General features: G+C 43.5%; 89 protein-coding genes, 1 other RNA gene and 1 pseudogene (1 of these 91 running past the window's edge). 47 read left to right on the forward strand and 44 right to left on the reverse strand.

Annotation, left to right across the window (positions count from 1 at the left end; genetic code table 11):
• The 3 genes and pseudogenes from A7325_RS13950 to A7325_RS05035 form a co-directional block, all read left to right on the forward strand.
• On the forward strand, positions 1-165 hold a 165-nt coding region (locus tag A7325_RS13950; RefSeq protein ID WP_413771789.1), incomplete at its 5' end, for a transposase.
• 605 nt (positions 166-770) lie between these two features.
• Positions 771-1,739, forward strand: a pseudogene (ftsY, locus tag A7325_RS05030) (signal recognition particle-docking protein FtsY); the annotation flags it as partial.
• A 62-nt stretch (positions 1,740-1,801) separates the two neighbouring features.
• Positions 1,802-2,374 carry a methylated-DNA--[protein]-cysteine S-methyltransferase gene (locus A7325_RS05035; RefSeq protein WP_068405174.1) on the forward strand — a complete coding sequence of 191 codons (573 nt, stop codon included), beginning with the start codon at positions 1,802-1,804 and terminating at the stop codon, positions 2,372-2,374.
• Positions 2,375-2,555: 181 nt separating this feature from the next.
• Here the strand turns inward: A7325_RS05035 and A7325_RS05040 are convergent, their stop codons facing one another.
• Positions 2,556-3,566 carry a ferrous iron transporter B gene (locus tag A7325_RS05040; RefSeq protein ID WP_264753695.1) on the reverse strand — a complete coding sequence of 337 codons (1,011 nt, stop codon included), beginning with the start codon at positions 3,564-3,566 and terminating at the stop codon, positions 2,556-2,558.
• A gap of 637 nt (positions 3,567-4,203) precedes the next feature.
• Positions 4,204-4,953, reverse strand: a complete 750-nt coding sequence (locus tag A7325_RS05045; RefSeq protein WP_068405176.1) for a YebC/PmpR family DNA-binding transcriptional regulator — start codon at positions 4,951-4,953, stop codon at positions 4,204-4,206.
• Positions 4,954-5,309: 356 nt separating this feature from the next.
• Here A7325_RS05045 and A7325_RS05050 point away from each other — a divergent pair, with 356 nt between their 5' ends.
• Positions 5,310-6,140 (forward strand): ion transporter, encoded by an 831-nt coding sequence (locus tag A7325_RS05050; protein ID WP_068405178.1) that lies wholly within the window; start codon positions 5,310-5,312, stop codon positions 6,138-6,140.
• On the opposite strand, the gene A7325_RS05055 is transcribed toward A7325_RS05050, so the two are convergent.
• Both A7325_RS05055 and aroQ read right to left on the reverse strand, forming a co-directional pair.
• Positions 6,137-7,438 carry an ABC1 kinase family protein gene (locus tag A7325_RS05055; protein WP_068405180.1) on the reverse strand — a complete coding sequence of 434 codons (1,302 nt, stop codon included), beginning with the start codon at positions 7,436-7,438 and terminating at the stop codon, positions 6,137-6,139. The genes A7325_RS05050 and A7325_RS05055 overlap by 4 nt on opposite strands.
• Before the next feature lie 167 nt (positions 7,439-7,605).
• On the reverse strand, positions 7,606-8,139 hold the full coding sequence (aroQ, locus tag A7325_RS05060) for a type II 3-dehydroquinate dehydratase (RefSeq protein WP_068405182.1): 534 nt from the start codon (positions 8,137-8,139) through the stop codon (positions 7,606-7,608).
• Between the two features lie 510 nt (positions 8,140-8,649).
• On the opposite strand from aroQ, the gene A7325_RS05065 reads away from it, so the two are divergent.
• Together A7325_RS05065 and A7325_RS05070 are read left to right on the forward strand one after the other, a co-directional pair.
• Complete coding sequence (locus tag A7325_RS05065; protein ID WP_068405185.1) at positions 8,650-8,865, forward strand: cold-shock protein; 216 nt, start codon at positions 8,650-8,652, stop codon at positions 8,863-8,865.
• Between the two features lie 188 nt (positions 8,866-9,053).
• Positions 9,054-10,241, forward strand: coding sequence for a DEAD/DEAH box helicase (locus tag A7325_RS05070; protein WP_197488872.1), 1,188 nt, complete (start codon positions 9,054-9,056; stop codon positions 10,239-10,241).
• A gap of 108 nt (positions 10,242-10,349) precedes the next feature.
• On the opposite strand, the gene A7325_RS05075 is transcribed toward A7325_RS05070, so the two are convergent.
• The 8 genes from A7325_RS05075 to ilvA form a co-directional block, all read right to left on the reverse strand.
• A complete protein-coding gene (locus tag A7325_RS05075; protein WP_068405190.1) occupies positions 10,350-11,312 on the reverse strand; it encodes a sulfite exporter TauE/SafE family protein in 963 nt (320 codons plus the stop codon).
• Between the two features lie 169 nt (positions 11,313-11,481).
• Complete coding sequence (gene ccoS / locus A7325_RS05080; protein WP_068405191.1) at positions 11,482-11,721, reverse strand: cbb3-type cytochrome oxidase assembly protein CcoS; 240 nt, start codon at positions 11,719-11,721, stop codon at positions 11,482-11,484.
• Between the two features lie 148 nt (positions 11,722-11,869).
• A complete protein-coding gene (locus tag A7325_RS05085; RefSeq protein WP_068405193.1) occupies positions 11,870-12,646 on the reverse strand; it encodes a YdcF family protein in 777 nt (258 codons plus the stop codon).
• A complete protein-coding gene (murB, locus tag A7325_RS05090; protein ID WP_068405196.1) occupies positions 12,636-13,784 on the reverse strand; it encodes a UDP-N-acetylmuramate dehydrogenase in 1,149 nt (382 codons plus the stop codon). Before murB ends, A7325_RS05085 begins: the two co-directional genes overlap by 11 nt.
• Before the next feature lie 143 nt (positions 13,785-13,927).
• Entirely contained in the window at positions 13,928-14,425 is a 498-nt protein-coding gene (locus A7325_RS05095) for a low molecular weight protein-tyrosine-phosphatase (RefSeq protein WP_068405378.1), read from the reverse strand.
• A gap of 191 nt (positions 14,426-14,616) precedes the next feature.
• A complete protein-coding gene (locus tag A7325_RS05100) occupies positions 14,617-15,057 on the reverse strand; it encodes an RNA-binding S4 domain-containing protein (protein ID WP_068405197.1) in 441 nt (146 codons plus the stop codon).
• Between the two features lie 176 nt (positions 15,058-15,233).
• Positions 15,234-15,566: an excalibur calcium-binding domain-containing protein gene (locus A7325_RS14165; RefSeq protein ID WP_144296250.1), complete on the reverse strand. Its 333-nt coding sequence runs from the start codon at positions 15,564-15,566 to the stop codon at positions 15,234-15,236.
• A 202-nt stretch (positions 15,567-15,768) separates the two neighbouring features.
• Complete coding sequence (gene ilvA / locus A7325_RS05110) at positions 15,769-17,322, reverse strand: threonine ammonia-lyase, biosynthetic (protein WP_068405198.1); 1,554 nt, start codon at positions 17,320-17,322, stop codon at positions 15,769-15,771.
• A gap of 361 nt (positions 17,323-17,683) precedes the next feature.
• Here ilvA and rpiA point away from each other — a divergent pair, with 361 nt between their 5' ends.
• On the forward strand, positions 17,684-18,343 hold the full coding sequence (gene rpiA / locus A7325_RS05115) for a ribose-5-phosphate isomerase RpiA (protein WP_068405199.1): 660 nt from the start codon (positions 17,684-17,686) through the stop codon (positions 18,341-18,343).
• A gap of 159 nt (positions 18,344-18,502) precedes the next feature.
• On the opposite strand, the gene argF is transcribed toward rpiA, so the two are convergent.
• The 3 genes from argF to dnaB form a co-directional block, all read right to left on the reverse strand.
• Entirely contained in the window at positions 18,503-19,426 is a 924-nt protein-coding gene (argF, locus tag A7325_RS05120) for an ornithine carbamoyltransferase (RefSeq protein ID WP_068405201.1), read from the reverse strand.
• A gap of 207 nt (positions 19,427-19,633) precedes the next feature.
• Complete coding sequence (gene alr / locus A7325_RS05125; RefSeq protein ID WP_068405203.1) at positions 19,634-20,758, reverse strand: alanine racemase; 1,125 nt, start codon at positions 20,756-20,758, stop codon at positions 19,634-19,636.
• A 188-nt stretch (positions 20,759-20,946) separates the two neighbouring features.
• A complete protein-coding gene (gene dnaB, locus A7325_RS05130) occupies positions 20,947-22,350 on the reverse strand; it encodes a replicative DNA helicase (protein WP_068405205.1) in 1,404 nt (467 codons plus the stop codon).
• Between the two features lie 359 nt (positions 22,351-22,709).
• On the opposite strand from dnaB, the gene pdxA reads away from it, so the two are divergent.
• From pdxA to A7325_RS05155, 5 genes are all read left to right on the forward strand, one after another.
• The gene (pdxA, locus tag A7325_RS05135) at positions 22,710-23,801 is read left to right on the forward strand and encodes a 4-hydroxythreonine-4-phosphate dehydrogenase PdxA (RefSeq protein WP_068405207.1); all 1,092 of its coding nucleotides are present in this window, start codon (positions 22,710-22,712) and stop codon (positions 23,799-23,801) included.
• A 358-nt stretch (positions 23,802-24,159) separates the two neighbouring features.
• A complete protein-coding gene (locus A7325_RS05140; protein WP_068405208.1) occupies positions 24,160-24,801 on the forward strand; it encodes a hypothetical protein in 642 nt (213 codons plus the stop codon).
• Positions 24,802-24,944: 143 nt separating this feature from the next.
• On the forward strand, positions 24,945-25,439 hold the full coding sequence (locus A7325_RS05145) for a hypothetical protein (RefSeq protein ID WP_068405210.1): 495 nt from the start codon (positions 24,945-24,947) through the stop codon (positions 25,437-25,439).
• Between the two features lie 404 nt (positions 25,440-25,843).
• Positions 25,844-26,707: a 16S rRNA (adenine(1518)-N(6)/adenine(1519)-N(6))-dimethyltransferase RsmA gene (gene rsmA, locus A7325_RS05150; protein WP_068405212.1), complete on the forward strand. Its 864-nt coding sequence runs from the start codon at positions 25,844-25,846 to the stop codon at positions 26,705-26,707.
• A 44-nt stretch (positions 26,708-26,751) separates the two neighbouring features.
• Positions 26,752-27,597, forward strand: coding sequence for a symmetrical bis(5'-nucleosyl)-tetraphosphatase (locus A7325_RS05155; protein ID WP_068405213.1), 846 nt, complete (start codon positions 26,752-26,754; stop codon positions 27,595-27,597).
• Between the two features lie 185 nt (positions 27,598-27,782).
• Here A7325_RS05155 and A7325_RS05160 read toward each other — a convergent pair whose 3' ends face one another.
• From A7325_RS05160 to A7325_RS05195, 8 genes are all read right to left on the reverse strand, one after another.
• Positions 27,783-30,224, reverse strand: a complete 2,442-nt coding sequence (locus A7325_RS05160; protein ID WP_068405215.1) for a site-specific recombinase — start codon at positions 30,222-30,224, stop codon at positions 27,783-27,785.
• 577 nt (positions 30,225-30,801) lie between these two features.
• Positions 30,802-32,586 (reverse strand): acyl-CoA dehydrogenase C-terminal domain-containing protein, encoded by a 1,785-nt coding sequence (locus A7325_RS05165; RefSeq protein WP_068405217.1) that lies wholly within the window; start codon positions 32,584-32,586, stop codon positions 30,802-30,804.
• Between the two features lie 251 nt (positions 32,587-32,837).
• Positions 32,838-34,631, reverse strand: coding sequence for an acyl-CoA dehydrogenase C-terminal domain-containing protein (locus A7325_RS05170; protein ID WP_068405218.1), 1,794 nt, complete (start codon positions 34,629-34,631; stop codon positions 32,838-32,840).
• A 358-nt stretch (positions 34,632-34,989) separates the two neighbouring features.
• Entirely contained in the window at positions 34,990-36,714 is a 1,725-nt protein-coding gene (locus tag A7325_RS05175) for a putative bifunctional diguanylate cyclase/phosphodiesterase (RefSeq protein WP_082894295.1), read from the reverse strand.
• Between the two features lie 69 nt (positions 36,715-36,783).
• The gene (locus tag A7325_RS05180) at positions 36,784-37,674 is read right to left on the reverse strand and encodes a 16S rRNA (uracil(1498)-N(3))-methyltransferase (protein WP_068405221.1); all 891 of its coding nucleotides are present in this window, start codon (positions 37,672-37,674) and stop codon (positions 36,784-36,786) included.
• A 279-nt stretch (positions 37,675-37,953) separates the two neighbouring features.
• A complete protein-coding gene (locus A7325_RS05185; protein ID WP_068405223.1) occupies positions 37,954-38,802 on the reverse strand; it encodes a methylenetetrahydrofolate reductase in 849 nt (282 codons plus the stop codon).
• A 13-nt stretch (positions 38,803-38,815) separates the two neighbouring features.
• Positions 38,816-40,240, reverse strand: coding sequence for an adenosylhomocysteinase (gene ahcY, locus A7325_RS05190; protein ID WP_068405225.1), 1,425 nt, complete (start codon positions 40,238-40,240; stop codon positions 38,816-38,818).
• Between the two features lie 314 nt (positions 40,241-40,554).
• Positions 40,555-42,492, reverse strand: coding sequence for a TonB-dependent receptor domain-containing protein (locus A7325_RS05195; RefSeq protein ID WP_068405227.1), 1,938 nt, complete (start codon positions 42,490-42,492; stop codon positions 40,555-40,557).
• Positions 42,493-42,951: 459 nt separating this feature from the next.
• Here A7325_RS05195 and A7325_RS05200 point away from each other — a divergent pair, with 459 nt between their 5' ends.
• The gene (locus tag A7325_RS05200; RefSeq protein ID WP_082894300.1) at positions 42,952-44,841 is read left to right on the forward strand and encodes a mechanosensitive ion channel family protein; all 1,890 of its coding nucleotides are present in this window, start codon (positions 42,952-42,954) and stop codon (positions 44,839-44,841) included.
• 59 nt (positions 44,842-44,900) lie between these two features.
• Here A7325_RS05200 and A7325_RS05205 read toward each other — a convergent pair whose 3' ends face one another.
• The 5 genes from A7325_RS05205 to A7325_RS05225 form a co-directional block, all read right to left on the reverse strand.
• A complete protein-coding gene (locus tag A7325_RS05205; RefSeq protein WP_068405231.1) occupies positions 44,901-45,533 on the reverse strand; it encodes a DNA-3-methyladenine glycosylase family protein in 633 nt (210 codons plus the stop codon).
• Between the two features lie 135 nt (positions 45,534-45,668).
• Positions 45,669-46,400 carry a Smr/MutS family protein gene (locus A7325_RS05210; protein WP_068405233.1) on the reverse strand — a complete coding sequence of 244 codons (732 nt, stop codon included), beginning with the start codon at positions 46,398-46,400 and terminating at the stop codon, positions 45,669-45,671.
• A gap of 216 nt (positions 46,401-46,616) precedes the next feature.
• Positions 46,617-47,504: an indole-3-glycerol phosphate synthase TrpC gene (gene trpC / locus A7325_RS05215; RefSeq protein ID WP_068405235.1), complete on the reverse strand. Its 888-nt coding sequence runs from the start codon at positions 47,502-47,504 to the stop codon at positions 46,617-46,619.
• Between the two features lie 129 nt (positions 47,505-47,633).
• Positions 47,634-48,752 carry an anthranilate phosphoribosyltransferase gene (gene trpD / locus A7325_RS05220; RefSeq protein ID WP_068405381.1) on the reverse strand — a complete coding sequence of 373 codons (1,119 nt, stop codon included), beginning with the start codon at positions 48,750-48,752 and terminating at the stop codon, positions 47,634-47,636.
• Positions 48,753-48,873: 121 nt separating this feature from the next.
• Positions 48,874-49,497, reverse strand: a complete 624-nt coding sequence (locus tag A7325_RS05225) for an anthranilate synthase component II (protein WP_068405384.1) — start codon at positions 49,495-49,497, stop codon at positions 48,874-48,876.
• 680 nt (positions 49,498-50,177) lie between these two features.
• On the opposite strand from A7325_RS05225, the gene glnA reads away from it, so the two are divergent.
• A complete protein-coding gene (gene glnA, locus A7325_RS05230) occupies positions 50,178-51,587 on the forward strand; it encodes a type I glutamate--ammonia ligase (protein ID WP_068405236.1) in 1,410 nt (469 codons plus the stop codon).
• Between the two features lie 335 nt (positions 51,588-51,922).
• Positions 51,923-52,741 (forward strand): DUF4124 domain-containing protein, encoded by an 819-nt coding sequence (locus A7325_RS05235; protein WP_068405238.1) that lies wholly within the window; start codon positions 51,923-51,925, stop codon positions 52,739-52,741.
• Positions 52,742-52,856: 115 nt separating this feature from the next.
• Here A7325_RS05235 and A7325_RS05240 read toward each other — a convergent pair whose 3' ends face one another.
• A complete protein-coding gene (locus A7325_RS05240; RefSeq protein ID WP_068405241.1) occupies positions 52,857-53,573 on the reverse strand; it encodes an SIMPL domain-containing protein in 717 nt (238 codons plus the stop codon).
• Positions 53,574-53,870: 297 nt separating this feature from the next.
• On the opposite strand from A7325_RS05240, the gene ffs reads away from it, so the two are divergent.
• The 11 genes from ffs to A7325_RS05295 all read left to right on the forward strand — a co-directional run bounded on the left by ffs (position 53,871) and on the right by A7325_RS05295 (position 69,019).
• Positions 53,871-53,967: signal recognition particle sRNA small type (gene ffs / locus A7325_RS05245), an RNA gene on the forward strand.
• A gap of 208 nt (positions 53,968-54,175) precedes the next feature.
• Entirely contained in the window at positions 54,176-54,772 is a 597-nt protein-coding gene (locus A7325_RS05250) for a LemA family protein (protein ID WP_068405244.1), read from the forward strand.
• Between the two features lie 92 nt (positions 54,773-54,864).
• Complete coding sequence (locus tag A7325_RS05255) at positions 54,865-57,849, forward strand: M48 family metalloprotease (RefSeq protein ID WP_376784472.1); 2,985 nt, start codon at positions 54,865-54,867, stop codon at positions 57,847-57,849.
• A gap of 61 nt (positions 57,850-57,910) precedes the next feature.
• The gene (locus tag A7325_RS05260; RefSeq protein WP_068405247.1) at positions 57,911-58,819 is read left to right on the forward strand and encodes a hypothetical protein; all 909 of its coding nucleotides are present in this window, start codon (positions 57,911-57,913) and stop codon (positions 58,817-58,819) included.
• Positions 58,820-58,966: 147 nt separating this feature from the next.
• Positions 58,967-60,076, forward strand: coding sequence for a 3-phosphoserine/phosphohydroxythreonine transaminase (gene serC, locus A7325_RS05265; protein ID WP_068405250.1), 1,110 nt, complete (start codon positions 58,967-58,969; stop codon positions 60,074-60,076).
• A gap of 246 nt (positions 60,077-60,322) precedes the next feature.
• A complete protein-coding gene (locus A7325_RS05270) occupies positions 60,323-62,155 on the forward strand; it encodes an extracellular solute-binding protein (protein WP_068405387.1) in 1,833 nt (610 codons plus the stop codon).
• Positions 62,156-62,287: 132 nt separating this feature from the next.
• Entirely contained in the window at positions 62,288-63,067 is a 780-nt protein-coding gene (gene gloB, locus A7325_RS05275; RefSeq protein ID WP_068405252.1) for a hydroxyacylglutathione hydrolase, read from the forward strand.
• 213 nt (positions 63,068-63,280) lie between these two features.
• Positions 63,281-64,351 (forward strand): microcin C ABC transporter permease YejB, encoded by a 1,071-nt coding sequence (yejB, locus tag A7325_RS05280; protein WP_068405254.1) that lies wholly within the window; start codon positions 63,281-63,283, stop codon positions 64,349-64,351.
• Positions 64,351-65,433, forward strand: coding sequence for an ABC transporter permease (locus A7325_RS05285; RefSeq protein WP_068405256.1), 1,083 nt, complete (start codon positions 64,351-64,353; stop codon positions 65,431-65,433). The genes yejB and A7325_RS05285 overlap by 1 nt, the downstream gene beginning before the upstream one ends.
• Before the next feature lie 31 nt (positions 65,434-65,464).
• Entirely contained in the window at positions 65,465-67,147 is a 1,683-nt protein-coding gene (locus tag A7325_RS05290; protein ID WP_082894301.1) for an ABC transporter ATP-binding protein, read from the forward strand.
• Positions 67,148-67,708: 561 nt separating this feature from the next.
• Positions 67,709-69,019, forward strand: coding sequence for an iron-containing alcohol dehydrogenase (locus tag A7325_RS05295; RefSeq protein WP_068405258.1), 1,311 nt, complete (start codon positions 67,709-67,711; stop codon positions 69,017-69,019).
• Positions 69,020-69,154: 135 nt separating this feature from the next.
• Here the strand turns inward: A7325_RS05295 and folE are convergent, their stop codons facing one another.
• Positions 69,155-69,751: a GTP cyclohydrolase I FolE gene (gene folE / locus A7325_RS05300; protein WP_226928923.1), complete on the reverse strand. Its 597-nt coding sequence runs from the start codon at positions 69,749-69,751 to the stop codon at positions 69,155-69,157.
• 352 nt (positions 69,752-70,103) lie between these two features.
• Between folE and A7325_RS05305 the strand changes: the two genes are divergently transcribed.
• A complete protein-coding gene (locus A7325_RS05305) occupies positions 70,104-70,910 on the forward strand; it encodes an enoyl-ACP reductase (RefSeq protein ID WP_068405263.1) in 807 nt (268 codons plus the stop codon).
• A 109-nt stretch (positions 70,911-71,019) separates the two neighbouring features.
• The gene (locus A7325_RS05310) at positions 71,020-71,718 is read left to right on the forward strand and encodes a YoaK family protein (RefSeq protein ID WP_068405265.1); all 699 of its coding nucleotides are present in this window, start codon (positions 71,020-71,022) and stop codon (positions 71,716-71,718) included.
• A 51-nt stretch (positions 71,719-71,769) separates the two neighbouring features.
• Here the strand turns inward: A7325_RS05310 and A7325_RS13825 are convergent, their stop codons facing one another.
• Positions 71,770-71,931, reverse strand: a complete 162-nt coding sequence (locus A7325_RS13825; protein WP_180952548.1) for a hypothetical protein — start codon at positions 71,929-71,931, stop codon at positions 71,770-71,772.
• Between the two features lie 366 nt (positions 71,932-72,297).
• Here A7325_RS13825 and A7325_RS05315 point away from each other — a divergent pair, with 366 nt between their 5' ends.
• The 6 genes from A7325_RS05315 (at position 72,298) to A7325_RS05340 (ending at position 80,529) form a co-directional block, all read left to right on the forward strand.
• On the forward strand, positions 72,298-73,719 hold the full coding sequence (locus A7325_RS05315) for an SLC13 family permease (protein ID WP_068405268.1): 1,422 nt from the start codon (positions 72,298-72,300) through the stop codon (positions 73,717-73,719).
• A gap of 120 nt (positions 73,720-73,839) precedes the next feature.
• A complete protein-coding gene (locus A7325_RS05320) occupies positions 73,840-74,628 on the forward strand; it encodes a metallophosphoesterase family protein (RefSeq protein WP_068405271.1) in 789 nt (262 codons plus the stop codon).
• Positions 74,629-74,718: 90 nt separating this feature from the next.
• Positions 74,719-75,327 carry a DUF1543 domain-containing protein gene (locus A7325_RS05325; RefSeq protein ID WP_068405273.1) on the forward strand — a complete coding sequence of 203 codons (609 nt, stop codon included), beginning with the start codon at positions 74,719-74,721 and terminating at the stop codon, positions 75,325-75,327.
• 1 nt (position 75,328) lies between these two features.
• Complete coding sequence (locus A7325_RS05330) at positions 75,329-75,643, forward strand: hypothetical protein (RefSeq protein ID WP_068405276.1); 315 nt, start codon at positions 75,329-75,331, stop codon at positions 75,641-75,643.
• 100 nt (positions 75,644-75,743) lie between these two features.
• Positions 75,744-80,066, forward strand: a complete 4,323-nt coding sequence (gene hrpA / locus A7325_RS05335; protein ID WP_227514944.1) for an ATP-dependent RNA helicase HrpA — start codon at positions 75,744-75,746, stop codon at positions 80,064-80,066.
• 94 nt (positions 80,067-80,160) lie between these two features.
• On the forward strand, positions 80,161-80,529 hold the full coding sequence (locus tag A7325_RS05340) for a hypothetical protein (RefSeq protein ID WP_156508500.1): 369 nt from the start codon (positions 80,161-80,163) through the stop codon (positions 80,527-80,529).
• A gap of 116 nt (positions 80,530-80,645) precedes the next feature.
• Here the strand turns inward: A7325_RS05340 and A7325_RS05345 are convergent, their stop codons facing one another.
• Complete coding sequence (locus tag A7325_RS05345; RefSeq protein ID WP_068405282.1) at positions 80,646-82,058, reverse strand: aspartate ammonia-lyase; 1,413 nt, start codon at positions 82,056-82,058, stop codon at positions 80,646-80,648.
• A 457-nt stretch (positions 82,059-82,515) separates the two neighbouring features.
• Positions 82,516-82,851 (reverse strand): hypothetical protein, encoded by a 336-nt coding sequence (locus tag A7325_RS05350; protein WP_068405285.1) that lies wholly within the window; start codon positions 82,849-82,851, stop codon positions 82,516-82,518.
• Between the two features lie 248 nt (positions 82,852-83,099).
• Here A7325_RS05350 and A7325_RS05355 point away from each other — a divergent pair, with 248 nt between their 5' ends.
• Positions 83,100-83,720, forward strand: a complete 621-nt coding sequence (locus tag A7325_RS05355; protein WP_068405289.1) for a class I SAM-dependent methyltransferase — start codon at positions 83,100-83,102, stop codon at positions 83,718-83,720.
• A 61-nt stretch (positions 83,721-83,781) separates the two neighbouring features.
• Here the strand turns inward: A7325_RS05355 and A7325_RS05360 are convergent, their stop codons facing one another.
• A complete protein-coding gene (locus A7325_RS05360; protein WP_068405293.1) occupies positions 83,782-84,639 on the reverse strand; it encodes an AraC family transcriptional regulator in 858 nt (285 codons plus the stop codon).
• Between the two features lie 181 nt (positions 84,640-84,820).
• Between A7325_RS05360 and A7325_RS05365 the strand changes: the two genes are divergently transcribed.
• From A7325_RS05365 to A7325_RS05380, 4 genes are all read left to right on the forward strand, one after another.
• Positions 84,821-85,234, forward strand: a complete 414-nt coding sequence (locus A7325_RS05365; protein WP_068405296.1) for an organic hydroperoxide resistance protein — start codon at positions 84,821-84,823, stop codon at positions 85,232-85,234.
• 413 nt (positions 85,235-85,647) lie between these two features.
• A complete protein-coding gene (locus tag A7325_RS05370) occupies positions 85,648-86,295 on the forward strand; it encodes a hypothetical protein (RefSeq protein ID WP_226928921.1) in 648 nt (215 codons plus the stop codon).
• 129 nt (positions 86,296-86,424) lie between these two features.
• Entirely contained in the window at positions 86,425-87,999 is a 1,575-nt protein-coding gene (locus tag A7325_RS05375; RefSeq protein ID WP_082894296.1) for a Dyp-type peroxidase, read from the forward strand.
• Between the two features lie 59 nt (positions 88,000-88,058).
• Positions 88,059-89,207: a catalase family protein gene (locus A7325_RS05380; protein ID WP_068405300.1), complete on the forward strand. Its 1,149-nt coding sequence runs from the start codon at positions 88,059-88,061 to the stop codon at positions 89,205-89,207.
• Positions 89,208-89,379: 172 nt separating this feature from the next.
• Here the strand turns inward: A7325_RS05380 and A7325_RS05385 are convergent, their stop codons facing one another.
• The 4 genes from A7325_RS05385 to pnuC all read right to left on the reverse strand — a co-directional run bounded on the left by A7325_RS05385 (position 89,380) and on the right by pnuC (position 92,174).
• Positions 89,380-89,751 (reverse strand): MliC family protein, encoded by a 372-nt coding sequence (locus A7325_RS05385; RefSeq protein WP_068405303.1) that lies wholly within the window; start codon positions 89,749-89,751, stop codon positions 89,380-89,382.
• A 136-nt stretch (positions 89,752-89,887) separates the two neighbouring features.
• Positions 89,888-90,796, reverse strand: a complete 909-nt coding sequence (locus tag A7325_RS05390) for a DMT family transporter (RefSeq protein ID WP_068405306.1) — start codon at positions 90,794-90,796, stop codon at positions 89,888-89,890.
• Positions 90,797-90,874: 78 nt separating this feature from the next.
• A complete protein-coding gene (locus A7325_RS05395) occupies positions 90,875-91,462 on the reverse strand; it encodes an AAA family ATPase (protein WP_068405309.1) in 588 nt (195 codons plus the stop codon).
• Positions 91,413-92,174 (reverse strand): nicotinamide riboside transporter PnuC, encoded by a 762-nt coding sequence (gene pnuC, locus A7325_RS05400; RefSeq protein WP_068405312.1) that lies wholly within the window; start codon positions 92,172-92,174, stop codon positions 91,413-91,415. The genes A7325_RS05395 and pnuC overlap by 50 nt, the downstream gene beginning before the upstream one ends.
• A 290-nt stretch (positions 92,175-92,464) precedes the next feature.
• On the opposite strand from pnuC, the gene A7325_RS05405 reads away from it, so the two are divergent.
• The 6 genes from A7325_RS05405 to A7325_RS05430 all read left to right on the forward strand — a co-directional run bounded on the left by A7325_RS05405 (position 92,465) and on the right by A7325_RS05430 (position 101,730).
• The gene (locus tag A7325_RS05405) at positions 92,465-93,610 is read left to right on the forward strand and encodes a beta-ketoacyl-ACP synthase III (protein WP_068405315.1); all 1,146 of its coding nucleotides are present in this window, start codon (positions 92,465-92,467) and stop codon (positions 93,608-93,610) included.
• A 242-nt stretch (positions 93,611-93,852) separates the two neighbouring features.
• Positions 93,853-94,944, forward strand: a complete 1,092-nt coding sequence (gene prfA / locus A7325_RS05410) for a peptide chain release factor 1 (RefSeq protein WP_068405319.1) — start codon at positions 93,853-93,855, stop codon at positions 94,942-94,944.
• A gap of 320 nt (positions 94,945-95,264) precedes the next feature.
• On the forward strand, positions 95,265-96,803 hold the full coding sequence (gene lysS, locus A7325_RS05415; RefSeq protein WP_068405322.1) for a lysine--tRNA ligase: 1,539 nt from the start codon (positions 95,265-95,267) through the stop codon (positions 96,801-96,803).
• A 143-nt stretch (positions 96,804-96,946) separates the two neighbouring features.
• Positions 96,947-98,302: a hypothetical protein gene (locus tag A7325_RS05420; protein ID WP_227514945.1), complete on the forward strand. Its 1,356-nt coding sequence runs from the start codon at positions 96,947-96,949 to the stop codon at positions 98,300-98,302.
• A 116-nt stretch (positions 98,303-98,418) separates the two neighbouring features.
• Positions 98,419-100,578 carry a DNA polymerase III subunit gamma/tau gene (gene dnaX / locus A7325_RS05425; protein ID WP_068405324.1) on the forward strand — a complete coding sequence of 720 codons (2,160 nt, stop codon included), beginning with the start codon at positions 98,419-98,421 and terminating at the stop codon, positions 100,576-100,578.
• 252 nt (positions 100,579-100,830) lie between these two features.
• Positions 100,831-101,730: a LysR family transcriptional regulator gene (locus A7325_RS05430; protein WP_068405327.1), complete on the forward strand. Its 900-nt coding sequence runs from the start codon at positions 100,831-100,833 to the stop codon at positions 101,728-101,730.
• Between the two features lie 117 nt (positions 101,731-101,847).
• Here the strand turns inward: A7325_RS05430 and A7325_RS05435 are convergent, their stop codons facing one another.
• Positions 101,848-103,029, reverse strand: coding sequence for an aspartate aminotransferase family protein (locus A7325_RS05435; RefSeq protein ID WP_068405329.1), 1,182 nt, complete (start codon positions 103,027-103,029; stop codon positions 101,848-101,850).
• A 64-nt stretch (positions 103,030-103,093) separates the two neighbouring features.
• Complete coding sequence (locus tag A7325_RS05440; RefSeq protein WP_068405332.1) at positions 103,094-103,306, reverse strand: DNA gyrase inhibitor YacG; 213 nt, start codon at positions 103,304-103,306, stop codon at positions 103,094-103,096.
• A gap of 234 nt (positions 103,307-103,540) precedes the next feature.
• Here A7325_RS05440 and trmB point away from each other — a divergent pair, with 234 nt between their 5' ends.
• The gene (gene trmB, locus A7325_RS05445) at positions 103,541-104,203 is read left to right on the forward strand and encodes a tRNA (guanine(46)-N(7))-methyltransferase TrmB (RefSeq protein WP_068405335.1); all 663 of its coding nucleotides are present in this window, start codon (positions 103,541-103,543) and stop codon (positions 104,201-104,203) included.
• Between the two features lie 182 nt (positions 104,204-104,385).
• Here trmB and A7325_RS05450 read toward each other — a convergent pair whose 3' ends face one another.
• The gene (locus A7325_RS05450; protein ID WP_068405401.1) at positions 104,386-105,795 is read right to left on the reverse strand and encodes an ABC1 kinase family protein; all 1,410 of its coding nucleotides are present in this window, start codon (positions 105,793-105,795) and stop codon (positions 104,386-104,388) included.
• A gap of 394 nt (positions 105,796-106,189) precedes the next feature.
• Positions 106,190-107,524 carry a phosphoribosylamine--glycine ligase gene (purD, locus tag A7325_RS05455; protein ID WP_068405404.1) on the reverse strand — a complete coding sequence of 445 codons (1,335 nt, stop codon included), beginning with the start codon at positions 107,522-107,524 and terminating at the stop codon, positions 106,190-106,192.
• A gap of 377 nt (positions 107,525-107,901) precedes the next feature.
• Between purD and A7325_RS05460 the strand changes: the two genes are divergently transcribed.
• On the forward strand, positions 107,902-112,710 hold the full coding sequence (locus A7325_RS05460) for an NAD-glutamate dehydrogenase (RefSeq protein WP_068405339.1): 4,809 nt from the start codon (positions 107,902-107,904) through the stop codon (positions 112,708-112,710).
• A gap of 126 nt (positions 112,711-112,836) precedes the next feature.
• Here A7325_RS05460 and A7325_RS05465 read toward each other — a convergent pair whose 3' ends face one another.
• A complete protein-coding gene (locus A7325_RS05465) occupies positions 112,837-113,904 on the reverse strand; it encodes a WG repeat-containing protein (protein WP_068405342.1) in 1,068 nt (355 codons plus the stop codon).
• A gap of 30 nt (positions 113,905-113,934) precedes the next feature.
• Positions 113,935-115,343 carry the end of an AAA family ATPase gene (locus A7325_RS05470; protein WP_068405345.1) on the reverse strand. Its footprint extends 2,599 nt past the window's final position, so 1,409 of the gene's 4,008 nt are visible here — the last part of the coding sequence; the start codon falls outside the window, past its right edge; it ends in the stop codon at positions 113,935-113,937.

A 115,343-nucleotide genomic window follows, 5' to 3' on the forward strand; every position in this document is an offset into this window, starting at 1 on the left:
AACGAGAATACCAATGGCCTTATCAGAGAGTACTTGCCTAAGGGTTGTGACTTTAGACAAGTCTCTGATAATGAAATACAGGACATTGAGAACAAACTAAACAACAGACCAAGAAAACGATTAGGGTTTAAGACGCCTATGCAGGCGTTCTATAATATTAATTAGCGTTGCACTTGGTGTGTTAATCTAAGTTATAAATTTATGGGTTTTTATAATTTAATCATGCTCTGCGATGCTAAAGGCTAAGCGCCGCTTGAATTATGCTAAACTAGGCTAAAAATAATCGTCCGTTAAACACCAAAGGCGGGCGGCACATCATTTTAAAAACTACTGATAATGATAACTTTTAGGGCAAGCTTATGAATAATCCCAATAATAGCAATCGTGTGGTCATCAACCTCGACGGCGGTCTTGATGATTTGGATGACGATGATATTACCTTACCCAGTCTGCCAGCGCACTCGGTGCCTATCATCGAGGAGTCTGAAGATACTTCACTTACCGATACAGCGGCAGACCTACCACTAGCGACGCTGATTATTGAGACAGAAAAACAAAGCCCTGCTGCAAATACTATAGAGGGTACTGTAGAAACAACGGCAAAAAGTGCTACAAATACTGCTGCGTCGCAGTCTACAACTTCAATTCCTACGATGCCTTTGCAAGATCATCTGGGCGATAGTGCGAGCGTCACCTCTAAAAATAATAATAGCAGCGCTATTGATAAAGCAAAAACTGAGTTACAGCAGCCGACAACAGCGCCAGAAGAGTCGCAACAGTCAGAACAGACTGAGGAAAATAAGAAAAAAGGCAGCTGGTTTAATCGCATGAAGACGGGGCTGAGTAAGTCACGTAAAAATCTTGCCGAAGGGATGGTTAGTATCCTTATCGGTGGTAAAGAGATTGACGATGAGCTCTTAGAAGAAGTGGAAGACCAGCTGTTGGTGGCTGATATCGGTGTCAATGCAACCAATCGTATTATTAAGAGCCTGACTGAACAAACCGCCCGTGGCGATTTGATTTATGCCCATTCATTATATAAAGCACTGCAAACTGAGCTGGTCGATATCTTAACGCCAAAAGTTGCGCCATTAGTCATCGATACCAGTAAAAAGCCCTTTGTTATCTTGGTAGTGGGCGTCAATGGTGTTGGTAAAACGACGACTATTGGTAAACTTGCTAAGCGCCTGCAAGGTGAAGGAAAATCCGTCATGTTAGCGGCTGGTGATACGTTCCGTGCCGCGGCGACTGAACAGCTACAAATTTGGGGTGAGCGCAATCACATTCCTGTCGTTGCTCAAGGTCATGGTTCTGATAGCGCCTCTGTTATCTTTGATGCGATGCAATCTGCCAAAGCAAAAAATATCGACGTGTTAATCGCTGATACGGCAGGGCGCTTGCAAAATAAAACCCACTTGATGGCCGAGCTTGAAAAAGTCGTGCGCGTGATGCGTAAAGCTGATCCAAGCGCGCCGCATGAAGGCATGATTGTCCTCGACGCTGGCACGGGTCAAAACGCCATCAATCAGGTCGAGTTATTTAATGAAGTCGTGCCATTAACCGGTATTACCATTACCAAACTAGACGGTACGGCGAAAGGTGGTGTGGTGTTCAATATCGCTGAAACCACGGATGTGCCGATTCGTTATATTGGGGTCGGTGAGTCGATTGATGATTTGCGCGCCTTTAGTCCAAAACAGTTTGTCGCCGCTTTATTTGAGACTGACGATAAAGAGTAGCGCTCTATAGGTTTTTTACAATAAGTAAGTGTCAAAATTATGAGTGTTTAGAGGAAGGAATAATGATAGTCACCATCGCAGCGGTTGAGTCGCACCAGTTGGCGTTGATTGCCAGTACTCATGAGCATAGCAGCCCTAAGCTGGTCGAAGTCAATTGGCTGCAGGTGGGTGATTCTTGGCACAGCTCAAAATCTATTCCCAAGCTTAAAAAGCATTATGGGCTTGTCGATGAGGATTTCACCTTTATCGCTCAAAATAACCTGAGCAAAAGCGAGCCTGCTGAGGCGTTACTTCTAGAAGCGCTTGAGCAATTAGCAGCGTATTTTAAAGGTAAGCGTCAAGCATTCGACTTGCCATTAGACATAAGCTTAGGCACTGATTTTCAGCAATGCGTCTGGCAACAGCTGCAACAGATACCGCATGGTGAAACGATTAGTTATGCCACACTGGCGCAGCGAGTCGGTAATCCTAAAGGCTTTCGCGCCGTCGCCAATGCCAATGGCAAAAACCCCTTTAGCATCATCATTCCTTGTCACCGCGTTATTGCGAGCGATGGTAAATTGGGCGGTTATACCGGCGGCTTAGATAAAAAAACATACTTGCTGACGCTCGAAGGGGCTGAGGTTAAACGCTAAGGTTTTTCTTTACTAAGCCAAAAATTCTGACTATAAGTTTTTTGGCTATTTAAAACATTTGCCGCAGCCATTGCAATCCTTCGACTTTTTAAATATCACCTTGGTCCATACGTAATAAATAGATAAAACCACCATCATAAACACCAATAAATACTCGACCCATGTACTCATCATTACCTCTCTAAAATCCGAAAATTTGTCCTGTCACCCGATAGGTTAGCCACGCCATTAAACAAGCCAATACGAATAAATAGCTGGCGATGGCGATGGTTTGTTTCAAAGAATTGGTTTCGCGGCGAATAACGGCTAGCGTGGCCAAGCACATCGGCGCGTAAACATAAAATGCCAAAAATGAAAACGCAGTAGCCAATCCCCACTGCGTATGAATAATAGGAATAAGCGTCTGATTGACCGCTTCATCGCCGATGCTACCGACCGCATATACCGTGCCAAGCGCGGCAATGACGACCTTGCGCGCGGCAAGCCCTGGGATTAAAGCAATACACATCTGCCAAGTAAAACCAATGGGCGCAAAAATTGGCTCAATCATATGCCCAAGCATGCCCGCAAAACTATAATCAATCGCTGGGTTTGTCGCGCCAATCGGGGCTACGGGAAAAGTCACCAATACCCACAATATTACCGTCAGCGCAAAAATGACTGTACCGGCTCGCATTAAAAAAGCGCTTACCTTGTCCCAAAGCTCACTGGCAATATGTTTGATATTTGGCAGACGATAAGTAGGGAGCTCCATCAATAAGGGAAATGCTGCCGCTTTTGCCGTCGTGCTATGAAAGCGTTTGAATAGCCACGATACAAACGCCGCTGAAAAAATACCGGCGATATACAATACAAATAAGGTCATACCTTGTAAGTTGAAAACACCTAGGACGGTTTGATTGGAAATCACCGCTGCAATAATCAGCGCATAAATCGGCAAACGCGCCGAACACGTCAGCATGGGCAATACCGCAATCGCCACAAAACGTTCCTTATGATCGGGAATAGTACGGGTCGACATAACCGCTGGCACCGTACAAGCGAAACCTGACAACAAAGGGATAAATGAGCGTCCAGATAAGCCTACTTTAGACAATAAATTGTCCAGTAAAAAAGCGGCGCGCGGTAAATAACCTGAGTCCTCTAGTATTAATAAGAATAAAAATAGCAGGGTGATTTGTGGTACGAACACCACGACGTAATACAGTAAGTCAGGAGCAAGTCAGTAAATTAGACTGAACACTTACCTTGAATCTATAGCGATACAGCTGATTTTAATGAGCTCATCGGCGTGTAAGCTAAACTGCGCACCGGTACTCAGTTGCACCGCATAAGGCGGCTTGCCAAACAGACCTTTGGCAACGATTTAAATAGTGGTATTGGGCAGAAAGCCTAAATCTTTGAGTCGTTGACTGATAACGCCGCCGATATCACCAAAGTGCTCATTAGCGACGATGTCATTAATAATGGCAGGCTAATGCTTAGCCAAATCGAGTAACGAGCACAGATGAGTCGCTTTAGGGTTAAGCGTATGAATATTGACGACAGTGGCGGTTGGATAAGAGGGCAGAAGGGACGTACGCATAAAGAATCCTTATCCATTCTTATATGTTAATGATAATTGTTACTGTTAAAATCGAATTATATGCCTCGCTTATTGACGATACAATACCCATAAAGGATGATACAAATAACGAAAAAAAACCAGAGAGTATGATACTGTCTGGTTTTTATTTTCTGCTACGAATAATATGGTTTTTGAAGTAAGCTAATTAAATTTGCCAAGGTTTTTTGCTGGTAAATCTTAGACTAAGCTCAGACATATTAGGCTACTGTTCAAGCTGCGCCATGACTGCATCGGTAAAGCTCACATTACTATAGACTTCTTGCACATCGTCAATATCTTCTAACATATCGATCATTTTCATCACTTTTAGCGCGTCGTCGATATTATCAATCTCAGCGCTGGTGGCAGGTGCCATAGTGACTTCGGCATTATCAGAGACAAGCCCTGCGGCATTGAGCGCATCTTTTACTTGACCGAAATTTTCCCATTCGGTGATGACCAATAAGCTTTCACCATCGTTTTCGATATCTAGCGCGCCAGCTTCCAAAGCCGCGAGCATGACTTCTTCTTCTAAGCTGACATCGTTAAAAACGATTTCACCGCGTTTGGTAAACAGATAAGCGACCGAGCCTGAGGTACCAAGATTACCTTCATTTTTGGTAAAGGCATGGCGCACTTCACTGACCGTACGGTTCAGATTATCAGTCATGGTTTCTACCAGGACCGCGACGCCGCCGACACCATAGCCTTCGTAGCTGACTTCATCCATATTGTCATTATCATCGCCGCCTGTGCCACGAGCAACCGCGCGGTTGATGGTATCTCGAGTCATATTAACTGATAAAGCCTTTTCGATGACCGCCCGCAAGCGTGGGTTTTTATCAGGGTCGGGGTCACCTTGCTTGGCAGCAGAAACAATTTCACGAATAATCTTGGTAAATATTTTACCTTTCACCGCATCCTGACGGGCTTTACGGTGTTTGATATTTGCCCATTTTGAATGGCCTGCCATATGACGTCCTTACGTTTTACGGGTTGTTTATAGTGCGTCTAAAAAGTTAGTAGGCTATGCCTTGTTAACAACTTTTCATACTTGATAATGTATTGTTATTATATGATTGTGCGGTTAATACAGTGTAATAGACCTATCGGCAAGTTAACGATATGTATGTCGTTTGGCGCGCTTTTTTGCTACACTGCTATCTTCATTGTCTTGAGCGACTACTACTTAAGACGATGAAAACCGCTAGTAAAATATTGGCAGTATTATAAACCACTTTAGCGCATTTTGACCAACCTTAGCTTGCCCATATCAGCTTAAAGCGTTCGGTTTTTTATAACCATTGATTTTGTGACTATACCGACTTTATGAAACAACCAACCGCCGAAGCCATTACCCATTTGCGTAACCGCATTCATATCATTATCGAAGGCACGGATACTCGTTTGGGTAAGCTGTTTGATATTGTATTGTTGATTGCGATTTTGGCCAGTGTTGCCGTGGTAATGCTCGATAGTGTGCTATATATGCGTTTGCAATATGGTACGCTATTTCGTTATGCAGAATGGTTTTTTACTATTTTATTTACCATTGAGTATATTTTAAGGTGGTTTTCGGCGCCCAATCGCTTTCGTTATGCGTTTAGTTTCTTTGGCATCGTAGATTTATTGTCAGTATTACCCAGCTATTTAAGCCTTGTATTTGGCGGTGTGCAGTATCTGCTCGTCATTCGCATCCTACGTATCTTACGAGTATTTCGGGTACTCAAGCTCAATACCTACATGCAGCAAGCGGGCTTTCTTGCCTCAGCACTTAAAACCAGCCAACAGAAAATCACGGTATTTTTCTTATCACTCGTTTTGCTCGTCACCATTTTTGGTTCGGTTGTCTATGTGGTAGAAGGGCCGGAAAATGGTTTTACCAGTATTCCTATCTCTATTTATTGGGCAGTGGTGACGGTTACGACCACGGGCTATGGTGATATGTCACCAAAAACGCCAATCGGCCAAGCAATTGCATCGATGGTGATGATCACCGGTTATGCGATTATTGCCGTGCCGACAGGTATTTTTACCGCCGAGCTGGCACGTAACATGCGCCCACAGCTAAACCCGATTGCCTGTCCAAACTGTGGCAAATTCGGTCACGCCGTAGGAGCGGATTTCTGCGATCGCTGCGGTCATGCATTGCACGTTTAGTATTCTATGTATTCTGCCACCAGTGGCGATAAGTCGATAATCACGCCTAGATTGACCAAATTCCAATATTGACCTGAAATGGTACGGTCAAGCATCATCGTCGTTGCTGATGGCTGAAACTGACCAAAATACTTTAACGACGTGCGCATTTGGGCAATGGCTTCATGATGGGTTTGGCTGCTGCCAAAATCAAAAGGACCTTGCTGATAAGGTTCTATGGATAAGGGTTTAAGTCCAATCTCTAACCACTCTTTATAAAATTCACCCGGCACGACTTTATCATCATCGCGGCGGATATCAAGGGCAATCAAGTCTTGCTCAAGCGCGGTCACATCGCCTTTTAAGGCATGCTTAGCAAAGCGGCGAAATAATTGTACTTCGCTGTCACTATAACTGCGGATACCACCAAAATCATAAGCGACAACGCTACCATCGGTGCGAAAGGCAAAGTTGCCAGGGTGGGGGTCGCAGTGCATACGATATAAACCAAATAGCTGTCCGGCGCTAAAATGAAACAGGCGCTTAGCGATTTTTTGCTTAACGTCGTTATCCCAAGTTGCAGCAACAGCAAGCGGATCACCCATCTCTTCGGTCAAGGTCAAAATGCGCTTGGATGAATGGCTACTGATCACTTTAGGGATAATTAGCCCTTCATCATCGGCATGAAAGGCGCCAAATACCTGTAGATTGTGCGCCTCTTTAACGTAGTCGAGCTCGTCATGCAAACTTTGGCGAATCTCATTAAACAGCTGCTCTTGTAACTGCTTACTCATATTGAGGACGCCAGCTATTTTTAGCGCCATGCGTACTTGTTTTAGATCGCTATCGCAGTTTTCATCGACATCAGGATACTGCACCTTTACCACCACCCTTTGTCCAGAGGGCAAAATCGCTCTGTGCACTTGGCCGATTGATGCCGCGGCAAATGGCGCTTCTTCAAATTGGGTAAATAACTCAGCAATAGGCGCTTTTAATTCACGCTCAACTTGCGCGCGTATTTGTCCATAAGGCATCGGCGGCGCGTCTTTTTGGAGTTTCTCTAAAGCGGTCGCGACTTCAGGTGGAAACACGTCTTTATATTGGGAGGCGATTTGTCCCACTTTCATCACCGCGCCTTTCATTTCACCAAGCGTTTCAGCGATTTGCACACCGACGTCTTGCATCAGCGCTGAGCGCGCTTCTAGACGTTTTTCTTCGTCACTTGAGAGGTGCTTTAATGAGTTTTTAGCAGCTTTACCGGCAATACTTGCGGTCATGCCAGCGAGTTTCATAAAGCGTTTTCCGGACGATTTTGCCATTCATATCACCATATCGTGGGTTGTTTTTCATGCGCTCATATTATTACTTTCATCATATCATTGCTGTTTGACTAATGTGCCAAAAGCAACTTGATCGCAACTTCAATGCTAATAGTCTTGTGCTTATTTGACGTTTTCTTTATATAGATAAAGTCATAATCTCTACGTTAACCGTCTAATTTTAAAGCATAAGTATGGGTTAGCCAATAATCCAATGCCATCTGATAACCCAAATGCCCGAGACCGCAAATCACGCCGACGGCTATATCGCTTAAATACGAATGCTGCCGAAACGGCTCACGAGCATGAACATTGGATAAATGCACCTCTATAAAGGGTTTTTGTGTTGCCAATAGCGCGTCGCGTATCGCCACTGAGGTATGGGTAAAAGCAGCAGGATTGATAATAATTGCATCTACTTGTACAGCGGTTTCTGCTAAAAGACCATAATATTGAATCTCATCGACCAGTTTGCCCTCATGGTTTGATTGGATACAAATCAGCTCGATACCGTATTTGGCGGCACGCTCGATCAAGTTTTTCTCAATATCAGCAAGGGTCGTATGGCCATAGATTTCTGGCTCACGTTTACCAAGTAGGTTAAGATTAACGCCATTGATCAGCAATAATTTGTGCGTCAACGTCTTATCATTTTGTTGTAGATTGCTATTTGCTTTTATTGGCTGAGAAGTGGTTGTCATAGTTATAGTTGGCTCTACAATTATTAAGGTAAGTGGGTTGCTATTATTAAAAATAAGCGGCGCCGTACTTTTATGACGGTGCTTTTTTGAAATTTTAAGAAAGAAAATACATCAAATATACGATGTTTTAGACCTTTATCATAACAGTTTGTCAGCATGGTTATAAAAATAACCGCAAAAACTGCCATAAGGGCTAAAAATCATATGAAAAGTCTTTATGTTGCCAAAAACCCATGCTATGATATTTTTTACGCAACAAATATTACTTGTTTGTTGCTAGCGCTGATATAAGCAAATAATATAATGCTTAGAGTATTTTGATAGTTGCTTATGTTGGTGAGGATGAATTTACTATACGCTGATTCATAAAGAGAGTAATAACAGGCTTTATGAGGCGATGATGGTATGTAAAGTAGTACTCTTACATTTTGATTTCATAATCTTCAACCCCGTTTATATGCAATGTCGCAAAGGAATTTGGGGTTAAGTGACTTTTTAGGAAGTAATATTATGTCAGCTCGTGAGCAAGGTATCGTTAAGTGGTTTAATGACTCAAAAGGCTTTGGTTTCATTCAACGTGATAGCGGCGAAGATATTTTTGTCCATTTCCGCGCGATCCAAGGTGATGGTTATCGCTCTTTAAAAGATGGCGAAAAAGTCGAGTTCAGTGTGGTTGAAGGCGAAAAAGGCCTGCAAGCTGAAGAAGTCAGAAAAGTAGAAGAGTAATCGCTACCGACATTAATGCCGTTTGGCTATAATGTCGTTACAAACTACTGATATACTACTAAGTCAAGCCCGTCTGTCTTGCCTATGTTGAATAGAACGCAGCATATTTGGTAAGTTTAGATGTTAGGCTTGGCTTTTTTATGCATGCTTGTTTTATTGTTTGTCTGCTTAGCGCAGATATGCTATTAATGGCAGGCAAATTATACAAAAGGATATTTTTTTTGAGTACTTTTAAGACGTTTACCGATTTGCCGTTATCAAGTGCCACTTTGCGAGCTGTAAATGATTTAGGCTTTACTGAATTGACACCCATTCAAGCACAGATATTACCGCATACATTGGCAAATCAAGACGCTATCGGACAGGCGCAAACCGGTACTGGCAAGACGGCAACGTTTTTATTGACTATTATGGAAGCACTGCTTAAGCGCCCCTTTGCTGCCGATGAAAAACGCTATTTGGGCGAGCCAAGAGCCGTTGTTATGGCGCCAACGCGTGAGCTTGCCCAGCAGATATTTGATGACTGTATTGCTCTGACCAAATATACTTCGCTTCACAGCGTTTGTATCATGGGTGGTACCAATTATGAAACTCAGCAGCATGAGCTTGAGCGCCAATATGTCGATATCTTAATTGCGACTCCAGGGCGTTTGATTGACTTAATGCATAAAGGCATGGTTTATCTCGATCGCGTGGAAGTGTTGGTGTTAGATGAAGCGGATCGTATGCTCGATATGGGTTTTATCCCAGATATCAAACGCTTGGTTGGTCGTATGCCGCCGAATACTGATCGTCAAAGCTTGCTGTTTTCTGCCACCTTTAACCAAGATGTGATGAATCTTGCCTATCGCTGGTTACATGAGCCAGAATTTGTAGAAATTGAGCCTGAGCATAAAACCAGTGAATTGGTCGATCAGCATTTTTACTTATTAACCGAAGATCAAAAGCTCGCCGCGGTCGAGCGTTTCATCACTGATGAGACAGTAGAGAAGGTGATAATTTTTGCCAACCGTAAAGACCAAGTGAAGCGTTTGTATCATAAGCTGCGTCAAGCGCATAAAATCGTCATGTTATCAGGAGATGTGATTCAGCAAAAGCGTGAAAAATATCTGCAACGCTTTAAAGATGGTCATGCTTCTGTGTTGGTGGCAACCGATGTGGCGGGGCGCGGCATTCATGTGGATGATGTCAGCCATGTGATTAATTATACCTTGCCAGATCAGCCAGATGATTACGTACACCGTATTGGGCGTACGGGACGCGCTGGACAAACCGGTATCAGTATCAGCTTTGTCAGCGAAGACGATGCTTTTAATATCCCAGCGCTAGAGAAGCATTTGGATACCAAGTTTCGTCTTCAGCAGTGGCAGGAATGATTTTATTAAAACAACTTTTATTTTGATAAATATTGCTGCATAAAAAAGCCCTTAACGTCATCATGATGTTAAGGGCTTTTTTATAGGGTCATGATATTTTTTATGCTGCTATTGAGCAGTTTCTGGCATAGCTTCATGAGGATGGCTATTCATTTGCTGCTCATCTGTCATATTATGCATATTGTGATTCATAGCGTTATCTGCATCATGTGGCATATCATGCATTGAGCCATTCATAGCGGGCGTCATCTCGTGCTGCATGTTGTTCATATTATGATGGGCGGTGGTCGCTGTTGTCGCTTCAGAGGAAGTATTGCTATCGGCCATCATAGCGGCGTGGCTGCCATGATTCATTTGAGCATGCTCACCATGTCCATTACCGCCGCCGTGGCCACCATGCATGCTAGCCATTATCATAGGAACAAAAGCAACCGCTAAGCCAGATAACACCATGATAGCGCCATTAATTTGTCTTAAACGCATACGGCCAATTTTTTCACGTAGCCAACCGACCGTTTCGTGGGTAGCCACTAACATCGGTACAGTTCCTAAACCAAAGACAAACATCAATGCCGCACCGCCTAGTGGATTATGAGCAACGACAGCGATAAGTAGCGCACCATAAACCAAGCCGCAAGGTAAAAAACCCCATAATAACCCTGCCGCTAAAGCACGCGGAAAGGTATTAAGTGGAAATACTTTTTGGCGAAGCGGACTAAGGAATTGCCAAAAACGCATGCCGACGCGCTCAAGTTTGGCTAAAAATGGCGCGCCAAGCATGGTGACGCCCACAAAGACCAATACCAAACCTAATAAGATACGAGGCATACTGTTGCCCGTCATCAACGGCTCTAAAACAGTGGTGCCAACAAGTCCAGCAACCAAGCCCAAAAATGCGTAACTGCTTAAACGTCCGAAATGATAGGTCGCTATCAAAGCACGGCGCTTAGCAGGGCTGACATCTTTCATCGATAAACTAAATGCCGCGACCAAACCGCCACACATGCCTAAGCAATGCGGTGAACCTAAAAATCCCATTAGTAATGCCGCAACGAGTAAAGCTGTGGTCATGGGGGTTTCTCCTAAAAATGGTAAAGGGTGAGCCTGCTTTTATCCTTGCCCTAAAGAAATGATAAAAACAGTCAGGTATAAATGAGATATAAAAGGCTAAAGGATTGAGTTTTATTGATAGATATTTGCTTTATTAAGACGATATCGGTAAAAGGTGAATCGGTAGCACTCAATCGTCGATTCTGTTGGAGTCTGCTGGATCATTGGTTTGCGGCGCTTGAGGGGTATTCTCGTTAGGCTCATGGGCTTGAATGGTTTGGCGACGCTCTTGTCGGTCATCCAAGATAATGCGCTGCGATGCATTATCTAAATCTTCAAATTGGTTTGATCGAACCGCATAGCGTATTGCCCAGATAGCGACCACGAACAGCATTAAACTTAAAGGAATTAATAAAAATATACTGAGCATGGCAAACCTCTTTCATAGCAGTTTCTTATATTATACACTTATTGCAAGTGTTATAAATGTTCTATAAAGTTCAAAAATAAGACAGTGGATAATGGGGCAATAATAGGTATCTAATGATATTAAAACTAAAACAGTAAATGCCAGCTGGCTATTGCTCAGTAGGGTTTTTAGCGACATTACCCCTTGGGGTTAATAGTTGCTGCGAGGTCACATCATTTGCTTGGCGACAGTTTGTTTGCGGACGAATGACATCACGTAAGTAAGCGGCAACTTCATAAACTGCCCGCCGCGAATGGCTTAAGTTTTGCGCTGGTTCCATCCAATCACGCCGTACCGGTAAGGGCGCATTAATTGGCGTACTATTAATGCCATTTAAAGCAAACTGTCTGCGCGCGCGCGCCATGTGATAGCTGTCGGTGATAAGGTACACATGATACAGAGGAATGCGCTTGGCAGTAAAACGCGCATTTTCACAGGTATTCATACTGGCGTTTTCGCTGATAAGCCCTTCAATTCCATGGTCAATAAGCCACTGACCAAGCCAAGGCGCTTCGGCGCCGCTCAGGACAATAGGTAGCGGCAAGTCATGATAGGCGGTAGCTGCTGTACGGGCGCGATTAAGGCTATAACTATTGAGAATAGTTTGATTGTTATTGTCATTGGTCAAGCCGCCGCCCAACACCACATAAGCGGTCGGCGGAGAACTCATGGCGGCAGGTGGCATCTTTGGTAAGGGTAAATGTGCTAAGAGATAAACCACCGCTTGCGAAAATAGCGGGGTAAACAAACTGATAAGAACGAGAATAACGGCCGTTGAGCCAAGCAAAAAAGTGGCATTAATAATACGAAACAGCTTTATCATACGCTCAGCTGAACGTAAATAAGAGCGCCATAAGCGCTTGGACCATGATCGCTTAGACCACATGCTCATCAAATCCAATAGAGCCGTCAGCATTTACCCAAACCGGCTCGCGCGCCAATTCAATCGCAAACTTCTCATAGACAATGTCAGCGATATGCTGCTGCGCTTTTGCCACATCCGCTTGCGTCGCTTGATATGGGCTGTGATTAGTCAACACTAACGCTTGCTGCTGATGGGTGAGTATTGGCGCTAACCCATGCCCCTTTAGACCAGCCTGTTCAATTAACCAGCCAGCTGCCACCTTAACCATGGCATCGGGCATTGGATAGCCAACGATGGTAGGATAGATGGCTTTTAGCGCTATAAATTGCGCTTGAGGAATAATGGGGTTTTGAAAAAAGCTGCCGCAATTGGGTAGCTGCTTAGGGTCGGGCAGCTTCTGCTGGCGAATATCTATAATCGCTTGCATGACATCAGCAGGATTGGGCTGGCTGCGTCCTCGCTGCTCGGCATAGCGCTGCGAAACCGTCTGCACATCACCGTAGCTGGCAAGGATCTTGCTGGGATCGGTATGCAGACGAAAACCAACACGCGTAATCAGCCAAGTATTGGGCGCACGCTTAAAAACACTATCACGGTAGCCAAACTCACAGTCTGCTGCTGTTAGCTGATGCCAAGTTTGGGTTGGCAGATGATAAGCACGCACGTATTCTAGGCTGTCTTCTAATTGCACACCGTAAGCGCCGATATTTTGTACCGGCGCCGCGCCAGTCAAACCTGGTATCAGTGCCAGATTTTCAAGGCCATACCAACCTTGAGCAACCGTATGCATGACCAAGTCGTGCCAGTTTTCACCGGCCATTACTTCGATATCGACATAACCGTCTGTCCGCGCTGTCACGCTAATACCGCGCATCTGTGGCCGTAAGACAATCGCATTTAGGTTTGCAGGCAATAAAACGTTACTGCCGCCCGAGAGCACGAACAATGGCTTAGTAGATGCTCCCTCTTTTCCGTAATCTGCCATAAAGTCATCAAGCTGTGCCTCATCGGTTAGTGTGACGACCACATCCGCCATAGATGCTAATGCCATGGTATTGCTATGCGACAAATCGACTAAATTATCCTGCGATATATTCACTGCAAGATTGGTTGGTGTCGCAGGTTGAGCGCTGAAATCATGGCGTAAAGCTGAGGTCATAACATAGCCTATAGGGCAAATAAACAAAAAATCATGCGGTGTTTATTATAAAGGATGAGCGGCATAAAAGTAGCAGAAATATAGCACTTTATCGCTAACTATTATTGAGTGTGGTTAAACATTTAGCGCTAAGAACTATTAAACTAAGCAGTTTTCCAACTTTCAATCCAAGCTTGTGAACTGGATTCAATACGTTCAATCACTTCTTCGAAAGCATCGGCGTCCCCTTGATAAGGGTCTGGTACATTGTCGCCGCCGTAAGTTGGGTCTTCTTCACTAAATAATGCCAGTTTGGCAAGCTTGCCATCTGTATCGCTGATACTGTCTTTTATGGCTTGTAGGTCAGCTAAGTTTTGCGCATCCATCGCCAAAATTAAATCAAACTTACGAAAATCATCAGCGCTCACTTGACGCGCGACCAGCTTATTGATGTTATAACCATGGGCTTTGGCGTGGCGCTGTGCCCGCTCATCTGGCGCATGACCAATATGCCAGTCTCCCGTACCTGCTGAATCCACTTTCATCGCCAGCCCTGCAATCGCTGCTTGCTGACGGAAAATCTCTTCGGCGGTCGGTGAACGGCAAATATTCCCCAAACAAACCACTAGAACAGAGGAAGGAGTAGACGCTTTGATTGGCATATAATGACCTTTTATCACAACAAAAAAACATGCCATCAAGACCAGCATAATAATGCGGTTGCTTAGCATGTTATCGAATAAATGAATTGGTGGTTAGCGTAACGGTTAATACCTTGAATGGCAAGAGCAGAGGTAAACAATAGGGTCACGCTAGGCAATAAATAATAGAATACTGCTGTTACTGACAGCCTTTATTCTTGCTTGTTTTTAAAGCGTTGTAAATCACGACGCTCTTTTTTATTGGGTTTATTATCAGGGCGGGCAAGATTGGCCAGTTTGCGCTGTTCGGCATAGTAGGCGCGGCGCTCTTCGCTTTCTTCAGTCTCAGAATACAGCGCTTGGGCGGCAGTTGCATTACCACGTTGGGCACTTAGCGCTTCGACAATCACAGTTTTTTCAGTCATGGCGGTGGCTGAGCCTTGGCGAATACTGAGCTCATCTCCGACAGCAATCTCTTTACTGGTTTTGACACGGCTCCCTGCATAATGGACGCGACCGCTTTCGATGGCTTCTTTGGCAAGGGTGCGGGTGCGATAAAAGCGTGCGGCCCATAACCATTTATCAAGCCGCATACGCACGGCATCCGGTTGGCTGTGGCTCGGCTGATTGTGGTTTTTATTATGTTTACTCATCAAAACCTCATAAATATCAATAAACTAAGATAATAATGGTGGTTTTTTTGGGAATTAAAAGAGTAATAAGTGATTAAAGTTTTTCAAAATGGGTTTTTATGGTGAATAAGTAAAATAAATTAACCATTGTTATGACGGTCTTGTATTGCATGAATAGGAAGTCTAGAACTTAAAAATCAATGACACCACTGTTTTTCACAAGGAATGCCGTCATTATTACCATCCATTTTTGTATTAGGACAGTGCTGTATAAAGTAAGTCGCTTCTGCGCATGAGGTCATCTGAGAACAATGTCGCCTGCCATCACACGCAAAGCTTGGCGCTACCGCTGATTGCGCTGTTAGTACTAGCTGTGACGTTACAGCTGGATTTGCTACTGAGCTTGAGGTTGAACTTGCCTCTAAATCCACATACGTTGGCGGGATATCATCCAAATCAGCCGCGGTAAAAGCAGGAACTGAAGTATCAGCCGTAACATGATTGCTAGTTGTGGTTTTAGGTTGCAGCATCTTATAACCCACGAGACCTAAAACTAGCAATAATATAAACATCAGTATCTTTTGAGTCACGGCTTATCACCTAATAATAGTCGCTGCAAATGAGTAAATACTGTCAGTAAGTGATCATTATTCATTTATCAGAGCCAGCTTTTTAATCGCTAAAAGACCGACCTGATAAATGAAAGATTACCTATGCTGTACTATATGGTGATTACTTTAAAAACAATTGATAGCCGATATTGTCATTGAGCATGGTGCAGTCATAACCAATATCAAGAAGCGCATCTTGTAGCTGGCGAGAGTTACCCTCAGAGGCTTGCAAGCCAACCAACACGCGACCTTCAGCAGCACCATGATTGCGATAATGGAATAAGGTGATATTAAAATCGTCGCCCAATTTTTCTAAAAAGGTCAATAAGGCGCCCGGCCGTTCAGGGAATACCACACTTAATAACTGCTCGTTTTCCACATGGGCATGACCGCCAATCAAATGACGAATATGAGATTTGGCGATGTCATCATCGGTTAAATCATGCGCTTCATAGCCATCGGCTGCCAATTGGTTGCTAATCGTTTGACGCTCTTTCTCACCTTCTTTTAAGGCGATACCGACAAAAATAGACGCAGGTTCCATAGAGTCGGGTGATTTTTTGCTATCGGCACGATAGTTAAACTCGGTGATATTACGGCCATGTAGGCTGCGGCAAAAGTTTAAAAACGCGCCGGTTTGCTCAGGAATCGTTACGCCAAAGATGGCTTCTTTTTTCTCACCAATCTCCGTACGCTCGGCGATATAACGTAGGCGGTCGAAGTTCATGTTGGCACCGCAGATGATACCAACGCAGTTTTTGCCCTGTAAATTGTTGGCTTCAATATATTTTTTCATGCCTGCAACGGACAAAGCACCAGCAGGCTCAACGATACTACGGTTTTCTTCAAAGATATCTTTCACCGCCGCGCAGACTTCATCATTGGTACAAGTGACCACGTCAGTCTCGACTAAAGGACCTGATGCATCGCCCTTTTGCATACGCACGATATCAAAAGGCAGCTCGCCAATTTGAGCAACGGCGACACCATCAACAAACAGTCCAACTTGTTTGAGTTTAACGCGTTCATTCGCTTCAAGCGCCGCTTTTAGTGAAGCTGATTGTTCCGCTTCGACGGCGATGACTTTGACATGCGGCGCCACTTCACCTAAAAATGCTGCCACGCCAGAAATCAAACCGCCACCGCCTACGGCAACGAAGACATAATCCATGTTGCGCCATTGCTGGGTCAATTCCAGACCAATAGTGCCTTGCCCTGCAATCACCAATTCATCATCATATGGCGGAATAAAGGTTAAACCCTCGGTCTCAGCACGATTAATCGCATAACGGTTGGCTTCATCAAAGCTGTCGCCATGCAAATCGACATTACCGCCAAGCGCGCGTACCGCATCGACTTTGATATCCGGTGTGGTGGTTGGCATCACAATGATGTTATTCAAGTCAAGCTTACGGGCAGAGTAGGCAACACCTTGCGCATGATTACCTGCCGAAGCACAAATAACGCCGCGTGCTTTTTGCGCATCGCTCAATTGGCTAATACGGTTATAAGCACCGCGCAACTTAAAGGATTTAACCGGTTGCAAATCTTCGCGCTTAAATCGAATATCATTAGCAAAACGTTGGGTCAGCTTCGGTGCAGCTTCAAGTGGTGTTTGAATGGCGACGTCATAGACGGTGGCTTGCAAGATGGCTCGTACCCAATGTGACAGCATAATGTTTCCTAAACAAAGTGAAGATGAATAAAAGAAGTGCAAATGGTTATAAATTGGTATTTAATAATAAACAGCAATAAACCAGTAAAGATAAGCACAAAAACGAAATAGATTAGCCTATGCTGATTTTCACTATCTTGCAAGACACAATTGCAAATTTCGTCGAGAGTTTATTAAAGTTTAGATGCTCATTTATGAATACATTAAAGTAAGTATGCGTAATGAGAGGGTTCAATGAGTATTTAGAATAGGTTTTACGCTAACATCGCTTAGAGCCATCGGTTATAATAAGCGCGCCTTTTACTTCCTTTATCATTTTAGCTCTTTTAGAGTAAGACGTTTATTTTTCCAAGGATTTATGATGAGTGATCAGCAAGCACAAAAGCAAGCCGCAGCCAAAGCTGCCCTCCGCTATATCGAAGATGACATGATACTTGGCGTAGGGACAGGCAGTACGGTAAATTGTTTGATTGAGTTATTGCCGACGTTAAGGCTTGCTGGCGCGGTCGCAAGCTCACAGGTCACCGAAGATAAACTACGCGCCTTGGGTATCGACATCGTCGATTTAAACTTTGCCGGTCAGCTTGATGTCTATATCGATGGCGCTGACGAGGTAAATGAACATTTGCAATTGATTAAAGGGGGTGGCGGTGCGCTCACACGTGAAAAAATCGTCGCTGCGGCTTCCAACAAGTTTGTCTGTATGGTTGATGAAAGCAAAAGTGTGCAATGCTTGGGGCGCGAATTTCCCGTACCGATAGAAGTACTGCCACAAGCGCGCTCGTATGTAGCAAGGCAATTAGCCCGTTTGGGCGGTGAGCCGGTTTATCGTGAAGATTTTGTCACCGATTATGGTAATGTGATTTTAGACACCTATGATTTGGATGTCAGTAATCCATTGGCGTTCGAACAAGAGTTAAATAATATCGTTGGCGTGGTCTGTAATGGTATTTTTGCTGCCAATCAAGCCGATGTGTTGCTTAGAGCGGGCAGTGATGGGGTGACAACTTTGACGCGTTAATGCATTATTGATAGAATTTAATGCTATAACTTATCGCTAAATAAAGTCATAAACAATAAAAAGGCAGCGCATTAAAATATGCGCTGCCTTTTTCGTATCTGTTCATCTGCTGCTTGCTGGTTTAGCAAAATATCACGATATGTTTTTAACAACCTATTTTTAGGCAGGTAGCTTAATTTTGTCTTTTAATAAAAATTCCATCAAGGCTTTTTGCGCATGTAATCGGTTTTCAGCTTCGTCCCAAACCACTGAGCGTGGATCATCAAGCATATCGTGAGAGATTTCTTCGCCGCGATGCGCAGGTAAGCAATGCATAAATACCACTTCGGGGTCAGCTTTATCAAGCAGTGATGGCGTAACTTGATAGGGCGCAAAACGGCGTGCGCGAGTATTTTGCTCAGACTCTTGTCCCATACTCGCCCAGACATCGGTGACGATTAAGTTTGAATCTTTTGCTGCATCTTGCACATCTTCGACCAAGCTCACGCAATGTGAGAAGCGCTCCATCAGTTCAGGATTAGGCTCGAAGCCATAAGGGGCAGCAACACGCAGCTCAAAGCCAAACTGATTGGCCGCTTGCATGTAGGAGGCGCACATATTGTTGCCATCGCCAACCCAAGTAACGATTTTGTTTTCGATACTGCCGCGATGCTCATAATACGTTTGCATATCAGCAAGCAGCTGGCACGGATGAAATTCGTCAGTCAGGGCATTAATAATCGGCACACTTGAGTATTCGGCAAAGGTTTCAACTTTTTCGTGGCCAAAGGTACGAATCATAATGATATCGACCATGCTTGAGATAACGCGCGCCGAATCTTCTAGCGGCTCACCGCGCCCAAGCTGCGTGTCGTTTGGCGACAGAAAGATAGCGCTGCCGCCAAACTGTCCCATACCCGTCTCAAATGAGATACGTGTGCGAGTGGATGATTTCTCAAATATCATGCCAAGCGTCCGCCCAACGAAGGGCTGATATATCTCGCCGGCATGTTGCATTTTGCGTAATTCACAAGCGCGTTTGATGAGGTTTTCTAGTTCTTGTTTGGTTAAATCAGATAGGGTCAAAAAATGGCGCAAACTCATAGTAATCCTAGCAGTCGATCACAATCGATGAAAAATCGATAAAAATGTTACGTTGTCAGTCAGTAATCATATCGCGTCAGTGCATATACTGTGGTGACAACAAACTTTTAGTATAGCGCAATTGGGCTTAATGTAAATGTTCAATTTGCCATGATTTGGCGCTGTCTCTTTTATCTGGCAAACTGTCATGATGTTCATATCTAACGATTAGGATTCTGTTATGTTTCGAGTTGGGCGCGCGCTTAGGCGGCATAGCAGCTCATAGCTAATGGTTTCAGCATGGGCGGCGACTTCATCGACGTGCGGCGCGTCACCCCACAGTAATACTTTACTATTTAACGCCACGCTGTTTGGCACAGCGCTGACGTCAATGACAATCATATCCATGGCTACGCGTCCGATGACCGCACATGGGTAGCTTTGGTTGTTGGTATCGTCAATAACAGAAACATAGGCATCAGCACTCACCACGCGTGGATAGCCGTCACCATAACCGATGCTGACTAACGCTGTTTTGGTATCTTGCATCGCAGTCCAGCGGCTGCCATAACCAATGCCGTCACCTGCGTTGACTGTTTGTAGCGCGATGATTTGGGCGCTAAATTCCATTGCTGGCTGTAAGTCCAAATCACGCGCACTTTTATCAGTGACAGGCGTACTACCGTAAAGCATGATGCCCGGACGTACCCAATCGTGATGATGCTCGGGGAAATTGACGATACCTGCTGAGTTGCACAATGAGCCTTTTACATCGCTGCTCACCGTTTCTCGTAACGTCTGTAGCATGTCGTTAAAGCGCTGGATTTGAATGGCATTTAGAGGATGAGCGCGGTCGTCGGCATTGGCAAAGTGAGTGGTTAAAATCAGCTGATAACCGGCTTTATGCAAACGTTTGGCTGCTGGAATCAGCGTTTGGTCATTAAAACCTAAGCGGTTCATGCCAGTATTATATTTTAGCCAAACCACTCGAGTGGCGCTGGTAGTCGGTGGGGTTTTTTCTAATGCCCACATTAATTGCGGCTCATGATGAATCACGCAGCTGATATCATGCTCTATCGTTAGCTGCCATTCCTTGGCGGTAAATGCGCCTTCGATGAGACCAATGGTTTTATCCCAACCTAATTGACGGGCTTCTAAAGCTTCTATCAAGGTTGCAACGCCTATACCATCAGCCTGTTGCTCGCCTTGTTGCAATGCTGGTAGGACAGCAGCGACGCCGTGGCCATAAGCATTGGCCTTGACCATAGCAAGGATTTTTGCCGTCGGTGCCAGTTTTTTAACTTGCGCCAAATTATGAGTAATGGCGGCTGGATTAATTGTGATAGTGCGCATAATTGCCTTCTTTATTGACAAAGTTATTTTTATTAGTAAAACGATTTCATTAAACAAATGATGTTATTAATAATGGGGTAAAGCAATAAAGCCAGTGCGTCATCAATTTGGCTGATGACGCACTGGCTAGTTTTATTCATAGTCGTTTTAAAGTTAAAGCTTATTATATGTATTGTTTAGTCAGCCGATTATTCATCATTCTCAAAGCTGACGTTTTGATAGTATTCTGGTGTCAGGTTAATAAAGCGGGTAAATTGCCCTTCAAAGCCTAAGCGGACGGTGCCGATAGGGCCGTTACGCTGTTTACCGATGATGATTTCAGCCACACCTTTGTGGTCTGAGTTTTCATTATAAACCTCATCGCGATAAATAAACATAATCAAATCGGCATCCTGCTCAATCGCACCCGACTCACGCAAATCCGACATGATAGGGCGCTTATTTGGACGGTTTTCTAGACTGCGGTTAAGCTGGGACAGCGCAATAACCGGACATTCAAGCTCACGAGCCAAGGCTTTTAAACTACGAGAAATTTCCGAGATTTCGCCCACACGGTTGCCGTCAAGACTAGGTACTTTCATTAGCTGTAGGTAATCGACGACGATAGCGCCAAGTTTACCATCATGATTTTTAGCAATACGGCGACAGCGCGAACGCAGCTCAGAGGGCGGCAGGGCGGTACTGTCATCGATATATAAATGCTTAGATTGCAAATGCTGAATGGCATTCATCATTTTTGCCCATTCATCTTCATTCATTTGCCCAGAGCGCAAGTGCGTCTGATTAATCGCACCCCAAGACGACAGCAAACGCATGACGATGGACTCCGCTGGCATTTCCATCGAAAATACCACCACGGGCAAATCTTCATTAAACAAAACGCCTTCTGCTAAGTTCATAGCAAAGGTGGTTTTACCCATAGACGGACGCGCCGCTACAATGATTAAATCGCCGGCTTGTAAGCCTTGGGTTTTGTTATTTAGCTCGACGAATGGCGTTTGTAAACCTATCATGCCGTCAGGATTAGACTTTAACTCTTGAATCTTATCAATGACATTGGTCAATACTGAGGTAATACCAACGGGGCCGCGTTGCTCTGCGCGTTTATTATGCTGCTCATTGATACTAAATATTTTTGCCTCAACATTGTCCAAGATATCGCTTACCGTTTGGTCTTTGGGATTATAGGCAAGGGTCAGCATGTCATTGCCCGTGGTAATGAGCTGACGTAAGGTCGATAGCTCTCGCACGCGCTGCGCATAAGCGGTGAGATTAAACAAGGTAGCAGGACTTTGGCTTAAAATATCGGCCAAGTAGCTGTCACCGCCGGCACCTTTAAGCAGTTTCTGTGCTTCCAACCAATCATGCACCATGACCGTATCGTAAGGCTCGTTGACCGCTGCCAAATGCGCAATCGCATCAAAAATATACTGGTGACGCCCCGCATAAAAATCGTCTTTGGTGACGATATCTGCAATCTTATCGTATGCCTCTTCGATACTCATCAAAGACGCCAGTAAGGCCTTTTCAATATCAATATTGTGCGGCGGTGTCTGATTGAGTAAGTCGTCGGTTTTTTCGTTGTCTGCCATGGGTGCCCAGTGTCTTAAAAGTCAGTTTCAAAAGTCGGTATAAAATTAATTATATAAGAGTATAAATAGCTATGTGCTATCAGTATTTATTTTAGGAGTGATACCGTCACGCAAGCGCGGCATAGCTCTACGAGAGAAGTACCAAAAGGTGGTCTCAGCGCTTGCTGGTAAATGCTACAATGAAAGGCGAAAGTTTAACACATTCTAGCGTTTTTTCGGCTGCTATCAGTAATTATCTATAAAAATGCCATCTGCTATGATATAAAATTTACGCCGGCTTAGACCCTCTTAAACGCTCGTTTTCATAATAATAAATCCAATAAAAACACATTCTTAATATCAAACTAGGATATTTTACTATGCAAAAAAGACTACCATTATTAATCACAACCGGTGAGCCTGCTGGTATTGGTATGGATATCGTGCTGCTATTAGCAGCTGAGGGTAAATTGCACGATTTTAAGCGTCCAATCTGGGTTACTGCCGATAGCACCGCAATGCAAAAGCGCGCTGATATGCTGGTAACAGCAGGCGTGCTCGAGAGCTGTCCATTTTGGCAAATTGTCGATTTGGAAATAGAGGCCGATGAATTTTTAAATCAAATGTCACAGCAAATTATTGATGACAATGATGATAATGCGTTTATTTTGTTAAATACGCCTTGTGCTGAACCCGTTGTCTGCGGAAAAATTAATACTCGCAATTCGGCCATGGTTGCCAAGCAGTTGGATATCGCCCATCAGTTAGCGACCAACAAAACAGTCGCTGCCATCGTCACAGGGCCATTGCAAAAATCTGCCTTAATAGATGCTGATATTAAACTGCTCGATGGCACCATGTTTAGCGGTCATACCGAGTTTTTTATGCAGCAAAGTGGCTGTGAGAAAGTCGTGATGATGCTCGCCAATCAAGCCATGAAAGTGGCGCTTGTTACCACGCATTTAGCATTAAAAGACATACCTGCGGCTATCACTGCTGATAATGTACGCCAAACGGTACAAATTGTCATTGACGATATGCGCGAGAAGTTCGGCTTAACGCAGCCACGTATTTTGGTTTGCGGTCTTAATCCGCATGCAGGTGAGGGCGGTCATTTGGGCGTTGAAGAGATTGAGATTATCAATCCCGTATTGCGTGAGTTTATCGACGTAGGCGTCGATATATCAGAAGCAATGCCAGCGGATACCTTATTTACCCCAAGACATTTAGCCAACTGTGACGCGGTCATTGCTATGTATCATGACCAAGGTTTACCAGTGCTCAAATCGCACGGCTTTGGCGATACAGTCAATCTTACCTTGGGGTTGCCGTATATTCGTACCTCAGTTGATCACGGTACGGCGCTTGATTTAGCAGGGCGCGGCGGCGCAAGTGCGACCAGCTTATACCAAGCACTCCTGATGGCCAATGAGATGGCAGATAAATCGCTTGTTAATGGACTTCTTGCATAAGTTAGTGCCCTAGTGGCATTTGTCACGCAGTACTGGGTAACTTTGTTGTGAATAACGGCTATTTATGAATCATCAAACACGGTCTAATATAAGCGGTTCCATTATAGCAGTCTGTTTTAAGTGGTCTGTTAATAGGTTTTAAGGGTGAAATTGCTGGTTCCGCTAGGGTATACCCTGCTGTTAGATAGTTAAACGAAAGTTCAAATGAGTTTCGGTATGAATACGCTGAAACAAATATCGTTTGATTATTATTTTCCTTCGAGCTGGTTGAACAAAGTGTGCTAAGTTGATGTTTACAGTATTAAGAGAATAGGTAAAATTGTTAATCAATAGTTATACATTGTAGGAAATAAATCTAATGAACTTTTATGAACCTAATAGTGACGAATACTATCTTGAATCTGATGAGTGGGCTACAGATAGGCAAATGCTAGTAAAAGAGAATTGTGATTTACTTAAAGTAGAGCAAGCGAATCAATTTAATTTGGAGCATTTTTTTGTTAAAGGTAATAACGATATTAAACCTACACCTAATCAAAATTTTAATTATTTCACATTGCCTTATGAATTAGGAGATGAACTAGATAATGGCTTAGATGCTGGCGACATTTGCATGAAAATTATTGAAGAGAACTTGAAGGGTGATATTTTGATAGCATCAACGGATAGAGATAAATGTTGCTTTATACAATGCTCTACTGTAAACGAAAGTGTGATCTATCAATTAGGGCAGATTCATATAAACACGCCTTTTATTATTTTTGATAATACTCAAGATTTATTTCTATTAATTGATTTTGATTTACCGCTTCAAATTATTGGATATAAACACGATATTATAGATAGTCATGGGTATATTCGTGAAAATATTGGCGTTGAAGGTTGGCAAACAATATTTAGGAGATATGGAAGTTACGTGAACATGCCAATGTTTTTTAAACAGTATTATTACTTTCTTTTACCCGAAATTGTCAAAAGATATTTGGCTGACAAAAAGTAAATACGGTAGCGTATCTCAATTATCTAGATAAACCATTTAAAATCAGCTAAAGCCTATTTATGATAAAACCTGTTCGGTGCCTGTATAGAGCATCGAACCGTCGGCTATATATTAAAAAGCCTTACCGCTAACGAGAGAAAGGCATGAAAGAAAATAATAAAGGTTTTTTTAGTCAACGCACATTTAACATATTTTTCTCTGGAGTATTTGTTTTCATTATGGCTATGATGTTCAAAGAAAAATTAGAAACACCTGAAAATTATCTTGAAAACGTCAAAAAAAGTGAAATTATTGCTCGAGAAAAGCTTGCACCCTCTTTAAAGGAGATTTTTAAGAGTAACTCAATATCTGAAGGTCGAACGAGCAGGGGTAGTAGTTCGTTACGTTACGGAATAATGTTTGAAGATAGTGATGGTATAACTGACGATAATATAAGTAAAATCAAAGCCGATGGTTGGATACAGTATAAAAAAGATTATCAGGAGAAAGGGCGATATTTATTCTGTAAAGATAAGTATGGGTTAGCACTTGGGGAGAATAGAGACTCTACTTTTGTAACTATAGAATTTAGTAAATCATCCCCATGTTGGGATTTTGAGGAAACTTTAAAGAAGGATTTTTATCAGTTGGTAAAATAACCTCCATAGTGGCACTTAAAACTTCAGCAATAGTTCTATCCAAGGCTTTTTAAGCTTGATAATCTAACGTTTTGTACACCATGAAGTACACTGAGACTATCTCAGCGAGTTAAAACGTTGATACCATTAGCCCACAGCTTAGTGTTCAAGTCCTCACTAGGGTACCATGCTCATTCTCATAATCGTCATTATAATAAAGGATTTTAGAACAAAAATAAGGCACTGTGTCGGTTGTGATAAGGTATGGGTAGTTTATTAATAATAATGTCTCAAAAATACAGTGTAATTATGAGCTGTGCTATAATTTTGTATTACAAAGCCAGCAAATAAAAGCGCATATAAATCCAGCACATTGCTGCCATAGCGCTATAGTCCATTTATCTTTTATCGATTAAGACCTTTTTATGTCCAAAACTACGTTTGATGCTCAATCTATTTCTAACAGCCTACGCGCTGCCAAACACCAACCGCGTAAACGCTTTGGTCAAAACTTCTTACATGACCGTAGTGTTATACGTGAGATTGTTGAGAGCATTCGTTTAGAGCGTGACGATAATTTGGTCGAGATTGGACCCGGTATGGGCGCGCTAACAGAGCCGCTATTAGCAGAAGTCGATGCGATGACCGTGGTCGAGCTGGATCGTGATTTGGCAGATAGTTTGCGCATTCGTATTGGGGCTAATAGCCATCCAAACTTTACGATTATCAAAGACAATGCCATGCATGTTGATTATCGTCAGCTATATAGTCCTGAGCGCGGCAAGCTGCGCGTGGTGGGCAATCTACCGTATAATATTTCTACGCCGATACTCTTTCATTTGCTCAGTTATGCTGATGTCATTCAAGACATGCATTTTATGCTGCAAAAAGAAGTGGTTGAGCGTATCACCGCTGAAGTTGGCAGCAAAACCTATGGTCGTCTATCGGTCATCATGCAATATCATTGCGATACCGATTATTTATTGACCGTACCGCGCGGCGCCTTTAATCCGCCGCCAAAAGTCACCAGTGCGGTTTTTCGCTTGACGCCGCATATCAATAAACCAATCGTAGCAGAAGATGAGGAATATTTCGCACTTGTGGTACGTGAGACCTTTAACCATCGCCGTAAGACACTACGCGCTATTTTTAAAAATTCTACGTTATTGCCGACGCTGAGCGAAGCCGATTTCGCCGCTTGCGACATCGATCCACAAGCGCGTCCGGAAGTGTTAAGTGTGAAAGATTTTGTCAATTTAAGCAATCAAGCGCGTCACTTAGCGTCTTAATTTATTAGACGCTTAATTTATCAAACAAAAATGATAGAGGGTTTATGAGTTTTCGCCATCAATATGTCATCGGTGATTTGCAAGGTTGCTATGCGGCCTACCTGCAATTACTTGAAACTTTAGATTTTGACCCAGCGCAAGATAAGTTATGGTTTGCCGGCGACTTGGTGGCACGCGGCGAAGATTCGTTAAGTACCCTACGTCATGTCAAAGCACTATGTGAACAAGGGGCTGCAGCAACGGTATTGGGCAATCACGATATCAATTTAATTGCGGTTTGGCGCGGGGCAACAGCGCTCAAGAAAAAAGATAAGACCGCACCTATCTTTGCTGCTGATGATTGCGATGAATTGTTAGAATGGCTACGCCATCAGCCACTACTGGCTTATCCTGATGAGCAGACGGTATTGGTACATGCGGGTATCCCACCGCATTGGACGATTAAGGCGGCGGCGAAATATGCACAGCAGTTAGAGGCCCAACTAAAAGGCAGCTTAGAACAGCTTGATCGCTTATTGCCGAATCTATATAGCAAAACTGCCGATGAGTGGCATGCAGACATTCATGGCTATACCAAAATGCGAGCAATTGCTAATTATTTCACCCGTATGCGCTTATGCAAACAAGATGGCACGCTTGAATTTGATTTTTCAGCAGGATTAGATGAGCCAATGCCAAAGGATTTTTTGCCTTGGTTTGAATGGCAAGTACCACGTGCCCGCAAGATTTTATTTGGTCATTGGGCGGCGCTTAAAGCTGAGGTTGATTTGCCGCATGCGCGTGCACTTGATGGTGGCTGTGTTTGGGGTAATTATTTATTTGCTTATCGCTTGGGCGACGGCAAAGCCATCACCTCAAGTGCTCACTGCCTACCACCAACAGAAAAATAGTCATGCCACTTTATATGCTATAGTGAGTGAAAAGTAATATCGATACATCAGCAATACCGTAGCGTTTTTAGGTTATTTTGACTATATTGTCTGATATAAAATCTGTAAAAAACTAATTTATCATTTAATTCGTAAATCAAAAAAACCGTTAGTTAAGCGGTATTTAAGCCACCAACACCGTCCCCTTAACTGGGTAGGTTTGGTGGCTTTTTCGGTTTAGGCAAGGGCGTTTTGGCATCGCCAGCAGCTTTACTATCAGGATTGCTGTCGTCGTCTTTATACGACTTATCGTATTGGATGTCATTACTATAAGGGACGCTATTTAGCTCCTCATCTATTAGTCCATCATCGAGGTCGATCGTTTTTTTGGCGCTTACTGGCTTAGTAGTACTGTGCGTTTCTCGACTTTTCAGCGCCGCGTCGGCATGACTATCCGATATATTATTATCATAATCTATATCAGTAATGGCCTGCTCATTTTGCATGCTTTTTTGCTTAGATTTGGGCAGAATTTTGACGTCAGATAAACGGCGTACCACATAGTTATGCGGTATGGTCTGTCCGCCTTTATGAGCATTGGTATCATCAAAAATCATGTGACCTTGGCTATCGATACGAGCGTATTTCATAGGTTTGTCACGTGGCCAAAAAAAGTCGGACGGGTGGGTCAGCATATGACTAAAAAGCTGCTTGGTTAAACGGCTCCATTCCATAAACTTGACTTCTTTAGAGCGCAGTGCGACAAACAATGCCAGCGAGAAACTGACCATGAGGTTGACCATACCGATAAGGGCAACGCCCAAAATAGAGATGAAAAAAACCGTCCAATCCCATTGATTAGCAGGTATGTGAAATAGCCCATGCGCCAGATTCGCCGAGGCAAAAGCGATATGACGTATGTCAATCGGTAAGCCAAATATAAAACCTATGGTAGCCGTACTGCCTAAGAACACCCCGAATAAAAAGTTGCCCATAATGGCGCCGAGATTGGCTTCGATAAAGCCGCCTAAACGCTGAAGCCAAGCTTTGGGTAATAAGTATTGCAAAAGCTTATGACGCTGAATACGGGCGCCGATTTGGTTATAAACCGCCAGATTATCATAGTAACCTGCGATAAGACCGGCTAAAAATAAATACACGCCAGCGATAGCCGCATGAGGAAGTGCTAGTGAGTGAAAGGGGTCAAGGTCATGCAATAAGTGTGCGGCTTTGTCAGTATTGATCATCGGAGTACCAGTATACTGTAACCACGCAAACGAGATAATCAGGGCAACAGGTATGGCTAACATGACGTTACCCATAATCGCAACAAACTGGGTACGTAAAATATCGACCACTAGCTCTGATAACTTGTTTAATTGGTGCGATTTCTTACCAGAACCGTCAGAGATGGTAGAGGCGATTGCCGCCGCTGTCATAGCCGGTTGTTTGGTAGCGACCGTACCGTGGACGATGTGAATAAATACAAAGCCTAAACCATAAATCATACTATTGATAAAGGCGCGTCCCATCGGCGCCAGCGCCAGATGGTACGCCAATATCTTAGTAGTTGCCATAAAAGCAATGATAAAGCCACCGATGGAAGCTTTTTTAAACATTTTCTGGTAGCCAGCTTTGTCGGTACTAATATAATGCTCACCGACGCGGCTGGCGTTTTCGGTAACTTTGCGCGATAGCAGCTTGGTATTATTATCAATCAAATAACCAATACTATAGCGGCGACTGGCACTCGTAATCAGCGCTTGAATAAGCTCAATAATAGCCTGATCACGCTTATCATAGTTGTCTGCTACCAGCTCAGTTAAAATACGCATCCGTTGTAGGCTTTGATCCAAACGCAGCATCATGTTGGTTAGGCGGATTGAAATACCGGTTTTATAAATACGTTTACGGATAGTGGCAACGATATCTTCACATTGCTCAATCATCACTAGTAATGGCGCAGGATCGACCGCTTTGTCAGGGATAATATCGGTCAGAGTATCAAGCTCATGGGCTTCTCGGTATTGATTGACGTAGAGGACAGCTTCTTGATTTTGTGCCACAAATGACGCCGAGTAATTGAGCATTTGCGGATAAAATTCCATCAAATCTGGATGCAAGCCGATGCCGCTAATCCGATACGATAAAATGATAATCGCGTTCAAGATACTGTTTTTTGCCGTTGCGACCAAGTTTAAATGCTGCTCATTGACCTTGAGTAGGCCGACCATCTCATCCCATTTGTCTTTGTCAATATTGGCAAGCCAGCGCTCATCCGAGCGTCTGTCAAATAAATAACCGACCAATTCTATAACGGAATCTTCTTGTGGCAGCAGGGGTAAAAAACGATGACCGATAAGGCGGCGCAGACTATTAAAAAAGCCTTGATCCGACATGATGCCCGTATCGGTATATAACGCAATTTGGCGATATTCAATGATGAGTTTTAAAACGAAGCTTGACAGTCCATCGGCGTATTCTGGATGCTGACGTAAAATATCAATCAAATCTTGCATCTTTTGATTAGCTAATGCCGGCTCTTTGTCACTGACACGTAGCTCATCGATTAAGCGCTTGAGTACCGCAGGATCTGGCACATCACTTAAGGCAGTAATCTGTTGTAAAATGTGTTTTATTTCTGACACATTGCATCCCTTATGGTAGTTATTTCAATCATTGTTATTATTGAGTATGGACAAGGAGATATTTTTTTAGCAAATGCTGTGTTTATCAATATTGCAACAAGTGAGGGGAGTTTTTGAGTGTTAATTTTTAGCGTGCCAATGCATCACTTTACTGTTTAAAACTAAAAAACCCTTATTAAAGTTAGGGCGTGTCCTCAATTCAAGCGCTTGTATCTAAATGGGCTAAAAATGGCTAAATTTTGTCAAACATCGTCAAATAGCTGACTAATATCTCGATATTATTTGCGCTATTTTCCTCGTTTGATGGCAATTTATCTCATTTTTATCACCATTTTTAAAATGAGGACACGCCCTAATAAGCTTAGCTCTGCGTTATTTTAATCGTAACCATCTCTCGGCGCTTAATTATTTTGTTAACAGTTATTCTGACCTTTACTATGCTGATTTCTCTTCTTTCTTTAATTCGTCTAATTTCTTTAATGGCTGCCACAATATTTTTGGCAAAAAAAGGGACAGTAGCGTGACTGTCCCTTTTATCGTTGTACGGTATGGCTTACTTTATTATAAAAGTAAACAATTAGCTAGCAGGTACATCAAAGTAACTAAGATCAAAGTTCATCATTGGATCACTGCCAGCTTTTACCATCTGCGCGTGAGCGTCGATACGTGGCAAGATACGACCGACGAAATAATCGGCAAGCTTGGCTTTATTGGTGTAGAACTCACCTTCTTTACCATTCGCAGCTTCGACCATGAGTGCAAACATATATGAGTAGGCAAGGTAGCCAAACGCATGCATGTAATCAACGGCACAGCCATTAATTTCACTCTTACGTGCGCCAATATTGCTAAGTACTGTAGTGGTTAACTCTTCAATCGTATCAGCAGCGTTTAGCGTTGCTTGCTTGATACCATGATCCGCTTGCATATTATTGACAAAATCACGAATCTCACCTAAGAAATGGGTGACATATTTGCCGTTATTTTTTGCCACTTTACGACCTAGTAGGTCAAGCGCTTGGATACCATTGGTGCCTTCATAAATCTGAGCAATACGGGTATCACGGACGATTTGCTCCATACCCCATTCGCGGATATAGCCGTGACCGCCGAATACTTGCTGACAATCAATGGTTGCTTCTAACGCTTTATCGGTCAAGAAAGCTTTAGCAACTGGCGTCAGTAAGGCAACGCGTGCAGCGGCTGCTTGAGCGGCTACAGGATCGGTACTAAATTTCTCTTGGTCTAGGTTTTTGGCGACGTACATCGCAAAACAACGTGACGCTTCGGTGTTGGCTTTGGCATTTAACAGCATACGGCGTACATCGGCATGATAAATAATGGCATCAGCAGGTTTTTCTGGGCTTTGAATTTGGGTATCGCTACGGCCTTGACCACGGTCATTGGCATATAGTGCCGCATTTTGATAAGCAAGCTCAGAACCACCAAGACCTTGCAGACCCATGGTCACGCGCTCATAGTTCATCATGATGAACATTGAAGACAGACCGGTGTTTTCTGCGCCAACCATCCAGCCTTTGGCATTATCAAAGTTCATCACGCAAGTGGCTGAGGCTTTGATACCCATTTTATGCTCGATAGAGCCAACTGCTAAAGTGTTGCGCTCGCCCAAGCTGCCATCTTCATTAACCAAGAATTTTGGTACCACAAACAGCGAAATACCCTTTGAGCCTTCTGGCGCATTCGGGGTTTTTGCCAATACCAAATGAATGATATTTTCTGTGAGGTCATGCTCACCGCCAGTGATAAAGATTTTGGTACCAGAGATATTGTAGCTACCATCGTCGTTTGGCACGGCTTTAGTTTTGATAATACCTAAGTCAGTACCAGCATGCGGCTCAGTCAAGCACATAGTACCCGACCATTCACCGTTGTACATTTTCTCTAAGTAAGTTTGCTTTTGCTCTTCAGACGCCGCCGCATTTAAGCAAAGCGTTGCGCCTACGGTTAGGTTTGGATATAGAGCAAATGACTGGTTGGCGGTAAATACCATCTCTTCGGTCAACATAGTGACCATTTTTGGGAAACCTTGACCGCCGTACTCAGAGTTACCACTTAAGCCAACCCAACCTGATTCGGCATACTGCTTATAGGCGTCTTTAAAGCCAGTAGGGGTGGTGACAACGCCATTACCTTCAAAGGTTGCGCCTTCTTCATCACCGCTACGGTTGATAGGTAATAAGACGTTTTTTGACAGTTTTGCCATTTCTTCCAAAATCATATCGACAGTTTCCATATCGACATGAGCAAGGTTTTCATTGTTTTGCCAAAATTCAGGCGCCTTAAATACGTCGTTTAGGATAAAGCGCATGTCGTGAAGAGGGGCATTATAAACAGCCATAAACATTCCTTTGGTTTAAATAAATAAAAGTGAGTAGGGCAAAGCGTTCAATTTTCTTGTGAGTGCAGCTTAAACATAGATAGTTAAAGTTTAGCAAATTAGCGTAACCACGGGTGGTTTTCTTCGTGAATTGTGCGTCCACCAAAAACTATTAGCAATAAAGCTGCTAAGAAAATCGGCAACACACCTAAGTATGTTGCCGATAGGAATTGCTTATTAAAATAGATACTACACTTGCAACGTTCTATACATTAAAACGCAAATTGATCAACGTCCATGGTCATGTACGGCTCAACACCAGTGCTGATGCGCTGTACGTGCGTGGTGGTACGTGGCAATAATTTTGCAAAGTAGAATTGCGCGGTTTTGATTTTGGCATCGTAAAAGGCTTTTTCGCCAGTACCGTCCGCCAATGCAGTTTGCGCAACCAAGGCCATACGCGCCCATAAATAAGCTAGCGTGACATAACCGCTGAAGTATAAGTAGTCAACTGCTGCACCGCCAACCGCATCTGGGTTTTCAGTCGCTTGCATACCGATACGCGCGGTTAAATCGCCCCATTCTTTCAGGTGTTTGGCAAGTGGGCGGATAAATTGACCCATTTGATCGTTGTCTTTGTTCTCTTCGCAGAAAGTTTGGATGACTTTAACAAAGTTGGCCAGCATTTTACCTTGTGAGCCCAATACTTTACGGCCGAGTAGGTCAAGCGCTTGGATTTCAGTGGTACCTTCGTATAAGCAAGCAATACGGGTATCACGGACGTTTTGCTCCATGCCCCATTCGCTGATAAAGCCGTGGCCGCCATAAACCTGTACGCCATGGTTAGCCGCTTCTAGACCAGTTTCAGTCAAGAATGCTTTAGCAATTGGTGTCAATAGTGACAGCATTTGGTCAGCAAACTTCAGGTCATCGCCTTCGCCTTTTGCAACAGTATCCGCAAAGTGTGAGAGGTAATAAACGAGGGCACGACCGCCTTCAGCAAAGGCTTTTTCGGTCAATAGCATGTTACGAACGGCTGGGTGAACGATGATAGGGTCAGCGACTTTTTCTGGCGCTTTCGCACCTGATAGTGAGCGCATCGCTAAGCGGTCTTTGGCATAGGTTAATGAGCCTTGGAACGCATATTCTGCTGCCGTTAAACCTTGAACGGCGGTACCGATACGGGCCACGTTCATAAAGGTAAACATGCACTGTAGACCGCGGTTTTCCGGGCCAATCAGATAGCCAGTCGCGCCATCAAAGTTCATCACACAAGTTGCTGATGCTTTGATACCCATTTTGTGTTCAATAGAACCACAAACGACGTTGTTGTTTTCGCCTAGGCTGTTGTCTTCGTTTACCATCACTTTAGGAACGATAAACAGTGAGATGCCTTTAGTGCCAGCAGGTGCGCCTGGTAGACGGGCTAGGACGATATGAATGATATTGTCGGTTAGGTCATGCTCGCCCGCTGAGATAAAGATTTTTTGACCAGTGATGCTATAAGTGCCGTCATCGTTTGGCTCAGCTTTGGTGCGGATAATACCCAAGTCAGAACCCGCATGAGCTTCAGTCAAGCACATAGTACCTGACCATTCGCCGGTGACCATTTTTTCGAGGTAAGTTTGTTTTTGCTCTTCAGTACCATGGTGCTCGATGGTTTGAATCGCGCCATGTGATAGGCCAGGATACATAGAAAATGACCAGTTCGCCGTGCCAACCATCTCATTAATGACCGTCGATAATGAGAACGGCATGTTTTGACCGCCGAATGCTTCTTCAGCAGACAAGGCTGGGAAGCCAAGCTCGCAGTAGGCTTTATAAGCTTCTTTAAAGCCTTTTGGCGTGGTGACAGTACCGTTGTCGAAATGACAGCCTTCCGCGTCGCCGCTTTGGTTTAATGGTGACAGCTCATTTTCCGCAAAGCTTGCCGCCATCTCAAACAGACTGTCCATCAACTCACGATCCGCTTCTTGGAACGCAGGTAAGGTTTTGTAGTGACTTTCGCTGTCAAGTAACTCATGCATCACGAATTGGATATCACGTAGGGGCGCTTTATATTGCATAACTTCCTGTCCTTTTTTAGGATGCGACCGGCAGTAAAACAGCAACTGTCATCGACTATTATGAATAGTCTGAGTTGCCAACTGTTTACTGTTAAAGGGTTTGTCTGTATCAATAACGGACAACAACACCGATCATATGAAATAAATTGAGAAGAGTGAAAAAGAATTATGATTGTATTCGTAAATTCTTGGTAAAAGATAGGCGTTCACTGGCAAATATACAAGTTTGGTGACAATACTGATAAGTCATCAACCTGTGTTGCATCCTATATATCATCGAGCTTATACGCTAAAAACTTAAGCATTATTTAACAATAATAGTAGAAAAATTCAAACAATCTCGCTTTAATAGATAATCCTAAGCACGGTCGTTTTTAGACAAATGTTGCTGCGTAAGCATCTTAGTTGCCTCATCCGCCGTCATCGGTTTACCAAACCAATAACCTTGACCGTACTGACAACCCATGCTGAGCAATAAATCGCGTTGCTGCACGTTTTCGATACCTTCGGCGATAACGTGCATATCAAGCGCTTCTGCTAAATCCAAAATCGCTTTAACAATGGCGCGCTGCGTACGGTCATTGGTAATCTTAGAGATAAAGCTTTTATCAATTTTAATAAAATCAAACGGATATTCTTGTAAATAGCTCAGCGAAGCGAAACCCGTACCAAAGTCATCGAGCGCCAGACAGACGCCAAGTTCTTTAAGTAAATCCAGTTGTTTTTTGACATTGGCATGGCGCTGTATCAATGAAGATTCGGTCACCTCTATGTGCAGTTGGTGAGCGGCAAGTTTATGGCTGTCTAACAAGTTACTGACCAAGTCAAAAAAATCAGGATGGCTAAACTCGGCCGCATCGGCGTTGATACAGATGTGCTGCTCAAAGCCCAAATCTTGCCAAACGGTCAATTGCTTGGCAATTTGGTTCGCCATTTGTGAAAACAGCTCAAACGATAACTTATGAGAAATGACGGCATCCATAAAATCGGCGGGTCTTAGTAAGCCGCGAGTAGGGTGTTGCCAGCGCACCAACGCCTCAAAACCGCTAATCACACCCGTATCTAAGGCAAATTTTGGTTGGTAATAAGGCACAAATTGACATTCGTTGCTGGCCGTCCTAAGCTCAGACTCTAACTGTATATCGTGTGCATTCCTCTCGTTAATCGATTTATGATACCAACAGACATCATCGCCGCCTTGCTGCTTGACGTAATTCAACGCTTTTTCAGCCTTGGTCAATAAGCCGATGAACTCATTGCCGTTTTCAGGAAAATAGCTGACCCCAACCGAAATATGACAATAGACCTGGGCTTCTTTTGCCATGCTGTCATTTAAGAAAAAAGGGCGCTCGCACATTTGCATTAAACTGTCTAATTGATGGCGCACCATGTTGGCATCATTACATTCGAATAATAAAGCAAAGTCGTCACCACCAAAATGGGAAAAACAGCGTAAATTTTCCAGCTCCAACTCGGTGATACGTAAGACAAAATTTTCTACCAGTTTGTTGATGCCATCTGGTCCCAATAAGATAGCAAGGTTGCGATAACGGTCAATGTTAAAACGCACGACCACCACTTCTTGATAGCTTTCTATTAACAATTCACTGGTCTGACTTAAAAATACTTTACGGTTTGGCAGTCCAGTCAACTGGTCATAATTTAACAGATGGGCGACCTTTTTTCTGTTTTTAGCCAACGTCGCCATATTACGTATGGTACCAACGTAATAAGGGGTGTCTTCTAAGTAAATTTTGCGATAGGTGATATGACAGTCAAGTATTTCGCCATAGCGATTTGCCATGGAAAAATCGATTTCACAAAATCCTGTACTGTCTAAACTGTTAATCAGATTTCTAAGCACACCTTGCTCTTCTTCAGACAAAAACTCGGCTGCATAGATACCAAGCGGACGGCCAAGTAAAAATTTTTCTGTATAGCCAAGCATCAGCTCATAGTTCGCATTAACGGATAAATAGCGCAGTTTGTCGTCCAATATAAAGATAGCGTCTTCAAATTGCTCGCACAGCTTGACCAATAATTGCTGTTTATCCGATATTGGCATAGGGGTAAAATCGGTCATAATAGGACTCATAACATCAAATTGAATAATAAATGGCGATGTGGCGATGTAGCGATGGCAATTTGATGCCTACATATTTAAGGTGTGCAGGGTTGCCAACGAAGCCAATGTCGCTAGGGCAACGACAGGCGCAGTTTCGGTACGCAGCACCCTTGGTCCAATTTGCCACGCTGCAAAACCAACGTCAGTAGCTTTGGCGCATTCATCAGCGCTGAGCCCTCCCTCAGGTCCGATTAGTAATTCAACATAAGGCGTCTGTTGTTTCAAAACGACGGGCAGCACCTCAGGCATCAGCGGCTGTCCTGCTGCTGGCACGCTTAGCTGCAGACGTAAATCTGCTGGTTGCTGTAATGCTTGATAGTAGGCATCTTTACTTAGCTCAGCGACGATTGGGCTAACTGTCATCTCTTTGTCGTTTTCGTTGGCCGCTATATTTGACAGCCAGTCATCAATCGATAATGGCGCGAGAATAAGGGGCGGGCGATTAAGGCCGCATTGCTCACAGGCGGCAATCGCCACTTGCTGCCAGTGTGCCAGTTTTTTCTCCACTTGCGCAGGTTTTAGGTTGACCTCACCGTGGTGGCTGGCGAGCAGTTGAATAGCGGTGACACCAAGCTCAGTAGATTTTTGAATGGCGTAATCCATGCGCTCGCCGCGACTCATTACCAGCCCGATTTTAGTTAAGATAGCGGCGTTACGGTCAGTTTCTAGGTGTGATAATAACGTCGCAGTGGCGTGTTTTTTGCTAATGCTATTGAGCTGTACCTGATATTCACCGCCAAAACCGTCAAATAAAATACCTGTGTCGCCGATATTGGCGCGCAGTACACGGCACCAATGATGGACAATACTTTCGGTCAACTCGACGTTAGCACCGATAGCTAAGGTGCTCAGTTGTGGGTAGGTTGGGGCATTTTTATCACTGCTGTCGCTACTAGTGGCATAAAAGAAACGTCGCAAAATTACTTATTCCTATAATGGGAGTCATGATATTTTTCAATATCTTAGCAGAATATCATTTGGGTGGGTAAAGGGATTGTCATATAGTCAGAGCACTTTTAAACCGCTACGGTGTTACCCGCCCTAGATGTACTCAATGTACTATCTGCGGTCGGTCGCCTTGTAGCGATTCTAAAATTCCTTGACTATAAGTAAAATTGGCATAAATGCAATTCCCATACCAAAAAAGACCGGCGCCCCTAAGAACGCCAGTCATTTAACAATACATTCGATAAATATTTAAGCAATAAGTCCGAGTGCTTCGACTAAGCGCTTGTTTGGCTCAACCTTATTCATGCTATAAAAATGCATGGCAGGTACGCCCTCAGAGATTAGACGCTCACACAAACGATAAACGACATCAAAGCCGAACTCACGAATAGCAGCACGGTCATCGCCAAAATCCGCCAAGCGCTTACGCACGTAACGCGGAATATCAGCGCCACAGCTATCAGCAAAGCGTACGAGATTGCTTGAGTTGGTAATCGGCATGATGCCAGCGACCAAAGGCTGCGCTACCGTGTCAATACCGCGTTTTTCTAAGGTATCACGCAGATATAGATAGCTATCGGCATTATAGAAAAACTGGGTAATCGACGCATTGGCGCCCGCTTGGTATTTATTCACCAAATTGTCGACATCAAATTCAAAGCTACGTGCTTGCGGATGCATCTCAGGGTAGGCTGCGACCTCGATACGGAAGTGATCGCCTGAATGTTTGCGGATAAACTTTACTAAGTCTAAGGCAAACGGTAACTCACCCATACCGACCTGACCTGACGGTAAATCACCACGCAAGGCAACCAAGCGTGTGATGCCCAAACTTTTATAAAGATCGAGTAGCTCAGCGATTTGACTTTTGTCATCACCGATACAAGACATATGCGGCGCAATATCCGTGTCACCGCGCGCACACAACGCTTGCACGATATCTAACGTACGGCCACGGGTTGAACCGCCAGCCCCATAAGTCACCGAAAAATACGCAGGTGATAGCTTATTGAGCTCATCATAAGTACTGAGGAGCTTTTCATGGCCTTGCTCGGTTTTGGCTGGGAAAAACTCGAAGGAGAAAGCAGGCTTAGTCACAGTCTGACTCCTATTAGTATTTATAAGCGTCAGGCTTAAACGGACCTTCGACAGGTACGCCTAGATACTCGGCTTGTTTTTCAGTCAGTTTCGTCAATGTACCGTTAAAGCCTGCAACCATTGCCGCCGCAACTTCTTCGTCAAGTTTTTTCGGTAACACTTTAACGTATAAATTATCAAAGCGCTCATCGACTGGCAGCTCAGCGAATTTTTCTTCAAACAGATACATTTGTGCCAATACTTGGTTAGCAAATGAGCCATCCATTACGCGCGATGGGTGACCAGTGGCATTACCTAAGTTCACCAAGCGACCTTCAGCAAGCAAAATCAAATAATCGTTTTCGTCATCCGAGCGGAACACTTGATGCACTTGTGGCTTAATCTCAACCCAGCGCCAATTGTCACGCATAAATTGCGTATCAATTTCGGTATCGAAATGACCGATGTTACAGACGACCGCACCCGGTTTTAGCGCGGCTAACATATGTTTGTCACAAACGTGATAGTTACCGGTAGTGGTAACAATTAAGTCAGTATCTTCTAATAGGCGAGTGTTGATGTTTTCTGCGCCGCCAGTGTTATCGCCGTTGATGTAAGGCGATAATACTTCATAGCCGTCCATACACGCCTGCATAGCACAGATAGGATCAACTTCTGATACACGGACAATCATACCTTCTTGACGTAAGCTTTGCGTTGAGCCTTTACCCACATCACCATAGCCGATGACTAGCGCACGGCGACCAGCAAGGAACATATCGGTAGCACGTTTGATGGCGTCATTTAAGCTATGACGGCAGCCGTATTTATTGTCATTTTTAGACTTGGTAACCGCGTCGTTAACGTTGATAGCCGGTACTTTTAGCGTACCTTTACCCAGCATTTCAACTAAGCGATGGACACCTGTAGTAGTTTCTTCAGAGATACCATGGATGTTATCAAGCATTTGGGCATAATCGTTATGAATCAAAGCAGTCAAATCACCGCCGTCGTCCAAGATTAAGTTTGCATCCCAAAGCTGACCGGACGCTTCGCCGCCAACGTGGATTTGTTGACGCAAGCACCACTCGTACTCTTCTTCGGTTTCGCCTTTCCAAGCATAAACAGAAATACCAGCAGCAGCAATCGCCGCAGCAGCATGGTCTTGAGTTGAGAAGATGTTACATGAGGTCCAGCGTACTTCCGCACCGAGCGCAACTAACGTCTCGATAAGGACAGCCGTCTGAATAGTCATGTGGATACAGCCAGCGATTTTTGCGCCTTTAAGCGGTTGGTCGGCTTCGTAGCGACGACGTAAACCCATCAGGGCAGGCATTTCGGCTTCAGCTAAAGTGATTTCACGGCGACCGTAATCAGCAAGGCTGATGTCGGCGACTTTATAGTCAGTAAAAGAGGGGTCGATCGTATGGGCAGATGGGGTGTTAGACACTGCGTCCATAATATGCTCCTATCAGTTAATAGATAAAAAGAATAAAAACGCAGGTGCCGTTATTTGCGCTGCTCATAACCAAAAATGGTAATAAACAGTTAACCGAGCCTAACATAATGATTGATTTGCAAAGCAATAAAGCTTAAGTGCAGTAATCGATGATTATGGCGCAACACCTCTCGGAGGTCGTTATTGTAATTGATGAGGATTAATTTGTCACCTATTGGCTGATATAAATAATAAGTGGGTAAGTCATAAAAAAAGGCCATCGATTGATAGCCTTGATTATTTATATACATGCTGTGTTATGAAGCTAAATACTTTTAGAACCAGTTATAGGTGAGTGAGGTGAAGAAGTTGGTGCCGTCGGTATTATAACCAGGCAAAGTCACATATTTCTTATTAGTAATATTGTTTAAACGGGCAGTCATTGTTAAATTATCAGTCAATTGGTAATTACCACTGATATTCAACAAGCCATAGCTGTCAACACGTTGTTTATCAGTATTATCAATACCGCTATAGTAATCATCTACATATTGATATTCAGCACGAATATCTAAGCTTGGTAAGCGATATCCGATGTAAATTAAACCCTTATGTTCAGGACGAATGGCAAGAAAGTTACCGTCATTGGCTTTACCACTATCATCTTTAGCTTGCTGATAATCATAACTTCCACCAAATAAGTAGCTATCAAGAACCCAGTCTGATGTTAAGGTTAAACCTTTAATTTTAGCTTTATCAACGTTTTCACTGCTACCGCCAGCATATTTACCATCAGTATCAAATATTGAAACGAAACTAATTAAATCGTCAACTTTATTATGATAGCCGGTTAAGCGTGTGGATTGGAGCCCTGTATTGTACTCAATAAATGCCTCATAGTTATCGCTGGTTTCAGGTTTTAGGTTAGGGTTACCTGAATTTGGGTAATACAAGTCATTAAAAGTAGGGGCGCGAAAGCCTTTTGCATAATTAGCTCCTACTCGAAATTCTGGAGTAAGATGATAGGCTGCTCCTAAGTTATAAGTCGTTTCACTATCAAAGTCAGAGTAATCATCATAACGTACATTAGCTTGGGCATCGATATTGTTATGCGAGACTAAATAGCTTAGGAAGCCGCTTTTTACTTTACGATCATTAGCATCATATACATTTGATTTCAGCTCTTGATTTAAATGTTCAGCACCTATAATGGCTTTACCAATAGGCAACGTCTGAGTTCTCACTAAGCTTATCTGTTGTTGGTTATTATCATATTTACTGCCATTGTTTACATCCGTTTCGTAGGTTGTTGATTCATCAATGCTGTAGCCATAAGTGAATTTAGTACTGCTACTGTCATCAAAATGCTCAAGATAGGCACTAGCAGCTCCATTATTTTGTTCTGCAAAAGCATTCTTTAAAGCGGGGGCATTAGTAAGGTAGTCATCATAAGCGTCAATATCTGTAGTCGACTTTGAATAAAGTCCACTTAATCCAAATTTCAAGCTATCGCTAATATTTTGGCCGAATGAAATACTATAGTTGTCACTTTTAAACCCATCATTATCTGTTTGAGAGGGCAAACTACTTGGTAGTGTCGCATTAAATCCATCTGTCTCTTTACGATTGGCGGATAAACTCAATGTTGTCCCTTTCTCATTAAGAAACTGAGCACTAGTACCATATAAGTATTCGTTATGCGATCCTACGCCAGTAGTTACTGATACATTACTTCTATCGATATTGGCACCCTTAGTGAATACTTGAATCACTCCGCCCATGGCATCAGAACCATAAATACTAGAACCTGACGCACCGTATAGAATTTCGATACGGTCAATTTGATCAGCAGGTAATAAGCTAAGGGTCGCGCCGCCCGCACTAATTGAGCTATAGCGAATACCATCAATAAGTACTAAGATTTGGTTGCTACCGTATCCACGGATGTAAAAGTTTGAAGTAGTACCCGGACCACCATTTGTGTAATGACTTATCCCAAGTTGATGCTTAAGCACTTCAAGTGCACTTTGACCCTGATAACGCTGCAATTCCTCACTATCAATAACCCGAGTCTGAGCGATGACATTACTGGTTTTAGTTGGCGTACGCGTCGCCGTCACGACAATTTTATCAAGCTCAACTTGTGGCAGCTCGCTGTCATTGATAACGCTACTATCAACAGTCGCTGCCGTGGCACTCATAGCACATACGCCTAAAGCACTTAAGATACACAACCGCAGATAGGTGGTCGAAGATGAACGTAATAAAGCCATATTGAATTCCAAAGTTGAATGACAAATTAAACAAAGTAAAAAGTTACAGAAGCGAGAGCCTAAAAGTAAAAAGTTACAAAAAGTAATACGAATTTTACATGCGCTTATTATCTATAAAAGCTACGTACTTATAAACCACTTTGTCCTAATATTTATTCAGCATACGCTGAGTGGTGCTCATGATGAACGAGGAGTTTGTCTAGGTTGCTTCGCTATCTCTAGTATTTTTTTAGCTCTTTCAATGAGCATCAACTGCATTAAAAGCAGGTCCTATTCTAAACGGTAATAAAAAAATGCAATCAAACGCATTGCTGTGATTAATAATTGCTATTATAGTGGCGGTTTTCATTTATTTACTGTGCTGCTCTTCCTAAAGCTAAGAGGTTTGTTTTGTCTATTCAGCGTCATCTGAGTGCTCGTACTGCGCCATCTGCATCATTTATATCTTTAAAAATAAAAATGCCGCTCATGGTAACGGTGTTTTTATTTGCGATGCTATTGAGTGTATTAAGCGTGGTTTTTTCACATAAGGCGCTTGCTGCCGAAGCCAACATATTAGGCGTGGGTGGTCAAACTGAAGAGGTGGTCAATACCTCGGTGCCCGATTCTTTCGGACGTGATACGCCGCGCCATACCGTACAAGGCTTTATTAAAGCGTTGGGCGATAACGACTATCTGCTGGCCAGCAATTATCTAAATTTATCCAAGTCTGATAATCCAACCACTGTGGTACGCCAATTTAAGCAAGCACTCGATGCGGGCGGGCGTTTTCAGCCTGATTTGCAAATTAACAATACGCCTGAGGGAAATTTAAGCGATCAGCTACCGCCAAGCCAAGAAAACGTCGGCGTGATTAATGTGGGCGATAAGAGCGTGCCGCTGGTGCTCGAAAGAGTGGCCTCTAAGCAAGGCGAGCAGTATTGGCAGTTTTCAAACGATACCCTAAGCTCCATACCAGAAGTGATAGAGAATTATCAGCCGACGCTGGTTTCGCGCTACACCATTGACTCATTAGATGGTAAAAAGCTATTTGGTTATCAGATTTCCGATATATTGGCGGCATTAGCCATTATAGTCAGTAGTTTTATCTTCACTTACATCGTGGTTTGGCTGCTCTATTATTTATTAAAACTGATTTATCCTCGCCTACGAGGTGAGACGTTACCTTTACCCAATAATGTGATATTGCCACTGACCGTCGTTATCACGGCGCTGATATTGGCCGAGGTCATGGTTTATGCTGGTATATCAGTGACACTGCGTGAACCGATTAAGCGCTTTACCGACATTGCCTCTTGGGTAGCGACGACATGGCTATTACTGCGGGTTATTGATTCGATATTTACCCGCGCGGTCAATTTAAGTTATAAGAAAAACTATACCGAGCGAGTTTCTATCTTGGGTTTGATGCGCAAGGTGGTCAAAGCGCTATTATTAATCTTTGCCGTTATTGTCATTTTTGGGAATTTAGGATTTGATTTGACCACAGGGATTGCCGCATTAGGGGTCGGTGGTTTAGCCTTGGCACTAGGTGCGCAAAAGACGATTGAGAACTTGGTCGGCAGTGTGGTGGTGGTGGCAGATTCGCCAGTACGCATCGGCGACTATTGTAGCTTCGGCAACCAAGCAGGTACGGTGATTGATATCGGTATTCGTTCATCACGGGTGCGCACGCTGAACCGGACGATTGTGACGGTTCCTAATAGTGATTTTTCATCGATGCAAATTGAAAACTATACCTCGCGGGATATGTTTCATTTCTTGCATAACTTATATATCAAACGCAATGCGGATATTGATGTGGTCTTCAAGATGGTCAAAAAATTAGATCAATTTTTGGACGAGCACGAGCTGACCAATCAGGAGTGGAATCAGGCTAATATTTCGGAGCTGCGCCAAGACTGCTACGTCATTCAGCTGCGCGCTTATATTAATGCTGTCGACTCGATAGAGTTTTATCGCAAGCAAGATGACTTGTTGGTCGATGTGTTGACCCTGGTGAAAAAATACGATGTCGAGCATGCGCTGCCGACGCAGCAGCTGATTGTCAATCAAGCCGAGCTTGAGCCACAACCTCAGCTAGAAACCGTGACCGATGATTCGATAAACGAAGCAGTGGACGCAAGCGATGCGAGTGAAGCAGACACTGATGCCAATAACGACAATGCTGATGAGCAAAAGGCGCTTGATTTAAATAAAAACGCTGACAGTGCGACGAGTGAAAAAGATGCTCGTAAAGACACCACTAAAAAGCAAAAACTACAAAGGCATAAACATCGTCTGTTAAAAAAAGGTAAGTTTAAACACGCCAAAAAGAAATTTGGTTTTTCTATATGGAATCAGCCTTAACATTTTGTGTGGTTATTTTGCTTAAGGTTTATTGAACGTTTTATTTATAAAGCTATGGCTTATAAAGGAATAGCAGTTTTTTGACGTAAAAAACCATAATATTGCCATAACAATAAGCTGGCAGCGCTACGGTGCGGTGACCAATCTTGGGTCAGGTTTTTTAATTGTTTTGGCGTTGGGCGCTCTTCTAAATCTAACAATTCCATCGCTGCGACTTTAATGGCTAGATCATCAACTGCCAGCACATCAGCGCGCTGTAACGAAAATAGCAGATACATCTCAGCGGTCCAGCGTCCAATGCCAACCACAGCAGTCAGGGTATCGATAACGTCGTCGTCGGGTAGGGTTGTTAAGGCAGCAAAATCTATATCGTGCTCGACCAAAGAGCGCGTATAACGAATTTTTTGCTTAGAGAGCCCCTGCGCCCGTAAATCCTCGTCTGTCGCTGCCCGAATCGCTGATGGCGTCGTCAAACCTGCCTCTACCAAGCGTTGCCATATACTGGCTGCCGCTGCGACTGATAACTGCTGTCCAACCATCGCTCTCATTATTTGCGTAAAGCCGCCCGCGTTATGGCGTAAATCAGGCACACCCACTTGCTCATAAACAGACGCAAATCTTGGTTCGAGAGCAATCAAAGCGTTGATATGTGCTTTTAATTCTTGTTTGTTTTCGATGATTTGTATATTCATAGAGAAATCACTTACTAAAAAATATGCAGCAAAATGATAGGAAGATTTATCAAAGCGCGACTACAAAACGAGAGGGTGAACCTTTGATATAAAAAAGGACTGCATGGTGGCAGTCCTTTTTTTCGATCTATAATTTTATTCTTTATCGGTCTTGGTTTTTTTAAGTAGTACCAGTACCGCACCATTGCCACCATCTTTCGGCGGAGCCGAGCAAAATGCCAGTACTTCTGGCAGTTGACGTAACCAACCATTGACGCAGGTTTTTAAAATAGCCTCAGAACCTTTACCGTGGACGATTTTCACCACAGTTTCATTGTTTTGCTTGGCTTGGCTGAGCAGTTGGGTCATTGCATCGCGCGCTTCTTCAATGGTGCAACCATGGATGTCTACCGCATCATACCAGCGTAGCTTACCTTTTTTAAGCTGATCAAAGATTTTGTTTTGTAAGGTCGGCTGCTTATAAGACAAATAAGCTTCGCCGGCGACAGGATTTAATAGCGCTTGCATATCTGACAAGCCTGCGCCCAAATCACCAGCTTCGCTCCCTTGAGCAGCCGCACGTTTTGAAAGCGTTGCAGCGTCAGGCCTACCTGCTTTAGAGGCGTTGGCAGGTGTGCGCACGTTTTTGTCTTTTAGCTGGTTGACGCCATGCATCGCTTGCATAAATAGCACTTTATCGTCGTCGATATGTTCGCTATCTAATTGCTTGACCGTTTTTTTGACTTGTTTTTGGGTCAAGAGCGAGACAGGTTCGGTTGGTTTTTCATTTTCACCTTCTGGTGAATTGGTATCGCGACCTTTACTCAGTTGCCCTTTAAGCTCTTTTAATTGGTCTTGCATTTCTTTTGAAAACAGAGAGTTTGACATAATAATTAACGTATCGTTGGTGAGTGAATGAGTGATTTAATAATTGGTGGTGTGTCAAAAAGTATGCTGGTTAAAACTTGAACAATTTTTGAAGCCTTGAAAGCCCTATAGAATCAGAGAACTTAGCATAGATTTCTTATTGACTTCTATCGCCAGCATACTTTTTAGAACACCACCTAATAATTTATATCGTACATAAAATAGATGTGGTTTACTTTACGCCTGTGCTGCGACGCTCGCAAGTAAGGATTGTAACGCTTGTCCGGGATGATCGGTCTTCATAAACTGCTCGCCGATTAAAAAATGCTGAATATCATGATTGAGCATCAAACGAATATCATGACTGCTATGAATGCCACTTTCGGTGACAATAAGCGGCCGTTCTAGACGGTCATTGGGGTTGGCAGCGAGCGCATCATCGATAGCCAATTCGCGCAGCAGGGTATTTTTTAAATCAAGCGTCGTTTGTAAGTCGACATAAAAGGTATTTAAATCGCGATTATTAATACCGTAAATATTATGCGCTGAACGTGGCAACTGTAGCGCACGCTCAAGCTCATCTGCTGTATGAACTTCAATCAACACATCCATACCCAGCTCAATGCTTAGCGCATGCAGCTCTTGTACTTGCGCGTCATCAAGACAGGCCATAATCAATAAAATACAATCAGCGCCCATTAAGTAAGATTGGTAAATCTGATAAATATCTACCATAAAATCTTTGCGCAATATCGGCAAGCTGCAAGATTCGCGCGCTTGGATTAAGTAGCTGTCATCTCCTTGGAAATAATCACGGTCGGTGAGCACCGACAGACAACTGGCTCCCGCTTGTTCGTATTGCTTAGCAAATTCTGCAGGCGCAAAGTTATGATTAATAATTCCTTTAGACGGCGAGGCTTTCTTAATCTCCGCAATGACACCAATATCGGCGCTGCGTAAAGCATTGGCAAAACCGCGACGGGGCTTTGTATCAGCAGCAACTTGAGACTTTAATGCCTCAAGCGATACTGCCGCCCGAGCAGCAGCAACTTCCTCATGTTTGGTGGCGACGATACGCTGCAACACTGAAGGAATCGCGGTGTCTGATTTTGGCTTGGCGGTCATGGCTATATTCCGTTATTTGGTAAAAAAATTAGGGTAACAATTAGGCTAATAAATTAAGGCTGCATACATAGTTGCGATTAATAAGGTTATGAGCCACGTATTTCTTATTAATTTTAGGCATTTAGCTTATTAAGCTTGGTCAGCTAATTGCTGCGTATATTTGGCTAAGTTATCAAGCTTAATCAAAGCGTCACCATTTTGAATGACTTTTTGGGCGCGGCTCACGCCATTCGGATAGTTGCTGGCAAGTCCTGCGGTATATATCGCAGCTCCGGCATTTAAGGCAATCATATCACGGGCTTTTAGAACAGCGCGGTCATTAGTATCTTCACCTGATAAAGCGGCACGAATCAGCTCAAGACTCTGTGATGGGGAATCGACATCAAGGCCAATTAAGGTTTGTGACTCGACACCCGCATCTTCTGGCATCATCTCATAAACAGAGATTTCACCGTCTTTTAACTCGGCTACCGTGGTTGAAGTTGCAAGACTGATTTCATCCAAACCATCTTTGGCACCGACCACCATTACATGACGCGCGCCCAGATTTTTCATCACTTTTGCCAAAGGCTCACATAACTGGGCGGTAAAGACGCCGATGACCAGATTTGGCGTGCCAGCAGGGTTGGTCAGTGGACCTAAGATATTAAAAATCGTCCGCGCTTTTAACTCACGGCGTACCGGATTGGCGTAACGCATTGCGCTATGGTGGTTGGGTGCAAATAAGAAGCCAATCCCTTGATTCTCAATACACTGCTGCGCTTGCTCTGGTGTCAAGGTTAGGCTAATACCGGCTTGCTCAAGTAAGTCTGAGCTACCAGATTTGGTCGAAACGCCGCGGTTACCATGCTTCGCAACTTGTGCCCCTGCTGCGGCTGCGACCAAGGCAGCGGCTGTCGATACGTTAAATAAGTTAGCGCCATCGCCGCCAGTACCGACGATATCGACCATATAATGACAGTCTTTTGGGCTGATATTGGCAGCTAAGTCACGCATCGCACTGGCTGAAGCCGTAATCTCATCGATGGATTCGCCTTTCATCCGCAGGCCCGTCAAAATCGCGCCCATCATGGCATCGCTGCATCTGCCTTGCATGATGATGAGCATGACTTGATACATCTCATCAAAGGTCAAATCAATATGCTGAAAAATCCTGCCTAATGCGGTGGTCAGAAGCTTATGAATACTCTCATCTGGCAGCTGATTGATGCTCTCAGCATTTTGCAGGCTTTGCTTATCTTGATTCATGATTGATTTTTTGTCCTGCATAGCGGCAGCGGTCATAATATTCTCACTTATTATTATCTTTTATAGTTGTCGTTTAAATACATTCATTGGATTAAAAAATAGGGTTCGTCTTTTAAAACACTTATCCTACTTTTGGTAAATTATCTGAGGATAAAACTGCTAACTGATGCATTTGTAAAAAATTATTCAGCAGCTGATAACCCGCTTCGCTTAAAATCGACTCAGGATGAAACTGGACGCCCTCAATCGCAAACTCGCGGTGGCGAATGCCCATGATTTCTTCGATATTGCCATCAGCATTTTGAGTCCAAGCGCTAACTTCAAAGCAGTCGGGTAAGCTTGCTTGCTCAATCACCAATGAGTGATAACGGGTAAACTGGGCTGGATTTGGCAAGTTGGTAAAAGCGCCTTGACCATTATGATAAATAGCCGATAACCGCCCATGCATAACCTCGCTTGCTTTGACGATTTTACCGCCAAAGGCTTGACCGATTGCCTGATGACCCAAGCAAATACCTAATATCGGGATAATGCCTTTAAAGGTCGCAATCACCTCTAGCGAGATACCAGCACTGTCAGGGTCACAGGGGCCGGGACCAATAACAATGGCATCTGGCGCAAGTGCTTTAATCTCATCAATACTGATTTCATCGTTGTGCCAAACGCTGATGTCCTGCTGCAATTCACCGAAGTACTGTACAATATTGTAGGTAAAGCTGTCGTAATTATCGATCATCAAAATCATCATTTGTTCAACTTATTATCTTTAACCTAGTGTCTTAATCTTGGTGTTCTTAGCTTCGTGTTCTTAGTGTAGTGTCTTTAATTCAATAGGTTCAACAGCGATGCGATTTTAAACGCTGTTATCTTAACACTATTTCGTTATCTATCAAACGTAGCGCTGTTGCACGCTGATAGTAATAAATGCTCTATAAAGGTGCATTACTAAGTTAAACTTTCTAAATTTTGCACTGTTATGGGACGTCATTTAATATATTCATCTTTGAGTTTGCTAGCTATACATAGCAATTGCTATGCAAATAACGCTTTAATATAAAAGATTTATATTACGTAAATGTTTGTATTTATTGTAGATAATTATTACTTTCAGCCTTTGGAAATTTTAAAAACTTGATGGCCCAAAGATGAGTTGGCATAGTAGCTGCAATTCTTATAGGTGTGAATAGCTCGCTATTAAAGCGATGTAATATTATTTACCAAGATGCATTTGAAGAGTTCAGCATTATTGGCCAGATGTTGCTAAAATAGCACCTGCATTTATTTGGCTCATAAAAATACTTAAAGCTTAACGCCAGAAAATCAGCTGTGCTTTAAGCAAAAAATAATTTTTAAAAAACTTTTCGTCTAAAATTTTCATACTACGTTACAATTTTATTACCATGTTAACCATAAGGGAAACTTTCCATGTCGAACAAATTACTTGATCTTATCGAATCATCCAATGCCAAATGGGTCGATTTCCGTTTCACCGATACCCGCGGCAAAGAGCAACACATGACTTTCCCAGCGCACAGCGTTGATGAAGAAGTGATGGAAGATGGCAAAATGTTCGACGGCTCATCGATTGCTGGCTGGAAGGGTATCGAAGCCTCAGATATGATTTTGCGCCCTGACCCAGAAACTGCTTTTATCGACCCATTCTTTGACGCAGTTACTGTGGTGGTGACTTGTGACATCATCGAGCCATCAACGCTGCAAGGCTATGACCGTGATCCGCGCTCTATTGCTCGCCGGGCCGAAGAATACTTAAAATCAACGGGTATTGGTGATACCGCTTTTTTTGGTCCTGAGCCTGAGTTCTTTGTTTTTGACGAAGTAAAATGGTCGGTTAATATGTCTGGTGTTAGCCATGAAATCGTCGCTGAAGAAGCCGCTTGGTCAACCAATAAAGCCTATGAATGGGGCAACATGGGGCACCGTCCACGCGTCAAAGGCGGCTATGTACCAGTACCACCGGTTGATAGCTCACAAGACATGCGTGCAGTGATGTGCGAGCGTATCGAAGATATGATTGGCGAAGGTTGTATCGAAGTCCATCATCATGAAGTGACTCCTTGCCAGTTAGAGATTGGCGTGGCTTTTAATACCTTGGTTCGTAAAGCAGACGAAGTACAAAAGCTAAAGTATGCCGTCCATAACGTCGCCCATCAATTTGGCAAAACCGCCACCTTTATGCCAAAACCTATCGTTGGTGATAACGGTTCTGGTATGCACGTGCATATTTCTATCTCAAAAGACGGCGTCAATACTTTCTCAGGTGATGAATATGCGGGCTTGTCAGAAACCGCACTATACTTTATCGGTGGTATTATCAAACATGCCCGTGCTTTAAATGCCATTACCAACCCATCGACCAACAGCTATAAGCGTCTTGTGCCGCATTATGAAGCGCCTATCAAGCTTGCGTACTCAGCGTCTAACCGCTCGGCGTCTATCCGTATCCCGCACGTTAGTAGCCCAAAAGCGGTACGTGTTGAAGCGCGTTTCCCTGACCCAGCAGCCAATCCATACCTAGCGTTTGCGGCGTTATTGATGGCAGGTCTTGACGGTATTCAAAACAAAATGCATCCAGGCGAAGCCGCTGATAAAAACTTATATGACTTACCGCCAGAAGAAGAAGCACTCATTCCAACGGTTGCTGAAAACTTAGAGGTGGCACTACAAGCGTTAAAAGATGACCATGAGTTCTTATTAAAAGGCGATGTGTTTACTAAAGAGATGCTAGAAGCTTACATCGCGCTGAAACAAGAAGAAGTGCAGCGCGTCAATATCACCGTACATCCTGTTGAGTTTGATTTGTACTATAGCTGCTAATTAATAATTAAGGTGGTGTTCTAAAAAGTATGCTGGCGATAGAAGTCAATAAGAAATCTATGCTAAGTTCTCTGATTCTATAGGGCTTTCAAGGCTTCAAAAATTGTTCAAGTTTTAATCAGCATACTTTTTGACACACCACCATAATTAATAGGCTCAATTGTTTTAAATAAGAAAAACCAGCTAAATTATATTTAGCTGGTTTTTTTGCGGGTAATTAAAGTGGACGTTTAATTGTTAAATTTAGTGTGTAGTCATTGCTGATTTAATGGCAAAAATATCGCATAATGGTTGCATCTATATATTAATAACAAATTGCTTTAGGCTGATTGACTATGAGCTCATCATTAAAAAGTACTGTTTTTTTAAATAAAGGGTTGTCGCTAAGCCTATTAACAGGTTTGATTATCAGCACCGCCAGTCTTTACGCGCCGATGACAAATGCCGCTGCTATTTATAAAGTTGTCGATGAAAAGACCGGTCAAGTGACCTTTACCGACCGTCCGCAAAACTACGAACAGCAGACTGGCAAACAAATTAGCCAAACCAGCGTCATGACTGGCAGCGACAGTGTGGGTGCAAATAGTTCTAGTCAAACCAACAATGCCAACAATCAGCCTGTCAATACTACTCAAGCACCTGCTGCTAACACAACTGGCACCACTGCTAATAGTGACACAACCGCTAATAAAGCGCCCATTAATTATCAGCTGACGATAACAGAGCCTAGCGAAGAGCGGGCGTATCATCGTCCGGTACAAAGCATCGATGTCAAGGTGCAAGTAAAACCAGCACTACAAGCAGGCGATAGCGTGAGCCTTTACTTAGATGGTAACGAAGTGGCGCAGGGTTTGAGCGCTTCGATTGCCACCGTTGATATTCTACCGGGTGCGCATAATATCAAAGCGGTGATAAAAAATAAAAAAGGGCAGGTAGCAAAACAGGTCGAGCGTACCGTTTATGTCATTCAAAATACCCAAACCTTGCAAAAAAAGAAGAAATTAGCAGAGCAGCTGTTGGCGTATCAGCGCCTACCTTGGCACCAAAAAGTGTTATTAAAACTGCGTCAAGATGGCAAGCAGCCCAATATGTTGTCATTTACTAAGCCAATAGCTGATAAACCCATGACCCTTGAAGAACCGATAAAGAAATAACCTTGAATCTCTTGATTAAGTGTTAATAATAAAAATATAGCTGTAAAATAAGGGCAGTCGCTGAATCAGTGGCTGCCCTTATTGTTAAAAACCATTTTTTATAACCGTCGTTATCTTATTTAGACAACTCAATCGTGCCATTGGCAGTGACTGAAATGGTACTATTGCCCGATTCAAAATTTTGGCTTGGGACAGCGCTATCCATAGCAGCTGATTCGGCTCTCATGCTATACATAGGGCGAGGGTAATTATTATTGTTGGTATTTAAGTTAACGTTTACCACACGATAGCCGCGCGCATCCCATGCACGGGTCAGGTTTTTAGCCTGCTGCTGAAAGGCGCGTGAAGCATCGGTCATAAGCTTTTGTTCGAGCGCATCTTTTTTAGCATCTGAAACCCCAAAGTTTAGATTCTCCATGACTAAGGTTTGCTGTAAGTCTGCAATCAGCTGGCTGGTGGCGACAAAGTCCGTACTCTTTAAGTCGATACTTGCTTGTCCTGTCCAACCAATGATTTTGTCATTTTTGTCGTAGCGCGGATAGGTGCGCTGCTGGCCAGTACTGACTGTCACGCTCGGGTAGCGTTTGGCGATTTTCATCGCGTTATTGATCGAAGTATTAAGCGTGGTCGCTAGCGTTTTAGCATCTGATGCTTGCGCTTTTTTATACATAGTGGCGCGAACTTCGTCGTTCTGGACTTCCTCTTTGACTTCTGTCTGAAAGGTCAGCTGATCATAACCTGTGGGTTCTGCATGGGCGCTACCCATCATCGCTGTTAGTAGGGCGGCGGTACCCGTAGCAAGTGCGGCTTTGTTCATCCAAGTGTTTTTCATGGTTATCTCCTAATTATTGCTCGTAATGGTCATCATAGTCGTATGAGGGATATGGTCAGAAAACTCATTCTCATATGAGTATTTTTTGTATTGTTTTTTATGCAACATACCCTGACTAAAATAGCAAAAAATCAACAATTTGCTATGAGAATTTTGTGATTTAAGTTGCTGTTTAGATTTGGCCGCATCGTCGCTTGCACGTAGTACTGATAAGGTTGTTTATCGCCTAAAGCAAACAGTTTGACAAAGGGGGTTGTAATAATAAAAAAATCTTGTATAATCTGCAACTGGTGGCTCCATTGGTAGCCTCGCAACATTGTTCTATGAATCCCGCCAGGACCGGAAGGTAGCAACGGTAATAGTTATAATGTGTGCCGAGGATGTGCTGATGGAGTCGCTTTTTTTTGCCTAAAATTTGCTGATAGTCCTGCTATATCGCTTTAAACGAGTCAAACCTCATAATAAGCCCTTCATTGTAAAGGGCTTTTTTTTCGCCTGCATTTCGTCTGATTTTAAACTTCAAACAAAATATATGGGTTAAAATACAATGTAGTAACCTTTAATAACAATATTGTGAACAAAAAACCTTTTGGAGTCTGATAATGAAAATGTTCGTTTGGCTATTCATTGCAGTGGTGGTATTGATCGTGGTGTTTGGGGTGTCGGTATTTAATAAGCTGGTACGTGCCCGCAACCAAGCAAAAAATGGCTTTGCGCAAATCGATGTGCAGCTCAAGCGCCGTCACGATCTGATTCCAAATTTGGTCGAAACCGCCAAGCGTTATCTGCGCCATGAAGAAGAAACGCTGACCCGTGTGATTAATGCGCGTAATCATGCTCAGAGTCTGCAAGATTCTACTAAGCATCAGCCAGATTCGCTTGAACATATGGCGTTGTTTGCCAAAGCAGAGGGTATGTTGTCAAAAGCCTTGGGGAAATTCTCAGCGGTCGTAGAAGCCTATCCTGAGTTAAAAGCGGACAGTATGATTAAAGAGCTGATGGATGAGCTCACCAACACCGAAAACCGCATAGGCTTTGCCCGTCAGCATTATAATGACAGCGTGATGTTTTATAACAATGATCGCGAAGTATTTCCCAATAATCTTGTCAGCACAACCTTTGGCTTTCGTCCACTTAGCCCATTGGTCTTTGAAGATAGAAAACTCATTGCTCAAGCACCTGTCGTCGATATGGGCTGATATTTGTATCATATTAAATGCAGTTAGTTATGGTTAGGTAAAATACATAGATGGATTTTTTTGGTGCACAGCGTAGCCGTACTTAGCGCAGCTTGTTGCTTTATGGGTTATTTTTTCTGATTGTCTTTGCCCATATTGCTGTAGCACTTGGGGTTATGGCGCTGCTGCTCACGCTATTTACCGGTGGCATTTATCATTGGGTATTAATACTGGTTGCTGTCTGGACAATCGGTAGCTTTGTCGTTGGTAGTTTTTTAGAGTATAGACGCTTAAAAGCAGGTGGTCGGGCGATTGCCCAACGTGTGGGTGCAGTGCGCTTGTTTATCGACCACAGCCAAGACACTTGGGAGCATAGCCAAGGAGTTGCCCATCAGCATCAGCCTGTATCAAAAGTTCGCTTTAGTGCCCGCCAGATTGCCGTGCGTGATGAGCGGGATTTCCCGCCTGTTTATCAGCGTTATTATGAGATTGCCCAGCAGCTAGCCATTGCTTCAGGTTTGCGAATGCCAATTTTATATGTGTTGCCTGATGAGCAAGGCATTAATGGTTTTGTGGCGGGTCGCCATAGCCAAGATATGGTACTCGTCGTCACCCAAGGCGCCCTCGATAAGCTATCTGATGAGGCGCTATACGGGCTAATAGGGCACGAGTATGGCCATATCTTACATGGTGATGCGACGTTTAATTTACAGCTAATGGTGGTGTTAGCAGGATTGCAATTACTCTATGACTGGAGTGATTCTATTAATAATTTTGGTTCTGGTTATAAAGTCAGTCATAAAAACACTCAGCAAAACAAGCAGCAAAACTATTTTGATGGCTCTTTTATTAATAGTGCGGTCAATCAAAGCAACCCTTTACCGCAAAAAGCAATCGATAGCCATGCACGTAGCACTGAAGCGCAGACAGCCAACTTTACCACTCATAGTGAATGGGTCGCCCACTGGCAAAACCAGTCGCAAAGCCAGCAATCTTCAGCTAAGAGTCAGTCAAGATGGCTACAACATAATGATAAGTTCAATAGTCAAGCGCCGCGTAATATCTGGACATTATTAATCCATGGATTGAGTTTTTCTAGTATGGCCAGTGCGCAACTGATTAAACACAGCTTTAATCGTGAGCGCGAGTTACTTGCCGATGCGACTAGCGTGCAGCTCACACGCTCACCAGCTATTATGGAAACCTTAAAGGCCATTCACCAAAATGCACTTGGTTCGCGCCTAACTGGCATCGCCGATATCAATGGATTAAGTCATTTTTTCTTTGCCAGTAGTGGTGCCGATTTAGGTGATGTCTCTTGGTTTGCCACGCATCCAAGTTTGGCTGAGCGTATGAGTGCCATCAATGCCAACGCTTATCATGATTTCGCCGTGCAAGTGGCTAAAGAAAAACGTCTCAATCAGCAAAAGATAAAAGAAATTTATGAGCAGCGCCGCTTGGGTGATTGGGGTGTGATAGTAGCAAATAGCCTAAGTAAAAATAAATTTGCTGATAAAAATATTAATAATAAATTCAATGATGTTATTGACGAAGATGCGATTAAAAAAGATGCGATTAAAAAAGAAATCGCTACCTTTTCTACTAGTGAAATGCAGAACGAATTGCAAGGCGATAACGGGCTTGAGTTTGTTGTAGAGCAAGATATTGTTATTGATGGGCGTTTGCAGGTGCAAGCAGAAGATATTGGTACTCATCAGCTGCTTAAGCCGTGGCGAGCTAAACCTGATAGTGATTTGCCATCAGATACCTTGATTGGTATCGAAGATATACAAAAGGTATCGCTACCGCAGTATGTGCTCAATCACAGTTATCACCCGCTAGGGGCGCAGGCTTTGATTGAAGCCGTGCTACTTTGTCATCAGGGCTCTGTGCTGTCAACAACAGCAACTTATGATTTAACTGATATCTGGCTTGGGCTTGATGAGGATAAGAGGTTTTCTGCTGAAACTAAAGTCGATATAAATGACACGCGAGTTTTACCGCATACGATAGATCACAAATTATTAACGGCAGTGGCAAATCTTGATCGACGCTTAGACAGTGCTTTGATTGCATTGGCGCTAAAGCAACTACGCCAGCATAATTTATCAGAAATTGCTATCGATGAGTTGCGCTTAAAATATGAAGCCAGTTATCGTAATCAAGATCATCAACATTACGTGCAGCAAAAAAAGTGTCGGACGATGCTAGTGCGCTATCAGCGAGGTATCATTGAGCTGTTTGAAAACTTACTTACGGCTGATCTAAGCCAAAAATTTGCTGATACTATAGATAATGATGATTCTATTGATAAGCCTCAATCATTATTAAATCCTTTAGAGAATACGCGCTCTCGGTTGTCTCGGTCGCCTTCGATTTTAGCGTTAAGGCAGGCGCTACAGCTGCAGCAATTGTTGCCTATATTATCTGCCATATTAAACGATACACAGGTTCAGTCGCATCTTCACCCTCAATATCCATACTATCAATGGCAGCAAGTATTGTACGCTGGCACGGATGATATTTATGCTCAGCTTGACCCGTCAGGACAGGTATTTGATGGTTTTGATGCTGTCGCAAAAACCATGCTTACTTTATTGGCGTATCGTTTATCAAAGGATGCCAAAGGGCAGATAATATCCGCACTAGATAGCGAATTACATAGCTCAGTGCTCAGCTATAATAGTGTTAGCGTTGCTCATTATCTTGTAGATTTACGCCGTCATGCACGTTTGCTTGATATTGATTTAGCTGCCGCTAGTGAGGCAAATTTGCAATGGCTATTATTGACTGCGCAAAATCTAAATAGTATTCAATTATTAGCATTAATAGCAGCCGTACCTATTTTTATAGCGCCTGCCAGTCAATCGTCTGATTCTCAAGCCAAAGGTGATGATAATTATCGACAGAGACAACAGGGCGACGCTCAAATAGATTATAATGCGACTACTAATAAGCCTTATGGTTATAATGATTACCGGCAATGGCTGAGCACGTTGCATACAGTGATGTTACACGATACGATAGTTAGTCAAGATGAGTATGATTGCTTGACCGAGCTTGCCAATCATTGGCTAGGCGTTCGGCAGCTTTTTTGAGCAGATTAATTGACAATAAAAGCTGTAAATCCATTTTAGACAAGTAGGATAGTAAATAAGCATGAGTGATGTCCAAGACCCGCTAATTGTATTGCAGCATCGTATGCAGCAGCGCCAGATTTTAGCGATGATGGGTATCAATCAGTGGGTGCAGCCGAGCTCTGAAACATTGAGTATCGCTGATATTTCTGCGCCTGCCTTGCCTGATGCGGTTATAGCTAACGCTAGCATTGTTGCATCTCATTCTAATGCTACTGCTTCTACAACAAGCACTGAACAGCCAAGCATAGAATTTTCGAATAATGAATCTTCTCATATTACATCTCCAAATATTAATGCCATAGCCGATGTGGTAGATGATGAGCCTCTTAATCATTATTATGATGACGCTAATGAGACAGGTTTAAGTCATTCTGACCAACAAAGCCCCGTCATCTATCATTTTGACTCGACTACCTCTGATATCTCCAAGCCCGCCGTTACCTCACTTGCAAATAAGGCCGTTCAGCAAACTGCTCTTGATGACATAAATGATACTGCAAGCTTTGAAGATGGCAGTTTTAAAGACAGTGGTTTGAACAAAGAGGGCTTTCAAGAGGAAAGCTTTAAAAAGGTAGCACCCTTTGATTTACAAGGTGGTCGCTATGGCGATTGGGTAATTTTGGTTGATATCCAAGCGCTCAATAATGACAGCCAAAAACTGTGGCAGAATATCACCCAAGCGCTATCTATCAGCTGTGAGACGACCTCATTTCCTATTTGTGAAGGTATGGATACCGCTGAGCTTGCCAATGCCAGCCTTGCAGGATATGTGTTTAAGATTGGTCGTCGCGAAGAGATAAAAGTGGCGGCATTGACCGTATTACCTGACGGCCTTGAGCATCCGAACTTGACTACTGTGCCCACACTCGATGAGATGCTTAAAGATAGCAAACTTAAACGTCAGCTTTGGGAGCAGTTATCAAAGTAGAATTAAAGGCTTGCCACTTACTATTATTACGACTACTACGACTTATTACGACTACTACGACAGAGAGTAAAAGATAACGATAACATTCACCTTTAACAGTTAACCTTTAATAACCACGATGATTTCATCATATTTAGGATAATAATTATGACCACTAAAGCCGCTCCTAACCGTGTACCTAATTTTTCAGCGGGACCTGCCACCATACCGACCGCCGTCTTATCACGCGCTCAAGAAGAGTTGCTTGATTGGCAGGGACGCGGTATGTCGGTCATGGAAGTGAGTCACCGTAGTAAAGAATACATCGCAATTACCGAAAAAGCGGAAGCCAAGTTGCGCTCGCTCATGGACATTCCAGATAACTATAAAGTGCTGTTTTTACAAGGCGGTGCCAGCTTACAGTTTTCAGCGATTCCATTAAATCTGTTAAATGGTGGCCGCGCCGACTATCTAACGACGGGTACTTGGTCTGGTAAAGCGGTCAAAGAAGCACAGCGCTATGCTAAATTAGGTTTAGGCGAGGTTAATGTGGTGGCAACGGGTAAAGACAGTAATTTTACCGACGTGCCAGCCCAAAGCGACTGGAACCTGAGTAAAGATGCGGCGTACTTTCACTACTGCGCTAATGAGACCATTCATGGTTTGCAGATTTTTGAGCCACCACAAGTCGATGCGCCAATTATCGCCGATATGTCCTCTTGCATTTTGTCACAGCCCATTGACGTCTCTAAATTTGGCATGATTTACGCCGGTGCGCAAAAAAATATCGGGCCAGCAGGTCTGATTATCGTGATTATCCGTGAAGATTTATTGGGCAAAGCGAGTGAATGGTGCCCACTACTGATGAACTATGAACATCAGGCGGAAAAAGAGTCGATGTCAAACACGCCAGCGACGTATTCTTGGTATTTAGCAGGGCTGGTGTTTGATTGGTTAGAAGAGCAGGGCGGCGTCGCTGCTATCGGCAAAATCAACCAGCAAAAAGCGGATTTGCTGTATAAAACCATCGATGACAGCAGCTTTTATAGCAATCCAGTTGACCCCAAATATCGCTCTATCATGAATGTGCCGTTTACCTTAGCGGACAGCAGCCTTGATAAAGTGTTTTTAGAAGAGTCGGAAGCGGCGGGCCTTATGAACCTAAAAGGTCACCGCGATGTTGGTGGTATGCGCGCCAGTATTTACAATGCAGTGTCATTAGAGTGGGTACAGCAGTTGGTTGACTTTATGATAGACTTTGAAAAAAAGCACGCTTAAGTTAGCACAGGTTTTAAAATAAAAGACGCAACTTTTATGAGCTGCGTCTTTTTTTATGCGTATTAGTGTTTTTTAAGCGGCATAATCCGTCATGTAGCAACCTTAACGCTGCAAAGCATTAGGTTAAAAAACCTAAATTTGTTATGATAAAATTTCGTCAATTATGTATTTTGTCGTCAGTCGCGCATTTTTTATCCCAGTTGGTTTAGAGTAGAGGGTCGTTATGAGGGGTATTACATAGTCATGATGCTAAAAAACTCTATGCTAAAAGCCGTCTTGCTTGTTATTACGGTCAGCTGGATACCTGTTAGTATCGCAGCGCCAATCACCACGACTGCGCTTGGGCATAATAGTACCACTGAGTATATTGATGTACCGTATATGCCTTATGCCAATCCAAAGGCGCCCAAAGGTGGTACGCTGTCGCTAGATGCACGCGGCACCTTTAATGCGGCCAATAAATGGATGACCACAGGCGTGGCGATGGTTGGCACCGACTATCTGTACGATACCTTGATGACGGGCTCCCTCAATGAAGCCTTTACCATGTATCCGCAGCTGGCTGATAAAGTCACCTATGATCCTGACGATACCAGTTGGATTATTTACCATGTTAATCCTGCTGCGCGCTTTTGGGACGGCTCGCCCGTGACCAGTCATGATGTTAAAGCCACTTATGATGCGATATTGACTAAAGGTCCGATGTATATCCGCAGCTATTTGGGCGATATTAAAGACATTGAGATTATCGATAAGCAGCGGGTAAAGTTTGTTTTTAAGTCTGATGATAATAAAGAGATATTATTAACGGTTGGGCAATTCCCTATTTTTGCTAAATCCTCGATTGATACAGATTTTGAAAAAATAACATTGACGCCGCTCATGGGTAGTGGTCCTTATAAGCTTGGCCGCGTCGATGCGGGGCGTGCGGTCAGCTATGTGCGTGATCCCAATTATTGGGGCCGTGATTTGATGGTCAATCGCGGTCGTTATAATTTTGATATGATTAAGTTTGTCTATTATCAAAGTGATGAGATTGCTTTTGAGGGTTTTAAATCTGGGCAATATCGTTTTCGCCCTGAGAATAAAGCGTCGAACTGGGCAACGGGTTATAACTTTCCTGCAGTCAAGGCAGGTTTGATTTATAAAGAAACTATAAGCAGCGAAAACCCAGTACCAATGCAAGGTCTAGTCATGAATATGCGACGTCCCATCTTTCAAGATATTCGCGTTCGCCAAGCCTTGACGGCAGCTTACGATTTTGAGTGGATGAACAAAACTTTATTCCATGGCCAATATGAGCGCTTACAAAGCTTTTTTCATGGCTCAGAGCTAGCAGCAACTGGCACGCCATCTGCGGCTGAGATGCAGGTATTAAAACCATTGCTAACCAAGCTTGAACCAATTCAGCGGCAAGCGGTATTGACGGAATGGCGATTGCCAACCAGCGATGGTAGCGGTTTTAATCGTCAAGGATTGTTAGAGGCGCGGCAGCTATTGCTAGAGGCTGGTTTTTATTATCAAGATATGAAGTTGTATCAGCCAAACGGTAAGCTTGCTCAGATTGAGATCTTGATGACGGGTGAAACCATGGGGCGGGTATTGTTGCCTTATATTCGTAACCTAAAGCGTTTGGGCTTTGATGCGACCTTACGCCAAGTCGATGGGCCACAATATTATGAACGTGTGCGCCGATTTGACTACGATATGATGGTCGACATCTTTGCCCAGAGCTTATCGCCTGGCGCGGAGCAAGTGGGCTTTTGGGGCAGTGCTGCCGCCGATGAAGCGGGTAACGCCAATACCATCGGTATTAAAAACCCTGCGATTGACAGTGTTATTAAAAAACTGGGCGATGCTAAAAGTCGCGATGAGATTGTCTTATATACGCACGTACTTGATCGCCTGCTACGGGCAGGACATTATTTAGTCCCTTTATATGGCAAATCTAGCACCAATGTTGCCTACTGGAATCAATATCGGCATACGGCAAAACTGCCGACCAATGCGATCGGTATCGATTATTGGTGGTCAGATAAAGAAGCGGAAGCCCGTGTTAATCGATACTTAAAGCAATAGTTTAAGATAATGGCTCAAAACAGTTATTTAAAAATTATCATTTAAACCAGTAAATAAAATCTCGTTTCATTTGGTTTTTAAAATTTAATAAAAAACATCAGTAATAAAGACAATCACTGCTAAGGATTTTATATGAGTATTCGTATTCACCCCATTAAAGCGTTCAATGACAACTATATTTGGACACTCATTAATGAAAATAATAAGCAGGCGATTGTCATTGATCCGGGTCAAGCCGAGCCAGTTATCGCTTATTTAGAAGAAAATGGCTTGGAGCTGACGTCTATCTGGACCACGCATCATCACCATGATCATATCGGCGGTGTTGCCGAGCTACAAGAATCTTATCCGATGACGCATTTGGTTGCGCATACAGAGCATAACGTCGATGAAGATCAGGCTATCAAAGATGGTAGTACGGTCAGTGCGTGGGGCTGTGCCGCGCAAGTGTGGGATGTGTCTGGTCATACTGCAAGCCACATGGCGTATATCTTAGATATCGATGGACAAAAGCATTGTTTTTGCGGTGATACCTTATTTAGTGCCGGTTGCGGACGTGTCTTTACCGGCACGATTGAGCAATTGCATGAGAGCTTTAAGCGCTTAAATGGCTTGCCAGCTGAGACGCTGCTGTATCCAGCCCATGAATATACTGCCAGCAACTTACGCTTTGGCTTATCTATTGAACCTGCCAATGAAGCGATGCAGCAAGCGCTTGCGCAAGCAGAAGAAAAAACCGCCCAAGGTATCCCGACATTGCCAGTCATTTTAGAACACGAGCGCGCAATCAACGTGTTTTTACGCACGCAAGAGCCCAGTGTGATAGCAGGGGTGAGGTCTAAAGTCACTATCGATGATGACAAGTCTTTGACAGTATTTGCCGCATTACGTGAGCTTAAAAATAACTTCTAAATGCTAGGGCGTGTCCTCACTTCAAGCGATTGTATCTAAATGGGCTAAAAATGGCTAAATTTTGCCAAATATCGTCAAATAGCTGATTAATACCCCGGTATTATTTGCGCTATTTTCCTCATTTGACTGCAATTTATCTCATTTTTATGACCGTTTTTAAAATGAGGACACACCCTAAGTTGTCATATCTCTATGTTTTAGGAAGCCGTCATTATGGGTCGTTATATCTTAAAAAGGTTGTTACTGATATTACCGACGCTATTTTTGATATTGCTGGCGAACTTTGTCATTGTCCAAGCGGCGCCGGGCGGCCCTGTCGAGCAGCAACTGGCGCTTATCGAACAAAGTGCAAAAGACGGTGCGCTCAGCGGTAATATCGGTGCGGGCAGTGCCGGTGGCAATAAGAGCACTTACCAAGGCACGCGCGGCCTATCTGAGGAAATGGTAGCGGCAATTAATGCGCAATACGGCTTTGATAAGTCAGCACCTGAGCGCTTTTGGCTGATGCTAAGGAATTATGCCAAGCTTGATTTTGGGACATCGTTTTTTAAAGGTCAATCGGTGACTGACTTGATTGTTGAAAAATTACCAGTATCAATCTCGCTTGGGCTATGGAGTACGCTGCTGATTTATATGATAGCGATTCCGCTTGGTGTCTATAAAGCGATGCATCATGGCTCAGGGATTGATAAAGCAACAGCCATGCTGCTTGCTATCGGCCATGCGATACCTGTTTTCGTATTTGCCGTCATACTGTTAGTGTTTTTTGCCGGTGGCAGCTATTGGAATATTTTTCCGCTACAAGGATTAACTTCCGAAAATTTTGACCAATTAAGCACGCTTGGTAAAGTGAAAGATTACTTTTGGCATCTGGCATTGCCGCTCCTAGCAAGTACCGTTGGCGGCTTTGCTGGCTTGACTTACTTGACCAAGTTTAGCTTTTTAGAAGAGCTCGGTAAGCAATATGTGCTTACCGCGCGAGCCAAAGGCTTGGGCGAACGGCAAGTGTTATACGGCCATGTGTTTCGTAATGCGATGTTGATTATTATCGCCGGTATTCCAGCGGCTATCGTTGGGATTTTCTTTGCCGGTAATTTTTTGATTGAGATTATCTTTAAACTTGATGGTTTGGGGTTGTTGGGTTTCGAAGCCATTCAGCAGCGTGATTATCCGGTGATATTTGGTACGCTGTTTATCTTTACTTTGCTCGGGCTGTTATTACAGTTAATCAGTGATTTAAGTTATCACTTAATTGATCCGCGTATTGATTTTGAGGGGCGCTAATGTCAAGTCATCCATTATCTTCTGTATCCTCAAACACATCTTCCATTGTCCCAGAAAAAAAACGCCGCCTAAATCCTATTTGGCAGGCACGCCTAAACCGTTTTCGCCACAATCGCCTTGGAGTAATATCGCTATTTATTTTTGCCCTGATATTTGTCATTTGTATGGCAGCCAATGTCATTGCCAATGACAAGCCGCTACTGGTGCAGTATCAAGGTGATTATTATTTCCCCGTCCTAAAAGCCTATCCCGAAACGACTTTTGGTGGGGTGTTCGAGACTGAAGCCAATTACAAAGACCCTGCAGTGCAAGCGTTGATTGATGAGCAGGGTTTTTATATTATGCCGCTCATTCCCTTTGCCGATCAGACACCAAACGTTGAGCTTGGGATTCCATATCCAGCCGCGCCCAATAGTCAAAATTGGCTGGGTACCGATGACTTAGGACGCGATGTGCTGGCGCGGATACTTTATGGATTGCGGGTATCTTTGTTGTTCGGTATCGCCTTGACGCTTGCGGGTGCACTCATTGGCATTATCGTTGGTGCGATACAAGGCTATTACGGTGGCTGGGTAGATTTAGCCGGGCAGCGCTTTATGGAAGTATGGGGCGGGATGCCGCAGCTGTTTATGATTATTATTTTGGTCAGCTTGTTTAGCCCTAGCATATTTATGTTATTTGCCATGATGTTGTTATTCGGTTGGATGGGGCTAGTCGGTTTGGTACGGGCAGAGTTTTTGCGTGCGCGTAATTTTGATTATGTTCGTGCCGCTCGTAACCTTGGGGTGTCAGACAGTCAAATCATGCTCAGGCATATCTTACCCAATGCATTGGCATCAAGTTTGTCGCAATTGCCGTTTATTTTAACGGCTAATATTATCGCGTTAACAGCGTTAGACTTTTTAGGATATGGTCTGCCACCTGGTTCACCGTCGCTTGGTGAGCTGATGGTACAAGGGAAAAACAACCTCGATGCCCCTTGGCTCGCGCTATCAGGGTTCTTTAGCTTAACTTTTATTTTATCCTTGCTCATCTTCGTTGGCGAAGCGCTACGTGATGCCTTTGATCCGAGGCGCTCGTGATATGACAACTGATAAAATAATAACCGCTAATATGACGACCACTACTGAGCAAAGTGCTAATGAGCAAAATGCCCATTCAAATGATAGTCATAGCAATAGCCAAAATAAGCTCATGCTGAGCGTAGATAAACTTAGCATCGTCACGGACGCAGGCATGGTTCTGGTCGATAAGCTATCGTACGAGCTACGGCAAGGGCAGACATTAGCGATAGTAGGCGAGTCGGGCTCTGGTAAGTCGATTGCCAGTCTTGCGCTATTAGGCTTGCTACCGGACAGTTTGACGGTTAGCGGTGAAGTGCAGCTAGCAAACGCCAAAGACATGAGTGCGCTGCCAATTACCAATGACAAAGGGCGAAATGTGGCGCTGCGCTCTATTCGTGGGCAGCGTATCGGTATGGTGTTTCAAGAGCCGATGACGGCGCTAAACCCACTACATACGGTCGGCAAACAAATTGCAGAATCCTTGCGTATCAGGGGCGCCCCCAAAAAACAGTGGCGCGAAAAAAGTATCGCTTTATTAAACGATGTCAATATCAACGACCCTGCTGATAAGCTAAATCGCTATCCACATGAGTTATCAGGCGGTCAACGCCAACGGGTCATGATTGCCATGGCATTGGCGCAGCAGCCTGATGTTTTAATCGCTGATGAACCGACGACCGCGCTTGATGTGACCTTGCAACATGAGATTCTAACCCTGTTAGATAACCTTAAGTGTCAGCATAATATGGCAATGATATTAATCAGCCATGATCTCAATCTGGTCAGGCGCTATAGCGATGACGTCATCGTCATGCGCCAAGGACACACGATTGAGCAAGGGCAAACGGCAGCAGTATTTAGCCAGCCTAAAGCGGACTATACCCGCTCGCTTATCAAGCAAGATTTCGGGCAAGCACTCAGTTTATTGGATGATGAAAGTCAGTTACCAACCGTATTGCAAGTCAGTAACCTACAAGTAAAATTTCCTATTGAAAAAAGCTTGTTTGGCGGCACCAAACGTTGGTTTGATGCGGTAAAAGATGTCGATATGACCCTGCAGAAAGGGCAGGCGTTGGGTATCGTTGGTGAGTCAGGCTCTGGTAAAACCACCATTGCCCTTGCGCTAAGCCAATTACTCAGCAATCAAGCGCGTGTCAGTGGTCAGATAATGGTCAATGGACAGGACATGACGGCATTGTCCAAACGTCATTTGCGCACCTTGCGCGCGCAAATTCAAATGGTGTTTCAAGACCCCTTTGCCAGTATCGATCCACGTATGACGGTCATGCAAATCGTCGAAGAAGGGCTGTTAGTACAAGGTGTCAATAAAGCAGAACGCCAGCAAGCAGTGATGGATAGTTTGGCGACTGTGCATCTACCAGCGGAGTTTGCGCAGCGTTATCCGCATGAGTTATCGGGCGGTCAGCGTCAGCGCGTCGCCCTTGCGCGTGCCCTTATTATGCAGCCAAGTTTATTGATATTAGATGAGCCAACGTCGGCGCTTGATAGCACCACGCAGGTTACGGTGGTCAACTTGCTACGGGAAATTCAAGCAAAATTGCAAGTCAGCTATGTGTTTATCAGCCACGATTTAAAAGTAGTCCGCGCCTTATGCCAGCATATGATGGTGATAAAAGACGGCGTGTGTATTGAGTCGGGCCCTAGCGAAGATGTGTTTAATAATCCACAGCACCCGTACGCGCAGCAGCTGTTGCAGGCGAGTTCCTTATAACAATAAACGCTATCAATTATTATAAGTAAAAATCATGAGAAAATTATGCTTGATGCTTTTATCTAGCGCTCTATCGCTTAGTGGTTGTTCGGATAGTTCAACCGTAGCTAATACAGAAGAAAAATATGCCATTGGCGATCTTGGTGGCGTTTCTGTAAATCTACCTAGAGAATTTGTCGAATTGATTGAATAGGATGGGGATCCTAGTTGGGGAGAAAAGCGCGTGGGTAAAAAGCCTGAACGAACCTACAACAAGTCGCTACTGAGACTATTTTAAGTTTTCGTAAAGAAGCAAGTTGATGGCTGATTTTCTTTGTATAAGTAAAGATGCGACGCTAAATAACCAGAACATCGCAGTTCATAATAATCATGACATCCTAAAAATGGCGGTGGTACAATAAGTTTAAACAGTAGTCTGCTTTATGTAGACGCTGATGCAGTATTTTTATTCACCGTGCTTTTGTTTTGACAGCATTTTTTATTTTGACTGCGGTGATGAATCACTGCTTTAAGTTGTCGTTGTTGCTAGTATTAGCATTATTAAAAAGGATTTTTATACCTATGAAAAAACAAAATACTATTTCTAAATTGGTCAGTAGTACAGGCTTACAACACGCTGGTTATTTGGCGGTTGCTAAGACGCGTGCCAAAGTACTAAAAGCCTTTTCTTACGTAGTGCCAGTCAGAAGACCGATGTTGTTTGTCGGTGAGACCTCGTGTGAAGATTTGTGTGACATGCTCATCAATGAAGGCAATACCAATGTTTTTATCGTTACGGACGCGGTATTAAACAAACTTGGTATCCCTGCTAAAGTCACAGATTATCTAGATAGCAAAAATATCAGCTATAAAATCTACGACGGCATTACCCCAGATCCTACTTTTAAAGTCGTCGAAGAGGGATTGCGCAAGTCTGTCGACGCTAAGTGCGACTCAATTATTGCCATCGGTGGCGGCTCGGTTATTGATGCGGCTAAAATGATTGCCATGTCACAAGGCAATAACTGCAAGCCAAAACAGCTTATCGGTATCTTGAAAGCCAGAAAACCTTCGGTTCCGCTTTATTGTATTCCAACCACAGCTGGCACCGGTTCAGAAGCGACGTTGGGTGCGGTGGTGTCAGATGACAAAACGCATCAAAAAGCCCTATCTATCGACCCAAGAATGGTGCCATTAGCAGCGGCTATCGATCCGATTATTATGAAAGGCATGCCGGCGCATATCACAGCAGATACCGGTATCGATGTCTTAACCCATGCTTTAGAAGCGTGGATGAGTGCCAATGCTAGCGTCGAGACCGATTATTATGCGGCTTCTGCAGTTAAAACTGTAATGCAAAACCTACCACTGGTTTATAAAGATGGCGGCAACTTGAAAGCACGTGAAGAGATGGGTATCGCCGCTCATTACGGCGGTATCGCCTTTAATAAAGCCGGTCTAGGTTACGTTCATGCTATCGCTCACCAGTTGGGGGCGCACTATAGTATCCCCCACGGTCGTGCCAATGCCATCGTCTTACCATATGTGCTTGACGTCAATCGCAAAGGCAGCAAAAAAAGATTGGCAGAGTTAGCTCGCAAGACTGGTATGGTCAAATCGGGTCAAGCTGACAAGAGTGATAGCGATATTGCCGATAGTCTCATCGCACAAGTACGCGAGCTGATTGCTACCTTAAATATCGATCCAACCGTTAAAAATATGCAAAGCAGTGATTTTAATGATATTGCCAAAGCCGCGGCAAAAGAAGTCAGCGATACTTATGCGGTGCCGACTTATCTATCTGCTGCTGAGATTAAGGATATTTTAACCAAGATTAAGCAAGCCAGTGATGAGCACGCCAGTCGTGATGCAAAAACTGATAAGGTTGCTTAAGTTATTTAAGCTACTTAATAAGTCCGATGATCAATCTCTAAAAATAAAAAAGAGCACATTGCGATATCAACAATGTGCTCTTTTTCTTTACTTCTCTGTTGCTTATAACTAGCACTGGTTTTATTTTAAACGATATTAAAACGCAGGTTTACGCTTTGGCACCGCATCTAAAAACTCATTACGGGCTTGATTGTCGTGTACATACTCGCCCAGCATCGCTGTGCTGCGCGTGGTTGAATGCTGCTTGTTAACGCCGCGCATCATCATGCACATGTGCGCTGCATCCATAACCACTGCCACACCGCGGCAACCTGTCACATCCATAATCGTTTGTGCTACTTGTTCGCTTAAATTCTCTTGAATTTGCAAGCGACGAGCAAACATATCAACGATACGGGCGAATTTTGACAGCCCTAATACTTGACCATTGGGCAAGTAACCGATGTGCGCGACGCCATGAAATGGCAACATATGATGTTCACATAATGAATAAAATTCAATGTTTTGCACCAAGACCAATTCACGATTGGTCGAAGGAAATACCGCGCCATTGACCACTTCTTCCAAGCTTTGATGATAGCCTTGCGTCAAATGCGCAAACGCTTTTGCCGCGCGTATTGGAGTATCTTGTAAGCCAGGACGCTCTAAGTCTTCGCCAGTTGAAGTGATTAGCTGACGATAGGATTCAACACTTTCTTGAAAATCTGTTGCTATTGTTGGGGTATTGCTCATAAGTTTGGCAGCCATCCAAAATGTGGGTGTAGCTTAACGCTAATCCTGGTTTACAAACAATGGTTGTAAAGGATTTTTATAAAAATTGTGCAAGCTGGGAGGGCTGTGATTATACTTGAAATCCACTTAACTTCATACTGCTATGCTCAGTAGATAATCGTTTTATCCATATTAGCTATTACTATGAAAGGAGATTAAGCGTTTATAGCGTGTAAGTAAATACAGTATACGAGTGTTTACTTAAATCAATTCGTGTATAATGGGTCATCTTTTAATTTGTGTTTTCACTCGCTATTTATGAGCGAGCTATTAAAAATAATCTGTCATTTAAATCGATTTACAGGGAACTATTATGTTACTACAAGGACAACGCTTTGTCGTCACCGGCATCGCAAGCAAACTTTCTATCGCTTGGGCAATCGCTGAAGCGCTGCACCGTGAAGGCGCATCGTTAATTTTGACTTATCCCAATGACAAAATTAAAAAACGTGTCGATATGGCCGCCGAAGCCTTTGAAGCGGACTTGGTACTTGAGTGTGATGTGGCATCAGATGAATCGATTGCTGCATGTTTTGAGCAAGTGACCGCGCATTGGGGCGATGGTATTGATGGTGTTGTCCACGCGATTGGCTTTGCGCCGATGGACCAGTTAGATGGCGATTTCGTCAATGCCACTACCCGTGAAGGCAGCCAAATTGCTCATGATATCTCAAGCTATAGCTTTGTGGCCTTGGCCAAAGAAGCACGCGCGCTGCTAGCCATGCGTCATGGTTCTATGCTGACCTTGACCTATGAAGGCAGTATTTCCGTATTGCCAAATTACAACGTTATGGGCATGGCAAAAGCCAGTTTAGAGGCCAGTGTGCGCTACCTTGCTACCTCGATGGGCGGTGAAGGTATTCGTGTCAACGCGATTTCTGCTGGTCCTATTCGTACCCTTGCGGCAAGCGGCATCAAATCGTTCCGTAAAATGCTCGATATCAGTGAAAAAATCGCCCCGTTACAGCGTAATATTACCCAGACCGAAGTCGGTAATGCGGCGCTATTTTTACTATCACCGTGGGCATCTGGTATCACCGGTGAGATTATGTTTGTGGATGCAGGTTTTAATACCGTTGCCATCAGCGAGCAATTAATGATGCTTGATGAGACAAAATAATGTTTGTAAGCAAAGTTAATATGAGTTAAGCAGTAGAGAAGACGGCCAATTGGCTGTCTTTTTTGGTTATAATAAGGGCTTTTTGGTGTTGGGCCATTAGGCAACGAATATGATAACCAGATTACCAAAATGGATATTTTGGGGCGGCGCTGTACTGGCATTTAGCGCAGGCTGCGTCAATACCGCCGCATTAATGGGCTTTACCAATTTATCCGTCTCGCATGTGACCGGAAACGTCAGCCTGTTTTCAGCGGCGATTGCGCATTTAGACGGTCGCAGTATTTTATATATCGGTGCTTTGCTGCTGTCTTTTTTGGCTGGGGCAATATTAAGCGGTTTTGTGATTGGGCAACGATCATTAAAGCTCGGTCGGCGTTACGGCAGTGCGCTGTATATAGAAGCGGCGCTATTATTGATTAGCTATTGGTTATATCAGCAGCATGATTACTTAGGACAATTGGCAGCGGCGATGGCGTGCGGCTTACAGAATGCGATGGTCGCTACCTATAGCGGCGCGGTTATTCGTACCACCCATTTGACCGGTCTGACCTCTGATATGGGCGCTGCCATCGGTAACTGGCTGGCGGGACGGCGTATCAGCAAGCCTACATTGGGCTTTCAAGCGATTATTTGGTACTGCTTTTGCGGTGGCGGCGCCGTCGGGGCGTTTTTATATGCCAAAGTTGGCTATGGCGCGTTATTTGTCCCTATTAGCATTGTTTTGAGTGCAGCTTTTTTCTATAACTATATGTCAGACCGTTTGCCAGAAAAAAGACAGCCGAGACAAAAAAAGCGCCCATCTGCTTGATGAGCGCTTTTTATTTTAATTTTCTAATTCAAATAAGCTTAACGAGACAAACTACTTATCGTCTTCTTCGTGATCTTCATGTTCATGTAACCCTTGCATCATATCTAATGCGGAGTCGTCGGTACGCTGCTGATCTTTTTTATCCAAGCCATCTTGATTGATGTCTTTTGGCGCCATTTTTGTGGTCGAATCGGTTTTGTTTGAATTTGGCATAACATATTCCTGTTTGTTTTTATCAATGTCCAATAAAGTCCAATAAAAATATAATGGGTAAATTTATCGGCTTTTAGTTTTAATTAACTTATTTAGTATGAGATAGCACTGTACGCTTGTACATACACGGTGTACGTTTGTTTAGTGACGATGTGTAACCATACATCACACGGATTCCTGCTTAATTTTTCTATAACCACATTTATTGCAAAATTATTAGCAGCACTCTTAAGTCAGTTTTTTGTTATATATCTGCTATGATGACGGCGTGTTTTTTGCGGTTACCGATTGATGAAGGGTAAGTTGCCAAAGTACGCTTTTATTTTAGGTTTTTTACACTGTCTTTGGGGAAAATAAGGACATTTTATGTCAGAGCAAAAACTAGATAGCCATCTTCCTGATGATGGCAACGAGTATTTATTTACCGATACCTTTCCAAAAGGTACAGGTAAAGGGTTGATAGTGGTCGCTATTGCGGCGGTTATCAGTATGATTATCTATAACGTTTTGCCGTTTGATATCAATGCCAATAAAGGCCTTGCGATGTTGTTTTTCATCGGGGTGCTGTGGTTGACAGAGGCGGTACACGTTACGATTACGGCGCTTTTGGTCGTCGTCGTTGGTGCGTTGATTGGCATTCCAGAGTTTGATGCGGAGATTGGTTTACAAAGCTTTGCCAATCCGACGATTTATTTATTCTTTGGTGGTTTTGCTTTAGCTGCAGCACTACATGTACAGCAACTGGATAAAAAAATTGCGTTGAAGATTTTATCGATGTCAGGCGGTAAGCTCAGCACGGCAGTATTTTTGATATTTGGTGTGACAGCGTTTTTGTCGATGTGGATATCGAATACTGCGACCGCGGCGATGATGTTGCCACTAGCACTCGGTATTTTGACCCAAGTTGACCGTGAAAAAGACCGTGGCACCTTTGTTTTCGTATTACTGGGTATTGCTTATTCAGCGAGTCTTGGTGGTCTGGGTACGATTGTTGGTTCGCCGCCAAACGCTATTGCCGCAAAGGCGCTTGATATTGCGTTTGTAGACTGGATGAAGTTTGGTATACCGATGATGTTGGTGCTCTTGCCATTATTATTGGGTGCCATGTATGTGTATTTAAAACCAAATCTAAACCGTAAGATTGTACTGCGTGAAGACGAGCCTATCGCTTGGAATAAACCGCGTATAGTGACGATTATCGTCTTTATCATTACCGCCCTTAGTTGGATATTTTCCAAAAAAATCGGCGCTGCATTAGATATCACGGATACTGATGCCGTAATTGCCTTATCCGCTGCTGCTGCTGTAGTGAGCTTGGGTTTGGTGTCATGGAAGCAAGTGTCTGATAATACCGATTGGGGCGTACTCATGCTGTTCGGTGGCGGTATCGCGCTATCGACGATTTTGAAAGTATCAGGTGCGTCTTTAGTACTGGGCGAAACGGTTGCCAATGCGCTGTCTTCAGCACCGCTTATTATCGTCATGATTGCCGTATCGGCATTTATTATCTTCTTGACGGAGTTTGCTTCTAATACGGCTTCTGCTGCTTTGTTAGTACCAGTGTTTGCTGCTATTGCTGAGCAAATGGGACTGCCACATGAAGTGCTCGTCTTGGTCATCGGTATTGGCGCCTCATGTGCCTTTATGTTACCGGTTGCCACGCCGCCGAATGCGATTGTCTTTGGTACGGGGCTGATTAAGCAAAACGAGATGATACGTGTTGGTGTTATTCTTAATATTCTTGCTACCCTAGTCGTCGGGTTGTGGGCGTATTTTTTCTTAATATAGCCTAGCAATTAAGTTCATCATAATCCCTAAAGCCCGATATTTACTTAAATGTCGGGTTTTTTATTTCCTTTTATTGTTAGTCTGTGTATAACGGAGTGATTTGCGAGGAAGAAAAAAAGGATGGAGTATTCTAGTAATAAGCAATTCAATACTATTGCAGCTATCTCAGACATTCACAGTAATGTCTTTGCGCTTGAAGCTGTGCTTGCTGATATCAGACATCGAGATATTGACCAAATTGTTAATCTCGGAGATATTCTATATGGACCGATTGCGCCTAAAGCCACGTATGAGCTTTTAACGAAATATCAAGACGATATTATTACTATTCGGGGTAATCAAGATAGACAGATTTATGAAGCTACGACAATAGAGATGAAAAGCAATTCTACGCTGACTTTCATTACAAAAGATTTGCCTAAAATGGCGATAAGATGGATGCAGAACTTGCCTTTTGATTATCATTTGAATGACGATATATATCTGTGTCATGGGTCGCCAGCGGACGACATGATATATCTATTGGAAAATATAGAAACAGGGCAGCCGACGCTACGTAATAACACAGATATTTTAGCATTGCTCAAGGGTATCGACAGTTCAGTTATCGTATGTGGCCATACTCATATTCCGCGTACAGTCATGCTATCGACAGGACAAATTGTTGTTAATACAGGTAGCGTTGGCTATCCCGCCTATAAAGATGATTTACCAATCGTGCATAAAATGCAGACTTATTCGCCCCATGCCAGTTACGCTCTTATTAAATGTGTTGAAAATAAAAAAGGTAAGCAGTGGCAAACTGAGCATATTAGAGTGCCTTACGATTATGAAGCAGCAGCTAAATTGGCTTTAGCAAATGGTCGTGAAGATTGGGCGTTTGAATTAAGGACAGGGCGAGTATTGTAACTGGAGAATAGTCAAAGTGTCTTTAGATCAAGCTGATAATATTGATTGCGGTAACTATAATTTTTATATATATAAAAAGGACTGATTAAAATGCTAACACTGTTTATGGTACAACTTGGTGGTCGCCCCAAAGGTCGTTTGATTGAGCAACATGATATATTTTTTGGCGTGGCCAACCAAGTCAGCGAGCTGATAGAGGATATCAATCAGCACTGGCCTGAGGTTAAAAATAAATGGCACATTGACTCGTATCGAGCGATTAGCAAAGTTGATAATTATGCGATTAAATTGGTCGAATCAAGTAGCCAAACAGAGAGTACCAACGATGTAGAGAGTACCAACGATTTAAAGTTATTCTTTATCAATTTAGGGGGTTATCAGCGCGGCAGTTTCGAGGAGTTTCATTATAAGCTGCTTATCGTTGCTGCTACTCAAGCGGACGCTATTAAGCAAGCAAAACAGAGCGAATTTTATAAAGCCTTTACTTATAAAGATAAAGAGTCGCCTTTTAATGCCGCCTCGCATATTGATGATAAGTTTGAGGTAGATATCGACGATATTTATAACGTCAATGACCTTATTCCAAATGTTCGGTTGTTAATTAAGCCGATTACTAACGATAACAATGAATTTGCGAATACTGATGATAAAGAGTACGTTGGTTATCTGAGTATCAAGAATTTAAGGAGGTTAGGATAATATGGCTTTAAATATGTACTATAAAAACGGCGTTATTCGCAAAACGCGTAGCCAAATCTCTGATGAGCTATTGACCACGCTTTATCAGGTTCATAATAATGCCAATTTTCCACAACTGACGTGGTTAATTGATAATCTTTATGAAAATCCACAGATCCAGCCTGATGTCGCTAAATGGTTAGCTGATGAGGTGGTGGCGTTTGAGAGACTGTTACTTTCGTTGCACCTGCCTTTTCCTATGCTGCCTCTGCAAAAGCTCCATAGCTTCTTTACGGGAGCTGCAGCTAGGGGGCAGGTGATTTATACCAGTAATTAGTGAATTTTTTGCTTTAGCCTGTTTCTATAACCATCTTGAATCACGCCCAAATTACCCCCATAATCTAAGCACTTCCAAATAATAAATAGCCTAAGTAAATATGCCCAATACTTCTAAGAATACCGCAGAAACTGCTACTGAAAACCTAACCAACGACCTAAGCTCTAATGAATTTAGCTCCAACGAAAATGAAGCAAGTAAAGCCGCCAACCCAAATAATGATGACTCAAATATCACGGTAAACAGTGATAACGCATCTTCGTACGTGAAGGTTGCCACTGACTTACCAGTTTTAGCCAAAGATAGCTATTATCTCAGCCGTTTAGAGCGTGAGCTGGCACGTGCCGCTGTGGCTAATAATAAAAGAGATCAGAAGGGTTCTGATAATAAAGCAGAGGATGGGCTAACCAAAAAACGTGCGCAGTATGACAAAATAAAAACCCGCTCACAGCAAGCGGTGCAAGCGCGTATTGATAGTATTCCTCAAGATTTAGCAGCCAAGTTAAATCTTGACTTGCCCGTGAGTCAACGTGCTGATGACTTGGTTCAAGGTATTATCGATAACCAAGTGATTATCGTGGCAGGTGAGACCGGTTCTGGTAAGACGACGCAATTACCAAAGCTTGCAATGCTGGCAGGTCGCGGTATCACAGGGCAAATAGGTCATACTCAGCCAAGGCGACTGGCCGCACGCAGCGTAGCAAACCGTATCGCGGAAGAATTGGGCGAGCAGCTCGGTAATACCGTCAGCTTTAAGATTCGTTTTAATGAGCAAGGGTCGGCACAATCTGTCGTGAAGCTGATGACCGATGGTATCTTACTGGCTGAATTGGGGCATGATCGGTTTTTAAGTAAGTACGATACTATTATTATTGATGAGGCGCATGAGCGTAGCTTAAATATTGACTTTATTATGGGTTATTTAAAAAAACTGCTGCCCAAGCGCCCTGATTTAAAAGTCATTATTACCTCAGCGACCCTTGATACTAGACGCTTTAGCGAATATTTTAGCCATTATGATAAAAAGCTCAAGCGTAACGTGCCTGCGCCGATTTTTAATGTCGAAGGTCGCAGTTACCCTGTGGAAGTTCGTTATCGTCCGTTGACCGATGAGCCAGTAAACAGCTCGGATGATGACAGCTATGATGACTTTGAAGAGAATCTGCCTCGCGCGGTGGTTGCTGCCGTCGAAGAATGTTTTAGCGATGCACAAAACAAAGGTCATGCCGATCAAGCAGATATTTTAATATTTGCGGCGACAGAAGCTGAAATTCGTGAGCTCCAAGAGGTGCTTGAGCGTCATGGGCCAAAACATACCGAAGTATTGCCCTTGTTTGCTCGCCAAACTTATGAAGAGCAGCAGCGAATCTTTCAGCCGTCAGGTCGCGGCCGGCGTATCGTTATCGCCACCAACGTTGCCGAGACGGCACTGACCGTACCCGGCATTCGCTATGTGATTGACTTAGGATTTGCGCGGATTTCGCGTTATTCGTATCGCTCACGCGTACAGCGTTTACCGATTGAAGCCATCTCACAAGCAGCGGCCAATCAGCGTAAAGGGCGTTGTGGTCGTGTCGCGCCCGGCGTTTGTATTCGGCTTTATAGCGAGGAGGACTTTACTGGTCGTCCAGAGTTCACTGAACCTGAAATTTTACGTACCAATCTTGCCTCCGTTATTTTGCAAATGGCCAACCTGCGCTTAGGCAGTGTCGATGATTTTGCCTTTATTGAGCCACCTGATAGCCGCTTAGTTACTGATGGGCATAAATTGCTCGATGAATTGGGCGCGATTACTTCTAAAAAAGAAGCCTCTTCTGCTAAGCAAACCAACAAGCCCAAAAAAGGTCTTGACCATCTGGTTCTGACACCGACTGGGCAAAAAATGGCACGTATGCCAATCGACCCAAGGTTGGCACGTATGTTGGTTGCCGGTAGCGATTTTGATTGTATTCGCGAAATGCTCATCGTGGTTGCGGCGCTTGCTGTCCAAGATCCGCGCGAGCGTCCTGCCAATAAGCGCCAGCAAGCGGATCAAAAGCATGCAGAATTTCGCCAAGATGACTCCGACTTTTTATTCTATTTAAGTCTCTGGAAAGCCTTGTTTGAAAAAGACGAAGACGGCAACAAACTGTCTGGTAATCAGCGTAAGAATTTTACCAAGAAAAACTATTTGAGCTTCCCGCGTGTGCGCGAGTGGAATCAAACCCATCGTCAGCTGGTACAAATGGTCACTGAGCTAAAACTGACCGACGTTAAGGAGGCAAAAACTACTAATAAAGGTAGCAATAAAAAAGCTTCTTTAGATAATGTGACGAGCGACCCTACCGCGATTGAAGATGAAGAGCTCAAAGCCGTTAAATATGCCAATTTACATCGTGCATTATTAACGGGTCTGTTATCTACGATTGCGCATAAAACTGAAAATCGTGGTGAATACTTAGCCGCGCGCCAGCAAAAAGCCAAGATTTTCCCAGCCAGTACGGTGTTTAAACAAGTACCGCCTTGGGTCATGGCCTTTGAAGTGGTGGAAACCTCGCAAGTGTTTATGCGTACCGTTGCTAAGATTGAGCCTGAATGGATTATCTCAGCGGCAGGCGACTTGTTAAAATATCACTACTTTGAGCCGCATTGGTCGAAAAAGACGGGACGTGTTAAAGCTTACGCGCAGATTAGTTTATTTGGGCTGATTATTATTAGTAAACAGCTGACCAACTATGAGCAAGTGAACTTGGCTGAATCGCGAGAAATCTTTATCCGTGATGGTTTGGTGACCGGTAATTTGGGTCGGCAAGCGCCATTTTTACAGCATAATATGGATAAAATCGCTGATATTGAACGTATCGAAGATAAATTGCGTCGCCGTGATTTATTGGTTGATGAAGAAGCACTGTATCAGTTTTATGATAAAAAAATCCCTGAGCATATTGCCAGTCGTAAAACGTTTGAAGATTGGCGGGCCGAGGTGGAAAAAACTGATACTAAGTATCTATTCTTCACCGATGATGACGTGCTTAATAGCCAAGCGCCAACGACAGGCGATTTTCCAGAAGTGTGGAAACTGGGTGATTTAAAATTACCGCTGCGTTATGTCTTTGATCCGTCAAGCGATGATGATGGCGTGACCATTCGTGTGCCACTGGTAGCGCTACCGCAGCTTGATGCGATTGAGCTATTGTGGGGCGTACCCGGTTGGCGCTATGAGTTGGTATTGCAATTACTCAAGTCATTGCCCAAAGACATTCGCCGTCAAATCGTCCCCATTCCTGATACTGCCGATAGCTTGTTTGATGAATTGCAGCCTGCTGGTGGTCAAGGTTTATTAAAGCAGCTGTGCCAAGCTTTAAATCGTCGCGGCATTATGTCGGTGACGCCTGAGAGTTTTAATCCTGCTAGCATCGATCGCTATTTACAGCCGCAAATCTGCGTGGTCGATGACAAAAACCGCATTATCGAAAAAGGTCGCGACCTACAAACGCTACAAATTCGCCATGCTAGTGAAACCCGCCAAGCAGTGAATGAGCAGCAAGGCACACATACAGAGTTCCCTGAGCATTTCGCCTTTAGCAAAAACCATCATAGTGCAGGCGTGGTGATGAAACAGTTTGCCGCCTTGGTCGCAGACGCGTCGGGCGAGGCGGTATCGATTCACCAATATACCGATGTCAATGCAGCGTTGCAGGCGCATCGTATCGGGGTTTTAACTTTAATAAAAGCTAAGCTTGGCGCGAAGAAAAAACAGCTGACCAGTCAGATTGATAAGATATTTAAATTGGCTTTTGCTCCCCTTGGCGATATGGAGAAGCTAAAAACCATCGTCATCGATGCGGCATTGGATGCTGCGCTTGAAGAGCATTATGTGCTATTCGATCATACTGCCGATTTACCTGAAAGCGCTGATGATATTGCCGTAGCCCTTGCGGAAGAATTGCCTTTTACGCCAGAGGAGTTTGAAAAAACCTTAGAAGTCGTCGCTGGTAACTTCCTATTAACGGGTCAAGATGTCATAAAAACGCTTAAAAATGTCTATACGCGTTGGCAGCGTATCCGTCAGAGCTTACTCATGCTTGATAGAGAAATATTTGGCGAGTCTATCGAAGATATCGAAGACCAGCTAGAGGATTTGCAATTGGCTGATTTTGTTTATCGCATGGATTATAGCCATTGGCAGCAGTATCCGCGTTATTTGGAAGCATTAGAGATTCGTCTTGAGCGCCTTGAGCATAATCTGGAAGCGGACCTCGATGGTGTCTACGCTCTCGATGAACATATGGAGCGGCTGGCAAATCGTGCCAATGATAAAGCCATTAGCGAATATCGCTGGATGGTTGAGGAATATCGCATTCAGCTATTCGCGCAGCCGATGAAAACCCGCATGGCGGTATCACCGAAGCGTCTAAATAAAATGTGGGAGAAAGTGAATTAAGGCTCAATTTGAGCTTTAGAACTTATTTATTGACAACATTTTTCTGGGCGTTACACAATAGATTGATGTAATTTTTTTAGCAGGATAAAAAATAATGATTAAATTTAGACTGATAATATTAGGATTTGCATCAACTATATTTATGATTACAGGCTGTGGTGAAACACAAGCCAGTAGCAATAGTGACATAAAGGCAGTCGCACTCGATGATGTGGCAAAAGAAGTACAGTTACGCGGTAAGTTTAAAAGAAGCTTTGAGGTTCATGAACTGGTTTCTAATGGCGTCACTTACTACGTATCAGATCCACAGCAGCTATTAATGAAAGATTCAAAAAGTATCAATCAACAAGGCTATTATAAATATTTCGAGACTTGCGTCGTTGGTAACATCAGCGCTATCGGTAAATATGGTCCTTTAGGTAAATATCAAAAGCAAATAACGGTCAGTGAAATCTGCGCCTAGTTTTGATAGCACGGGTGAATGAATGCACCTTCTTGCTCTAAACAATCTTTATCATCAATAAAAAAAGGCTGGATTAGCAATCGCTAATCCAGCCTTTTTATTTAACTATAGATAAACTATAGCAATACTCTAACCTTTGGATACACCATATTGGCAGGAGACAAAATATCATCTAGAGTTTCTTTGTCCATCAGTTTTTCTTCTAATACGATGTCGTAAACACTGCCGCCAGTTTCTTGAGCTCTTCTCGCAACAAAAGAAGAGGCGTCATAACCAAGGTGCGGATTTAGCGCGGTGACCAGACCGATATTATTGAATACCTCGACACTACATGCCTCGTTGTTCATCATCAGACCATCAATACAGCGCGTGGCAAACATCTCACAGATATTAGCCAGCATGCTCATACCGGTAAACAAGTTAAAGGCAATGACGGGCTCAAAGACGTTGAGCTGTAGCTGACCGTTTTCTGACGCCATAGCGATAGTATGGTCGATACCCATGACATGGAAGCAAGCTTGGTTCACCACTTCAGGGATCACAGGGTTTACTTTACCCGGCATGATGGAGCTACCAGGCTGCATTTCAGGCAAGCGATATTGCGCCAAACCAGCTCGCGGACCCGAAGACTGCAAACGTAAGTCATGGGCAATCTTAGATAAACGCGCAGCAAAGAGACGCAAATTGCCAGACAAAGCCACATAAGCACTGGTGTCTTGTGTCGCTTCAATCAAATCTTCAGCAATATAATAAGGTCTGCCAGTCAAATCAGACAAGGTTTTGGCAACTTCTTCAGAATAGCCCGCTGGTGCATTCAAGCCCGTACCAATTGCTGTGCCGCCCATATTGATTTCATGAAACAGCGCACGAGTAGATTCGATACGATCCATCTCTTTTTTGATCATGGTTGCAAAGGCGTTGAACTCTTGACCCGCGGTCATAGGCACAGCGTCTTGCAAATGCGTGCGACCCATTTTTAATTGATCGGCAAGCTCCGCGCTTTTTTTCTTAAGGCTGTTATACAAGATATCCATTTTACTTAATAGATGGACACAGTATTCATCTAACGCCACATTCATCGCTGTAGGGTAGGCGTCGTTGGTTGATTGTGACAAGTTGACATCGTTATTTGGATGCACGTGCTGATAGTCGCCTTTTTCGTAGCCTAGGATTTCTAAAGCACGGTTAGCAATCACTTCGTTGGCGTTCATATTGGTTGACGTACCTGCACCGCCTTGGAACATATCAACGATAAACTGATCATGATATTTATCAGCAATTAAATCATCGCACGCCGCTGCGATAGCGTCTTTAACGGTGTCATTTAGTACACCTACTTTATTATTGGCAATCGCTGCCGCTTTTTTAACGGTGGCAAAGGCACGAATAAAGGTCGAAAACTGGTTTAAGCGCACTCCACTGACAGTAAAGTTTTCAAAAGCACGTAGGGTTTGGATACCATAGTAAGCATCAGCGGGCACGTCACGATAGCCGAGTAGGTCATGTTCTTGGCGAGTAGCAGTTGTCATGCAATAAATCCTTTCAATAAAAAGCCCTGATTAAGACGCAAAGATACCGTCATTTGTTAACATGACAGTAGTAGCCTTGCATTGGTAAGTCTATATGGTTGACCTTATAGCATAAGCCTTTTAGGTAGGGATTAACAATGAATATTTATTACATCACGCATAATAAAATAAAAAACTTTATATTATAAATAGTAAGCGCTAAACGTTTTTATCTGAAGAAGGCCGTAAACTCATTAAATCCACCTTCAAAGCAAAGATAATATGATTTTATCTCTACTTTAATATAGTCAGTGTAAAATAAAAGCGACACGTTATAGATTTTTGCGACTGGTATAAATTTTCCTTGCTTGCTGTTATCACAGAGGCTACGAAAAATTCATCCCAGTCGCACTGTATCGATTTTAGAGTAATTCTACTATAGTTAGTTTAAAGCACTTAATAAGCGCCAAAATTTGCTTTAGGGTTTTGCTCTTATATTTTCTGTCACCACGCCCATCGCATAAAACAGCAAGGCGATAAGGGTCATGGCGACGATAAACGGCGTTAAAACCCAAATTACAATGTTAATGAGTAATGATGATAATAGACCATTAAAGATAATGCTGTGCGGCGCGATAAAATCGGTGATGACATCGACAGCGCGTTTGGCGATCGGGAAAAGTAGGGTGCTGACAGCCAGAATATAGAGATATTTGGCGAAGTCAGGATTGCTTGAGAGGACGATAAAGTAAAAGCCTACATAGTAGCTGATACCTAATGCCCAGCATTTGAGAGTGTAGCTGAAACGAATCATGTGACTTCCTCCCTAAATCTGACGGTGATGTGACCATCCATGGATAACACATCAATATCTAATATATTCCAATAATTGAATATATTATTATATGTTATATTACGAATATACAAGTCAACTGTTTTTTATCACCATCTTTATTTAACTAATAGCACACTAGCTGCGAGATTAAAGCCTAAAATTTTATCAATAGAAAATAAATAGCCTAAGCAAAAATTAAAAACCAATGCAATAAAAAGGGAAAAACCATGTGGAACGAGCGCTATGACGAAGCAGAATATATTTTTGGTACCGAGCCCAATGACTTTTTAAAAGAAAATTTTCAAAAAATACCGCTAGGTGGCAGGGTGTTATGTTTGGCTGAAGGCGAAGGCAGGAATGCAGTTTTTTTAGCAGAACAAGGGTACGAAGTGTCCGCCATGGATATGTCTAACGTAGGATTAAATAAAGCTTTAAAGCTGGCGCAAGATAGAGGCGTTGATATCATCACTCAAGTTGCTGATTTAGCTGACTATGAGTTTGGCCAAGCACAGTGGGACAGTATCGTTGCTATCTGGGCGCATCTGCCGCCAGCCATACGCCAGCACGTTCATGGGCAGATTGCATCAGCGCTCAAGCCAGAGGGCGTGTTTATCTTAGAGGCTTATACCGAGCAGCAGCTAAGCATGGACGCTGTCGGCGGACCTCCTGCAACACAAAAAGAGCGCTTTGGTTCGTTAGCAGTTTTGCGTGCTGAGCTGGCAGAGTTAGAAGAAATAACGGGTATCGAAAAGCAGCGCATGATTTCTGAAGGTAAGCGCCATCAAGGTTTGAGTGCGGTGGTACAGTTTATTGCTAAAAAAACAGATGAGCATGAATTTAGGTGCTAATTTATGAACGTGATTGTCAGTTTTGATAATACTTATATTCTTTGATTTTGACTGCTTAATTCTAGACCTGTAATTCAGCACTCGGGCTGATGCCAAATAAGCGTTTATATTCTCGGCTAAATTGGCTCGGGCTTTCATAACCGACTTGCATAGCGATTTGGGCGATTTGAGTGTCATTTGCTTGGATCAGTCGTCTTGCTTCCATCAAACGCAGGCTTTTTTGGTATTGAAGCGGGCTTAACTGAGTAATTTCCTTAAAATGATGATGAAACCCTGAGACACTCATCCCGCAGCGACTGGCCAATTCTTCGATAACTATTGCCTCATTTAAATGCGTCTTTATCCAATCGGTAGCTTTGCTAATACGGTGCGTATGGCTGCCATTGACCACCAGTTGGCGCAATTTATTGCCTTGCTCTGCTATAAGCAGGCGATAGTAAATCTCCTGCTGAATTAATGGAGCAAGAAAACCAATATCATTTGGATAATCAAGCAAGTGTATCAGGCGTTCAAACGCCGCCATGATGGTACTGTCCAATTGCCACTTTATTCCTAAATGACCTGCAGTATTAGGTAGTTTCGGCGGTATTTTTGCTAAAACCTCACTAATCATAACAAGGTTTAATTTCATAGACAGCACGATAACCGGACGCTCTACCGTCGCATGCCTTATGTGCATGCTTAAAGGGATATTAACGGGGCAAAACATGAGATTACTTTTGTCAAACCTTTGACAGTCGGCACCTAAGTAAATCTCGCGCGCACCTTGTAAAACGATGCAGATACTAGGTTCTTGAATATAGCTGACGGCTTTACTGGGTTTATCAGCACAGTAAAAAAACAAACCTGAAACGGCGGATTCAATGGTTTTGTTTCTAGGTAATAACGATAGGAGTTGCTCGATGGTTGATTGATTCATTAGCTTTTCTTATTTTATACAATTGCTCGATACTATAGAGTTTTGTAGGATTGGGCAAGAGGTTTGGAGCTATGTTCTAACAGATTGTCGCGCTGAGTCTTATACTAGCCTTATTGAGACTGATGCAGCCTCATGATTGATTGAATCAAATTTTGTGTAAATAAAACATAAGGAATAGATAATGAAAATATTTTATAAAACTCGCGCCACAGCAACCGGCGGTCGTTCTGGTCACACCGGTCTTGATGATGGTTCGTTAGGTTTTGATTTGGTTTCTTTTCAAGAGCAAGATAAAAAAGGTGTCAATCCAGAACAGCTTTTTGCCATGGGTTACGCCGCTTGTTTTGATAGCGCCTTAAATATGACGGCGCAGCACATGAAACTGCCGATCACTGCGTCAAAGACCTCGACCCAAGTTGGTATTGGTATGAAGGCCGATGGCAGCTATAACTTAGATATCGATTTGTACGTTGAGGTGTCTGGTATCGATGAAGTACAAGCGCAAACCCTTGTTGAGGCGGCTCACCAAGTATGCCCGTACTCCAATGCTACTCGCGGTAATGTGGATGCGCGTTTGCACGTGACTGTGGTTTAGATATCATTTTATTAAACAATGGCTTTGATAGCTGAGTGAGTAGATACACTAATAACTATAAACAAGTATAAGAATACCGTGACTTTCAATTGCTTGGATATATAACGTATCCAAGCAATTTTTTTATCCAAACAAGATAAAGGTCATTTGTTTAACTTTATAAACGAATAAAGCGCTCTTTGAGCAAAATAAAAATAATATCAATACTAAAACTTTGTTCGAAATTAAATAGTAGTGACGTTTGCTCTCTGTTCTATTTTGTGTGAATAACTTGCTGCGCTTCGAGTTTTTCTTTATGTCTGTTATGGTAAAAACTAATAAGTTGATAGCGAAATGACAGCTTATTTTTATAAAGTATCTTTTTTACAAAGTGCTTTTCAAATTATAACAACATAATAATAAGGGCAAATATTATGAATAATGACACTAAGAACAATAATGCTAAAGACGCTGATGCTAAGAATAACAAAAAGCGCATTATCGATAATTCTGAAGATTTAAAAGCTAAAATCACTGAATCTATTGATGACTTTAGGTTGCGCGCTGAGCTTTTGATAGCTAATTTAAAAGAGGGCGGCGATGATGGTTATGACCATTCGACGACCACTGCCGGTGAGAAAGGGCTTAAATCCGGAAAAGTTTCAGAGCTAACGGTGATTGCACCGTTAAAAGAAGGTGGGGCAGAACGGCTAAAAAAAGTCTTAGAGATTGCTGGCGGTAATTTGGCAGGGGCAACGCGGGTTGGTACGTTGCACGACTTGCGTTTTGTGTTTTTAGACAATGATACCAGAGTGTTGTTTTGTACGGCTTATGATGGCGATTGGGACCCTTATATCGACGACTTTGCCACTAAAATTCCTGAACTGATGGATATTTTATTTGGGAGCGTTGAAGGTTGGCCTGGCATTAAAGACCCGAGTGTCAAACAGTTCATTTTAGATCATCAAATCACTGCCGCTGGTTGGTATGTAGGAGTTCCGCATCTGACTATTCAAGATATTCGCCGCCAAGACCGCATTGTTAAAGGCATTAATAAAGCGCTGGATGAAGCACAGTCTTAAAGTTTGTGATAAAACAATAAGATATCACTAATTTATGCCATCCTTTTATATCACCATTTTTAAATGGGCTGGGTGATATAAAAGGTAAGGGCAAAGTAAACTCAGACAATGATAAAAATAGGGTTAACAATGAGTAAAAACACTGGAAATAATAATAAAAATGATAGTACTTCAAAAGATAATCATCCTTTAACCAGCAAACTGCATGAATTAAAGGATAACTTTGGCAATCGTATCGAAGACAACAATATTGAATCTTGGTTAGCAGATATTAAAAAAGAAGTCGGCGATGGTATCGAGACTTTAGCGAATAAAGCACGCGGCGTCTTTAATCCAAATACCGTCACCATGCAGCTAGAAGACATTCAATCCATTATTTTACGCGATCGACCAACGCCTTATTATGGAACAATCGTTGCGCTGAAAATCAATAATGCAGAAGCTGGGCGCCAACTTTTGAAAACCGTTTTACCTGACGTGACTGGCAGTAAGGCGTGGCATAAAGACATGCAAGCGACGCTATCTATTGTCATGACTTATGATGGTTTAGAGGCGCTCGGCGTGCCGCGGTCGTCATTGGATAGCTTTCCAGAATCCTTTAAAGCAGGTATGGCCAAGCGCGCAGAAAAGCTGCAGGATTTCGATATCAATGCCCCCGAAAACTGGGCTGCCCCTTTTGGTGATAAAGGCGATATCCATGTCGGTGCGGCCATTATTGCTGATAGTAAAGAGAAATGGCAAATAAAGCTAAAGGAGCTGCAAGACAATATTCAGTCGTATATCAATGAAGATAATCCCGCCAATGGCGATATTGTAATTCTTATGGAACATGCTTTTGGTTCAGACAATAATGTCAAAAACGTCTTTGGCTACCGCGATGGTATCAGTAATCCAGAAATTCAAGGCAGCGGTATTCAAACGCCGCCAAGTCTTGACGGTGAGGCGATAGCAGCAGGCGAGTTCGTATTAGGCTATGAAGGCGAGGCGGGCACGATAGCACCAATGCCGCAGCCAGAAGTCTTGGGCAAAAATGGCTCGTTTATGGTATTGCGTGCCTATAACAGTCATGTCGCCGCCTTTAATAAATTTCTAAAAGAAAATACGCAGAGTGACGAAGAAGCGGAGTTACTGGGCGCAAAAATGTGGGGACGTTGGCGCTCAGGTGCGCCTGTGGTCTTATCTCCTGAGCACGATGATAAAGCACTGGGCGATGACCCCAACCGCAACAATAACTTTGGCTATAAAGACGATCCTTATGGCAAAAAATGTCCATTTGGTGCCCATGTACGGCGTATGAATCCAAGAGACAGCAAAGACTTTATTTTATCAGACGTACGTATTCACCGTATCGTTAGGCGCAGCGTCGGTTTTGGCGAGGTGTTGCCGCCCGATGTGACTGAGGACGATGGCAAAGAGCGCGGGCTATTTTTTATTGGTATCAATGCTCATGCTATGGAGACTGTTGAATTTTTACAATCGCAATGGATTAATGATGGTAATTTTATGAGCTTAGGAGAAGAAAAAGATCCGATGCTTGGTGTCCATCATGGCGATAAAGACGCCGCTGCTGATACCTTTACCGTACCTGCTGACCCAATTCGTCAGCGCTATCACGGTATCGAAACTTTCAATACCTTGTACGGCGGTGAGTATTTATTTATCCCAAGCTTATCGGCGCTAAAATGGATGAGTGAATTGTCTTAAAAGCTTAAAAATACCGTTTCATTTACAAGAATAACTACTGATAAAAAAGGATTAAAAAAATGTTAAAGAAATTATTCAAACCTAAATATGTACCTTATGACTCAAAATATATTGCGCTGAGCGCAGAAGACGAGCGTAATATTCGCACCATTACCGACGATATCAAAAACTATATTGCTCGAAGTGATAAAGCCAGTAACGTCGATTACCATACGCGCGATGCCCATGCCAAAGGCTACTGCGCCCTTAAAGCCAAGTTTGAGATAGTAGATAATTTGCCTGCTGAATACGCGCAAGGTCTGTATGCCAAAGCAGGCATTCATGATGCCGTCATTCGTTTTTCTAACGGTGCCTCGCGCGTTTCGCCTGATCGTAAGCTTGGATTAGCGCAAGGTTTAGCGATTAAGGTCTTTGACGTAGCGGGTGAAAAACTCGCTCCCGGCGAAGAAGATAGTCCTAACTTTGATTTTAATTTAATCAATCATCCGGTATTTTTCTGTAATCGAATCGAAGATTATGCGTATATCTCTAAGCTGTTTTTAGAGCTGCCAAAATACGCTGAAAAAGGCGCAAGAGGCAAAGCGCAATTGGCTTTTAATTGGTTGACCAATTACGGCTCAAGATTACCGACCAAAGAGTCTTTTAAAACCTTTAAAGCACTGGGCGGATTTATAACCATTGAGCCAAAAAACACCTTGCTTTATGATTTTCATTCACAAGGCGTAGTGCGTCATGGCGACTATATGGCAAAGATAAGAGTCACGCCAACTAAAGCAGCGGCTAAAAAAATCGCCCGCCGTGAGCTTGATGTAAATGCACGCGAGGAAGCAATTCGCCCGCTGATTATCGATGAAATACGCGAGCATGATTATCAGTTTGACGTCCAGATTCAGCTATGCCGCAACCTTAAAAAGCAGCCGATTGAAGAGATCACCACCGAATGGAAAGAGAAGGACGCGCCATTTGTGACGGTAGCGAGACTGACAATTCCTTGTCAAGATGTGCCGGATGACGGTCATTTTGACATTATGGAAAATCTGTCTTTTACGCCGTTTCGCTGCCTAGAGGAAAACCGTCCGATTGGCAATTTGCAGCAGTCGCGACTAAAAGCCTATCAAATAGCTTCAGAAACTCGTCATAAGCTAAACAATGTCAAACGCCGCGAACCTAAAAGCTTAAAAGAAACTTTTGATAAGTCATTCTTTTAATTGCTTATAAATGCCTAAATTTTTTTATTAAAGATAAGTTTGAATAAAAAAATAAGGCACAAAAAAGAGCCAGTAGTTTGACTGCTGGCTCTTTTCTTTAAATAGGTTTAAGTAAAAATACAGATGTTACTTAAGTCACTGTTTATCAACTACCAGTCATTATTTATGATTATTATAGTTGGCAATTAACTTGGTATTCTTGACCTTTGTCTGTTTTGATGGTCATGATGCCGTAATCTGCTTTGGTGTGCCAATCGTAAGTGGTCTGTGGGTTCACATCGTTGACATAGCGAGCGCCAGAACCTGAAACGGCTTGTTTCATGCTAACTTTAGCGTTGTCTAAGCCAACTTTTGGTAAAGTAACGTTTAGGTTGGCAGCTTCACCGTTTGCAGTATAAGCAGCAGTGATTTGACCGTCGTCTTCACAAGTAAATGATTGAGTTACTGGTTGAGTATTGGCTGGTGGCGTTGTGGTGGTCGGCGCGCTGGTCGCACAAGCAGCGAGTAGTACGGCAAAAGGGGCAACAGCGAATAATTTTTTCATAATAGTCCTCAAAAATTAATGTGAATTTTATTTGTTACGTTAAGGGCGTATCATACAATAAAGAATGTAATTTCGTGTTGTGGTTCGTACTTTGGCGAGTAACATCAGCTGGCGGCTTTATCACTGCACGATCTAGTCAGTAAGGTCTTGCTTGTCCTTTGTTTAAAATAAAGACCAACACTGCGCCTAATATCACTACGCTTGCGATAATAAAATCTAAGGTCAATTTCTCTGACAAAAATATCATACCGAGTAGAGCAGCAAGTACTGGTACGCAAAGTTGCACCACCGCTGATTGGGTCGTTTTTAAGAGTGGCATCGCCCTATACCAGATACTGTAACCGTTACCAGAAGCGATAGCACCCGATGCGACTGACAATATGACACCTGTCATGCTGATATCATTTAAATAACCCAGACCGATTAATGCCAATATCGGCACTGCAATTAGACTTCGTATAAAATTAAAGCCCGTCGTTCTGAGCGGCGAAACGCAGCTTTTACCACGTATGCTATAGATACCCCAAGCGCTACCGCTTATTGCCATTATAAGCGCCGCCGACAAGGAAGGCGTGCTAGCTGATGGCAGCATCAAGTACATAAAACCTATCAATGCGATCAAAAGTGCTGTCCACTGTACGCGAGTTAATGGTTCTTTGTGATAGATGCCCCAACCAATCATCGTAAGCTGCACGGCAGCAAATAAAATAAGTGCCCCCGTCCCTGTATCAAGCGCTTGATAAGCCACTGAAAAAAATAGCGCATATATGACTAAGCAAAGACTACTAAACCAATCGCCTGTGTCTTGTAAAACGGTCTTATCAGTATTGCCAGTCTGTTTTGAAGTATTTCTTCTTAAACGGTTTCTTCTTAAAAAATACGCTTGCAGCAGCATGATAAGACCAAGGCACGCGGCAGCGCTAAGCAAGCGGATAACGGTAAAATTCCAGGCATCAATTGCGCCGTCTGCCAATGCCATTCTACAAAGCAAAGAATTGGCGGCAAAAGCTATTAAAGCGATCATCGTAAATAGGGCAGCTTTCAAAAATAATTCCTACAGGCACGATAGGTTTTTGCCTAAGATTTGGGGTTATTTTTCTATTCTTTTTAGCCATTTAGCCATTTAGCCATTTAGCCATTTAGCCACTTGTTGCACCCGTTGCACTCTATCGCCACCGATGCGTTGAAAATCTTTATTATGCAAAGTTAACTGACTGGCAAAGTAAGCACTGATATCTTCACGCTGATGCGGGCTATCACGCAAATCATCGGCGACCCACGGGATATCCACTTCGGTCAAGAGTATCAAATCGTAATGGTGCGTTAATGCCGCTTGAGTAAGCGCTTTAGGACAGTCGCCGTAATACCAGTTGGCATACACCATCAGCTCAAATAAACTGGTATCACAGAATAAATAACGGTTATTATCAGGCAATTGCGCGGCTTGTTTGGCAAGTTTATTTTCTAAGTCAATTTGACCTTGCGCGATAGGTAGTAAATCATCCCACGTGCAAGTCAGTTGCTCGTTATCCCATTTTGCTTGCAGGTAAGTGCGCATATATTCTGGTACCCACGGACTGCCAAAATGCGCAGCCAAATCGCGGCATAACGTGGTCTTGCCGGTGCTTTCTGCCCCTAATATCGCGACATTAAAGACCGATTTAGGCGTATGCTGCGTGAGATTGTAAGCGGTAGCGTCGTTGCCATTCATAGTATGCCCAGATTGCGATGAGAGTGAAGACTACGTACTGTAGCGCGGTAAAAGTTAGACCTTTATAAAAATACAGCGGCACGGAAATCGCATCAGCAATAATCCAAAGTAGCCAGTGTTCGATTTTACGCCGCGCCATCAGCCACATCGCCATTAAAAACAGCGCGGTGGTCAGCATGTCGGTGTAATCGACCCAGGTAAATAAGTGCAAGCCCAATACCGCGCCATCAAAGCTAAAGTTATTATTGATAACAGGTCTAAAATAATAGACCAAAGCGACAAAGGCGACGGTCGCTGCCGCCAGTACAGTAAGAATAGGGAGATCTTTTTTGTTTAAATGTTCAACGTCAATGGCAGAGTGAGCGTCCGCATTATAGGTGTGTTCATCTTGCTGCTGGCTGGTTGGATTTATATGGTCATGATGCTTTTTGATGTCTGTATTGTGCTTATTTTGCGTCCAATTTATCCAACCATAAATACTCATGATACTGTAGTAGGCGTTGATAAACATATCGCCGAACAGTTGCCATTTCCAAAGTAGATAGATAAAAATAGCGGTGCTGACCAATCCAATAGGAAAAACCAAAATATTGGTTTTGCTGGCAAGTAAGACGCTACTGACCCCAAATATGACCGCAATCAATTCTAAGGCAATAAATAGGGTCGAGTAGTCAGCATACTGCCCAAATAACCAGTTTAAGAGTTCCGCCATTGCTATTCCAAAAGTAAAAAGTAAAGCGAGAGTTAACAAACAAGTTGCAACCAAATGATGATAATTCACAGCAATTATAGCGCAGCTGTCGACAAATGAAGCCAATCTTTACTTATTCTCATTAAGAAATGGATTATTTGTAACAAAGTATTAGAAAAATTATATTATTCAGGCATAATAAAGGCACTTATTTTAAGTTTACAGTTATTCACCAAAAATTAGACGACTGTTGTTTTTCTCCACTTTTATGCTTATTGCAAGCACCATCGTAGTAGACAAGGAAGCGTATCATGACGACTTGTATCACGGGCACTGGCCTATATATCCCCCCTTATAGCATTAGTAATGAAGAGTTAGTAGAGTCATTTAACCAGTATGTTGATAATTATAATGCCAAACATGCTGACGCGATTGAAGCTGGTACAGTTACGGCGCTAGAGCACTCATCAGCGGCCTTTATCGAAAAAGTATCGGGCATCAAATCACGTTATGTGATGGAAAAGGACGGTATCTTAGACCCTGAAATTATGGCACCTGTCATTGCCTATCGTAATTTGGGCGAAGAGCTGTCTATCATGGCAGAAATGGGCGCTGCTGCACTAAAAGATGCGCTCGCTGATGCAGGTCTTGAGGCCAATGATTTAGACGGTATTATTCTTGCGTGCTCAAACTTCCAGCGTACTTATCCTGCGGTCTCTATCGAGATTCAAAATGAGATTGGTATGATTGGTGGCTTTGCTTATGATATGAACGTTGCTTGTAGTGCCGCGACTTTTGGTCTATCGCAAGCACATGGTTCTATCGTTTCGGGACTTGCCAAACGCGTTGCGGTTGTGAACGTTGAGATTACCTCAGCGCATCTAAACTGGCGCAACCGTGACAGCCACTTTATTTTTGGTGACGTTGCAACAGCTTGTATCGTAGAAGAGCTTGATACGCCAAAAGGCTACGAGATTCTAAACGCCAAGTTATTCACTCAGTTTTCGACCAATATCAAAAACGAATATGGCTTTATGGATCGCTCTGAGTTCTTAGCAGCGCAGACTGAGATGTACCCCGATATCAAAGAGCCGGTCACTGACAAACTTTTTTTACAAAACGGCCGTAAGGTTTTCCGTGAAGTCTGTCCAAAGGTATCAGAAGTTATCACCGAGCACTTGCAAGAAAACCACATCCCAACGTCTGATGTGAAGATGATGTGGTTGCATCAAGCCAATGCCAATATGCTGGATTTAATCTTGCGTACCGTTATCGGTAAAGAAGCTGATAAAGCGATTGTACCAAGTGTCATTGATGAGTTTGCCAATACCAGCTCCGCAAGTCCTATGATTGTGTTCCATCGCTACAAGGATCAGCTAAACTCTGGTGATTTGGGTGTGATTTGCTCATTTGGCGCCGGTTACTCGATTGGTTCGGTACTGGTTCGTAAGGTTTAATAGTTAATAGAAGCTCTGTTTTAACCATAAAAATAGCTAGGAGTATTCTTAGCTATTTTTTTTGTGCCGTATTTTGCTTTAACTATAGAATAAGAGAAAAAGTCAGCTCAGATTTGAGTGTAATTAGGCATAAATCGGACAGTTTGTGAATATAATGGCAAGATTGCTGAGAGGTTTTAAATTAAGCGCAAAAATTTGCTATAATTACTCTCTTATTTTACTCATTTTAAAAAAGTCCTTTTATGAAAGAATCCTTACGCCTGCGTTTAGACCAGATGGTAGACCGTTATGAAGAGGTCACCGCTTTATTATCCGACCCAAGTGTCATCAGCGATAATAATAAATTCCGTGAATTGTCCGTTGAGCATAGTGACTTGATGGAGATCACGACGTTATGGCAGAACTATGTGCGGGCAGAGACGGATCAAGCGGATGCAGAGGCGATGCTTGCGGAATCATCAGACCCTGAAATGAAAGAGATGATGCAGGATGAGATTGACAGTGCGCGTAAGACCATTGCTGAGATGGAAGAAGCACTTAACGTCATGATGTTGCCAAAAGACCCCAATGATAAAGTGCCTGCTTTCTTGGAAATTCGAGCGGGGACAGGCGGTGATGAGGCGGCGATTTTCTCAGGTGATTTGTTCCGTATGTATCAAAAATATGCGCAAAATCAAGGCTGGACGGTAGAGATTTTATCAGCCAATGAGGGTGAGCATGGCGGTTATAAAGAAATCATTACTCGTGTGTCGGGCAATAGCGTTTATGGTCGTTTAAAGTTTGAGTCGGGCGCGCACCGCGTCCAGCGTGTACCTGAAACCGAGAGCCAAGGTCGTGTCCATACCTCAGCCTGTACGGTTGCCGTTATGCCAGAGGTTGAGATTGATGATAGCGTCGATATCAATCCTGCCGATATTAAAATGGATACCTTTCGCTCAAGCGGCGCCGGTGGTCAGCACGTTAACACCACCGACTCGGCGGTACGTTTGACCCACATTCCAACGGGTACCGTGGTAGAGTGTCAACAAGAACGCAGTCAGCATAAAAACCGTGCCCATGCGATGAAAATGCTGGTGTCCAAAATTCAGCAAGCAAAAGTACAAGCACAAGTCGATGTGGCGGACTCAATACGTCGCGACTTGGTCGGTAGTGGTGATCGCTCAGAGCGTATCCGTACCTATAATTTCCCGCAAGGCCGTATGACCGACCATCGAATCAATTTGACGTTATACAAACTTGATTCGATTATGGAAGGCGACTTAGATGAAATCCTTGATGCGCTGCTGCGTGAACACCAAGCAGACTTGATGGCCAGTATCGGCGGCGGTGATTAAAAGCACAAACTGTCTAAGTTAGCTAGGGCGTGTCCTCAATTCAAGCGCTTGTATCTAAATGGGCTAAAAATGGCTAAATTTTGTCAAACATCGTCAAATAGCTGATTAATATCTCGATATTATTTGCGCTATTTTCCTCGTTTGACGGCAATTTATCTCATTTTTATCACCATTTTTAAAATGAGGACACGCCCTAAGCTGGACGCCAACAATCAGAACGATTTTGCTATTTTTTTATATTAAAAATAAGTTTTATTTGAACGTTTTATTTTAATTCTACTTCGTTTATTCCTTTAATTATCTAATAATTTGAGAGTATTATGTCAAAGCACAACAATCAAAATCCGAATCAAGAGCAAACCCCAGAAGACGCGAACGAGCTGATTGCTCAACTGCAAACCAAGCTGGATGACATCAAAGCATCAGGTAAGCAGCCTTATCCGAATACCTTTAAGCGCATGGACTATGCTCAGGATTTACAAACCGCTTTTGACGGTATCTCAAAGCAAGAAATTGAAGATAAAATTGCCAATGGTGAAAAAACTCAGGTAAATGTAGCCGGTCGCGTGATGCTCAATCGCGGCGCGTTTATCGTGATTCAAGATATGACCGGTCGTATTCAGTTATATGTAGCACGCAAACAGCTAGACCCAGAGACACTAGCGACGATCAAATCGCTAGATTTGGGTGATATCGTTGGGGTATCTGGTTATATCGGTCGTTCTGGCAAAGGCGACTTATATGTCCATATCGAAGCGTTGACTCTATTGACCAAAGCGCTACGTCCGATGCCAAATAAGTTCCATGGCTTGGCCGATGTCGAAGCACGCTATCGCAATCGTCATCTTGATTTGATGACCAATGAGACCACGCGCGATACTTTTGTGATTCGCAGTCAGGTTATCAGCGGTATTCGCAAATTTATGCTAAATGAGCGTTTTATGGAAGTTGAAACGCCAATGATGCATCCTATTCCAGGCGGCGCGGTTGCGCGTCCGTTTGTGACCCATCATAACGCTTTAGACATGCCGCTATACTTGCGTATCGCCCCTGAGCTGTATCTAAAACGCTTAGTGGTTGGTGGCTTTGAAAAGGTATTTGAGATTAACCGCAGTTTTCGTAATGAAGGCGTCTCAACCCGTCATAATCCTGAATTTACCATGATTGAGTTTTATCAGGCGTATGCCGATTATCATGACTTGATGGATTTGACCGAGCGCTTGTTCAATGAGCTGGCAATGGATATTTTGGGCACCACGGAGCTGACTTATCAAGGCGAGGCGATTACCCTAAAAGCCCCATTTATCCGCTTGTCGATGTCTGATGCCATCGCTAAATATGCCGAAAACTTCGATATATCGCGTATCAACGACCGTGATTATCTTGCAGAATATGCTTCAACGACGCTTAAACAACAAGTCAAAGACGTCTTTGGCGTGGGTAAATTGCAGACCATTATCTTTGAAGAAACTGCTGAGCATCAGTTACGTCAGCCGACTTTTATCACAGAATACCCAGCTGAAACCTCACCGCTGGCACGCCGTAACGATGACAATCCTGAAATCACCGATCGCTTTGAGTTATTTATCGGTGGTCGTGAGTTGGCCAATGGCTTTAGTGAGCTCAATGACCCTGCCGATCAAGCGGAGCGCTTCCATGATCAAGTCGCTGAAAAAGATGCAGGCGATGATGAAGCCATGCATTTTGATGAAGAATATATTGAAGCCTTATCTTATGGTTTACCGCCAACAGCAGGCGAGGGCATCGGTATCGATCGCTTGGTGATGCTATTTACCGACTCGGCCAGTATTCGCGATGTGATTTTATTCCCGCATATGCGCCGCAAGTTCGAAAGCTAGATTGCTCTACTTGCCATAAATCGATGCTGGGACTAAACTGAACATAAGAAGGCTTTTTGTACTTTTAACGGAATGGTCTCAAGTGTTTTATGAGACCTTATGGATAGGGATGTTATGGACACTCAGCAAGTACCAGCGTCGATTTGGCAGCAGATGATTCAGCAAAACTTTTTATCTTTGTACGATTTAACTCCAGACAAAATCATAACCCTGAATATCTTCAGGGTTATGATTTTGTCTTTGAGTTTTCTAATGCTGTGGTCTACCTTATCGTCAATGATGTGACGATACAGGCTGATAGACAGGATATCGATAGCACTCAGGTGCGTGTTTGGAGAAAAGAGGTTGTCAATCAGTTGATTAAGCAACACGCTCAATTGTATCTGAAGAATGAACAGGCGCTTGCCTATCAAAATGATTCTAAAAACCAGTCTAAAACTAAGTTGACATCTGACCAAACGGCAGACAAAGCGATTTATTTTATTGGCTTGACTGCCCTTTCGGTGCAGCATCAAGAGATTGCTGAAAAAAACACTACAAAAAACAATGCTCAAAACCTTTATCGAAACCGCTATCAGAATAGTTATCGTAATAGCCAACAGAGCAAACCTGTAGAAACTGCCTCATATGCGGTTGGCTATGAATATGGCAGTCAGTTTTTTGCAGAAGACTGTGTGTTAGATTTGGACGATGAAGAAAGTGTCTTGCAAGACTTTAGCTATCAAAACTTCACTGAGATACTCAAGCAATTGGTGACGCCCAGTGATTTAACGGCATTTTTAGATTTTCATCGCCGTAAGCTTGCGGGATTTGACGCGTTTCAAGACGAATCAACCTTACTTGCTCAGTTTTTACAGTCGCCAGATTTTCACCAAAGGGCGATTGAGGTTCAAAAACAACTGGTCAGCCATAATTTGATAGCAGAGATTGAACCACGACTGCTAAAAGCAGCAGAGCCTGAGCAGGCGGAGTTTGCTCAAGCACTGATGGCAGAGATTCAAAAGAACACGCGCATGTGGTACAAGCTGTTTAATAGCTTGGTCAGAGCGTGTTATGACGTGGGTACGCCGCTGCCAAAAAAGCAGGTTGATATTTTGGTCGATGAGTCCATGTATACCTATGCTTGTTTGGTAGAAAAAATCTTGGCGCATAGAACGATTGACCAAGATTCACGCTGGAATGGCTACGTGCGTCATGAACACTCTTATAATGTCTTTGGGCGTCATTATCTGCTGGTTTTTTATGCGCAAGATGACAACAGGTCGTTAAGTGCGGACAAAGTGCGTGCCGGTCATCAAGACTTATTATTTGAGCTCAACGCGCAAATGCAGCAGCCGGTCATGCAAGATCTGTTTTTAATCGGTGTCGATGTCAGACCTTGCGAAGACAGCGTAAATACCGAGGTGCATCTTGACGCCTTTCATCAGCAAGGCTCGCTTATCGATGCCAATACCCAGCGTTTGTATGAGCAATTGGCTGAGTTACGGGCGCAATCCTAACTTGTGCTAGAACCCAGTTTCGACGTTTGGTTTCAATACCTACTTTAGTGGTAAGTTTTAAGCTAAATCGCTGATTTGAAGCTTTATTTATATCATTACTCACATTGGCATTTATTATGACGCAGCAATATCAAGTTTTAGCGCGCAAATATCGTCCAAAAAACTTTCACGAGTTGATTGGGCAATCGCACGTCTCCCAAGCACTGATTAATGCGATTGATTATAATCGTCTGCATCATGCTTACTTATTTACGGGTACGCGCGGTGTCGGTAAGACCACTATTGCGCGTATTTTGTCTAAATGTTTAAACTGTGAGACGGGTATCACTAGCACGCCATGTGGTGTCTGTGATAACTGCGTGGCGATTGATCAAGGACGGTTTATTGATTTAATCGAGATTGATGCGGCCTCGCGTACCAAAGTTGAAGACACCCGCGAGCTACTTGATAATGTGCCGTATGCGCCAAGCCAAGGTCGCTACAAGGTGTACCTGATTGATGAGGTGCATATGCTGTCGACACACAGCTTTAATGCGCTGCTCAAAACCTTGGAAGAACCACCTGAGCATGTAAAATTCTTACTAGCCACCACCGACCCACAAAAGCTGCCCATCACGATTATCTCGCGCTGTTTGCAGTTTGTGCTGCGTCCTTTATCGCAAAGTCTGCTTAGTGAGCATCTAGCCAATATCTTAAATCAAGAGCGGGTGGATTATACTCAGCCTGCGCTTTGGCAATTGGCCAGTGCTGCTAAAGGCTCGGTGCGTGATGCGTTATCGCTGACCGATCAAGCGATTGCATTTGGACAAGGCGCGCTCGATGATGTAACAGTTAATGCCATGCTTGGCTTAATTGATGCCGCTGACTTGGTGCGTTTAATTACAGATATTTATAATCATGATAAATCAGCAGTCGCCACACATATCGAGCAAATGCGCGCGCAAATGGTCGATGCCACTAGCATGTTTGACGGCTTGGCTGAGTTGTTGCATCAATTGGCATTGACACAACTGCTGCCTGAGGTTGCGCTTAACGTAAACGAAGCACAAGCGCAGCAGATTAATCAGCTTGCGCAGCACATGAGTCCTGACGTTTTACAGCTATATTACGAAATCGTCTTGCAGGCGCGTGAAGGCGTAAAGCTGGCTAGCACACCGATGCAGGCGCTTGAGATGTGTATTTTACGTCTATTGGCGTTTCGACCTTTACCCGTCGATGAGATTTTAGCAAACGTACCGGATACTACTATATCTTCTGTCCCTAGAGCATCTAGCTCTGTATCATCTGTTTCTACAGGCTCGATAGAAACTAACACTGCCGATAATGCTAAGGCTGAACTCAATACAGTATCAATAAGTGCCAATACTGCTGATGCAGCAAACACCACTGCACTTTTAAGTACAGATGAAAATATAGCGCCTTCATTAGAGCAAACCTCAACAGTAGTAGAAGCGCTATCAGAATTGCCGCCAGCACCACAGTTAGAACCAGCAGCGGACTCAATACCGCCACTACCAGACTACGATGCTGATTATCAGACCTCAAGTCAAAATGAGGTCGAGCCATACAACACTAGTTATGATGATGCTGAATTTGACCAATATAATAGCTACGGTAATGATGAAGGATTGGATTTATTAAGCAGCAATATTAAGCCTGAACCTGTTATTGAGCCTGAGCCTGTTGTTGAGCCTGAGCCTGTTGTTGAGCCTGAGCCTGTTGTTGAGCCTGAGCCTGTTGTTGAGCCTGAGCCTGTTGTTGAGCCTGAGCCTGTTGTTGAGCCTGAGCCTGTTGTTGAGCCTAGCGCAAATGATTCTCAATTAACTGCGCAAGTGGATGATCCGCGTACTTTATTACGCTGTGCGCCGCAAGAATTAACAGGCGAGTGGACGCCAGAAAAATGGGACTATTGGCTACAATGCGCCCGTGAAGCTGGTAGTTTGGCGTCCGATGAATTGGCACTGGCACGTCAAGGAATGATGACCGGGCACTGTAACGCTAAAGCGGTCTTTGTCACGGCGGTGGATAGTAAGCATCTGCAAGCTACTTTTCAGCAGCTGGCGGCAAAATTACAAGAACAGTTTACGCAAGCAGACATTAGCTTGCAGATAGATGGCAGTATTATGCAAGCCGATGATAAGACGCCTGAACGTCGTCAACAAAAACGCCTTATTGAAGCGCGTACAGTGGCAGAGTCTAGATTACTTAATACACCCGTCATGCAATATCTGACGGAGCGCGGCGAAGGAAAAATGGGTAAGGTTCAGTTATATTAAAGCGTTCAGTTATATTAAACAATGTTCAATTTTATGATTGGCAATCTTTAATCAGTAAACCTTTATATATTTTATTATAATTCTCCAAATATCAAGGCGACATCAATTTATCGCCTTGATATTTTTCGTTTTATTAATGACTAAATAGCTTTAGATGACTAACAGACTTATAGTAAAAAACTGTAAGATTTATTATAATCCGCTATAATGGTTAAGTTATATTAAAAACTAAAAAGCAGCTTAGGTGGAAATATGTTAGATAATTTACGTGGTATGGCTGTGTTTGCTAGTGTGGTCGGACACGGCTCTTTTAGTGGTTCAGCTCGCGAATTGGGTATTACGACCAGTGCGGTCAGCCAACAGATACGCGCTTTAGAAAACGAGCTTGGTGTAGTACTCTTGCATCGCTCAACTCGTAAGCTCAGCTTAACAGAAGCGGGTGCCAGCTTTTATGAAGCGGCAAAAGATGTGGTCAGTGCCGCTGAACAAGGGCGTATTAAAGTCAATCAATTACGTGATGAGCTTGCGGGTAGCTTACGCATTGCAACCACGCCTGAGCTTGGCGTTCATCATATTTTGCCTGCTCTATCGACTTGGATGTCGGCGCATGATGACCTTAGCATTACTTATTTTGCCGACAATCATTATATCGATATGATTGATGAGCGTATCGATATTGCGGTACGTATGAGCCCTAATATCAACGACTCAACCTTGAGCAATTACCCATTATCTGATGTGCGTCAACTGTTGGTCGCCTCACCGCAGTATTTACGTCAGCATAAAAAGATTGAAACGCCAAAAGATTTGGCAGACCATGAGCTGATTTGCATCGATATTATGAAAGACGCAAGTCATGTCGAGCTTACTCAGACCGAAACAGGCAAGAAAACACGCATCAAAATGAATTCGCGTATCCATACCAACAACGTCTTTATGGCGATGACTTTAGCAAAGGAAGGTCACGGCATCATTCGTATCATGGAGATGGACGTCAAAAGAGAGCTTGAAAATGGCAATTTGGTCGAAGTGTTGACTGGTTATCAGCTGCCAAGTTTCGTGCTATATGCTGTCACCTTAAACCGTGATCAGCAACCAGCAAAAATCACCCGCTGCTTAGAAGTACTAAAAAAGTACTTCCATGCTAATTAGGTTAAGTATTTAGTAATATCTGATTTAAAATGCTTTTATAGTGTTAAAAAGTAAAAAGCCTATAGATAATGTATCTATAGGCTTTTTTTAGCTTTAAACTTTGATTAAATCAACCGTTTAAAACGAAGGTTTTAATAAGTCAACCAAACGCTCAACCACTTGTGAGCTTTCATCACGGCTCATATTAAGCGGTGGCAATAGACGAATCACATGACCGCCTGTGACATTAATGATTAATTTTTGCTCATCACGGGCACGGTCAACTAATTTGCTACAGTCTATCTGCTGAGGAAGGGCGATACCAATCATCATTCCTGCACCGCGGGCGCTGACGCCATATTGTCCAAGTGCATTAACCACACCATCACGGATAAACTGTCCTTCAGTGACGGCATTGTCCATGATACCACCGTCAGCAAGCACTTCATAAACGCTATGTACCACACGACTGGCTAGGGGTGTGCCACCATAAGTTGAGCCGTGACTACCAGCGCCAAACAAGCCATTGGCACGCCCGCGTACCATGCAAGCACCGACCGGAAAACCATTGCCTAAACCTTTGGCGGTCGTCAAGACATCAGGGCGCGCGTTGCTATGCTGATACGCAAAGTATTTGCCCGTACGACCGTTACCGGTTTGTACTTCATCAAGCATAAATAACCAATCATGACTATCGCATATAGCTTGTAGTTGCTCAAGATACGTAAAGCCATTGGCTGCGGTATTCAAACCACCTTCGCCTTGGATAGGCTCGACAAATACCGCACAGATATCATTATTGTCTTGAGCCGCTTGTTCAATCGCGGCGATATCACCAAAGGGTACGCGGATAAAGTCTTCATCCAAGGTATAAAAACCTTCACGGGCTTTAGGGTTGGCAGTTGCTGATAACGATAGCAAGGTACGACCATGAAAAGACTGTTCCATCACGATGACTTTTGGGCGTTTAAAACCTTGCTGGTGCGCATAGAGTCGTGCCAATTTTAATGCCGCTTCATTGGCTTCAGCACCACTATTAGCAAAAAATACGCTGTCCATTTGCGCCGCATGACACAAAGCTTCACCAGCACGCTCTTGCCAGTCAATACCAAATAAATTGCTGGTATGAACCAGCGTTGCTGCCTGCTGTTGAATAGCGTCGGTTACTTGTGGGTGACAATGCCCTAAACCGCATACTGCGATACCGGTCAAGGCATCTAGATAAGGCGTCTCATCTTGAGTATAAAGCCAGCTTCCTGAGCCGCGGGTAAAACTGATAGGTTGACGAAGATAAGTGGGCATCAGGTAAGTAGCAGACATGTAAAACATCCTTGGCATAATAAAGAGTTAGAGGGTAAAAGGTTTAATGGGAGTGAATAGATAATTAGAGTTCATCAGAAAACGGCGTCGATTCAGCAGGTAAGGTATATTCTTCACTTGCCCATGCGCCTAAGTCAATAAGCTTGCAGTGATGACTGCAAAACGGCTTATATTTATTGTCTTGCCACGCAGTTTGGTTGCCGCATTCTGGACAAGGATAGGTTTTGGGTAAGGGGTTGGTATTGTGGTCGCTGTTGCTAGAAGTAGATTCAGTCATAATAAAAGTAGGTATATCCTATGGGCTATCAATAAATGCTGTCATTTAAGACAGCGCTTCTAATCAATAGCGAGTATGAATAATGTGAGTTTTCCAGCTTTATAAGCAATCGCCCTGCGGCATTAATAATTGTCGTTCGATAAGCATGGACGTTGTATTACTATTAGGCTGGATTGACTATATAATAGCATGCGGTCGGATAATGACAAATGACAAATCCCTTAAGGATAGTAGATGACTGACAATCTTGAGCTTTCGCATAAGCAGCAGCGTGCCTTTCAACCCCAAAAACTTTCAGCACCGCGCGATTTTATGACTCCAGAAGTATTGATGAATAGACAGCTGCCTTTGGTATTGGAGATTGGCGCAGGGAAGGGCAAGCATGCGCTTAGCTTTGCACTGCAGTATCCTGATAAGCATCTAATAGCCATCGAGCGTACGCGTAATAAATTCGATGCTTTTGCTAAATTGGTCGGGCAGCAGAAATCAAGCAATCTCAGCGCGATTCATGCGGATGCCATCGCTTGGATTGTTCATGCTGTCGCGCCAAACAGTATCGAGCGTATTTTTATCTTATATCCCAATCCTGAGCAACATAACCCCAACCAACAGTGGTTAAACATGCCTTTTTTTGAGTTTTTGCTTTCTCGTTTGCAAGTAGGCGGAGAAGTAGTGCTGGCGACTAATATAGAAGCGTATATGGATAATGCAGAGCAGCAAGCCAATGAAGTCTGGTGCTTACCGAATACGCGTCATAAAGTCGCTAGCGATAGTCAGCGTACACACTTTGAAGTCAAGTATCTAGCGCGCGGTGAAACTTGTTGGCAGCTAAACATGCGTAAGCCTGACGGTTATCAAACCCGATTCGACAATTGGCAGGCAAGTAATGAAGCATAAAAAATAGCCTAAGTAAAAAAATGCATCATAATCAAAATTACCGAATAAAAAATTAAGGACAAAGAGTATGAAACAAAAATGTATTATCAAGAAGATAATTACATAAAATAGCCTAAGCAAATAAAAACAAACCAAAAAAGACCGCCACAAAAGGCGGTCCAAAAAATATCAACCTTCCTATATCACAAAAAAGGCTTCACCAATTTATTAGAATCGGTATAAGCATCTAATACCGTCAAAAAGGTATAGGCACCGATAAATTTTCTACTGATAAACATAAACTCTTTAGGCGGCAGGTTAAACTCAAAGGACTGCATCGCTTGAGTGGCGTTATTTGAGAGGCGAGTATGCAACTTACTGTTCGCCCAGATATAACGCTGCTGTTCATCTAAGCAATTTTTGGGAATATCAGGGTTTAAAGTAGGGTCACTAAAGGGTTCTGTTGCTAATAAAAACAATGAAGCGATATCTGAGCGTACTTTATCGCTCATGCTATCAAAAAAATCATAACCGGTCATGGCGCGTTTCATTGCTTGATGGTCATGATGATAGCCAGCTCGTAATAGCCCGTGAGCAATGGTTAGTAAGTTATCATCGAATTGGCGAATGGCACCAAAATCTAGCAATACCAGCTTATCGATTTCGTTTTCATCAGCAGCGACACGAACGAGGTAATTACCAAAATTGGGATCCGTTTGCATCTCGCCCCATACAAAAATCTCTTGCATCATGATTTCGATAGCCGCTTGACCGATTGCGTTGCGGCGCTCATGTGACAATAACTGTAGCGCTTCCGAGACCACCGTAATGCCTGGCTCATAAGACATGCATAATAAGCGTTTGGTTGAGTAAGTACGATTGATTTTAGGTACGATATAACGTGGGTCGCCCAGTAAGCGCTCATAAAAACGCTCTGTGGTCGCTGCTTCCGCTTCGTAGTCAACCTCATGATGGAGGAGGTCGCGTATCTCTTCAAACCACGCATCGAGGGCGCGTGTTTGCGGTACGATATTACTGACTTTTAATAAACGCTTAAATAAAGCCAAGTCAGAATTGATGGCATCGGCCACACCGGGATATTGGATTTTTAACACCACTTGCTCGCCCGTTGCCAATACCGTTGCGCGATGAACTTGGGCGAGGGAAGCGGTACCAATAGGAACGGGATCAACTTCTAGCTCATTTAACTTCGCGCCCAATAATTGGCGTAATGTGACCTCGATTTTTGGCCATGCTAAGGTGGCGGTATCGTCATTGAGCGTTTGCAGGGCGCGTGTGATTTCAGGCGGTAATATATGTTCGCCATAAATTGCTAGCATTTGACCAATTTTTACCACTGACCCTTTTAATTTACCTAGCTCTTCTGCTAGATAGTGCGCCTGTTCTTCCATAAAAATTTGGTTGCGCGCCGTACGTGCTTCTTTATTCAAAAACATACCAGACACACTATTACCTGCCCAACGACGACCGATATTTAAGGAAGTTTTCGCAATAGACATCCGACGCTCAAACCCTGAGGTCTTCAGGTTGTCGATAGATTGCTTATTATTAGACGGTTTATTATTAGAGGGTCTAGAGGTATCATTTGCCATAAATATAATCATTCATCCGGTTGCTATTGATGTGCGGGCGTAAACCGACAATACAAGGAGATGCGACGTACTGGTACAAAATTGTATCATATAACGGGCGGTAGATTGAGATGCCCATGCTTAGCATGAACCGTTACTTTGTAAATTAACGTATGCTTATTAAAAGTAAATCTATGAATTGCTATGTTACATGCTACGACCGAGCATTAAAGCGCTCAAAATCAAGCGCCACAATAAATAGCCTTATTCTAACACTAAGCCGCCAAAGATAATTTTTAAAATACGCTCATAAAAAATGAGCAAACGAAAAATCCGACCTAGCATTACACTAGATCGGATTGCCATAAAAACAATATAAGAAAAATGATATAAGTTTTAAATTGGCTTAACCATATTAAACGTTTTCACGAGCAATCGCCTGGTGTCCGATATCACGGCGATAATGAGCGCCATCAAAACTAATCGCGCCTGTCACGGTCAATGCGGCTTGCTGTGCACCAGAAATGCTATCAGCCAATGCCGTCACGCACAATACGCGCCCGCCATTGGTCACGACTTCTTTCTCATCACTATCATCACTAAGCGTATCGTCATTAGAGAAAGCCGTGCCAGCATGGAAAACTTTGACTGACTTTTGATTGTCATTATCCAACTCTGGCAAACCGGTAATCATATCACCTTTAGATGAGGTTTCAGGATAGCCTTTTGAAGCAACGACAATGCCAAGAGCAGGGCGCTCATCCCAATTGGCAGTGCTTGGTAATTTACCTTCTAACCCTCGTGCTACCAAGTCAACCATTGATGATTGTAAACGCATCAAAATCGGCTGCGTTTCTGGGTCACCAAAACGGCAGTTAAACTCAATCACATACGGGTCGCCCGCCTCATCAATCATTAGCCCAGCATATAAAAAGCCGGTATAAGGATGGCCGGCGGCTTTCAAGGCATCAACAACAGGTTGGATAACTTGCGCCATTACCTTATCGTGAACGTCTTGGGTGACCACTGGCGCAGGAGAGTAAGCACCCATACCGCCAGTATTTGGTCCAGTGTCGCCTTCAAAAGCACGTTTATGGTCTTGGCTGGTTGCCATCGGTAAGATGTTGTCACCATCTACCATGCAAATAAAGCTGGCTTCTTCCCCTTGCAAGTATTGCTCGATAACCACACGGCTACCAGCATCACCAAATTTATTGTCCGCAAGCATATCGTCAATCGCTTCGTGCGCCTGCTCGATGGTTTCGGCGACGATAACGCCTTTACCTGCAGCAAGGCCGTCGGCTTTGATCACAATCGGTGCGCCCTGCTCATCGATATAGGATTTGGCAGCAGTAGCGTCCGTAAAGCCTTGATAGGCTGCGGTTGGAATATTGTTTTGTTCCATAAACTCTTTGGCAAAGGTTTTTGAGCCTTCAAGCTGCGCACAATAAGCGGTTGGCCCCCATGCTTTGATACCGGCTGCGCGGCAAGCATCAACGATACCGGTTACCAACGGCGCTTCTGGACCGACAATCACCATATCAATGGCATTATTTTGGCAGAATTCGATGACCGCACTGTGTTCGTCAGCATCGGCTGTATCTTCTAAGGTGACGTTTTGGCATTTGGGCTCAAGGGCGGTGCCAGCATTACCGGGAGCGACATAGATGTTTTGTACCTTGTCGTCTTTTGCACACTGCCATGCAAGTGCGTGTTCGCGACCACCTGAGCCAATCACCAAAATATTCATCATACGTCTGCCCTTAGCATCAAAATTCATTGTGAGTTGTTTGTGAGTTAGTTTTTTGGGAGTTAATAGCGAGCCAGAAAAATCTGCTGCAATATACTGCGGTATTCTAACAAAAAAACGCCATGATTGTCATGAGTATCCACCTGCCAGCAAGTTTTAGATGAGGTTAGGGTGTTATCGTCTTAATTATTAAAGACTCTCTCATTAACTGTCTCATTATCAAAGGTTATCGACATATTGCTGATTCATGAAATGATGTTGTACGCTTTTGCTAGACGCCGCAGTGCGTTACACTTTGATAGGTTGGCACTAGTAGATACCAATGATTGGTTATTGAAAAAACGAGAACGACAAACCTATAACAAAGGACAATGGATATGCCTCACAACTTAAATATCGCAAAAGAGCGGATCAGCCAGATAAGCGATATTGCCACCAGTTATGTACAAAAAGACAAATCGCTATTTGACCATTTTATTCATAGCTATTATCAGACGCTGCATCAAGAAGTGGCGAAAGATATCAGTAATATGGATTTGGCTGGTATGGCGCTGCATCATTTCACCTTGCTCAAAGCTTATGACGGCAGTCAGCCGCAGCTTGCTATTTTAAACCCCATCGCAGAAGAGCAGCATTTTCATAGCTCGCATACGGTTATTCAAATAGTCGCTTACGACAGACCATTTTTGGTCGATACCATTTTAATGAGCTTGGAAGCAGAAGGTATCGACGTCCACCGTACCTATAATATTATTATCGGGGTCGAGCGCGATGAAAATGGCGATATCACTCATGTCGAAAGTGCTCATGAAAGCGACACCTCAAAAATGTCTTTGATTCATTGCGAAATTGCTTATCAAAACAATGACGAGTTGGCGGCATTAAAGCAAATGCTGCTGGCAAAAATCGATACCCTTGATATCGTCGTTGATGACTGGCAGCAGATACGCGGCAAGCTGACCGATATAAAAGCGGAGCTGGCTGGTCAAAATCTACCCGAAGTGTATTATTCGCCGCAAGAAATTCAAGCGTTTTTGGATTGGGTATTAGATGAGCATTTTATCTTTTTAGGCTATCGCGAGTACCGCTTAGAAAATGATGACAATTTAGACTTATTTGCCATTGGTAATAGTGGGCTTGGCCTGTTGCGCGGCGGTAGTGAGGATACGTTATCAAAAAGCTTTGATGAGTTGCCTCATAATCTAAAAAAACTATTAACCGAGCCACGCGTATTGATGTTGTCTAAATCAAGCCGTGTATCACCTGTCCATCGTCCGGTATACATGGACTTTTTAGGCATTCATAAGTTTGATGACCATGGCAAGCTGATTGGCGAATATCGCTTTATTGGTCTCTTTACCGCGCAAGCCTATCAGCTAAGCGTACAACAGATTCCGCTGCTGCGTGAAAAAGCCAATAAAATCATGGCGATGGCGGATTTGCCACGTGACGGTCATGCGTATCATAAAATGATGCATGTGATTAACTCTTTACCGCGTGATGATTTGTTTCAAGCCAGCGTTGAAGAGTTATATCCTATCGTCTCTGGTATTAGCCAATTGCAAGATAAAAAAAGCTTGCGCTTATTTAGCCGAGTCGATCATTATCAGCGCTTTGTATCCTGCTTGGTCTATATTCCACGTGATAAATTCAATACCGAGCTGCGTATTAAAGTACAAAACGTCTTAAAAGACGCTTACGGCGGTACGTCATCTGGCTTTACCACGGAATTTAACGAATCAGAACACGCCCGCGTCCACGTTCATGTGCGTACGATACCCGGTCAAGTGAATGACGTGGATACGGCGGCGCTACAAGATAAGCTGTCGGCTCTCATGCAATCATGGCGCGATAATTATCAAAAAATGCTGCTCGATAATGTCGGCGAGCAGCAAGCAAATGCCTTAATGCGCCGCTTCTTAAGCTATATTCCTGCAGCCTATCAAGAACGCTTTGATGCGCGGACGGCGGTCGAAGACACCAAGCGTCTGGCGAGTTTAAATGACGAGCAGCCAATGATTTGGCATTTATATCAGTCAACGGGCGGCGCCAGCAATCAGCTGCACCTAAAACTATATGGTCGCCAAAATCCTGTGACTCTCTCAAAAGTCTTGCCGGTGCTAGAAAACTTTGGTGTATCGGTCATTTCTGCCCAAACCTATGAGTTCGATTTGCCAGAGCAGCCGATTTGGATGCAAGAGTATGAGCTGGTATTGGAACATGTTGACACCATCGATATGCAAGTGGTACGCGCGCAGTTTGAAGACAGTCTTAAACAAATATGGGCAGGGCGCGTTGAGAGTGATTCCTTTAATGAGCTGGTATTAACCACCAAACTCGATACGTATGATGTGGTGGTACTGCGTGCCTTATCACGTTATATGATGCAAGCAAAAGCGCCGTTCTCTAGTGCTTATATTCAGCAAACCGTGGTAAAAAATAGTGCCATTAGCATTGCCTTAAGCGAGCTATTCGATGCGCGCATGAATCCTAAATACAGTGAAGAGGAGCGCGCCAGCAAAACCAGTCAAACTCGAGAGCAAATCAACAGCGCCTTAGCGGGCGTCAGTAGTTTAGATGAAGATCGTATTCTGCGTTGGTATTTAGATTTGATTAATGCCATGGTGCGTACCAACTTCTATCAAAGAGAAGCGGATGGTCAACGTAAAGACCGTTTATCGTTTAAGTTTTTGGCGGCAGATATTCCAAACTTACCCAAACCTAAGCCAATGTTTGAGATATTTGTTTATTCACCACGTGTTGAAGCGGTGCATTTACGCGGCGGTAAAGTCGCTCGCGGCGGCCTGCGCTGGTCGGACCGTATGGAAGATTTCCGTACCGAAGTACTTGGTCTAGTCAAAGCGCAAATGGTCAAAAACGCGGTGATTGTCCCGGTTGGCTCCAAAGGCGGTTTTATCGTCAAGACCAAAACCATGGCTGATGGCTGTGAAGCCTTCCAAGCAGAAGGGATTGCCTGTTATCAAGCGTTCCTGCGCGGTATGCTTGACGTTACTGATAATATTGTTGATGGTCAAATTGTCCCGCCAGCCAACACCGTACGTCATGATGAGGACGACCCGTATTTAGTGGTTGCCGCCGATAAAGGTACCGCTACTTTCTCAGATATTGCCAATGCCTTATCAAGCGAGTATAACTTCTGGCTTGACGATGCCTTTGCTTCAGGCGGCTCGGTTGGCTATGACCATAAAGCCATGGGTATCACCGCGCGCGGTGGTTGGGAATCGGTCAAGCGCCACTTCCGTATGCGTGGTATGGATATCCAAAACCGTGATGACTTTACCGTTGTTGGTATCGGTGATATGAGCGGCGACGTTTTTGGTAACGGCATGCTCAGATCCACACACACCAAGCTGGTCGCAGCCTTTAACCATTTGCACATCTTTATCGATCCAAACCCTGATACTGAAGCTTCTTATGTCGAGCGTGAGCGTCTATTTAATCTGCCGCGCTCAACGTGGGACGACTATGAAAAATCGCTCATTAGCCAAGGTGGCGGCGTTTTCTCACGTCAAGATAAAACCATTGCCATCAGTCCTGAGATGAAAGCATTATTTGAGATCAGTGAAGACAGCCTTGCGCCCAACGAGCTAATCAGCGCGCTGCTAAAATCGCCAGTTGATTTGATTTGGAATGGCGGTATCGGTACTTACGTGAAAAGCGCCAATGAAAGTCATGCCGATGTTGGTGACCGCGCCAATGATGCCGTGCGCGTCAACGGTGGTGAGCTGAGAACGGCAGTTGTTGGCGAAGGCGGTAACTTAGGCTTTACCCAGCAAGGGCGTATCGAATACGCACAAACGGGTGGGCGCATTTATACCGATGCCATTGACAACTCAGGCGGCGTCAACTGCTCAGATCATGAAGTCAATATTAAGATTTTACTGGGTAAAGTGGTCGAGCAAGGCGATATGACGCTCAAGCAGCGTAATGAGCTGTTAGAGTCTATGACCGATACGGTCGCTGAATTGGTACTGCGCCAAAATTATCTACAACCGCAGGCGCTTGAGCTCAGCCATCTACGTGCCGCGGCAAATTTAAGTGACCATCAACGCTTTATTCAAATGTTAGAAAGTGAAGGTCGTCTTGACCGTGCCATCGAATATCTGCCATCCGATGAGGAAATCGCCAAACGCCAAAAAGCGGGTACAGGTCTCACCAATCCTGAGCTGGCAGTGGTCATGGCTTACGGCAAAATGTGGGTGTACGATAATTTGCTGGCGTCAGATTTGCCTGATGCGCCGTACTTCGTCAATGAGCTGCGTCAATACTTCCCCGATGAGCTGGCAGCAAACTTCTTTGATGAGATGAAAGAACATCGCCTGCACCGTGAAATCATCAGTACTTATTTGACCAATAGCATCGTCAACCGTTTGGGTATCGAAGCCTTATTCCGTTTATTTGAGGAAACGGGGCAAACGCTTGCTACGATTGCGCGCGGCTATGCAATTGCTCGTGATGTCTTCCATGTATCCAAAGCTTGGGAAAAACTTGAGTCACTAGACAACCAAGTCGATGCCACCTTGCTACTCGAGCTTGAGCTGCGTTTGCGTGATGCGCTTGAAAATGGCGTAGTGTGGTTTATCAATGCCTTTGGGCAGGACTTGCAAGTTGCCGATATGATCGAGCGCTTTGAAGACAGTGTCGAAAAATTAACCAAAGCAGGCGGTTTTATCGAGCAGCAGTTCTCAGAGTATTTGCAAGAAGACATCACAAGCTTAATGGAAAACGAGCTGTTTGCGGATGATGCGGCGATGTTTGCGATGTTGCCTTACCATGTCGATGCGCTAGATGCCGCGCTGCTGGCTGAGCAGTACGAGCGCCCAGTCGATGAGATTGCCACTTTATACTTTGAGGCCTATCACGTTTTGCAGCTAGATTGGATGATGGACAATATCGCCACCTTACCGCAGCAAGACCACTGGGATCGCCGTGCACGTCACGCCCTTGTCAACGAAGTTTCGCGCAGTCTGCGTATGCTGATGGATACTTTATTAAAGCAGCCTAATGCCAAACAAGCCTTTAATGACTGGAAATCGCGTCACGAAAGTCAGCTTGAGTCCATCACCGCTGAGATGCAAAAAATTGATGGCAATGATGAAAGCGCTATGAGTTTATCCACCCTATCTGTGCTCATGAGCGAGCTGAGTGGTTTGGTAAGTAAATAATAAGCTAAAAAATAAGCCAGATAGCAAATTACAGAAAATCCAGACTATATGTTTATAGAAAAAAATCACCGTTATGAGTTAACGGTGATTTTTTGTTTTTCAATAATAAAAAGAAAACTAAAAAGGCTAATTTAAGGTTATAAGGGTATTTAAACGGCGCATTTTGCCGTCTTTTTCAACCCAGACTTTCTCACCATCGTCACGATAACTAGCAAATTGTGGTTTTAGTATCACACTGCCTTTATCATTTATAATGCCAAACTTGCCCGCTTGCTTATAAGTATAAAGCTGATGGTATAGCAGCTTTCTGATGGGGGCGTCTGATGCGAGGATTAACTTACCATTGGCATCGATAATCTGCGCGCTAACAATCTCGTCTTGGATATCTTCGCTCATGCCTGTAGCGGTGCTACCATCGACTAACGTACTGCGCAAAAATAGCGGCGGCTTAGCAGAAGTATTAAACGCTTCGATATGTTGATGGGCGGCAAACGGAATAATAACGTCATTGTTTTGGTCAATGAGTGCGGTCTCGTCGTTTAAGCTCACTTGCAAATATAAAAGCTGACCTGTACAAGCATTTAACGGATGAATCGCCTCATAATTTGGCATGATTGCCCAGTAGCCTTTATCATCAAGCAGTCCTATGCGCCCTTGATTGCTAGTTATTTTAAAATAATCTTGGTCATGATCAGAATCGTAGTGCGCATGCTCGATAGGTGCCGTAGTTAGTGGAAAAATCCAATCACCATGGCGATTGATAATACCTTGTCTGGTTGTCGCATCTGATGATTTGACGCTGACAATAAAGCTGGTTGCGATATCCGGCTCGGTTTGAATAGCGTCATATTCAAAAGGGACAATAATCTTGCCAGCAGCATTGATAACGCCGTATTTACCATCCTGCTTAGCAAGCACATAGCTGTCCATCACGATATAAGCATCGGACAGATTATCCATGACGATCTGACCACTTAGGTCTTGCAGCTGCTGCGCCCCGTCAGCTTGTTCGATCAACTTGCCAGCAAACGGCTTAATATTTTCAATACGCTCAAAGTAGCTACTGGGTAAAGTTCCGGCGCAATTAATCGTCGCCTGCGCAGACGTCAAACTTAAAGTAAAAGCAGTAATGGTAAATATAAAAGCAATAAGCAAACGCGCATTAATATAAATAATTTTAAATAGAGTATGCATAAATGTGCCACCTTAAAATTACTTTAGCCATTAACTGGCAATATGATAACAGCCTGGTCCAGTGATTTTACTAAAGCCACCTGAGAGCTTAGTGACTTGAATTTGGGTCAAAATACGCTCTTTTAGCGCCTGCACATGTGAGATGACGCCAATCAATTTGCCTTCTTGCTGTAAGCTGGTCAAGGTATCGAGGGCGATATCCAGTGATTCCTCATCAAGGGTGCCAAAGCCTTCGTCCAAAAATAACGAGTCGACACGAATATTATGACTGGCCATCTGCGACAGCCCAAGCGCTAATGCCAAGCTTATAATGAAGCCTTCACCGCCAGAGAGATTTTTAGTGCTGCGCATCTCACCACCTTGATAGTTGTCAATGACATTGAGTTCGAGCGGATTATTGTCGTCACGCGCCAGCAAATAGCGATCGCTCATTTTATGCAGCTGGGCATTGGCATGGGTCACCATGATATCAAAGGTCAAACCTTGGGCAAAGGTACGATACTTTTTGCCACTGCTTGAGCCTATCAGTTCATTGAGCTGTCGCCAAACTTGCAAGGTGTCTTTTTGCTGAGCAATGGCTTGGCGCTGCGCCTGCTGGTTGCCTTTTTTCTCTTCATTGTCTTTGAGCTGTTGGCTCATGGCGCCGATTGCCTCAATCAAGCGCTGCAACTCATTGTGCGCCAGTTGCTGCTGTTCGACCAGTGTTTCTATATCTTCATTGGTCAAAGGGTTGGCTTTTTTCTCCGCCAGTGCTTGCAGGGTTTGAGTCAATAAGGATTGCGCTTGCTTGAGCGTATCGTTTATTTGCTGCTGCTGCTCGGTTAAGTGATGACGCTCGGCAGCTGGCAGGCGCGCGCGCATGAATTCTGCTTCATCGCTAAAGTCGGAGCTGGCAAGCGCGGTTTTGAAGATATCCTCTTGCGTCGTCAGAGCAGTGCTAGCGCTCGTTAATTGCTCGGCAAGCAGCTGCTGCTGTCGTTGTAATTGATTGAGGGTAAGCTCAGCACTATCTAACTGCCGCTGCGCTGCTGCTTGTTCGCTATGCGCCTGTTCAAGGGCAGTGCGTAACCTTGCTTCTTCTGCATCAGGATTAATATTAATATTGCTATTATCATTATCAGTGTTTGGCACATTACCTGAAAAAATATTGTCTGCAAAAATATCGCGCCGCTCAGCCGTTAATTGCGCCAGCATCTCAGATTTCGCAGTAATTGTCTGCAGCAAATCATCAAGCTCAGTCTTTTGTTTATCCAACTGGGCTTGCTTGGTTTCGATTTGTACGGTAATGCTGCCAATCGCAGTGATTAGGTTTTGTTGGGCATTTTTATAAGCAGTAAACTGCTGCTTTAATTGCACCAAACTACTACGCTGCTGACGCAGCGTATCAAGATGAACCTCGTAGTCAGCTTTACTTAGCACAACTTGCTGGTCAATACTCG

This window comes from Psychrobacter sp. SHUES1 (genome assembly GCF_001652315.1).
Lineage (GTDB): Bacteria > Pseudomonadota > Gammaproteobacteria > Pseudomonadales > Moraxellaceae > Psychrobacter > Psychrobacter faecalis.

Bases quoted from the DNA above. Each gene is read 5' to 3' on its own strand.
- A7325_RS05035 (WP_068405174.1), top strand. From the start codon at position 1,802: ATGATAGTCACCATCGCAGCGGTTGAGTCGCACCAGTTGGCGTTGATT.
- A7325_RS05045 (WP_068405176.1), bottom strand. From the start codon at position 4,953: ATGGCAGGCCATTCAAAATGGGCAAATATCAAACACCGTAAAGCCCGT.
- A7325_RS05050 (WP_068405178.1), top strand. From the start codon at position 5,310: ATGAAACAACCAACCGCCGAAGCCATTACCCATTTGCGTAACCGCATT.
- A7325_RS05055 (WP_068405180.1), bottom strand. From the start codon at position 7,438: ATGGCAAAATCGTCCGGAAAACGCTTTATGAAACTCGCTGGCATGACC.
- aroQ (WP_068405182.1), bottom strand. From the start codon at position 8,139: ATGACAACCACTTCTCAGCCAATAAAAGCAAATAGCAATCTACAACAA.
- A7325_RS05065 (WP_068405185.1), top strand. From the start codon at position 8,650: ATGTCAGCTCGTGAGCAAGGTATCGTTAAGTGGTTTAATGACTCAAAA.
- A7325_RS05070 (WP_197488872.1), top strand. From the start codon at position 9,054: ATGGCAGGCAAATTATACAAAAGGATATTTTTTTTGAGTACTTTTAAG.
- A7325_RS05075 (WP_068405190.1), bottom strand. From the start codon at position 11,312: ATGACCACAGCTTTACTCGTTGCGGCATTACTAATGGGATTTTTAGGT.
- ccoS (WP_068405191.1), bottom strand. From the start codon at position 11,721: ATGCTCAGTATATTTTTATTAATTCCTTTAAGTTTAATGCTGTTCGTG.
- A7325_RS05085 (WP_068405193.1), bottom strand. From the start codon at position 12,646: ATGTGGTCTAAGCGATCATGGTCCAAGCGCTTATGGCGCTCTTATTTA.
- murB (WP_068405196.1), bottom strand. From the start codon at position 13,784: ATGACCTCAGCTTTACGCCATGATTTCAGCGCTCAACCTGCGACACCA.
- A7325_RS05095 (WP_068405378.1), bottom strand. From the start codon at position 14,425: ATGCCAATCAAAGCGTCTACTCCTTCCTCTGTTCTAGTGGTTTGTTTG.
- A7325_RS05100 (WP_068405197.1), bottom strand. From the start codon at position 15,057: ATGAGTAAACATAATAAAAACCACAATCAGCCGAGCCACAGCCAACCG.
- A7325_RS14165 (WP_144296250.1), bottom strand. From the start codon at position 15,566: ATGCTGCAACCTAAAACCACAACTAGCAATCATGTTACGGCTGATACT.
- ilvA (WP_068405198.1), bottom strand. From the start codon at position 17,322: ATGCTGTCACATTGGGTACGAGCCATCTTGCAAGCCACCGTCTATGAC.
- rpiA (WP_068405199.1), top strand. From the start codon at position 17,684: ATGAGTGATCAGCAAGCACAAAAGCAAGCCGCAGCCAAAGCTGCCCTC.
- argF (WP_068405201.1), bottom strand. From the start codon at position 19,426: ATGAGTTTGCGCCATTTTTTGACCCTATCTGATTTAACCAAACAAGAA.
- alr (WP_068405203.1), bottom strand. From the start codon at position 20,758: ATGCGCACTATCACAATTAATCCAGCCGCCATTACTCATAATTTGGCG.
- dnaB (WP_068405205.1), bottom strand. From the start codon at position 22,350: ATGGCAGACAACGAAAAAACCGACGACTTACTCAATCAGACACCGCCG.
- pdxA (WP_068405207.1), top strand. From the start codon at position 22,710: ATGCAAAAAAGACTACCATTATTAATCACAACCGGTGAGCCTGCTGGT.
- A7325_RS05140 (WP_068405208.1), top strand. From the start codon at position 24,160: ATGAACTTTTATGAACCTAATAGTGACGAATACTATCTTGAATCTGAT.
- A7325_RS05145 (WP_068405210.1), top strand. From the start codon at position 24,945: ATGAAAGAAAATAATAAAGGTTTTTTTAGTCAACGCACATTTAACATA.
- rsmA (WP_068405212.1), top strand. From the start codon at position 25,844: ATGTCCAAAACTACGTTTGATGCTCAATCTATTTCTAACAGCCTACGC.
- A7325_RS05155 (WP_068405213.1), top strand. From the start codon at position 26,752: ATGAGTTTTCGCCATCAATATGTCATCGGTGATTTGCAAGGTTGCTAT.
- A7325_RS05165 (WP_068405217.1), bottom strand. From the start codon at position 32,586: ATGGCTGTTTATAATGCCCCTCTTCACGACATGCGCTTTATCCTAAAC.
- A7325_RS05170 (WP_068405218.1), bottom strand. From the start codon at position 34,631: ATGCAATATAAAGCGCCCCTACGTGATATCCAATTCGTGATGCATGAG.
- A7325_RS05175 (WP_082894295.1), bottom strand. From the start codon at position 36,714: ATGACCGATTTTACCCCTATGCCAATATCGGATAAACAGCAATTATTG.
- ahcY (WP_068405225.1), bottom strand. From the start codon at position 40,240: ATGGACGCAGTGTCTAACACCCCATCTGCCCATACGATCGACCCCTCT.
- A7325_RS05195 (WP_068405227.1), bottom strand. From the start codon at position 42,492: ATGGCTTTATTACGTTCATCTTCGACCACCTATCTGCGGTTGTGTATC.
- A7325_RS05200 (WP_082894300.1), top strand. From the start codon at position 42,952: ATGCCGCTCATGGTAACGGTGTTTTTATTTGCGATGCTATTGAGTGTA.
- A7325_RS05205 (WP_068405231.1), bottom strand. From the start codon at position 45,533: ATGAATATACAAATCATCGAAAACAAACAAGAATTAAAAGCACATATC.
- A7325_RS05210 (WP_068405233.1), bottom strand. From the start codon at position 46,400: ATGTCAAACTCTCTGTTTTCAAAAGAAATGCAAGACCAATTAAAAGAG.
- trpC (WP_068405235.1), bottom strand. From the start codon at position 47,504: ATGACCGCCAAGCCAAAATCAGACACCGCGATTCCTTCAGTGTTGCAG.
- trpD (WP_068405381.1), bottom strand. From the start codon at position 48,752: ATGAATCAAGATAAGCAAAGCCTGCAAAATGCTGAGAGCATCAATCAG.
- A7325_RS05225 (WP_068405384.1), bottom strand. From the start codon at position 49,497: ATGATTTTGATGATCGATAATTACGACAGCTTTACCTACAATATTGTA.
- glnA (WP_068405236.1), top strand. From the start codon at position 50,178: ATGTCGAACAAATTACTTGATCTTATCGAATCATCCAATGCCAAATGG.
- A7325_RS05235 (WP_068405238.1), top strand. From the start codon at position 51,923: ATGAGCTCATCATTAAAAAGTACTGTTTTTTTAAATAAAGGGTTGTCG.
- A7325_RS05240 (WP_068405241.1), bottom strand. From the start codon at position 53,573: ATGAAAAACACTTGGATGAACAAAGCCGCACTTGCTACGGGTACCGCC.
- A7325_RS05250 (WP_068405244.1), top strand. From the start codon at position 54,176: ATGAAAATGTTCGTTTGGCTATTCATTGCAGTGGTGGTATTGATCGTG.
- A7325_RS05260 (WP_068405247.1), top strand. From the start codon at position 57,911: ATGAGTGATGTCCAAGACCCGCTAATTGTATTGCAGCATCGTATGCAG.
- serC (WP_068405250.1), top strand. From the start codon at position 58,967: ATGACCACTAAAGCCGCTCCTAACCGTGTACCTAATTTTTCAGCGGGA.
- A7325_RS05270 (WP_068405387.1), top strand. From the start codon at position 60,323: ATGCTAAAAAACTCTATGCTAAAAGCCGTCTTGCTTGTTATTACGGTC.
- gloB (WP_068405252.1), top strand. From the start codon at position 62,288: ATGAGTATTCGTATTCACCCCATTAAAGCGTTCAATGACAACTATATT.
- yejB (WP_068405254.1), top strand. From the start codon at position 63,281: ATGGGTCGTTATATCTTAAAAAGGTTGTTACTGATATTACCGACGCTA.
- A7325_RS05285 (WP_068405256.1), top strand. From the start codon at position 64,351: ATGTCAAGTCATCCATTATCTTCTGTATCCTCAAACACATCTTCCATT.
- A7325_RS05290 (WP_082894301.1), top strand. From the start codon at position 65,465: ATGACGACCACTACTGAGCAAAGTGCTAATGAGCAAAATGCCCATTCA.
- A7325_RS05295 (WP_068405258.1), top strand. From the start codon at position 67,709: ATGAAAAAACAAAATACTATTTCTAAATTGGTCAGTAGTACAGGCTTA.
- folE (WP_226928923.1), bottom strand. From the start codon at position 69,751: ATGAGCAATACCCCAACAATAGCAACAGATTTTCAAGAAAGTGTTGAA.
- A7325_RS05305 (WP_068405263.1), top strand. From the start codon at position 70,104: ATGTTACTACAAGGACAACGCTTTGTCGTCACCGGCATCGCAAGCAAA.
- A7325_RS05310 (WP_068405265.1), top strand. From the start codon at position 71,020: ATGATAACCAGATTACCAAAATGGATATTTTGGGGCGGCGCTGTACTG.
- A7325_RS13825 (WP_180952548.1), bottom strand. From the start codon at position 71,931: ATGCCAAATTCAAACAAAACCGATTCGACCACAAAAATGGCGCCAAAA.
- A7325_RS05315 (WP_068405268.1), top strand. From the start codon at position 72,298: ATGTCAGAGCAAAAACTAGATAGCCATCTTCCTGATGATGGCAACGAG.
- A7325_RS05320 (WP_068405271.1), top strand. From the start codon at position 73,840: ATGGAGTATTCTAGTAATAAGCAATTCAATACTATTGCAGCTATCTCA.
- A7325_RS05325 (WP_068405273.1), top strand. From the start codon at position 74,719: ATGCTAACACTGTTTATGGTACAACTTGGTGGTCGCCCCAAAGGTCGT.
- A7325_RS05330 (WP_068405276.1), top strand. From the start codon at position 75,329: ATGGCTTTAAATATGTACTATAAAAACGGCGTTATTCGCAAAACGCGT.
- hrpA (WP_227514944.1), top strand. From the start codon at position 75,744: ATGCCCAATACTTCTAAGAATACCGCAGAAACTGCTACTGAAAACCTA.
- A7325_RS05340 (WP_156508500.1), top strand. From the start codon at position 80,161: ATGATTAAATTTAGACTGATAATATTAGGATTTGCATCAACTATATTT.
- A7325_RS05345 (WP_068405282.1), bottom strand. From the start codon at position 82,058: ATGACAACTGCTACTCGCCAAGAACATGACCTACTCGGCTATCGTGAC.
- A7325_RS05350 (WP_068405285.1), bottom strand. From the start codon at position 82,851: ATGATTCGTTTCAGCTACACTCTCAAATGCTGGGCATTAGGTATCAGC.
- A7325_RS05355 (WP_068405289.1), top strand. From the start codon at position 83,100: ATGTGGAACGAGCGCTATGACGAAGCAGAATATATTTTTGGTACCGAG.
- A7325_RS05360 (WP_068405293.1), bottom strand. From the start codon at position 84,639: ATGAATCAATCAACCATCGAGCAACTCCTATCGTTATTACCTAGAAAC.
- A7325_RS05365 (WP_068405296.1), top strand. From the start codon at position 84,821: ATGAAAATATTTTATAAAACTCGCGCCACAGCAACCGGCGGTCGTTCT.
- A7325_RS05370 (WP_226928921.1), top strand. From the start codon at position 85,648: ATGAATAATGACACTAAGAACAATAATGCTAAAGACGCTGATGCTAAG.
- A7325_RS05375 (WP_082894296.1), top strand. From the start codon at position 86,425: ATGAGTAAAAACACTGGAAATAATAATAAAAATGATAGTACTTCAAAA.
- A7325_RS05380 (WP_068405300.1), top strand. From the start codon at position 88,059: ATGTTAAAGAAATTATTCAAACCTAAATATGTACCTTATGACTCAAAA.
- A7325_RS05385 (WP_068405303.1), bottom strand. From the start codon at position 89,751: ATGAAAAAATTATTCGCTGTTGCCCCTTTTGCCGTACTACTCGCTGCT.
- A7325_RS05395 (WP_068405309.1), bottom strand. From the start codon at position 91,462: ATGAATGGCAACGACGCTACCGCTTACAATCTCACGCAGCATACGCCT.
- pnuC (WP_068405312.1), bottom strand. From the start codon at position 92,174: ATGGCGGAACTCTTAAACTGGTTATTTGGGCAGTATGCTGACTACTCG.
- A7325_RS05405 (WP_068405315.1), top strand. From the start codon at position 92,465: ATGACGACTTGTATCACGGGCACTGGCCTATATATCCCCCCTTATAGC.
- prfA (WP_068405319.1), top strand. From the start codon at position 93,853: ATGAAAGAATCCTTACGCCTGCGTTTAGACCAGATGGTAGACCGTTAT.
- lysS (WP_068405322.1), top strand. From the start codon at position 95,265: ATGTCAAAGCACAACAATCAAAATCCGAATCAAGAGCAAACCCCAGAA.
- dnaX (WP_068405324.1), top strand. From the start codon at position 98,419: ATGACGCAGCAATATCAAGTTTTAGCGCGCAAATATCGTCCAAAAAAC.
- A7325_RS05430 (WP_068405327.1), top strand. From the start codon at position 100,831: ATGTTAGATAATTTACGTGGTATGGCTGTGTTTGCTAGTGTGGTCGGA.
- A7325_RS05435 (WP_068405329.1), bottom strand. From the start codon at position 103,029: ATGTCTGCTACTTACCTGATGCCCACTTATCTTCGTCAACCTATCAGT.
- A7325_RS05440 (WP_068405332.1), bottom strand. From the start codon at position 103,306: ATGACTGAATCTACTTCTAGCAACAGCGACCACAATACCAACCCCTTA.
- trmB (WP_068405335.1), top strand. From the start codon at position 103,541: ATGACTGACAATCTTGAGCTTTCGCATAAGCAGCAGCGTGCCTTTCAA.
- A7325_RS05450 (WP_068405401.1), bottom strand. From the start codon at position 105,795: ATGGCAAATGATACCTCTAGACCCTCTAATAATAAACCGTCTAATAAT.
- purD (WP_068405404.1), bottom strand. From the start codon at position 107,524: ATGAATATTTTGGTGATTGGCTCAGGTGGTCGCGAACACGCACTTGCA.
- A7325_RS05460 (WP_068405339.1), top strand. From the start codon at position 107,902: ATGCCTCACAACTTAAATATCGCAAAAGAGCGGATCAGCCAGATAAGC.
- A7325_RS05465 (WP_068405342.1), bottom strand. From the start codon at position 113,904: ATGCATACTCTATTTAAAATTATTTATATTAATGCGCGTTTGCTTATT.